The 115,343-nt window shown below is 52.9% G+C and carries 101 protein-coding genes and 1 riboswitch (2 of these 102 running past the window's edge); of the genes, 88 read left to right on the forward strand and 13 right to left on the reverse strand.

The features are described from left to right. Positions 1-135, forward strand: the final stretch of a protein-coding gene (locus NSU14_RS34315) for a Gfo/Idh/MocA family protein (protein ID WP_042140302.1). 834 nt of this gene lie to the left of the window's left edge; 135 of the gene's 969 nt are visible here — the last part of the coding sequence; its start codon lies beyond the left edge, outside the window; it ends in the stop codon at positions 133-135. 84 nt (positions 136-219) lie between these two features. Here the strand turns inward: NSU14_RS34315 and NSU14_RS34320 are convergent, their stop codons facing one another. Together NSU14_RS34320 and NSU14_RS34325 are read right to left on the reverse strand one after the other, a co-directional pair. Continuing rightward, complete coding sequence (locus NSU14_RS34320) at positions 220-903, reverse strand: CidB/LrgB family autolysis modulator (protein ID WP_083705701.1); 684 nt, start codon at positions 901-903, stop codon at positions 220-222. Beyond that, positions 900-1,271, reverse strand: coding sequence for a CidA/LrgA family protein (locus tag NSU14_RS34325; RefSeq protein WP_039305543.1), 372 nt, complete (start codon positions 1,269-1,271; stop codon positions 900-902). The genes NSU14_RS34320 and NSU14_RS34325 overlap by 4 nt, the downstream gene beginning before the upstream one ends. Positions 1,272-1,382: 111 nt before the next feature. On the opposite strand from NSU14_RS34325, the gene cidR reads away from it, so the two are divergent. From cidR to NSU14_RS34360, 7 genes are all read left to right on the forward strand, one after another. Then, positions 1,383-2,270: a cidABC operon transcriptional activator CidR gene (gene cidR, locus NSU14_RS34330; RefSeq protein WP_076247622.1), complete on the forward strand. Its 888-nt coding sequence runs from the start codon at positions 1,383-1,385 to the stop codon at positions 2,268-2,270. 89 nt (positions 2,271-2,359) lie between these two features. Next, on the forward strand, positions 2,360-2,644 hold the full coding sequence (locus NSU14_RS34335; RefSeq protein ID WP_076247620.1) for an aspartyl-phosphate phosphatase Spo0E family protein: 285 nt from the start codon (positions 2,360-2,362) through the stop codon (positions 2,642-2,644). A 141-nt stretch (positions 2,645-2,785) separates the two neighbouring features. Continuing rightward, the gene (locus NSU14_RS34340) at positions 2,786-4,192 is read left to right on the forward strand and encodes a DNA-binding protein (RefSeq protein ID WP_340948732.1); all 1,407 of its coding nucleotides are present in this window, start codon (positions 2,786-2,788) and stop codon (positions 4,190-4,192) included. Positions 4,193-4,538: 346 nt separating this feature from the next. Continuing rightward, positions 4,539-4,925 carry a MarR family winged helix-turn-helix transcriptional regulator gene (locus tag NSU14_RS34345; protein ID WP_340948733.1) on the forward strand — a complete coding sequence of 129 codons (387 nt, stop codon included), beginning with the start codon at positions 4,539-4,541 and terminating at the stop codon, positions 4,923-4,925. Continuing rightward, a complete protein-coding gene (locus NSU14_RS34350; RefSeq protein WP_076247618.1) occupies positions 4,918-6,678 on the forward strand; it encodes an ABC transporter ATP-binding protein in 1,761 nt (586 codons plus the stop codon). The genes NSU14_RS34345 and NSU14_RS34350 overlap by 8 nt, the downstream gene beginning before the upstream one ends. Further along, positions 6,675-8,579, forward strand: coding sequence for an ABC transporter ATP-binding protein (locus NSU14_RS34355; protein ID WP_076247616.1), 1,905 nt, complete (start codon positions 6,675-6,677; stop codon positions 8,577-8,579). The genes NSU14_RS34350 and NSU14_RS34355 overlap by 4 nt, the downstream gene beginning before the upstream one ends. Before the next feature lie 664 nt (positions 8,580-9,243). Next, positions 9,244-11,469 carry an MMPL family transporter gene (locus NSU14_RS34360; RefSeq protein ID WP_340948734.1) on the forward strand — a complete coding sequence of 742 codons (2,226 nt, stop codon included), beginning with the start codon at positions 9,244-9,246 and terminating at the stop codon, positions 11,467-11,469. 97 nt (positions 11,470-11,566) lie between these two features. Here NSU14_RS34360 and NSU14_RS34365 read toward each other — a convergent pair whose 3' ends face one another. From NSU14_RS34365 to NSU14_RS34375, 3 genes are all read right to left on the reverse strand, one after another. Next, complete coding sequence (locus NSU14_RS34365; RefSeq protein WP_042140295.1) at positions 11,567-11,878, reverse strand: antibiotic biosynthesis monooxygenase; 312 nt, start codon at positions 11,876-11,878, stop codon at positions 11,567-11,569. 41 nt (positions 11,879-11,919) lie between these two features. Then, on the reverse strand, positions 11,920-12,639 hold the full coding sequence (locus tag NSU14_RS34370; protein ID WP_039305517.1) for a 3-ketoacyl-ACP reductase: 720 nt from the start codon (positions 12,637-12,639) through the stop codon (positions 11,920-11,922). Positions 12,640-12,802: 163 nt separating this feature from the next. Beyond that, entirely contained in the window at positions 12,803-14,356 is a 1,554-nt protein-coding gene (locus NSU14_RS34375) for an FAD-dependent oxidoreductase (RefSeq protein ID WP_076247608.1), read from the reverse strand. 156 nt (positions 14,357-14,512) lie between these two features. On the opposite strand from NSU14_RS34375, the gene NSU14_RS34380 reads away from it, so the two are divergent. The 20 genes from NSU14_RS34380 to NSU14_RS34475 all read left to right on the forward strand — a co-directional run bounded on the left by NSU14_RS34380 (position 14,513) and on the right by NSU14_RS34475 (position 39,467). After that, entirely contained in the window at positions 14,513-15,880 is a 1,368-nt protein-coding gene (locus NSU14_RS34380) for a spore germination protein (RefSeq protein WP_052422142.1), read from the forward strand. 35 nt (positions 15,881-15,915) lie between these two features. Then, positions 15,916-16,977 (forward strand): GerAB/ArcD/ProY family transporter, encoded by a 1,062-nt coding sequence (locus tag NSU14_RS34385; RefSeq protein ID WP_340948736.1) that lies wholly within the window; start codon positions 15,916-15,918, stop codon positions 16,975-16,977. Continuing rightward, a complete protein-coding gene (locus tag NSU14_RS34390) occupies positions 16,974-18,080 on the forward strand; it encodes a Ger(x)C family spore germination protein (protein WP_042140292.1) in 1,107 nt (368 codons plus the stop codon). The genes NSU14_RS34385 and NSU14_RS34390 overlap by 4 nt, the downstream gene beginning before the upstream one ends. Before the next feature lie 73 nt (positions 18,081-18,153). Beyond that, on the forward strand, positions 18,154-18,549 hold the full coding sequence (locus NSU14_RS34395; protein ID WP_039305505.1) for a Fur family transcriptional regulator: 396 nt from the start codon (positions 18,154-18,156) through the stop codon (positions 18,547-18,549). A gap of 203 nt (positions 18,550-18,752) precedes the next feature. After that, positions 18,753-20,807: a methyl-accepting chemotaxis protein gene (locus NSU14_RS34400; protein ID WP_340948737.1), complete on the forward strand. Its 2,055-nt coding sequence runs from the start codon at positions 18,753-18,755 to the stop codon at positions 20,805-20,807. A gap of 91 nt (positions 20,808-20,898) precedes the next feature. Further along, entirely contained in the window at positions 20,899-21,711 is an 813-nt protein-coding gene (locus NSU14_RS34405) for a uroporphyrinogen-III synthase (protein WP_340948738.1), read from the forward strand. Between the two features lie 200 nt (positions 21,712-21,911). Further along, positions 21,912-22,544, forward strand: a complete 633-nt coding sequence (locus NSU14_RS34410) for a ThuA domain-containing protein (protein ID WP_042140290.1) — start codon at positions 21,912-21,914, stop codon at positions 22,542-22,544. A gap of 158 nt (positions 22,545-22,702) precedes the next feature. Then, complete coding sequence (locus NSU14_RS34415) at positions 22,703-23,059, forward strand: phasin family protein (RefSeq protein WP_039305489.1); 357 nt, start codon at positions 22,703-22,705, stop codon at positions 23,057-23,059. Then, positions 23,060-24,730, forward strand: a complete 1,671-nt coding sequence (locus NSU14_RS34420) for an ABC1 kinase family protein (protein ID WP_042140289.1) — start codon at positions 23,060-23,062, stop codon at positions 24,728-24,730. A gap of 425 nt (positions 24,731-25,155) precedes the next feature. Then, entirely contained in the window at positions 25,156-27,072 is a 1,917-nt protein-coding gene (locus NSU14_RS34425) for a DEAD/DEAH box helicase (RefSeq protein ID WP_076247602.1), read from the forward strand. A 200-nt stretch (positions 27,073-27,272) separates the two neighbouring features. Beyond that, complete coding sequence (locus NSU14_RS34430; RefSeq protein ID WP_042140288.1) at positions 27,273-28,232, forward strand: M15 family metallopeptidase; 960 nt, start codon at positions 27,273-27,275, stop codon at positions 28,230-28,232. A 927-nt stretch (positions 28,233-29,159) separates the two neighbouring features. Next, positions 29,160-29,498, forward strand: a complete 339-nt coding sequence (locus NSU14_RS34435) for a DUF3243 domain-containing protein (protein ID WP_042140287.1) — start codon at positions 29,160-29,162, stop codon at positions 29,496-29,498. Between the two features lie 229 nt (positions 29,499-29,727). Continuing rightward, positions 29,728-30,753 carry an LLM class flavin-dependent oxidoreductase gene (locus tag NSU14_RS34440; RefSeq protein WP_042140286.1) on the forward strand — a complete coding sequence of 342 codons (1,026 nt, stop codon included), beginning with the start codon at positions 29,728-29,730 and terminating at the stop codon, positions 30,751-30,753. A 641-nt stretch (positions 30,754-31,394) separates the two neighbouring features. Further along, entirely contained in the window at positions 31,395-31,874 is a 480-nt protein-coding gene (locus NSU14_RS34445) for a glutathione peroxidase (RefSeq protein ID WP_039309160.1), read from the forward strand. A gap of 254 nt (positions 31,875-32,128) precedes the next feature. After that, positions 32,129-33,763, forward strand: a complete 1,635-nt coding sequence (locus NSU14_RS34450) for a formate--tetrahydrofolate ligase (protein WP_042140285.1) — start codon at positions 32,129-32,131, stop codon at positions 33,761-33,763. Positions 33,764-34,128: 365 nt separating this feature from the next. Continuing rightward, positions 34,129-35,493 (forward strand): FAD-dependent oxidoreductase, encoded by a 1,365-nt coding sequence (locus NSU14_RS34455; protein ID WP_340948739.1) that lies wholly within the window; start codon positions 34,129-34,131, stop codon positions 35,491-35,493. A 240-nt stretch (positions 35,494-35,733) separates the two neighbouring features. After that, the gene (locus NSU14_RS34460; RefSeq protein ID WP_336103773.1) at positions 35,734-36,561 is read left to right on the forward strand and encodes a formate/nitrite transporter family protein; all 828 of its coding nucleotides are present in this window, start codon (positions 35,734-35,736) and stop codon (positions 36,559-36,561) included. A 467-nt stretch (positions 36,562-37,028) separates the two neighbouring features. Continuing rightward, positions 37,029-38,246, forward strand: coding sequence for an MFS transporter (locus NSU14_RS34465; protein WP_042140282.1), 1,218 nt, complete (start codon positions 37,029-37,031; stop codon positions 38,244-38,246). A 61-nt stretch (positions 38,247-38,307) separates the two neighbouring features. Further along, entirely contained in the window at positions 38,308-38,811 is a 504-nt protein-coding gene (locus tag NSU14_RS34470; protein WP_039309145.1) for a GNAT family N-acetyltransferase, read from the forward strand. A gap of 11 nt (positions 38,812-38,822) precedes the next feature. Further along, positions 38,823-39,467 (forward strand): MOSC domain-containing protein, encoded by a 645-nt coding sequence (locus tag NSU14_RS34475; protein ID WP_083705700.1) that lies wholly within the window; start codon positions 38,823-38,825, stop codon positions 39,465-39,467. 126 nt (positions 39,468-39,593) lie between these two features. On the opposite strand, the gene NSU14_RS34480 is transcribed toward NSU14_RS34475, so the two are convergent. Both NSU14_RS34480 and NSU14_RS34485 read right to left on the reverse strand, forming a co-directional pair. Continuing rightward, on the reverse strand, positions 39,594-40,142 hold the full coding sequence (locus NSU14_RS34480; RefSeq protein ID WP_039309141.1) for a GNAT family N-acetyltransferase: 549 nt from the start codon (positions 40,140-40,142) through the stop codon (positions 39,594-39,596). A gap of 40 nt (positions 40,143-40,182) precedes the next feature. Next, entirely contained in the window at positions 40,183-40,428 is a 246-nt protein-coding gene (locus NSU14_RS34485; protein WP_340948741.1) for a DUF2164 domain-containing protein, read from the reverse strand. A gap of 247 nt (positions 40,429-40,675) precedes the next feature. Here NSU14_RS34485 and NSU14_RS34490 point away from each other — a divergent pair, with 247 nt between their 5' ends. Then, entirely contained in the window at positions 40,676-42,388 is a 1,713-nt protein-coding gene (locus tag NSU14_RS34490) for a glutamine--tRNA ligase/YqeY domain fusion protein (RefSeq protein ID WP_340948743.1), read from the forward strand. A 102-nt stretch (positions 42,389-42,490) separates the two neighbouring features. Here NSU14_RS34490 and NSU14_RS34495 read toward each other — a convergent pair whose 3' ends face one another. Continuing rightward, complete coding sequence (locus NSU14_RS34495) at positions 42,491-43,708, reverse strand: MFS transporter (protein ID WP_042140280.1); 1,218 nt, start codon at positions 43,706-43,708, stop codon at positions 42,491-42,493. Between the two features lie 236 nt (positions 43,709-43,944). On the opposite strand from NSU14_RS34495, the gene NSU14_RS34500 reads away from it, so the two are divergent. Genes NSU14_RS34500 through NSU14_RS34510 form a run of 3 tightly spaced genes read left to right on the forward strand, consistent with a single transcriptional unit; the run spans position 43,945 to position 47,481 of the window. Beyond that, a complete protein-coding gene (locus NSU14_RS34500; RefSeq protein WP_340948744.1) occupies positions 43,945-45,810 on the forward strand; it encodes an ABC transporter ATP-binding protein in 1,866 nt (621 codons plus the stop codon). After that, a complete protein-coding gene (locus NSU14_RS34505; protein WP_042140278.1) occupies positions 45,740-46,411 on the forward strand; it encodes a response regulator transcription factor in 672 nt (223 codons plus the stop codon). The genes NSU14_RS34500 and NSU14_RS34505 overlap by 71 nt, the downstream gene beginning before the upstream one ends. Before the next feature lie 2 nt (positions 46,412-46,413). Then, complete coding sequence (locus NSU14_RS34510; RefSeq protein ID WP_171720701.1) at positions 46,414-47,481, forward strand: sensor histidine kinase; 1,068 nt, start codon at positions 46,414-46,416, stop codon at positions 47,479-47,481. Here the strand turns inward: NSU14_RS34510 and NSU14_RS34515 are convergent. Beyond that, entirely contained in the window at positions 47,474-48,217 is a 744-nt protein-coding gene (locus NSU14_RS34515; RefSeq protein WP_340948746.1) for an SDR family oxidoreductase, read from the reverse strand. The genes NSU14_RS34510 and NSU14_RS34515 overlap by 8 nt on opposite strands. 273 nt (positions 48,218-48,490) lie before the next feature. Here NSU14_RS34515 and tnpB point away from each other — a divergent pair, with 273 nt between their 5' ends. Beyond that, positions 48,491-49,582 (forward strand): IS200/IS605 family element RNA-guided endonuclease TnpB, encoded by a 1,092-nt coding sequence (tnpB, locus tag NSU14_RS34520; protein ID WP_445670076.1) that lies wholly within the window; start codon positions 48,491-48,493, stop codon positions 49,580-49,582. Between the two features lie 243 nt (positions 49,583-49,825). Here tnpB and NSU14_RS34525 read toward each other — a convergent pair whose 3' ends face one another. Continuing rightward, complete coding sequence (locus NSU14_RS34525) at positions 49,826-50,425, reverse strand: TetR/AcrR family transcriptional regulator (RefSeq protein ID WP_042140274.1); 600 nt, start codon at positions 50,423-50,425, stop codon at positions 49,826-49,828. 108 nt (positions 50,426-50,533) lie between these two features. Continuing rightward, a complete protein-coding gene (locus NSU14_RS34530; protein ID WP_076246056.1) occupies positions 50,534-52,021 on the reverse strand; it encodes an aminotransferase-like domain-containing protein in 1,488 nt (495 codons plus the stop codon). A gap of 331 nt (positions 52,022-52,352) precedes the next feature. Between NSU14_RS34530 and NSU14_RS34535 the strand changes: the two genes are divergently transcribed. The 4 genes from NSU14_RS34535 (at position 52,353) to NSU14_RS34550 (ending at position 56,431) form a co-directional block, all read left to right on the forward strand. Continuing rightward, positions 52,353-52,964 (forward strand): LysE/ArgO family amino acid transporter, encoded by a 612-nt coding sequence (locus tag NSU14_RS34535; RefSeq protein WP_340949040.1) that lies wholly within the window; start codon positions 52,353-52,355, stop codon positions 52,962-52,964. A 176-nt stretch (positions 52,965-53,140) separates the two neighbouring features. Continuing rightward, complete coding sequence (locus NSU14_RS34540) at positions 53,141-54,532, forward strand: helix-turn-helix domain-containing protein (RefSeq protein ID WP_340948748.1); 1,392 nt, start codon at positions 53,141-53,143, stop codon at positions 54,530-54,532. Between the two features lie 317 nt (positions 54,533-54,849). Next, positions 54,850-55,029 (forward strand): aspartyl-phosphate phosphatase Spo0E family protein, encoded by a 180-nt coding sequence (locus tag NSU14_RS34545; protein ID WP_042140272.1) that lies wholly within the window; start codon positions 54,850-54,852, stop codon positions 55,027-55,029. Between the two features lie 52 nt (positions 55,030-55,081). Then, positions 55,082-56,431: a helix-turn-helix domain-containing protein gene (locus NSU14_RS34550; RefSeq protein WP_156118747.1), complete on the forward strand. Its 1,350-nt coding sequence runs from the start codon at positions 55,082-55,084 to the stop codon at positions 56,429-56,431. A gap of 105 nt (positions 56,432-56,536) precedes the next feature. Here NSU14_RS34550 and moaA read toward each other — a convergent pair whose 3' ends face one another. Beyond that, positions 56,537-57,538, reverse strand: a complete 1,002-nt coding sequence (gene moaA, locus NSU14_RS34555) for a GTP 3',8-cyclase MoaA (protein WP_039309112.1) — start codon at positions 57,536-57,538, stop codon at positions 56,537-56,539. Between the two features lie 384 nt (positions 57,539-57,922). On the opposite strand from moaA, the gene NSU14_RS34560 reads away from it, so the two are divergent. After that, positions 57,923-58,618, forward strand: coding sequence for a TorD/DmsD family molecular chaperone (locus NSU14_RS34560; RefSeq protein WP_039309109.1), 696 nt, complete (start codon positions 57,923-57,925; stop codon positions 58,616-58,618). Positions 58,619-58,822: 204 nt separating this feature from the next. Next, complete coding sequence (cls, locus tag NSU14_RS34565; RefSeq protein WP_042140271.1) at positions 58,823-60,331, forward strand: cardiolipin synthase; 1,509 nt, start codon at positions 58,823-58,825, stop codon at positions 60,329-60,331. A gap of 368 nt (positions 60,332-60,699) precedes the next feature. Here the strand turns inward: cls and NSU14_RS34570 are convergent, their stop codons facing one another. Next, on the reverse strand, positions 60,700-62,244 hold the full coding sequence (locus NSU14_RS34570) for a phospholipase D family protein (protein ID WP_340948751.1): 1,545 nt from the start codon (positions 62,242-62,244) through the stop codon (positions 60,700-60,702). Positions 62,245-62,525: 281 nt separating this feature from the next. Here NSU14_RS34570 and NSU14_RS34575 point away from each other — a divergent pair, with 281 nt between their 5' ends. The 49 genes from NSU14_RS34575 to NSU14_RS34815 all read left to right on the forward strand — a co-directional run. Continuing rightward, the gene (locus tag NSU14_RS34575) at positions 62,526-63,455 is read left to right on the forward strand and encodes a MerR family transcriptional regulator (RefSeq protein WP_340948753.1); all 930 of its coding nucleotides are present in this window, start codon (positions 62,526-62,528) and stop codon (positions 63,453-63,455) included. A 209-nt stretch (positions 63,456-63,664) separates the two neighbouring features. After that, positions 63,665-65,221, forward strand: coding sequence for a phytoene desaturase family protein (locus NSU14_RS34580; protein WP_340948754.1), 1,557 nt, complete (start codon positions 63,665-63,667; stop codon positions 65,219-65,221). Next, positions 65,218-66,738, forward strand: a complete 1,521-nt coding sequence (locus NSU14_RS34585; RefSeq protein ID WP_340948756.1) for a phytoene desaturase family protein — start codon at positions 65,218-65,220, stop codon at positions 66,736-66,738. Before NSU14_RS34580 ends, NSU14_RS34585 begins: the two co-directional genes overlap by 4 nt. Next, complete coding sequence (locus NSU14_RS34590; RefSeq protein WP_042140267.1) at positions 66,731-67,588, forward strand: phytoene/squalene synthase family protein; 858 nt, start codon at positions 66,731-66,733, stop codon at positions 67,586-67,588. Before NSU14_RS34585 ends, NSU14_RS34590 begins: the two co-directional genes overlap by 8 nt. Positions 67,589-67,590: 2 nt before the next feature. After that, positions 67,591-68,376, forward strand: coding sequence for a carotenoid biosynthesis protein (locus tag NSU14_RS34595; protein ID WP_042140266.1), 786 nt, complete (start codon positions 67,591-67,593; stop codon positions 68,374-68,376). After that, the gene (locus tag NSU14_RS34600) at positions 68,345-69,085 is read left to right on the forward strand and encodes a lysophospholipid acyltransferase family protein (protein WP_042140265.1); all 741 of its coding nucleotides are present in this window, start codon (positions 68,345-68,347) and stop codon (positions 69,083-69,085) included. Before NSU14_RS34595 ends, NSU14_RS34600 begins: the two co-directional genes overlap by 32 nt. Further along, positions 69,082-70,239 carry a glycosyltransferase gene (locus tag NSU14_RS34605; RefSeq protein WP_042140264.1) on the forward strand — a complete coding sequence of 386 codons (1,158 nt, stop codon included), beginning with the start codon at positions 69,082-69,084 and terminating at the stop codon, positions 70,237-70,239. Before NSU14_RS34600 ends, NSU14_RS34605 begins: the two co-directional genes overlap by 4 nt. Continuing rightward, positions 70,236-71,711: a phytoene desaturase family protein gene (locus NSU14_RS34610; protein WP_076246036.1), complete on the forward strand. Its 1,476-nt coding sequence runs from the start codon at positions 70,236-70,238 to the stop codon at positions 71,709-71,711. Before NSU14_RS34605 ends, NSU14_RS34610 begins: the two co-directional genes overlap by 4 nt. A gap of 139 nt (positions 71,712-71,850) precedes the next feature. After that, positions 71,851-72,990 carry a type 2 isopentenyl-diphosphate Delta-isomerase gene (gene fni / locus NSU14_RS34615; RefSeq protein WP_081970319.1) on the forward strand — a complete coding sequence of 380 codons (1,140 nt, stop codon included), beginning with the start codon at positions 71,851-71,853 and terminating at the stop codon, positions 72,988-72,990. 44 nt (positions 72,991-73,034) lie between these two features. Continuing rightward, positions 73,035-73,505 (forward strand): GNAT family N-acetyltransferase, encoded by a 471-nt coding sequence (locus tag NSU14_RS34620; RefSeq protein WP_336103465.1) that lies wholly within the window; start codon positions 73,035-73,037, stop codon positions 73,503-73,505. 235 nt (positions 73,506-73,740) lie between these two features. Continuing rightward, positions 73,741-74,841, forward strand: a complete 1,101-nt coding sequence (gene ychF / locus NSU14_RS34625; protein WP_039309103.1) for a redox-regulated ATPase YchF — start codon at positions 73,741-73,743, stop codon at positions 74,839-74,841. A gap of 725 nt (positions 74,842-75,566) precedes the next feature. Beyond that, a complete protein-coding gene (prfA, locus tag NSU14_RS34630) occupies positions 75,567-76,634 on the forward strand; it encodes a peptide chain release factor 1 (RefSeq protein ID WP_039309100.1) in 1,068 nt (355 codons plus the stop codon). Positions 76,635-76,638: 4 nt separating this feature from the next. Continuing rightward, a complete protein-coding gene (locus NSU14_RS34635; RefSeq protein WP_340948758.1) occupies positions 76,639-77,694 on the forward strand; it encodes a N5-glutamine methyltransferase family protein in 1,056 nt (351 codons plus the stop codon). A 157-nt stretch (positions 77,695-77,851) separates the two neighbouring features. Next, positions 77,852-79,036: an FtsW/RodA/SpoVE family cell cycle protein gene (locus tag NSU14_RS34640; protein WP_340948759.1), complete on the forward strand. Its 1,185-nt coding sequence runs from the start codon at positions 77,852-77,854 to the stop codon at positions 79,034-79,036. 600 nt (positions 79,037-79,636) lie between these two features. After that, positions 79,637-80,836 (forward strand): FtsW/RodA/SpoVE family cell cycle protein, encoded by a 1,200-nt coding sequence (locus tag NSU14_RS34645; RefSeq protein WP_340948761.1) that lies wholly within the window; start codon positions 79,637-79,639, stop codon positions 80,834-80,836. Between the two features lie 76 nt (positions 80,837-80,912). Continuing rightward, on the forward strand, positions 80,913-81,692 hold the full coding sequence (gene spoIIR / locus NSU14_RS34650) for a stage II sporulation protein R (RefSeq protein ID WP_340948762.1): 780 nt from the start codon (positions 80,913-80,915) through the stop codon (positions 81,690-81,692). Positions 81,693-81,995: 303 nt separating this feature from the next. Continuing rightward, positions 81,996-83,156 (forward strand): L-threonylcarbamoyladenylate synthase, encoded by a 1,161-nt coding sequence (locus tag NSU14_RS34655; RefSeq protein WP_340948763.1) that lies wholly within the window; start codon positions 81,996-81,998, stop codon positions 83,154-83,156. Between the two features lie 100 nt (positions 83,157-83,256). Further along, positions 83,257-83,829 carry a manganese efflux pump MntP gene (locus NSU14_RS34660; protein ID WP_042140256.1) on the forward strand — a complete coding sequence of 191 codons (573 nt, stop codon included), beginning with the start codon at positions 83,257-83,259 and terminating at the stop codon, positions 83,827-83,829. 99 nt (positions 83,830-83,928) lie between these two features. Continuing rightward, complete coding sequence (locus NSU14_RS34665; RefSeq protein WP_042140255.1) at positions 83,929-84,516, forward strand: low molecular weight protein arginine phosphatase; 588 nt, start codon at positions 83,929-83,931, stop codon at positions 84,514-84,516. A 50-nt stretch (positions 84,517-84,566) separates the two neighbouring features. Beyond that, a riboswitch (ZMP/ZTP riboswitch) is annotated at positions 84,567-84,650 on the forward strand. A gap of 98 nt (positions 84,651-84,748) precedes the next feature. Next, positions 84,749-85,402 carry a TIGR01440 family protein gene (locus NSU14_RS34670; protein WP_340948764.1) on the forward strand — a complete coding sequence of 218 codons (654 nt, stop codon included), beginning with the start codon at positions 84,749-84,751 and terminating at the stop codon, positions 85,400-85,402. A gap of 69 nt (positions 85,403-85,471) precedes the next feature. After that, a complete protein-coding gene (gene glyA / locus NSU14_RS34675; RefSeq protein WP_076246363.1) occupies positions 85,472-86,719 on the forward strand; it encodes a serine hydroxymethyltransferase in 1,248 nt (415 codons plus the stop codon). Positions 86,720-87,163: 444 nt separating this feature from the next. Then, positions 87,164-87,793 (forward strand): uracil phosphoribosyltransferase, encoded by a 630-nt coding sequence (upp, locus tag NSU14_RS34680; RefSeq protein WP_020426095.1) that lies wholly within the window; start codon positions 87,164-87,166, stop codon positions 87,791-87,793. Between the two features lie 67 nt (positions 87,794-87,860). Beyond that, entirely contained in the window at positions 87,861-89,021 is a 1,161-nt protein-coding gene (gene wecB, locus NSU14_RS34685; protein ID WP_039309304.1) for a non-hydrolyzing UDP-N-acetylglucosamine 2-epimerase, read from the forward strand. Between the two features lie 179 nt (positions 89,022-89,200). Then, positions 89,201-89,434 (forward strand): AtpZ/AtpI family protein, encoded by a 234-nt coding sequence (locus tag NSU14_RS34690; protein WP_042140254.1) that lies wholly within the window; start codon positions 89,201-89,203, stop codon positions 89,432-89,434. Next, positions 89,427-89,804, forward strand: a complete 378-nt coding sequence (locus NSU14_RS34695) for an ATP synthase subunit I (RefSeq protein ID WP_042140253.1) — start codon at positions 89,427-89,429, stop codon at positions 89,802-89,804. The genes NSU14_RS34690 and NSU14_RS34695 overlap by 8 nt, the downstream gene beginning before the upstream one ends. Positions 89,805-89,833: 29 nt before the next feature. Continuing rightward, positions 89,834-90,601 carry a F0F1 ATP synthase subunit A gene (gene atpB / locus NSU14_RS34700; protein WP_042140252.1) on the forward strand — a complete coding sequence of 256 codons (768 nt, stop codon included), beginning with the start codon at positions 89,834-89,836 and terminating at the stop codon, positions 90,599-90,601. A gap of 107 nt (positions 90,602-90,708) precedes the next feature. After that, positions 90,709-90,921: a F0F1 ATP synthase subunit C gene (gene atpE, locus NSU14_RS34705; RefSeq protein ID WP_036699216.1), complete on the forward strand. Its 213-nt coding sequence runs from the start codon at positions 90,709-90,711 to the stop codon at positions 90,919-90,921. A 97-nt stretch (positions 90,922-91,018) separates the two neighbouring features. Next, complete coding sequence (gene atpF, locus NSU14_RS34710; RefSeq protein WP_039309309.1) at positions 91,019-91,507, forward strand: F0F1 ATP synthase subunit B; 489 nt, start codon at positions 91,019-91,021, stop codon at positions 91,505-91,507. Then, complete coding sequence (locus NSU14_RS34715; RefSeq protein WP_042140251.1) at positions 91,504-92,055, forward strand: F0F1 ATP synthase subunit delta; 552 nt, start codon at positions 91,504-91,506, stop codon at positions 92,053-92,055. Before atpF ends, NSU14_RS34715 begins: the two co-directional genes overlap by 4 nt. 11 nt (positions 92,056-92,066) lie before the next feature. After that, on the forward strand, positions 92,067-93,578 hold the full coding sequence (gene atpA, locus NSU14_RS34720) for a F0F1 ATP synthase subunit alpha (RefSeq protein ID WP_042140249.1): 1,512 nt from the start codon (positions 92,067-92,069) through the stop codon (positions 93,576-93,578). A 112-nt stretch (positions 93,579-93,690) separates the two neighbouring features. Beyond that, entirely contained in the window at positions 93,691-94,560 is an 870-nt protein-coding gene (gene atpG / locus NSU14_RS34725; RefSeq protein ID WP_039309316.1) for an ATP synthase F1 subunit gamma, read from the forward strand. 124 nt (positions 94,561-94,684) lie between these two features. Then, positions 94,685-96,082 carry a F0F1 ATP synthase subunit beta gene (atpD, locus tag NSU14_RS34730; protein ID WP_039309318.1) on the forward strand — a complete coding sequence of 466 codons (1,398 nt, stop codon included), beginning with the start codon at positions 94,685-94,687 and terminating at the stop codon, positions 96,080-96,082. A gap of 57 nt (positions 96,083-96,139) precedes the next feature. Continuing rightward, entirely contained in the window at positions 96,140-96,556 is a 417-nt protein-coding gene (locus NSU14_RS34735; RefSeq protein WP_039309326.1) for a F0F1 ATP synthase subunit epsilon, read from the forward strand. A 194-nt stretch (positions 96,557-96,750) separates the two neighbouring features. Continuing rightward, positions 96,751-97,008: a DUF1146 family protein gene (locus tag NSU14_RS34740; RefSeq protein WP_039309319.1), complete on the forward strand. Its 258-nt coding sequence runs from the start codon at positions 96,751-96,753 to the stop codon at positions 97,006-97,008. 198 nt (positions 97,009-97,206) lie between these two features. Continuing rightward, positions 97,207-98,589 (forward strand): UDP-N-acetylglucosamine 1-carboxyvinyltransferase, encoded by a 1,383-nt coding sequence (gene murA, locus NSU14_RS34745; RefSeq protein ID WP_042140247.1) that lies wholly within the window; start codon positions 97,207-97,209, stop codon positions 98,587-98,589. A 246-nt stretch (positions 98,590-98,835) separates the two neighbouring features. After that, the gene (spoIID, locus tag NSU14_RS34750) at positions 98,836-99,996 is read left to right on the forward strand and encodes a stage II sporulation protein D (RefSeq protein ID WP_340948771.1); all 1,161 of its coding nucleotides are present in this window, start codon (positions 98,836-98,838) and stop codon (positions 99,994-99,996) included. A 61-nt stretch (positions 99,997-100,057) separates the two neighbouring features. Next, positions 100,058-100,798, forward strand: coding sequence for a M23 family metallopeptidase (locus NSU14_RS34755; RefSeq protein ID WP_042140245.1), 741 nt, complete (start codon positions 100,058-100,060; stop codon positions 100,796-100,798). A gap of 226 nt (positions 100,799-101,024) precedes the next feature. Then, positions 101,025-101,312, forward strand: a complete 288-nt coding sequence (spoIIID, locus tag NSU14_RS34760; protein ID WP_019915029.1) for a sporulation transcriptional regulator SpoIIID — start codon at positions 101,025-101,027, stop codon at positions 101,310-101,312. A 128-nt stretch (positions 101,313-101,440) separates the two neighbouring features. Next, positions 101,441-102,439, forward strand: coding sequence for a rod shape-determining protein (locus NSU14_RS34765; RefSeq protein ID WP_042140244.1), 999 nt, complete (start codon positions 101,441-101,443; stop codon positions 102,437-102,439). Positions 102,440-102,485: 46 nt separating this feature from the next. Next, positions 102,486-103,364 carry a flagellar hook-basal body protein gene (locus NSU14_RS34770; RefSeq protein ID WP_042140243.1) on the forward strand — a complete coding sequence of 293 codons (879 nt, stop codon included), beginning with the start codon at positions 102,486-102,488 and terminating at the stop codon, positions 103,362-103,364. A 67-nt stretch (positions 103,365-103,431) separates the two neighbouring features. Further along, positions 103,432-104,253 (forward strand): flagellar hook-basal body protein, encoded by an 822-nt coding sequence (locus tag NSU14_RS34775; protein WP_042140242.1) that lies wholly within the window; start codon positions 103,432-103,434, stop codon positions 104,251-104,253. Between the two features lie 9 nt (positions 104,254-104,262). Continuing rightward, complete coding sequence (locus NSU14_RS34780) at positions 104,263-104,496, forward strand: DNA-directed RNA polymerase subunit beta (protein ID WP_042140241.1); 234 nt, start codon at positions 104,263-104,265, stop codon at positions 104,494-104,496. Between the two features lie 305 nt (positions 104,497-104,801). Continuing rightward, the gene (fabZ, locus tag NSU14_RS34785; RefSeq protein WP_039303787.1) at positions 104,802-105,224 is read left to right on the forward strand and encodes a 3-hydroxyacyl-ACP dehydratase FabZ; all 423 of its coding nucleotides are present in this window, start codon (positions 104,802-104,804) and stop codon (positions 105,222-105,224) included. 50 nt (positions 105,225-105,274) lie between these two features. Next, the gene (locus NSU14_RS34790) at positions 105,275-106,993 is read left to right on the forward strand and encodes a phospho-sugar mutase (protein ID WP_039303744.1); all 1,719 of its coding nucleotides are present in this window, start codon (positions 105,275-105,277) and stop codon (positions 106,991-106,993) included. A 147-nt stretch (positions 106,994-107,140) separates the two neighbouring features. After that, the gene (locus NSU14_RS34795; RefSeq protein WP_340948777.1) at positions 107,141-109,180 is read left to right on the forward strand and encodes a DUF5693 family protein; all 2,040 of its coding nucleotides are present in this window, start codon (positions 107,141-107,143) and stop codon (positions 109,178-109,180) included. Next, positions 109,153-110,328 (forward strand): polysaccharide pyruvyl transferase CsaB, encoded by a 1,176-nt coding sequence (csaB, locus tag NSU14_RS34800; protein ID WP_076246371.1) that lies wholly within the window; start codon positions 109,153-109,155, stop codon positions 110,326-110,328. Before NSU14_RS34795 ends, csaB begins: the two co-directional genes overlap by 28 nt. 7 nt (positions 110,329-110,335) lie before the next feature. After that, the gene (locus NSU14_RS34805; protein WP_042140237.1) at positions 110,336-111,094 is read left to right on the forward strand and encodes a WecB/TagA/CpsF family glycosyltransferase; all 759 of its coding nucleotides are present in this window, start codon (positions 110,336-110,338) and stop codon (positions 111,092-111,094) included. Positions 111,095-111,207: 113 nt separating this feature from the next. Continuing rightward, positions 111,208-112,335 (forward strand): glycosyltransferase family 4 protein, encoded by a 1,128-nt coding sequence (locus NSU14_RS34810; RefSeq protein ID WP_042140236.1) that lies wholly within the window; start codon positions 111,208-111,210, stop codon positions 112,333-112,335. Between the two features lie 187 nt (positions 112,336-112,522). Then, positions 112,523-115,343, forward strand: the 5' portion of a protein-coding gene (locus NSU14_RS34815; RefSeq protein WP_340948780.1) for an S-layer homology domain-containing protein. It continues 815 nt past the right edge of the window; only the first 2,821 of its 3,636 coding nucleotides appear in the window; the start codon lies at positions 112,523-112,525; the stop codon falls past the right edge of the window.

A 115,343-nucleotide genomic window follows, 5' to 3' on the forward strand; every position in this document is an offset into this window, starting at 1 on the left:
GAAGCATTCCTGCATGCTGTGCGGACCGGAGACCGTTCCCGCATTCTCAGCGATTATGAGGACGGATATAAGACCTTGAAGGTGACCTGCGCAGCTTATGATTCCGCACAGAGCGGAGTGCCAGTGAAGCTGTAGGCTTGTACGGTTACTATGTAGAAAAAAGACCGGCAGCATGGCTTTCGCCGTGTGCTGCCGGTCTATGGCCCAAGCCGGGACGGCCTAGTGGAGGAAAACCGCGATTAGTGCCGGCGCAAGCCCGATAGAGAACAGCGCCGTCAGAATCATCGCGATACTGGAGATGGTGCCGGTCAGCGAGCTCAGCTCGAAGGCTTTGGACGTGCCTGTACCATGCGCTGCGGTTCCCAGCGATACCCCGCGCGCAATTTCATTGTCAATGCGGAAAAGGCGGAGCACAGACGGTCCCATCATCGTTCCCAGTACACCGGTCAGAATGACGAAGACCGCTGTAATGCTGGGAACGCCGCCGATGCTTTGCGAGATGCTCATGGCGATCGGTGTGGTCACCGAGCGAGGCACCAGACTGGTTGCCAGATCACCGCTAAGATGCAGCCATTTGGCCAGCAGCATGGATGAGATCACGGCAATAACCGTTCCTGACAGCACGCCTGCCGCAATTTCGGCGGCGTGCTTTTTGAGTACCCTGAAGTTTTTATGGAGTGGGATCGCAAAGGCGATAGTCGCCGGCTGAAGCAGGTCCGATAGCCATTTGCCTCCCGCATTGTAAGATTCATAGGAGCTGCCCGTCATCAGCAGGAAGGCGATGATCAGCAGCGGTGTAATAATCAGCGGAGAAGTGTACATTTTGCCGCTGGAGGCATAGATACGTTTGGCCAGAAGGTAGACAGCGATGGTGAGTCCAAGAAATAATAATCCGGTTATCATGAGCTTCTACGCTCCTTTATTCTATAAATAGCACCCGTGAGTACCCCGGAGCCGGCCATTACAGCAAACGTACCCACGAGTACAACCGCCAGCACCTGCAGACCGTCTGCCTCGAGCAGCTTCGAGTATTTCATAACACCTATAGCGGAAGGGATGAAGAAGAGCAGCAGCTCGGCAAGCAGCCACGAGGCGCCAACCTCTACCCAATTCAGCCGGATCACACCGGACTCCAGCAGCAGAAATAAGAGAATCATCCCGATAATGCTTCCGGGAAGCGGAATATGCAGAAATGAGGTTAACGTATTCACCAGCAGGGAGAAGACGGTAAGTCCGGCAACCTGCAGTAAGCCTAAGGCGATCTTTTTCATAGCGATTACTTCCTTTCGTCTTACTGAAAGTTTACAACCTTTTCTTTCATAGGTACAATGAATAGATTGAATATCTCACATTCCTTTCATCTATACATGGAGGTTATCGTTATGGACATCAGACAGCTGGAGTATTTCGTGCAGGCGGCCAGGCTGAACAGCTTCTCCAGGGCGGCGGAATCGCTGTACATTACCCAGCCCACGATCAGCAAGATGATCCGCAATCTGGAGATTGAACTGGGGGCGGATCTATTTTACCGGGAGGGCAAAAGCATCCGTCTGACCGATGCCGGCGAGCTTCTGCTGGTTAAGGCGCAGAATATTGTGGAATCCTTCACGAGCCTCTCCTCAGAGCTGGACAGTCTGCGCAATTTGAAGCAGGGGCATATCCGCATTGGGCTGCCTCCTATGGTAGGAGCCAGTTTCTTCCCTGCTGTCATCGGGGAATTTCACCGACGTTACCCGGAAGTGACGATAAGGCTGCATGAAGACGGCGCCAAAAAGGTAGAGGATGATGTGGAGTCCGGCCTGCTTGATATCGGGGCGATTGTCCTGCCTGTCAACAGAGCCAAGTTTCACTGCTTCACCTTTGTGGAGGAGAAGCTGCAATTGCTGGTTCCCGCAGGACACCGTCTGGACGGGGCGCAGAATGTGCCGCTGAAAGAGCTGGCAGAAGAGGAATTCGTGCTGTTCCGGGAGGACTTCGCCCTGCATGACCGGATTATATCGGAATGTGTCAAAGTAGGCTTCCAGCCCAAGGTGGTCTATGAGAGCTCTCAGTGGGATCTGATCAGCCGGATGGTAGCTGCCGGAATGGGCATTGCGCTACTGCCGGAGACCATATGCCGGGATATGGACCGTTCACGGATCGCTGTCATCCCCCTGACCGAGCCTGTGATTCCCTGGCAGCTGGGGATGATCTGGCGCAGAGACCGTTATCTGTCCTTCGCGGCGCGGGAGTGGATCGCCTTCGCGATGAAAGTGCTCGGGGAACTGTAAACGACATTTTTTTCTTTTTTTTCAAAATATGTTTTTTGGCATCATGAATTATGATAAGGGAGAAGTTGATAGAGAGAAGGTGAGTAACCGTGAACCTTTACCAGAATTCTCCCCATAACCAGAGCAGGGATTATAGAGAAGATGAGCTTTTTCTTACTATAGAAAACTTAAGAAGTGAATTGCTGGAAGTGGCTCAGGAGCGGAGTCTGAGTGATCATGCGGTTCTGGAACTCAGCCAGCGGCTGGACGGATATATTGTCCTGGCCCAGAATCTGATGATGGAGAGTCTGCGCAGCCGCAAGAACGGGGCAGCAGGGTACATCAAGAACACCAAAAACCAGCGGATCAGAAATAAAGCAGCCTTGCAGCAGTAGTCTAAATTATACAATAACTCCAGTTAGCGTCTGGATGTTGAGGTCTCACGATGTGGGGCCATTTTGTTGTGCTTTCAATAGTCATCACCTATAATGGCAATAAATAGAAGGGTTACAAGTGAATCCTTGAGGAGGTGCCGGGTGGAGGCGAAACTGACAACGCTACGAACGGAAATTGAGAAAAATTTGTCCCGCTCGGGCCATAATCTTGCCTCATTTGCCAAAATATCCGGACTCAACCGCGGTAGTCTCAGTGCGATCCTTCATGGCAATCCGCCCAAGCCGATTTCTCTGGGACAAATGGATGCGATGACCCGGGCATTCGGATTCCCGGAGGGCTGGCTGTATCCGCTATATGTGGAAGAGTGCTTTAGTGAGGACAGAATTTCCCGGCGCCGTGTGGAGCCTTTTTTGGTCCGGTGTGCAGAAATTGGCAAGCAGCAGTGTATTGATGAAGTGTTGAGCAGAATTATGGAATACCCCAGGCCGCTGGATATCGTCTATACGGTTGCGGAGAGGCTGTTCTGCAGCGGCAAGACACAGGAGTCGGTCGTGTTCTACAGGCTTATTGTAGAGAATGAGCCGGATAGCTACTCAGAACGGCTGGCCATCAGCCAGTACCGTATTTTCAAATCCCTGCAGTCTACTCCTGATGTGGATATGGAACAGAAGCTGCGCGCGGTAATCCGCTTCGAGCCGTTTCGCGGTCTGCTTCCCGAGGACATGCAGCTCGACGGGCTGCTTAAGCTGGCGAAGGTATGCTTTGCCCTGCACCGCTGGAAGGATGTAGAGAAATATGCCGATGAGCTGAGGGCATTAGCCCATGGGATCTACCGTGAGGAGCTGCGCAGAAGCAAGGGGAAACGGGTGGAGGCTTTCCAGGCGGAACGCCCGCTGGTAGTCTATTATGGCCATGGTTATCTATTGAAGGCTTCGGCGCTTACTAAGCGGGGAGAATATGAGCAGGCCAAGAAATACACCGCCGGTTATGCGGATCTGGGATGGTTTGAGCTGCTGGATGATGAAGGGCGCAGTGCCGTGGATAGCTTCCGGCTGTTTGCTGTAGCCAATGGCTTTACTCTTGAGATATTAATGGGCAATACTTCGGTGCTGCCGGTATATATAGCTTTTTTGGCAGAGCATCCCGGTGAGATCCTATCCGGTATGGTCATTATCCTGGAGTCGGCCAACCGTTTCGGATTCTCTGCAGACGCTGTGCTGTCACGCTTTTCCAGGGAAATGCTGCGGTTTGAACAATTTCAGGACCCGATTAATGTGGACCGTGTGTACCGTCTTTATTACCAAATCGCCATGTATTATATCTCCCGTAAACAGTACTCCAAGGGAATTGACTATATTATTCAATGTCTGCGGTTAACCGTCAGGCTGAATAGCGGAAAGGACTTCATTAATTGTGTGACGCTGTTCGAATTGAACAGAGATGCTTCCTCCGACACCCAGCAGACCGCTTACAGGGAGCTGCTGCGGGAGGTAAGACAGCGTGAAGAAGTTACTGATCATGAGAGCCAGCGTTTTGGCGTTATTTAGCTTTATCATTACTTTATCTAAGGATTACTCCCCGGCCATCCGTGCTGAGGGAGCTTTTGTACGTGGTTATGTGAAAAAAAGTACAAACATCTATCTACCTGCGTTCTTCAATCTGTAATAATTGATAGCGTATTCAGGAATTGACAAAGGTTTGCCCGGAAAATATAATTAGGTAGCCTAATTAATATAGTATTTAATTATTTGTATACCTAACTAAAAAAGAGGTGGGAACATTGGGATAAATAGAGAAGATGAAAATTCAGTCGGACACAAGCTTTTCTCCGCACTCCGGAAGCTGCGCAAAGGCCACCTGCATCATTCCGTGGAGGGTCATAAGCCAAGTGAGATGACTTTATTGATATGTATTGCACGGGCGTCCCATTCATCTGATGTAGGACTCAAGGTTTCTGAAATCAGCCGCTTTCTGGGGCTGACTCCGCCCACGGTCACCCAGCTGATCAACAGTCTGGAGGCTAAGCAGATGGTGGAACGGCAAGCCGACGCCTCCGACCGGAGAGTGGTACGCATCAAGTTGACGGAACAGGGGAAAATTATTACCCGCAATGCCAAGAAGCACATGGACACCACGCTTAACAAAATGGTGGAGTATCTGGGTGAGGAAGAGTCTGACCAGCTGGCAGAGCTGCTGCTTAAAGTACATGCCTTCATGAAAGACAATCCTCCGCCTAATCTAGACCGGTTACAAATGAACGGAGATGAGAAACTTGATTAAATTACTAAAGCATTTGAGACCCTTCCGATTGGCAATAGCCGCAGTACTGATTCTCGTATTCCTGCAGTCCATGGGGGATTTGTATCTCCCGACCCTGATGAGTGACATTATTGATAAGGGGATTGTAGATGGCGATCAGCCTTATATCTGGAGAATCGGCGGCTTCATGCTGCTGGTAGCGGCCGGCGGTGCAGTCTGCTCCATTATTGCCAGCTATCTGTCGGCTAAGGTTGCAGCCGGCTTCGGTAAGAACACCCGGTCACGGATGTTCAACCATGTCGAGAACTTCACGCTGCATGAATTCGACAAGCTGGGTACGGCATCATTAATTACACGTACCACCAACGATATTACACAAGTCCAGACCGTATTAACTATGATGCTTCGCATGATGATTGGTGCTCCGATGATGATGATCGGCGGGATCATTATGGCGGTGTCCGAGGATGCCAAGCTCTCGCTGATCTTTGTAGTGGTCATTCCGCTGCTGGTTGGAGCGATCTTCTTCATTGGAATGAAGGGGCTTCCGCTGTTTAAAGCCATCCAGATCAAGCTGGATAAATTAAACCTTGTGCTGCGTGAGCATCTGACCGGTATCCGCGTAATCCGCTCGTTCAATCGGATTGAGCATGAGAATAAGCGGTTTAGTCTGGCCAATGCAGATCTGACGGATACTGCAATCAAAGTGAATAAGGTTATGGCCGGACTGATGCCGCTGATGATGATCGTGATGAACTTCTCCATGATCGCTATCCTCTATTATGGTGGAATCCGGATTGGCGACGGCGATCTCCAGGTAGGTTCACTAATGGCCTTCATTCAATATGCAATGCAGATTATGTTCTCCCTCATCATGGTTTCGATGATGTTTGTCCTGATTCCAAGAGCCTCTGCCTCTGCACTGCGTATCAATGAAGTCCTCGATATGCAGCCTGAAATTACGGATCCGACAACCGCAGACCTGAAGACTACGGCTACAGCTACCCATGCGGACGGCCGTGACGGAATGCGCGGTTTTGTGGAGTTCGACAATGTATCCTTCTCTTACCCGGGGGCTGAACAGCCTGCGCTGTCCGGAATTACCTTCAGTGCACGCCCCGGCGAGATTACAGCTATTATCGGCGGAACCGGGTCAGGGAAATCAACGCTGCTAAGCATGATTCCAAGATTCTATGATGCTATTGAAGGTGCGATCCGCGTCGATGGAGTGGATGTACGCCAGATGACGCAGGAGGATCTGCGGAGCAAGATTGGCTATATCCCGCAAAAAGCCGTGCTGTTCACCGGTACCATTAACGAGAATATCCGTTACGGGAAGGAAGACGCTACGGAGGATGAAATCCTTCATGCCGCCAAGGTGGCCCAGGCCTATGATTTCGTAACCGCTATGAAGGACGGCTTCAATTCGGAAATCTCCCAGGGCGGAGGTAATGTCTCCGGCGGCCAAAAGCAGCGTTTGTCCATTGCCCGTGCACTGGTACGGAAACCGGAAGTGTATCTGTTTGATGACAGCTTCTCGGCGCTTGACTTCAAGACCGATGCCAAGCTGCGTGCTGCCCTGAAGGGGGAGACTACAGAATCTACAGTCCTAATTGTCGCACAGCGTGTCAGTACGGTTATGGATGCAGACCGGATTATCGTACTGGATGACGGTGAAATTGTCGGAATGGGCACACACCGTGAGCTGCTGGATAACAATGAGGTGTACCGCGAGATCGTATCCTCGCAGTTGTCAGAGGAGGAAATAGCATGAGTGAGCAGAATAGAGACATGAAACCGCCCCGGCGTTCAGGTGGCGGCTTCGGACCGGGCGGAGGACCCGGCGGTCCGGGCATGAGGATGCCGGCTGAGAAAGCCAAGGACTTCAAGGGAACGCTGCGGCGCCTGACCCGGTATTTGCGCCCGCGCCAGGTTCAGCTGATTATTGTGTTTGTGATGGCGATTGCCAGTACCATATTCAGCATTTTCAGCCCTAAAGTAATGGGTAGAGCTACCACCAAATTGTTTGAAGGCGCCTATGGCAAGCTGATGGGTGTACCTGGAGCGGAGATTGATTTTGGCTATATTAATGATATTCTGATTCTCCTGGCCGGACTGTATCTGTTAAGCTCACTGTTCAGTTATATACAGCAGTATGTAATGGCCGGTGTGGCGCAAAAGGTCGTATATGATATGCGTGAGCAGATCAACAGCAAGCTTGAACGGCTGCCGCTGAAGTATTTCGATTCCCGGACGCACGGGGAAATATTAAGCCGGGCGACCAATGATGTAGACAATATCAGTACTACCCTGCAGCAGAGCTTGACCCAGCTTATTACGTCCATTGTGACGATTATTGGTGTCATCGTAATGATGCTTACCATCAGCCCGTGGCTGACGTTGATTACCATAGTAACGCTGCCGCTGAGCTTCGTGGTCATTATGCTGATCACCAAACGCTCACAGACCTATTTCATCGGCCAGCAGAAGTCGCTGGGCCAGCTGAACGGCCATGTTGAGGAAATGTATACCGGACACCGTATTATCAAAGCGTTCGGACGCGAGAAGAACTCTTTGAAGGACTTCAACAAAATTAATGATGACCTGTACAATTCCGGCTGGAGATCCCAGTTCATCTCCGGGATTATTATGCCGCTGATGATGTTTATCGGGAACCTTGGTTATGTGCTCGTCTGTGTGGTCGGCGGGATCTTCGTAACCAAAAAAGCGATTGATGTCGGGGATATCCAGGCCTTTATCCAGTATTCGCGCCAATTCACTATGCCGATTACGCAGACAGCCAATATCGCCAACATCATCCAGTCCACCATCGCTTCGGCGGAACGTGTATTTGAACTGCTGGATGAAGAAGAGGAAGTTCCTGAGGTGGGGACTTCACTTGCGAAGCGTCCAGCGGATGCAGAAGAGGGCTCCGTGGAATTCCGCCACGTGAAGTTCGGCTATAAAGAGGATGCTATCCTCATTGAAGACATGAATATCGAGGTCAGCCCGGGACAGACTATTGCCATTGTAGGTCCGACCGGGGCCGGCAAAACGACCCTGATCAACCTGCTGATGCGCTTCTATGAGATCAGCGGCGGGGAGATTGTGATCGATGGTGTCAACATCACCAATATGAAGCGCAGCGAGCTGCGCAGCAAATTCGGTATGGTGCTCCAGGATACCTGGCTGTTCAACGGCACCATCCGTGACAATATCGCTTACGGCCGGGAAGGTGCTACGGAGGCTGATGTGGTCCGGGCAGCCAAGGCTGCTCATGCCGACCACTTCATCCGTACGCTGCCGCTGGGCTATAACACGATCCTGAACGAGGAAGCCTCGAACATCTCCCAAGGGCAAAAGCAGCTGCTTACTATTGCCCGGGCAATCCTGGCCGATCCTTCAATCCTGATTCTGGATGAAGCCACCAGCAGCGTCGATACCCGCACGGAGGTGCAGATCCAGAAGGCTATGAATACGCTGATGAACGGCAGAACCAGCTTCGTTATCGCTCACCGCCTGTCCACCATCCGTGATGCGGATCTGATTCTGGTTATGAATCAGGGCAGCGTGATTGAGAAGGGCACCCATCTGGAGCTGCTTGAAGCAGGCGGCTTCTACGCCGACCTCTACAACAGCCAGTTCTCCGGGGATGATCTGCCGGACGTGGGCTAAACGGTATATGACCGCGGGCAAACTGTAGAGATTTACTCCAAACATCTGCTCTAAAATGTACTGTGAAGATGTATTTTAACAATCGGCTGTATCCCTCAGCTTAGCTCATAGCCCCGGCGTTCACTGCAGGCAGTCTGCGTGAACGCCGGGGCTTTTACTATATACGGTCAGTTGAGCTGGAATTAGGTGGCGGTAAAGGACTATTCGCTTAAAAATCCTGCATAAAATACAACAATCCCCCCGGTAAATCAGCCTAAAATCAAAATTGTTGTACAAAAGGCAACATTTCCCGTCTTTGAAGTAACATAACGTGGTAATTGTTGTATATCATACAATAATTCACCTGTGTACGCATTTATCTAAGGAGCAAAGTTGTACTCTGTGCAATATTTCGGGCAGAATCATGCCGCGCGGCTTAAGTAGAGCCATCTATTTTCCTTTGGGTATCATATACTAGTTTCCAGATAATAATAGAAATAGAGACAACGGAGTTCACCCGTCATAGACACTATGAATCAGGGGGTTCTTGAGGCAATGTCGGCCACTGTAACTCTAACTATCTATTATTTTAGAAAAAAGGTTTGCTTAAAATTTTTAGGGTATATATGATAAGGATAGTAAAAATGACCCGCGGCTCATTTTAGGCCTGCGGATGGGAGAGAGGATGAAAGGAATGTCAGGCTACGGTAAATGGGTAGCAGGAGGCAAAACAAAATGGATTACCCTTCTGGTGTGGATTGCAGTTGTAGGGGCTTTGACTATGATCTGGCCTTCAGTGAACTCGCAGGTTGTCAATAACGCGCCCAACCTGCCGGAGGATTCGCAATCTGTCCGCGCAGCAGCCCTTGCAGAGGCAGAATTCCCTGCCGGAAGCGGCGTACCGGCTTTGCTGGTATGGCATCGTGAAGGCGGCTTATCAGAGGATGATCTCTTACATATAACTGCTGTATACTCCAAGCTTGAACAGCAGCCGCTCGCGCATCAGAACTTCGTTCCGCCGCTTGGTCAGCTGCCGCCGCAGGCGCTGCAGGCTTCACTGTCGGAGGATAGAAGCACACTCGTCACACCGGTGCTGTTTGACAAGAAGGCAGACAGTGACCAGCTCGGGGAATCGCTGACTGAGATGAAGAAGCTGGTGAGTACTGAAACAGGCACAGACCCTTCTGTAGTGAAGCAAGACAGCGGCGACTTAAGCCTGCGGGTTACCGGCCCTGTCGGGATATCGGTAGATGCCACAGGCCTGTTCAAGAATGCCGACGTTTCACTGCTGATTGCAACGGTAATTCTGGTGCTGGTCTTCCTGCTCCTGATCTACCGATCGCCGATTCTGGCATTGATACCGCTCATTGGCGTCGGCTTTGCTTATGGCGTGACTAGTCCGCTGCTTGGCAAGATGGCAGAGGAAGGCTGGATTACGGTGGATTCGCAGGCCGTATCTATTATGACGGTGCTGCTCTTCGGGGCGGGGACAGACTACTGCCTGTTTATGATTTCCCGGTTCCGCCAGATGCTGAAGGTTGAGGAGAACAAGGGACGTGCACTGCTGAGTGCAATCACCCATTCCTCCGGAGCGATCGCCATGAGCGGATTCACAGTTGTCCTTGCGCTCTTCGCGCTGCTGCTGGCCAAATACGGGGCGTACCAACGCTTTGCGGTTCCGTTCAGTGCCTCCATTCTGATTATGGGGATTGCCAGTCTGACGCTGGTTCCGGCACTATTGGCTATCTTCGGGCGAACCTCGTTCTTCCCGTTTGTTCCGCGCACTCCGCAAATGGAGATTGAGCGGGCCAAGGCCAAGGGGAAGCCGGTACCGCAGCCGAAGCGTTCGTCCCAAAAAGGAATCGGGTATCTTGTCATTTCCCGGCCATGGGCGATCGTGGGAGTAACCGTGGTGGTATTGGGCATTCTGGCCTCGTTCTCCAGCGGAATTAAATTCACCTATGATATCCTGTCCTCCTTCCCGAAAGATATGGAATCGCGTGAAGGGTTCGACCTGATCGGCAAGCAGTTCTCTCCCGGAGAGCTGGCGCCGGCTAAGCTGATGGTGGATACAGAGGGCCTGAGCGGCGGAGAGGATCTGAAGGTCATCCTGGGAGGCCTGTCCTATGTGGACGTAGTGTCTGATCCGCAGCAGGGGGCCGTCAATAAGAACATCACTGCATATGATATTGAATTCAAGGCTAATCCGTATTCCATCGAGGCGATGAATCACATTCCGGCACTTCAGGCTACTGTAGAGCAGGCTCTGGCGGAGTCGGGAATAGAGAACGCGCAGGATAAGGTATGGATTAGCGGACAGACCGCTACCCAGCATGATACCAAGGAGCTCGGTGAACGGGATACCGATCTGATTATACCGGTGGTTATCGGGATGATTACAGTGCTGCTGCTGATCTATCTCCGATCTGTAGTGGCGACCATTTATCTGGTGGCTACAGTAATTCTCTCCTTCTTCTCGGCACTCGGCCTGGGCTGGATTATTATTCATTATCTGCTCGGTGCAGATGCGATTCAAGGCGCAATTCCGCTCTACTCCTTCGTCTTCCTGGTAGCGCTGGGCGAGGATTATAACATCTTCATGATCTCGAATATCTGGAAAAAGCGTAAAACTATGCCGCTGAAGCAGGCCATCGCCGAAGGTGTGAACGAAACCGGATCGGTAATCACCTCCGCCGGACTCATTCTGGCTGGTACCTTCGCCGTATTGGCGAGTCTGCCGATTCAGGTGCTGGTGCAATTCGGCATCATCACCGCGATTGGTGTGCTGCTCGATACCTTCGTGGTCCGGCCGTTCCTGGTTCCGGCCATCACCGTGCTTCTGGGCCGCCGGGCCTTCTGGCCGGGCAAGCATCAGGACATGAGCGAGTCTCCGGCAGCAGGCCGCGAATAACCGGGTTGTGAACTACAGAAGCAACAACAGGGATGCCCCGTCAAGCCTTAAAGGCTGCGGGGCATCCCTGTTGTGTATATGCGTATAACGGCTAGATTCAGTTACCGGAAGTTCGGCTGAGTACCAGCTCATACTTGTCGAGTGAGGCGCCGATAATGGCTTCATTCCGGCCGGCCCCGCGGTGCGAATCGCGGAAGGCGGGACTGGACGTCCAGCCGCTCAGCGCTTCCTCGCTCTCCCAGACAGTACAGATCTTCAGTTCCTCCACGCCTTCTTTGGGCGCGCCCTGCCAGACCTCCATGCGGATAAATCCGGGCATGCTCTGCACTCCATTGTCTGCGCCGAAACGCGAGGCGAGTGCTTCCCCATGTCCTTCTTTGATCTTAATCGTGTTGGTGACTACCAGCATGCCAAGTCCTCCTCATAGGGTGTGGGTGAAATCTGCCTTAGTTATTGCGGATTGGTCGTCCAGATGCCAGCGGTCTTCAGGAAGACGCGGTCTGGAAGCTTCAGGGCAGCGAGCGTCAGCTCGGCCACATCCTCGGGCTGCATCATCCGGTCTTCATCGCCGATCTTCAAGCCGGCACCGGTGGCCAGACCTGTGTTGACGGTGCTGGGGGTCAGTGCCACGACACGGATATTATGCTTGCGGACCTCCATCGCCAGCGCTTCCGTCATACCCATCAGAGCAAACTTGGAAGCACAATAGGCTGAGCCTGTAGCGAAGCCGCGTTCTCCTGCTGTAGAAGAGATATTAATGATGTTGCCGCTGGAACGCTCAATCATAGCAGGCAGTGCCGCACGGGTTACATAATAAGTGCCGAACAGATTGATCTGCATATGGCGCTCCCAGTCAGCGGGGTCCATCTCCAGGAAAGTGCCAAACTGGGCAATCCCGGCATTGTTGATAAGCGCGTCGAACGGGCCAAGGTCATTCTGCAGGGCGACAACAGCCCGCTCTGCTTCTTCACGCACCGCGATATCAGCTACAGCAATGCTGACCTTGATGTCATATACCTCAGTCAATGCCGATTTCAGTGCCTCCAGATCTGCTGAAGTTCTGGAGATAAGCCCCAGGTTGGCGCCTTCTTTAGCGAGTGCCATCGCGAGTGCTTTGCCGATGCCTTTACCTGCACCTGTAATTACAATACTGGTTCCTCTTAAATCCATAACCTGTCGTCACGCTCCTTAAGATAGGAAATTCTATATATTGGATGAACATAAGGCTATTATACCTGAGCGGACAGAGACAATCACGCCGGGACAGGCGGAGAGGGACAAGACAGTTCATTCTAATTGAATGTCTCTGTACACTGCTGTATAGGAAGCAGGCTCACTGCTTGGCTGTGAGGTTCTTAAGCGGCACTGTGGCCGGTCCTTCGAGCACATCGCCCTCATAAGAGAAGCGGGAGCCGTGGCACGGGCAATCCCAGGAGCGTTCCCCGTCATTCCACTCGCATTCACAGCCCATATGTGTGCAGGTTCTGTCCACGAGATGCAGCTTGCCCTCAGGGTCGCGGTAGCCGCCAACCCGTTTGCCGTCATGGAAAACAACGGCCCCTTCGTCCGGCGCAAGCTCGTCTGTTTTTTTATGGATAATCTCCACTTTTCCGGCTACAAGCTCTTTGGCGACCGAGAAGTTCTGCACGATGAAATTTTTGATGCCCGGATTAGCCTTGAAGCGTGTCGGATCGTACAGCTCCTTATAAGGGTTGCTGCTTCCCATAATTCCATCTGCAATCATGCGTGCAGCCAGCGTTCCGCTGGTCATGCCCCACTTGGCGAAGCCTGTGGCAATATAGACTTCTTCATCCTCCGCCCGCTTGCCGATGTAGGGGACCCGGTCCAGGGTAATCAGATCCTGCGCCGACCAGCGGAAGGGAATGCTGCGGATGCCGAGCAATTCTCCCGCAAACTTCTCCAGATTCTCATAGTGGCCGAAGGTGCAGATGCCCTGTCCGGTCTTGTGGTTATTACCGCCGACGATAACCAGTTTCCGCCCGTCCCATTCCACCGCGCGCAGCGAGCGGGTAGGTTCACTGGCACTCAGGTACATGCCGCCCTCATAATCTGCTTCCGGCTCAATAGCCAGACAATAGGACCGCTCTGCGTGCAGCCGCGAGAAATAGAGGGAGCCTCCATCATAGAATGGAAAATGGGAGGCGGACACGGCATGGCGGCATTTAATTTTGAACTTCTCCCCTTCGGTATAGAGAGTGAGATGCCCGTCCGTATCGACCTTTTCGCCGATCATCGTATGCTCGTATACCGTGCCGCCGTTGTCCAGCACGACCTGCAGCAGCCCTTTCAGGTACTCCAGCGGATGAAAACGGGCTTGTCCGGGCAGCCTGATCGCACCGCCGGCTCTCAGTGGCAGCGAAACCTGGTCCAGCCATTCTCCGGGCAGTCCAAGCTTGCGGTAGGCCTCGAATTCAGCAGCCAGCTGCTTGAGCGTCTTCTCATCTCCCATATCGGCATACAGATACGCAGCTTCCCGCGTCAACCCGCAGGACAGCCCCAGTTCTTCAGCCGTAGCGATCATCCATTCCAGCGCTTCACTGTTTGACTGGAAATAGAGCCGGGCCTGTTCTTCCCCAAAGTGCTTCAGCAGATCACTGTAGATCATTCCGTGCTGGGCGGTGATCTTGGCGCTGGTGAAGCCGGTGGTGCCGCCGAGGATCTCTCCGGCTTCGAGCAGAGAGACCTTATACCCGGCCTTGGACAGTAAATAAGCTGTCGTAATGCCGGTAATGCCTGCTCCGACAATAGCTACATCTGTGACATGATCTTCCGCAAGCTCCGGAAAAGAGGGCAGCTCCGTGCTGCCCCTCCATAATGATTCCGGAAATTGCGGAAGACCTTGCGAGCGGTGATCCTGTGAATTCATGAGTTGATCCCTCCATTAGTCATTATTCATTTCATTTATTACCACACTTCCGGTAAAAGAAACGCCTTAGCCCGGCTGAAGGTGCATGAAAAGAGGGCGACAGTGCCAAAATAAGGGGAAGTCCCCGGAAATTCGGGCCTGGAGGGAGAAAGATCCATGTCAGGACAAATGCATAAGCAGGGAGTGACCCTCGAATGGATCAGGGAACAGCTGAGCGGCTTCGGTGACCTTGAGGACAAGATCATGGCCGTTCCCTCTGGAGAGGTCAGCCTGCTGTATATCAAGAGTGTTACGGATGGACAGACCATCAGCCGGAATGTGGTTGCGCCGTTCTACGAGATGGGCGATCCGGCAGCTTACTACAGCTACATTGCGGATTACCCCGGAAGTGAGGAGGTTACAGAGGGGAAGCGCGCGCTGGACCTTCTGCTTAGCGGTTATGCCTGTATAGGCCAGGCTGGCCGGTTCTGCTTCTTCGATGCGCTCAAGGCTGAGGTTAGCGGTGTTAAAGAAACGATAACCGAGAGTATCAGCCAAGGCCCGTCAGATGCGCTGGGCGAGAGTCTGGCGGTTAATCTGAACCTGATCCGGCGGCGTTATCAATCCTCGTCACTGAAGATGGAGTTCACCATCATCGGCAACGTGTCCAAGACCAAGGTGGCTATACTCTATGACGAGAGCAGAGTGAATCACAATGTCCTGGCCGAATTAAAAGAGAAGCTGGACTCTCTTAAGCTGGATGTTCTGCAGGCTGCCGGTGAGCTGGAGAAATATATCAGCAGCGACAAGCTGCGCATTTTCCCCAAAACGATTGTTACGGAGCGCCCGGACCGGGTGGTGTTCAATTTGGCTGAAGGCAAGGTCGCTGTAATGCTGGACACTACCGGATACGCGATTGTGCTCCCGTCTATTTTCAATGATTTCTTCACAGCTATGGATGATAAAATCCATCTTCCCTTTGTTGGACGTTTCTTAAAGCTGCTGCGCATTCTCGGTGTGGCCATGACGCTGTGGCTGCCTGCCCTGTACATTGCTTTCACCTCCTATAATCCGGAGATTGTGCGCGTGCAGATTGCCCTGCTGATTGGGGGAAGCCGTGCTACGGTGCCTTATCCTTCTTTTGTCGAGGTCATTCTTATGATGATCATGATGGAATTTCTGACCGAAGCGAGCTTGCGGCTGCCCCGGGCTATTGGTCCGACGGCCACTACGGTTGGCGGTCTGATTCTGGGCCAAGCCGCTACTGCGGCGGGACTGATCGGTAACATTATGATTATTCTGGTTTCCGTTGTGGCGATATCCAATTTCCTGATTCCGCTGAATATGATGAGCTTCTCCATCCGTGTGCTGAAATATTTCTTCGTCATAGCTGCGGCAGTGCTCGGTCTTGTCGGTGTTGTCATCTGCCTGGTGGGCTTCACCATGTATTTATGCAGCCAGCGCAGCTTCGGCCAGCCGTATTTCAAGATGTTTTTCCTCGATACGCTGGGAACGGCCCTGAGGAAGAAAAGCGGTGGGGAGTGATGGCTAAGAGCCGCTATTTCTATTGTCTTTTTCTCATGAATACCCTGATCAACATCATTAATTTCGCCCCCCGGGAGCTGATCGATGCCCGCTTTGACGGGGCGCAGTCCTCCATTCTGGTTGCGGTGGTTACGGGCACCCTGTTTATCTACCTGTTCACCAAAGTCATCAATAAATTCCCCGGACAGGGACTGCCGGAAATCTTCGGGTCGGCCTTGCCGAAGCAGCTGGCTGCTCCGCTGATTTTTGTATATGCGGTTCTCTGGTATATGGCCGGGGCGCTGATCCTGCTGTCCTTTGTGGACATTACGCTGCGTTTTATCAGCCCGGATACAGGGCCGTATGCAATATTACTCGGCTTCCTGGCCGTTGTCTGCCTGTGTTCCCGGATAGACTCGCTGTCATTGCTCTACGGACTGGAGCTTACGCTGGGGATTACCCTGCCTTTAATTCTGTATACAACAGTCAAGGCGATTATTAACCCGGATTTCAGCTGGGATGCCGTGCTACAGGTGATGACTCACTCTCTGCATGCCCCGGATATGAACAGTATTGCGGCCGCAACATTTACCTTCAGCGGTTATATCAATCTGGCGGTATTCAACCGGGTATTTCATGGACTGAAGCTGAGGCATATATGGATTCTAAGTCTGGAAGGTTTTCTGGTGCTTGCCATATGCTTTTTTGTGCCGATCGGATATCACGGGACCGTTGGCGTTGATCGGCATGTGTATACGTGGTTTACAACGGCAGACAGCATCCGCATCGAAGCCTTCTTGATCGAACGCATGCTGTATATCTTCTATTTCGCCTACATTACATTATCTCTGGTCAGCGCCATTATCCAGTGGCATGTCGGCAAAGAGCTGCTGCTCAGTCTGTTGCCCTCCACGGCTAAGAAGCCTAAGAAAAAACTGCGTCAGGAGATCGTTATCCTGGTCCTGTTTGCTGCCGGAGCCTTCGCCCTTATGCGTATGGATCAATACGACCTTAATTTGCTTGGGGTATTCCTGCTGCATATCCGCTGGTACGGGGAGCTGCTGCTGATTCTCCTGCTGTTCTGGTGCTACTGGATTGTAAGGAGGCGGAGGGGATGAGAACAAAAAGGAGTGCAGTCTGCCTTCTGCTGTTGCTGATGTGCATGACAGTGACAGGCTGCAATTTCAAAGATATCGACCGGAGAATATTTGTGGTCGCCATCGGGATCGATCCCGGCAAGGTGGAAGGAACATTCAAGGTGAGCCTGAAGCTGGCAATCCCGCAAGGGGATGTTACCAAGATCGATGAGAAGATGCAGATCCTTACCGAAGAATCGGAGAGTATCTCCGAGGCACTGCGCAGAATGAAGTCCAAAGTGGAGAAGGAGCTGGACTATGTCCACTGCAAGTCGCTGATCCTGGGTGAACAAATCGCTGCCAAAGACATCAGGCATGTGATGGACTGGGCGGTGCGGCGCAGAGATATCCAGCTGATCCTGAATTTTGCCATCGGAAGGCCGGGGGCGCTGGAAGTACTGCAGGTGAAGCCGCCGTCCGAGCGAATCCCGTCCAACTCGCTGATTCTGGCGATGAACGGACAAGGCACAGAGTCGCCCTTTATCTCCAGAGTGTTCTCCTATCAGCTGATGCGGAGTATTTATGAGAATGGTATCGATCCAATTCTGCCTATTATTGAAGCGCAGGGGGAAGAGCAGTTCCTAATCGATAAGATTGCCTTGCTGGATAAGAATAAAATCAAGCTTGTTCTCACGCCTGACGAGACCAGACTGTTCAATCTGCTGTCCCGGTCCAATCTGCGGACGAACTTTCCGGCTCACATAGGCGGCGGGATGTACCAGTACTATACAGAGAGCAGCTCCTCCAGCTACCGGATTGTGACGCAGCAGGAGGATAACCCGTACATCCGGTACAACATTAAGATCCGGGCAATTCTGGAGGAAAATAGTACTGAGGATATGGTAACTCACCACATGCTGAAGGAGATCGGGGAGTCAGGAGCAGCGGAACTCAGCAAGGCAGTTACAGCATTGCTGATCAGAATCCGGGACAGCGGGATGGACCCTATGGGCTGGGGGCTGCATTACGGGGCCCGGCACTGGAATAATGACACAGAAATGGCGGTATGGGAGAGGCTCTATCCCCGGCTGAAATTTCAGGTTAAGACGGATGTGGATGTGAAATACTCGGGAATGATCAAATAGAGTCCTGCCCGGATTGACGCTTCCGGCACTAGGACTTATACTTGATCTAAAAACAAGTTAGAGGATGATAAAGATGAGAACGCTGAACTTAACCTCTCAACGTCAGGCCGTGTATGATATCGTCCGTAATTCCCATGACCATCCTACTGCTGCAGAAGTAATGAACCGTCTTGTAGAGCAGGGGCATAACCTGGCCTATGGGACTGTCTATAATTCGCTGCGGTATCTTTCGGATAAACAAATGATCCGTGAACTGAAGCTCGGAGAGGCGGCCAGCAGATATGATGCCCGTCTGGACGACCATCAGCATATTATCTGTGAAATCTGCGGCGCAGTGGATGAAGTGATGAGTCAGGTTCCGCAGGCGTGGATTGATACGGTAGCGGAGGATACGGGTTATTCCATTACCCATACACATGTTGTATTTGGAGGCGTATGTCCAGCCTGCCGGAATAAGAATTCGCACTAGAAAAAAGAATAAATATAACAAAAGACCGTTTTCATAAAAACGGTTTTTTGCTGTGTATATATGAAAATTATTAAGCAATATAGGAGAATTATAATGAATTCCCGGAGAAAAGAGGATTTTCAGGGGCGATATTTAATTATATATTGAGGCTGCAGATTTATCGTGCTTAAGACCCATAAAGAAAGAGAGAGTGAGCCCATCATATGAATAAAAAGGCGCGTCTGACCATCCGCACGAAGCTAATTCTTACATATTTGCTTGTTTTGCTTGTACCCAGCATCATTATAGGCTGGCAGACCTATCAATCGGCCAGCAGTAAAGTCGGGGAGCAGCTCACCCAAAATGCCACGGAAAGTGTAGTGGCGGTTAACGAAATTATCGATGCAAACATTCAATCCAAAATTGATGATATTAACTACTTCGCTGCGCAGCTCACGGCGGATTCTATTAACAATGAAGCGGCGGGGGCGGGGGCGCCTGCACTGGAGGCCAGACTTAAGGAGTATGCCAAACTGCATTCCGATGTGCTTGATATTTATGCCGGAACCAGTAAAGGCAAGGGCATCCGTGCGGCTGATATCCAGCTGCCGGACGGCTATGACCCGCGCAAGGAGAACGCTTATATCAATGCGCTTAAGCATGGCAGCGGGATTGTGATCTCACCGGTATTCCAGACGGTAAATAATGAGTCGGCTATTGCCATTTCAGCAGTGCTGGAAGGCGGGAACGGGGTAGTGGGTCTGGATCTGAACCTGTCTTCGCTGGCCGATCTGACAGATATCAAGGTAGGCGAGGAAGGTTATATTCTGATTATCGACAGCAGCAAGAAATTCCTGGTTCACCCGACCGAAGCTATTGGCGAGGAGTCCTCACTTGATTTCGTGAAGCAAATGTTCGAAAGTGAGAGCGGCAGCTTCGATTATGACTATAAGGATTCCTCCAAGAAGATGACCTTCATGGTGAATGAGCTGACGGGCTGGAGAATCGGGGGGACCATCAGCAAGAATGAGATTACCCGTGCGACAAGTGATATCCGGGAGACGGTATTAATTGTAATCTCTGTTTCTGTATTGCTGGCGCTGGTGCTTATCTACTTCAATGTCTCGTCGATCCTGAAGCCGCTGATGCGGCTGCGCAGAGCGACAGAGCTAATCGCCGGGGGCGACCTGTCACAGGATATCGGGGACTTCCGCAGAGATGAGATTGGCCTGCTGGCTGAGAATTTCCGCCTGATGGTCGGCAATCTGCGGCAGATGATTACTGGTGTACAGGAGATGACCGACAATGTCTCCTCATCCGCCGAGGAACTGACAGCGGGGGCTGAGCAGACTACCAAAGCGATAGAGCATGTTACGATAGCGATCCAGGAGGTAGCTGCCGGAACAGAGCGCCAGGTTAACAGTGTCAATAAAGGAATGATAAGTACGGCTGCCACTACAAGCGAGGTAGAGCATATTTCCGGATTCATGGAGCAGGTATCGGCGATGATGGACAAGACCTCGCTCTCCGCTTCAGAGGGGAATGAATCTGTAATCAGCGTAGTCGATAAGATCAACGGGATTCATGAAACGGTAGAGGAGCTGGGCGGGGTCATTGATAAGCTTAATGAGCGGACCGGACAGATCCAGGGGATTGTCGGTGTAATTACCGGGATCTCGCGGCAGACCAATCTGCTGGCGCTGAATGCTTCCATTGAAGCGGCCAGAGCAGGCGAGCAGGGCCGCGGTTTCGCGGTTGTCGCCTCAGAGGTGCGCAAGTTGGCTGAAGAATCAGAGAAGTCGGCAAGAATGATCTCCGAACAGATTACTTCCATTAATGCGGAGATGATCCAGGCTACAGCTACCATGGAGTATGCGAAGAACCGGGTATCCGAAGGTATTATGGCGGTCGATACGACCGGACGCTCCTTCTCACGGATCCGTAGGGCGGTTAAAGGGGCGGCGGAGAAGATTGAAGCGATGAATGGGGCAGTGCATACGCTGACGGCAGAAGCGGATAGTATGGAGAAGGCCATCGTAGAGATCCGAGGGATCACCCAGGAGGCGGCAGGCAATACCGAAACCATCTCTGCTGCTGCCCAGCAGCAGCTGGCATCGGTGGAAGAGATCGCTTCTTCCTCGGCAGATCTGAGCCATCTTGCCGATGAACTGCAGCGGCTGGTCGGCAAATTCAAATTATATCCGGGAAATCAGGCTCCGGGTGCAGCGGATACCGTCCGGCAGAGTAGCGGTAGTTCCGGAGACCAGCGGAATTCCTGAAGCAGAAAGTGCGCTGCGGTCTTCCCTTTTACCTCCTTTTGCAAGTATACTGATAAGCAATAATATGGGGTGACGAAGGAGAGAAGCATTCATGGCAGAGCAATTAAAGGGCATTACCATTGCCCTGGCGGGTCCGCGCAAGGCGGAAGAAATGGCCAAGCTGATACAGAATATGGGTGGGACAGCGCTGCACCGTCCGGCCCAGGGGACTTCATTTCTGGATGATGCTGCACTGCGTGACGGGCTGACGGCCTGGACAGACCAGCCGCCGGACCTGGCAGTTCTGACGACCGGAATGGGACTCGACGCATTATTCGAGATGGCCGCGAAGCTGGAGCTTGCGGACCGCTTCCTGGAAGTTCTCTCCGCTTCACCTATTGCTGCGCGCGGCTATAAGACAGTCAATGCCTTGAAGAAGCGGGGGCTGGAGCCCGTGGTGCGCGACGATGACGGCAGCACCAAAGGGCTGATCCGCGGTTTGCAGGATTGGGATTTGCAGGGCAAGCGGGTCAGACTGCAGCTGCACGGAGAGTCTGCCCCGCATCTGGTCCAGTGGCTGGAGCAGGCGGGAGCAGAGGTCAGCTGGGTGCAGCCGTACCGGTACACGCAGCCGGAGCCGGGAGCGCTGGCTCTGCTGCTGGCGGATATTACAGAAGGCCGGGTGAACGCGGTAGCCTTCACAAGTGCTCCGCAATTCCGTTTCCTGGCGCAGTATGCGCGGGAGCAGGGCAGGCTGGAAGAACTCGTTCAGGCTTTGGAGGATAAAGTGCTGGCTGTATCTGTCGGCCGGCTTACCTCCGAAGCCCTCAAGGAAGAGGGCGTGAAACGGATCATTATGCCGGAGCATGAACGAATGGGCAGCATGTTCGTAGAGCTGGGCCGCTATATCGCGGCTTCCCGGTAACCGGTAGCACCAGCCGGGCTGCACAGGCACCCATAGCAGGAATTCCCGTCCGGTACAGGACGGGAATTCTTTTTGGACAACCCGGATTAGCGTTTTCTTACTATAAAAGCAGCCGATTCGATGGACATCCGGGGCTGTTTTACTTAGAATAATAGGCAACGTTCCACCACAAAGATAAAGAAATAAGGAGGAGGAGACCCATGGATAAGAGAAAATGCCTGTTACTTGGCGATTATACCCACCCGCGGTTTCACCCGCTGCAAGGCGTAGACAAGCAGGTCAGCGAGATTCTGAATGATCTTCTGACCGTACAGTGCTCGGAGAATAAAAAGCTGCTGTTAAGCGAGCATTTGGCAGGATATGATCTCTGCATTGCATATAACGAATTATGGAACGAAACAGTATCTCCCCAGCAGACGGCGGGTTTGCTGAGTTATGTAAGCGGGGGCGGCGGCCTGATTGTCCTGCATACCGGTGTTTCGCTGGCGAAGCGGTATGAGCTGGCACATCTGATCGGCGGCAGATTCACCGGACATCCTCCCTATGCACCGCTGAATTTCAAGGTGCGGGAACATGATATTACCGAAGGCATTGAGGATTTCCAGCTCGATGAAGAGCCGTACCGTTTCGAATTCGACCCCTTCACCGATAAGAAGATTCTGCTTGAATATGAAGCGGACGGGGAAATGCTGCCTGCGGCCTGGTGCCACAGCTACGGTCAGGGACGGGTTGTCTATCTGATGCCCGGCCATCATGAGCCGTCGTTCCGTCATCCGGCAGTCCGCCAGCTGATTCTGGGCGCAGCCACTTGGGCGGCACGGATTCCCAGATAGACCCGGACTTTTGTGAAAGACAGTATATATTTTGGGGTCCCCGCAAAGTACCTGAGTAATCATCGAAGATTTGGCCCCACTTTGTGGGGTTATTTTGTGAATTGGCCCGCTAAGGGGTATACTCTAACCATAACTGGAATCTTTGGGAGGGAAGTACCATGAGTGATTTGTTCAAGAAAGCAATCTCTTTAGGAGTGGGCCTCACCATTGTCAGCAAGGAAAAGGTTGAAAAGGTCGTAGATGAACTCGTCAAGCGGGGCGAGCTTGCGCCATCGGAATCCAAGGCACTGGTTGACCGGCTGGTGGAGCGCGGTGAAGAAGAACGCGGTACCTTCAAAGCAGCTGTACATGAGCAGGTTCAGAAGGTGCTGAAGGAGCTCAAGGTGCCTGTTCAAGGAGACATTGCCGGACTGGAATCGCGCATTGCTGTGCTTGAACGCCGCGTGGCCGAGCTGGAGGGCAATACGGCTCCCCGCACCCAGGAGGATGTCGTGCCGGAAACGCATACGGAATAAATGGCAGTCCGCATAAGACATGCCGGCCGTTACCGGGCAATAGCCATGGCGCTGATGCGTCATGGCTTCGGCTATATGGTGGAGGAACTGGGCCTCTATCATCTCCTGTCCCTTCCGCGCCGGATTATTACGCAGGAGGTTCACGAAAGCGTAACACTCGGGGAGCGGATCCGCCGGGTGCTGGAGGATCTGGGGCCAACGTTTGTCAAATTGGGCCAGCTCGCCAGTACACGTTCCGATCTGCTGCCGGATTCGATTATACAGGAGCTTATTAAGCTGCAGGACAATGTGCCGCCGTTCTCGGCCGAGACGGCCCGCAATATTATCGAGCAGGAACTCGATCAGCATATGGATGCGGTCTTTGAGTACTTCGAGAACAACCCGCTTGCTGCGGCTTCCATCGGTCAGGTGCACCGGGCGGTGCTGCACGGCGGCCAGAGTGTAGCGGTCAAGATTCAGCGTCCCGGGGTCATGCGGACCATGAGCCGGGATCTTGAAATTCTGCTGGATCTAAGCGTCCTGGCTGAGCGGAAGATGGACTGGGCCAAGCAATACGGATTAACCCGGATGGTCGAGGAGTTCTCCCGCGCCCTGATGGCCGAGCTTGATTATGCCCAGGAAGGGCGCAATGCCGAACGTATAGCCGGGCATCTGACTGCCCAGGATAATGTATATATACCGGCCATCTATTGGGATTTCAGCTCGACACGGGTGCTGACGATGGAATACGTGGACGGAATTACGCTGAACCGCAGGGATGAGCTGCTGAACAAGGGCGTCAAGCTCAAGACTATTGCCCAGCAGCTTGTAGAGATGATGCTGAACCAGATTTTCATCCATGGCTTCTTTCATGCCGATCCGCATCCGGGCAATGTCATGGTGCTGGAGGACGGCAAGCTGGCTCTGATTGATTTCGGGATGGTCGGTCGGCTGAGCGAGGAAATGAAGGACGGGCTGTCCGCACTCGTGATCGCACTGATGCGCAAGAACACCGATTCGATGGTACGGGCCATTCTGCGGCTGGGCGTGATTCCGGAGGATGCCGACCGGATGGCGCTGCATGATGATATGGACCGGCTGCGGGAGCAGTATTATGATATCCCGTTCAAGCAGGTCAGCATCGGCAAGGCGCTGAATGATCTGTTCGGCATTGCCCGCAAGCACCGGCTGGTTATTCCGCCGGATCTCGCGATGCTGGGCAAGACGATGCTGACGCTGGAGGGCATGGTCGCCAGCCTCGACCCGGCCTTCAGCATAGTGCAGATGGCCGAGCCGTTCGGCAGGCAGCTGGTGAAGCAGCGCTTCAGCGGAAGCCGGCTGCAGCGCAAGCTGCTCGGCGGAGTAGCCGATCTTGCCGAGAGTCTAGTGGAGCTTCCTGCCCAGGCCCGGCAGCTCTCCGCGCTGCTCAGCAAGGGGAAGCTCAAGGTGGAGATTGGGGTACCTGAGCTCCAGAATCTGGAGCACAAGTTCAGCCGGGTCGGCAACCGGCTCTCCTTCAGTATCGTACTGCTGGCCTTCAGCATTATTATGGCCGGTCTGATTGTTGCTTCCTCTCTGCGCGGTGAGCCTTCGCTGCTCTGGGATTTCCCCATCGTGGAGATCGGCTCCGTCATCGCTATGCTGATGATTATATGGCTGCTGTTCTCGATATTCAAATCAGGAAGATTCTAGCGGGATAAGTCCCGGGAAATAATTATTCTTCCGCAGATGCACACAAGCGGCGCGAAATCAAGTACAATATATAAAGATAACTTGCCCAAAATTAAAGTGTAATGGAACGCAAATGGAGTGCCGTCTGAATGTCCGGTGGATCGCTGCTGCCCCAGAAACCGAACTTCGACTGCAGCCTTGCGGGCCAGTGGAACGGAAGGGCTCCGGCAACGGGGTTCTTCCGCTTTTGTTTGATACGGATACCTGAGAGCGATATCTGGACTGGCTGTCCTGGCACAGCACACTATGCAGGACGGTGCAGCCGTTGCCGCCTGATAACGGGCTTATGCCGCAGGCCAAGCCTTGTGAATGCGTACATTACTCCGATAAATGGATGAATATAAGTTATGAAGTGAAAACTTAGGGAAAATAGTGAGGTGGAGCAATTGCCGGGTTTTAAAGAATTAGGAGTTTCAGAAGTACTAAACGATCTGCTCAAGGGGCAGGGAATCGTGAAGCCGACGCCGGTGCAGGAAGAGGCGATTCCGCCGCTGGTAGAGGGTCTCGATGTTATCGCCCGTGCCAAGACGGGAACAGGGAAGACACTGGCTTTCCTGCTGCCGATTATGGACAAAATCCGGGTAGAGGCGGCTTATCCGCAGGCGCTTATTCTCGCGCCGACGCGTGAACTTGCGCTGCAGATTACCGAAGAAGCGCGCAAGCTGGCGCGCCATACGGGAGTGAAGATTCTGGCAGTCTATGGCGGACAGGATGTGGAGAAACAGCTCCGCAAGCTGGAAGGCGGCAGACATCTGATTATCGGAACGCCGGGACGGCTGCTGGATCACCTGCGCCGGGAGACGCTGGACTTAGGCGGCGTGAAGATGCTGGTGCTGGATGAAGCGGACCAGATGCTGCACATGGGCTTCCTGGAGGATGTAGAGACGATCATTACGGCTGTGCCTTACCGCCGCCAGACGATGCTGTTCTCTGCGACAATGCCGGACCCGATCAAACGACTGGCTGCGAATTATATGAAAGAACCGCTGGATATCATTATCAAGAGTGGCTCTCCAATTCCGCTGGACAATATCCGCCAGCAGGTAGTGGAATGCTCTGACCGCAATAAGGAAGAGGCGCTGATCTCCCTAATCGAGCGGGACCGCCCGTACCTGGCGATCATCTTCTGCCGGACCAAACGCCGGGCCATCAAGCTGAACGAAGCACTGCAGGCGGCCGGGTATGACTGCGACGAATTGCACGGCGACTTATCGCAGGGCAAACGCGAAGCGGTTATGAAGCGGTTCCGCGATGCCAAGCTGCAGCTGCTGGTTGCTACGGATGTGGCAGCCCGCGGGCTTGATGTGGAAGGCATTACCCACATCTTCAACTACGATCTTCCGCTGGATGCGGACAGCTATATTCACCGGATCGGCCGCACGGGCCGCGCCGGAGGCAAAGGCCTTGCGATCACGTTCTCTTCGCCGCGTGAACGCGCCGGGCTCGAACTGATCGAGCACGGCATCTCCCAGCGGCTGGACCGCCGCCGGTACGAGAAGGATGAATTCGGCGTTGGCGAATTCACCTCTGTGCAAGGCGGCGGCTCGCCGCGCGGCGGGCGGCAGAGCGCAGCGCCTGAAGCGGCGCGCGCTGGACGCGGCGGCCGCGGGCAGGGACGCAGCGGCGGTGCTCCGCGCGCGGAAGCCGCAGGGCGTCCGGGCGGACGCGGACGCGGCGGCAAGGAAGCAGGCGGCTGGGGTGCGCCTGCGGAAGGCGGAAGCCGCAGCCGTAAGGACGCGGCAGGCGGTGGCGGCAAGCGCAGCGCGTACAGCGCGGCTGCGGCTCCGCGGGGCGGCGACTCCGCCGGCAAGAGCGCGGCGAAGCCAAGACCGGGCGGCGGCTACGGCGCCTTCGCCAGCGGCGGCGACAGCAGCCCGGCTCCGGGTTATGCGGCTGGAGCGAATGCCGCAGGCGGACGCGGCGGCAATAAGGGCGGCGGCGCCAGAAGCGGCGGCCCGAGCAGCGGCTACAGCACCAATGTGTCCAGAGGCGCGGATGCCGGCGGATTCAGCTATGGTGCTTCGAAGGGCGCCGGCTCCGGTGCCGGGTACAACCCGGGCGGCGCGAAGTCGAGCCCGAAATTCCGGGCGCATGTAGCCCGAAGCAATGAAGGCGGCGGCTCAGGCGCGCCCGCTACCAAAGGCGGCGGCTCACGCGGCGGTTATAGCGCCGGCGGCGGCTCCAAGGGCGGCAAAGGCGGCTTCAGCTCGGGCGGACGCAGCAGCGGCGGAACCTCATCGCGCGGCGGACGCAGTGGCGGCTCCGGCGGCGGTTCACGCGGCGGACGCGGCTCATCCAGATAAAGGCGCTTTACATTCATAAGTGAAACTTGTTACCATAGGGCAGTTAGCGTATCGGCTAATTGTTCTATGGTAATATTTGTGTTAGGGGCTGGTGCACATTTATCAGCCCGGACTGAAACATTTCGGCCCTTCAGCCTGTCTAATAATGTAACTAAGCTTTTAGAAAGAATACAGAACTTCTAGGAGGAACGAAACCGCACATGTCCAGAACCACCAAGATTGTCATCTTGTTCATCGTTGTCATTGCTGTCGGCTGGGGAATCGGGAAGTATACTAGCCCGTCCGCTTCCCGGGAAGACGGAACGAATATAAATACAGGTACCGATCTCGGGGCCGGGCCGGGTACGGCGCCGGAGACTTCGGCACTGCCAAGCGCAGAGCCGGACGGCCAGGAGCAGGGCTCCGGCAACAATACGGGGACTGAGCCTACACCGGCTGTAACAGAGGCGCCTGCGGATTCAACGAGCGGGGAGAATAATGCGGCCGGGACTCCGGAACCAACGGACAAGCCTGCCCCTACGGATAAGCCCGCAGCTACGGATTCCGGCAGTAATGGTGATGCAGAGATGGTTGCCGCCGAACCGGAGAGCATCGCGGTTATGGTTAATAAGCAGTACAGACTGCCTGATAAATATAAGCCGGCCGATCTGGTCTACCCTGATGTGCCTTTTATATTCTCGGAGAAGATCGAGAAGCGGATGCTGCGGCGTGAAGCTGCCACGGCGCTGGAGGAGATGTTTGCCGGAGCGAAGAAGGACGGTATTTATCTGGCTGGTGTATCCGGCTACCGTTCGGAAGCGACCCAGAGAAGGCTGTTCAATAACTATGTAGCCCGGGACGGCGAAGAGAAAGCCCGTACCTACAGTGCGTTGCCCGGACACAGCGAGCATCAGACGGGTCTGGCGATTGATCTGTCCGGCAGTGACGGCAAATGTGCGGCCGAAAGCTGCTTTGCCGGTACGAAGGAAGCAGAATGGCTTGCGGATCATGCCGCTGAGTACGGATATATTATCCGGTTCCTCGAAGGCAAGCAGGCGATCACCGGATATATTTATGAGCCTTGGCATGTCCGGTATGTAGGCAAGGAGATCGCCGCGTCCGTATCGGAGAGAGGAATTACCCTCGAAGAATATTATGATGCCGTTCCGGTGTCGAATTAATGTGAAATCGATGTACAGCCGGCCCCGTGGTTCACGGGGTCTTTTGTGAATAGTTGGACCTCCGGGCGTCTGCTGTTGCCGTAGTTGCCACATTTACGTATTTGAGTATTTGCAGTATTTTCCGTAGTAATCGTTGGAATTCCTCGATTCATCAGCTATTTGTGGCAGAAACAGAGTAACTTTATACAAACTTTTATACAAAATCCTGCCCAAAATACAACATTTCCCTCATTCTATCGGCGCAAATCCAGAAATGTTGTATAAAAGGCAGGATTTCACTGTGTTCAAGCGGCTTAGCAGAATTATTCTTGTATTTTCTACAACACTCCTCTCGAACACCCTGCTATCAAGGAATCAAAGTTGCAGAACGTACAACATTTACACCTACAGTGCTTCCTAAGATTCTCCATTCTGCCGGCAACGAATCAAGTTTATGGAATTGATGTATTCATCCAGTCCCACACAGCGGCTGAATGGTAGTTTGTAGGGTTGTTACTGTATTGCGGTTTATTCTTGTAGGGTTGTTGCTAAATTGCGGTTTATATAGTTGAATGGCTGAGCCTGACGTAAGCGGACTGAGAAGCGCTTATTTCTCCGTTAATCATCATATTGGCGCCGAAGCGGACTGAGATTCCGTTATCTTATGTATTTTTGCCTGAAATGAGGATCTGCGGACATATAAGGGATTGTGAGTCCGCTTGATCTGCAAATACGGCCGTTCTTCCCGAATAAGGGATTCTCAGTCCGCGTCACTGACAGCCCGGGCCATGAGAGTGCTGACAGGTTTCTGTTTGCGCAGGAAAGCGGTGTGTCCACGGGATGACGATCAATCCTCCTATATCCTTCGGCGGGCTTCGTTTGGTTCACCCGCGGGGCCTCTGGTTAATTAGTGGGAAACCGCACACTAATAAATGGGAGGTGTTCTGAATGTCTGAACATAATCATGTGGTGAGCAAGGACGGAAGTGTGACGATGCACCGGGTGAACGATGCGCTGGACCGGATTGAGCCGGGGCAGAAGGAATTGATCCTGAATAATTTCGAGGATTTCAAAAGCTACTTGGGAAAGCGCATCCAACTGGCGCAGAAAATCGGGCTCAGCGATGAGCAGCTGGCTGTGGCTGCCGAGAAAATCGCCGATTATCTGGCGGCGTACGAAGAGCCCCGCAACAGTGAGGAGAAGCTGCTGCTGGAACTGTGGAAGGCCGGAAACAAAGAAGAGCGCCACCGGCTGGCGCATATGCTGGTGAAGATGGTACAGCATTAAGAAGCAGCAGACAACGGGTGCCGCCTTGAAGAGGCCAGTGCCCGTTGTTTCTGCATCTGCTGCCCCTCCTTCTGCCTTGTATCTGCCTATGGTCGGCAATGCAGACGGATGCTCAGATTGACTGATTCCGGGGATATATCCGGTGATATACCCGGTGATATAATGGACTGGACCAATATAGATGTTCCCGCCGAAGTTGAAAATTCAAACCCATTGGAGCTGCTCCTATATGAAATTAAGCATTCTGGATCAATCGCCGGTGTCTGAAGGGAGCACGCCTGCGGAGGCACTGGCCCAGACAGTATTGCTGGCCCGCGAAGCTGAGCGACTCGGGTATCACCGCTTCTGGGTTGCAGAGCATCACGCGGCGCCCGGACTGGCCGGCTCCAGTCCGGAGGTGCTGATGGCTCATCTGGCTGCAGTAACTTCGGAGATCCGCATCGGCTCAGGAGCTGTGCTGCTCCCGCATTACAGTGCTTACAAGGTCGCTGAGAACTTCCGCGTCCTGGAGGCCTTGTATCCCGGGCGGATCGATCTGGGTGTGGGCAGAGCAGCAGGCGGCGGTGCGCTGTCCGCCAGGGCGCTGCAGGATAACCGTGTGAATCCTGAGGATATAGACCGTTATGAGCAGCAGCTTAAGGAACTTATTGCTTATCTGCATGATGAGACTGGGGCTGCGGAACCTCCGCACCGCTATGCCGGACTGCAGGCTACACCTGCCGTGAGTACAGCGCCGGAAATCTGGCTGCTGGGTTCAAGCAGTGCCAGTGCGGCGCTCTCGGCCCGGCTGGGGACCGGGTATGCCTTCGCGCGGTTTATCAACGGGAACGGGGGAGCGGAAGCGGTGCGGGAGTATGCGGATAGCTTCGCCCCATCCCGTGCTGCTGCAACGCCACAATCGCTGGTGGCAGTTTTTGCCGTCTGTGCCGGGACCTCTGAGGAAGCGGACCGCCTGGCCGCCAGCATGGATCTGTCGCTGGTGCTGCTGGAGAAAGAGCATCTCTCCACCGCCACTCCTTCTGTAGAAACTGCTATGAATTATACATATACACCTTATGACAGGTTCTCCATTAAGGATAACCGTAAGCGGATGGTCGTAGGATCGCCGATTGAAGTCAGAGAGCAATTGCAGGCGCTGGCGGAAGAATATCGATGCGGGGAGCTGATGATTTCATCACATATTCACAGCTTTGAGGATAAGCTGACATCTCTCCGGCTTATTGCTGAAGCCTGCGGGCTGACGCGAAGAGGGTAGCTTTCCAGGGCCCGTTGAGAAATGAAGATGAAGGGCATAAAAGTACCTGAATCCGCCCAAAGTGGGCTGGCTGCGAACCTAAACGAGCCCACTGTATGCGAAAAAACGAGTACAATGTGTCACTGCGGAGGCTAACAAGCCCAACGTATGCGAAAAACCGATTATAATGTGTCACTGAGAAGGTAGACGAGCCCACTGTATGCGAAAAAACGAGTACAATGTGTCACTGCGGAGGCTAACGAGCCCACTGTATGCGAAAAACCGAGTACAATGTGTCACAGCGAAGGCAAACGAGCCCAATGTATGCGAAAAACCGAGTACAATGTGTCACTGCGGGGGCAAACGAGCCCAATGTATGCGAAAAACCGAGTACAATGTGTCACAGCGGAGGCTAACGAGCCCAACGTATGCGAAAAACCGAGTACAATGTAGCCCCAAATGGGCTGCTCACTTAACGATTATCCCTGCAGCTGCCACCCGCACCGCATTCGGAGCCTGAAATTTTGTATCACGCTGCCAATAGGATAAAATAAAGAGGAATGCTCGCAGTGATGCATAAGCTGCATAAGCTGCATAAGGGCATGGACTCTATAAGCCGCCAGGGTAAATACGAATATACAGCCGAAAGGAAGCGAAGCAGGATGTCGATCTATAGTTTTGCCGGAGTCACACCTTCGGGTACAGAAGTGCCGTTTAAGGACTATGAGGGCAAGGTGCTGCTGATCGCCAATACGGCCAGCAAGTGCGGGCTTACCCCGCAATACGGAGATTTACAGAAGCTGTACGAACAATACGGAGATCAAGGGCTTGTTGTGCTGGGATTCCCCTGCAACCAGTTTGCCGGCCAGGAGCCGGGTACAAGTGAGGAAGCGGAGGCCTTCTGTCAGATCAATTACGGCGTTACTTTCCCGGTGTTTGCCAAGGTAGATGTGAATGGGCCGGAGGCAAGCCTGCTGTTCCAATATTTGAAGGGCCAGCAGCCGGGTGACGGGGAGAGCAGCGATATCCAGTGGAACTTCACGAAGTTTCTGGTAGACCGCAGCGGCAATGTGGTGGCGCGTGTGGAGCCGAAGGAATCACCGGAGAGCATGAAGGACCTTATTGAATCGCTGCTGAAGTAAGTAAGGATAGCTGTCACAAAATAGTCCGCTCCCGGATTGGGGTGCACCCGCACCCTGTCCGGGAGTTTTTTTGATATCTAAGCAAGCGGTTTCTGCTTGACTGTAGAGACGGAAGTATCCCCAGTATGAAAATTATCCTTGAATCTTTTCAGAGACACTGTATCCTTTGAAGAGGAATGTTTCACTCATCTACGGAGATTGCATAAAGAATTATGGGATGCAGGATAATAACGGCAGGAGGGTTTCATAAAGGCATGAGGTTAATAACAGAGGTAGCATCGGCAGCAGGGATCAATGAAGAGCATCTGGAGTTGTACGGTAAATATAAAAGCAAACTGTCGCCGTCCCTGTGGGCGGAGCTGAAGCACAAACCGGACGGCAAGCTGGTCCTGGTTACGGCAGTTAACCCTACACCGGCGGGTGAAGGCAAAACCTTGACAACCATCGGATTAGCCCAGGCGCTGAATGCGGCGGGGATCAAGACGGTAGCGGCATTGCGTGAACCTTCGCTTGGACCCTGCCTGGGCATGAAGGGCGGTGCAACCGGCGGAGGCAAGGCGCAGATTGTTCCGGCAGACGAGATTAATCTGCATTTCACCGGAGATATCCATGCGGTGACCTCCGCGCATAACCTGCTCTCCGCGATGATTGATAATCATATTTTTCAGGGCAACGCCTTGAACCTGGACCCGCAGCGGATAGTATGGAAACGTGTGATGGATATGAATGACCGCAGTCTGCGGAATATAGTGACCGGTCTTGGCGACGGCAACGGGACGGTGCGGGAGAGCGGCTTCCAGATCACGACGGCGTCTGAGATTATGGCTGTGCTGTGCCTCTGCAATGACCTCGCGGATCTGAAGAAACGGCTGAGCCGGATGCTGGTTGGATATGACCAATTGGGACAGCCAATAACCGCGAAGGACATCGGAGCCGTTGAGGCGATGACTGCACTGCTCAAGGAAGCGGTCAAGCCTAATCTGGTGCAGACGCTTGAAGGCACGCCCGTGATTGTGCATGGCGGACCCTTTGCCAATATTGCCCACGGCTGCAGCAGTGTAATCGGAACCCGCTACGCCCTGAAGCTCGGAGACGTGGTAGTGACTGAAGCGGGCTTTGGCGCAGATCTTGGTGCTGAGAAGTTCATGGATATCAAATGCCGCCAGGCCGGCCTGACCCCTTCTGCCGCAGTGCTGGTGGTTACAGTGAAATCACTGAAATATAACGGAGGTGTCCGCAAGGAGGAGCTGTATGCCGGCAACCGGGCAGCGCTGCTCTCCGGATTGTCCAATATGGAGCGCCATATTGAGAATCTCGGCAAATTTGGTGTGCCTGTACTCGTTGCCCTCAATCACTTTGAAGGGGATGCCCCGGCGGAGATTAACGAGGTGCTGGAGGCCTGCCGCCGGCTGGGTGTGCCTGCTGCGGTATCCAAGGTATGGGCTGAAGGAAGCGCAGGCGGGCAGGAACTGGCGCAGGAGCTGAAGAAGCTGCTGGACCGGGAAGAGGCCGTAAAGTTCGCGCCGCTGTATGAAGACAACCTGGACATTCCGTCCAAAATCAATAAAATCGTCACCGAAATCTACCATGGCGCAGAAGTGGCCTTCTCCCCGGCAGCCAAACGCAGTCTGGCTGTTATTGACAGGCTGGGCCTGCACCAGCTTCAGGTCTGTATGGCCAAAACGCCATATTCCTTCTCGGATCAGCCGAGGCTGCTTGGAGCACCGGAAGGCTTCACCATGGGTGTACGGGACATTACATTGTCCCTTGGCGCAGGATTTGCTGTAGTCATCACAGGGAACATTGTCACGATGCCGGGCCTACCCGCCAAACCGGCCGCAGAAGGGCTGCTGGTCGATGAAGATGGTGTGATCTCCGGTTTGGAATAAACGGTTTTTTGGCCGCATACAGGCGGCAGCCATCCATTAGATAGAGCCTCACTTGTTCCGCAGAAGGTTTGCGGTGTAGTGGGGCTTTTTTTGCTGCAAAGATTAGAATTTATACAGTTTCACACCCTAACGCTGCTTCCTGCTGCTTCCTGCTGCTGACAGACATAATGTCCTACTGGCGGGGAAAACTAATGCAAGAAGAAAAGAAATTCGTGCAGATAATTAAAAATTGAAATTGTGAACAATGTGAGAAAATTCACAAAAGTGCTTGTAATGTGATAAATATCACAATATAATCAGTGTATAAAGTGAAATTAATCACAACTACAGAGAAACAGGCTTGTAAATTGGAGGAGGAAGAAATCATGAAAGTAGCAGTCATTGGATGTACACACGCCGGAACCGCCGCAATTGTTAATACCGCACAGCTGTACCCGGATGCCCAGATTACGGTTTACGAGCGCAACGATAACATATCGTTCTTGTCTTGCGGCATTGCGCTTTACGTAGGGGGAGTCGTCAAGGACCCGCAGGGATTGTTCTATTCTTCCCCGGAACAGCTTGCAGCACTGGGTGTGCAAACGAAGATGCGCCATGAAGTGACGAATGTGGATACCGCCCGCAAAACATTGAAGGCCCGCAACCTCGCTACAGGTGAAGAATTTGAAGATACGTACGACAAGCTGATTATGACAACAGGCTCATGGCCGATTGTGCCTAAGCTGGAAGGTATAGAGCTGGAGGGGATTCTGCTCTCGAAGAATTATAATCACTCCAACACCATTATTGAACAAGCGCAGAAGGTGAAAAGAATTACAGTAGTCGGAGCCGGATATATCGGCGTTGAGCTGGTTGAAGCTTTTCAGATGAACGGCAAGGAAGTTACCCTGATCGACGGGGAAGACCGCATTCTGAGTAAATATCTCGATGAAGAATTCACGGCTCCGATTCAACAATCTCTTGAAGAGCACGGCATCAGACTTGCGCTTGGAGAGAAGGTTGCAGCATTCGCCGGAGAGAACGGCAAAGTGACCAAGGTCATTACAAGCAAGGGAGAGCATGAAACCGATCTGGTCATTCTCTGCATCGGCTTCCGTCCGAATACAGAGCTGCTCAAGGGTCAAGTCGATATGCTTCCGAACGGCGCTATTATGGTCAACGATTACATGCAGACCAGCCTGCCGGATGTATATGCCGCTGGTGACAGCTGTGCGATTCATTACAACCCGACCGGTAAACATGCCTATATTCCGCTCGCCACGAACGCTGTACGCATGGGGACACTGGTAGCCCGCAATCTGGTCTCGAACACGATTCCTTATATGGGTACGCAGGGAACATCAGGCATCAAGATTTATGAAGACAATATTGCCGGAACCGGACTTACCGAGGATGCCGCCAAAGCCGAAGGTATGGATGCTGAAAGTGTTATGCTGATTGACAACTACCGTCCGGAGTTTATGCCGACATTCGAGCAGGTTCAGGTAAAAGTCGTATTCGAACGTGCGACCCGCCGCATTCTTGGGGCACAGATTATGTCCAAGATGGATCTGACGCAGTCGATCAATACCGTATCGGTTTGTATTCAGAATAAAATGACCGTGGACCAGCTGGCCTTCATTGATTTCTTCTTCCAGCCGCACTACAACAAGCCTTGGAACTTCCTGAACACTGCAGGACTTCAGGCACTGCCCAAGACAGTTGCCGTTAAAGAACCAGTGCATGTCTAATCACGCCTGATTTCGCCGGGGCCCGTTAAGGGCTCCTTTTTTTTATGGTTTTAACTATTAATTCCGGGTCCGAATGAGAAAAATATTCCGCCGCCTAACCTTTTATGGTAAATTTGACATGTCAGTGAAAACTTTCACTTAGGTTTTCTGAGAGTGATTTTTATCACGTTAATGTGATTGTGATCACGTTACAATGGCATAAAGGAACAAATTTTAAGTAATTAGAAGGGGATAGGAATCATGGCTTATAACAAACCGCAGGGGATCGCCGAAGTAACGGTAGAGAACGGAGTCAAGAAAGCGCACAATCCGCTCAGTACTGTACTTATTCTTGGTTTCCTGGGAGGAGCGTTTATCGCGCTCGGATTTTTGCTGGATATTCGTGTCATTGCCGGTGCGCCTGCCGAGTGGGGGTCCATCGCTAACTTCATCGGAGCTGCGGTATTCCCGGTAGGGCTGATACTGGTGCTGCTTGCCGGAGGCGAGCTGCTGACAGGCAACATGATGGCGGTGCCGCTTGCTTTTATTGCGAAGAAGATTTCGTTCTGGGAAGTGATTAAGAACCTGGTGCTGATTACACTCAGCAACCTGGCAGGAGCCTTGTTCGTTGCTTATTTCTTCGGTCATGTCGTTGGCCTTACATCGGACGGGGTGTATCTGGAGAAGCTGGTGAGTATGGCTGAGCACAAGATTGATGCGACCTTCCTGCAGGCCTTTATCTCCGGGATCGGCTGTAACTGGCTCGTGGCGCTGGCAGTGTGGCTCTCCTATGGAGCAGATAATTTCAGCGGCAAAATCCTCGGTATCTGGTTCCCGACAATGGCGTTTGTAGCCATCGGCTTCCAGCACGTTGTAGCTAACATGTTCCTTATCCCTGCTGCCATCTTCGAAGGACATTTCACTTGGGCGCAGTATTTCGCCAACTTTGCCCCGGTATGGCTGGGCAATCTTACGGGCGGCGCGATCTTCGTCGCAGCGGCTTACTGGATGGCTTACCTGCGTAAGGAGCCGGCAGCTGTAACGGCTGTTGAAGGAATCTCCGCTGCAAGTGTGAAGAAACACGCTTAATTTCAAAATCCGCCGGTGATGACCGGCATGTTCAATAGTTTGGCCCCAGCACTTCCTGGCTTCTCGGCACCCTGTTTTTGGGAATCGCAGAGAGACAGGGAGTGTTTTTTGTTAGCCCGGCTCTGCCTGGAATAACTTCAGGGCAAAACAAAATTCGCCGTGCATATCCGACTCGGGGGAACGAAATCGGATTCACGGCGAATAAATAGGGAGTGTTTCATATGCACTATTACCCTGGCCTGCGGGGAACGAATCAGGTCATTTCAACCTATTTTCTTTACGTGCAGAAGCTGCGGTTATAGAATATAAATAGCACGGCAGGCGGGAAGTGATTGGGAATTTCGCAGCAGTGAATTCAATGATGCTATGCGATAAAGCGTTAACGCGAGAACTTGCCCGTCATCCTGTTTTCAGATGATACTGGATGGATTAATGACACCTATGTTACAGGGGATGAAAGACAAGTTATGAGATTTTTGCAGGCCTATCCGAAGGAAGTCAAAGTGTTCTTGATTGCCAGTCTCATTAATGCAACCGGCAGTGCGCTGATGTGGCCGCTGGTTACGATGTATGTATTTGATGAGCTGGGACGCAGTATGAAAGATGCGGGAATTGTTCTGCTGGTTCAATCCCTCGGGGGGATTGCCGGGCAATTGCTGGGCGGATCTTTGTATCACAAGGTAGGGGTAAACCGCCTGATTGTCGGAGCACTGGCTATGAACGCGCTGACCCTGTTTGCTCTTCCTTGGGCAAGCGGCAGCTGGAGTATATTCATTATAGTTATGGGCCTGATGGGGTTGTTCAACTCTCTGTCTCTACCGGCTATCCAGGCTTTTATCGGCTTCCGGTTCGCGGAGCAGCGCGGAGAGCTGTTCAATATCATCTATGTCTCGAACAATATCGGGGTAGCACTGGGAACCGCACTGAGCGGATTCCTGGGCAATTATATGCTGAGCTTTGTGCTGAACGGTGTGACTTCGGCAGTGTTTGCCGGATTCTTCTTTGTCTATCTGCGCAGGGTGGGGACAGCACCGTCGCCATCCCATGAGACAATACAGAAGAAACACCCGCAGGGCGAAGCGTCAGGCTGGAAGCTGCTGGGGCATACGCGGATTTATCTGTACATGGCTATTGGTTCGATGTTTCTGCTGATCGGCAATTCGATCTGGAATACCGGAGTATCGCCGTTTATTATTTCAGAAGGCTGGTCGAAGCAGTTATACGGCTTCCTCTGGACGCTGAACGGCGTACTTATCTTTGCCGCGCAGCCGCTGGTCAGTCTGATCAAACGCTGGTTCGCAGGGACTTCTACTGCGCAGATGACAGCAAGCGCCGTATTCTATCTGGGCGGGTATGCGGTTATACTGTTCATGCCGAGCTACCCGGGCATGCTGCTGGCGATGGTGCTGGCTACACTGGGTGAGATGCTGATCTCTCCGGCCATGCCATCCTTCATCTCGGAGCATGCCCAGCGCAGTGCGCCCTTCTATCTCGGGCTTAGCGGCGGTATCGGCGCGGTCGGCCGGGTTATCGGCCCGTATCTGATGGGGATTCAATTCGACAGAGGCGGCCTTGCGCCGACAGGCTGGCTGGCCTGCGGGATGGCGGTTCTGTCCGTGGGATTCTTCGCGGTCCATGCCTACGTTAACCGCGGGAGCGTGAAGCTCCGGGGTAATGCTGCATAAACGGCTGCGCTGTAACTAATCCTTTTATTATCTGCTTAGCAAGGCAAGGGGTGTAGAAGCTATGCAACAACTAAACAGGGATTCGGCTTTCACCATACGTCCCTCTGAAATCAGGGATGCCCGTGAGCTGATCATTCTCGATAATATGATCTGGACAGAGGAGACAACACCCGGTCCGCTGATGTGGCGCTCCCGGGAGGATTATCTGCTGCATGCACCGCCCGGCTCCCAGCTTGTAGCCTTGCAGGACGGGGAGCTATGCGGGTATGTCGGCTTCGGCTGTCCCAGCGGAATGGAGAGCAACCGCCATGTATGCGAGGTTAATATTGCCGTACATCCGCGCTTCCAGCGCCTGGGTGTAGGCAGCCGGCTGATCGCAGAGATCAAGCGCCATGCCGCAGAGAATGGAATCCGTAAGCTGCGCCTGCGTGTGCTCTCCTGCAATACACCGGCACTCTCGTTCTACCGCAAATGCGGATTCGAGGAGGAGGGACGGCTGCGGGAGGAGTTCTATCTGGGCGGAAGATATGTAGATGAGGTATTCATGAGCTGCATGCTGGACTAGGAGGAATCAAGATGGAAGTCGTCTCACTTAATGTAGGCAAGCCGAAGACCGTAGATTACCGCGGCAAACCGCTGGAAACGGGAATCTACAAGCTGCCGGTCCACGGCCCGCTGGAGCTTCATGCTGAAGGCTTCGACGGGGACGGGCAAGCGGATCTGGTAAACCACGGGGGCCCCGACAAGGCCGTCTGCGTCTATCCGGTTGAGCATTATGCCTACTGGGAAGAGCTGCTTGGCCGGAAGCTGGACTACTCCGCATTCGGTGAGAATATCACAGTGAGCGGACTTCTGGAGACCGAGGTGTGCATCGGGGATGTCTTTGAGATTGGTACGGCACTGCTGCAGGTAAGCCAGCCGCGCTTCCCCTGCTTCAAGCTCTCGCAGAAGCATGGACCGGCGGACATGCCTGCGCGTGTGCTGTCTACCGGTTACAGCGGGTTCTATTTCCGCGTGCTGCGTGAAGGCAGGATTGCATCCGGTGACCGGATTATTAAGCGGGAGAGCGGAGCGGGAAGTTTCCCTGTGAAGCAGGTGCTGTACTCAATGGAGCACGGGCGCAAGGATAAGACCGGACTAGCCGAGCTAGCCGGGCTGGACAGCCTCACGGCCGGCATCCGGGACAAATTCCGGGGCTGGCTTGCGGCAGCGGAGAATTAGACCGGAGCAATACCATGGGAAGACGGTACGCCAGAACCCCCGGGGCTTATGTTATGCCTCCGGGGGTTCTGGCGTATGCTGCGTATAAGTGCGCATAATAACATGATGCCTGCTGCTGCCTTGCTGTCAGCCCAGCAGCTTCCATTCGCTGCGCAGCAGACCGTAGACTGCGTGGTTCACATAACCTGCGGGCAGCTTCTCCGCCTCGCGGATCACGCCTTCGAAGATGAATCCGAGCCGCTCGGGAATAGCTCTGCTTGCCGTGTTACCCGTGGCGCAGCGGATCTCTACACGGTTGAGCTCCAGCTCCAGCAGGGCATAATCCACGAATACCCGGCAGGCGCTGGTCATGTAGCCGTTGCCTTCATAGCCTTCACCCAGCCAGTAGCCGATACCGACAGACCGGTTATGCCAGTCAATCTCGTGATACCCGATGATCCCGGCTAATTCCTCCCGGACCCACAGTCCGGCCGTGAAGCCGCCATTGTCACTGCCCTGCTTCACGGCATTCTTGATGAAAGTAGTCAGGTGGGCCTGCTCGGCTACGCCGTCCACCCAAGGCAGCCACTGCCTGAGCCGGTGGCGCGAGCGCTCGACCAGGGCGTACATATGGCGGGCATGCTCAGGCATAAGCAGCTTCAGCTTCAGCTCTTCATCAATGACATAATTAAACATGCGGCTTCCCCCTCTGCGGCGTAAGGTATAAGCTTCTGCCCTAACGCTTTTTCCACTCCAGAGCGTAGATATCTTCCTCCAGCGCCTGCATGCGCTGTGAGGCCAGTGTCCGGCAGTCACTCAGTGCCCCGTTGTAGACAACCGGCCCAAGCTCGTTCAGGAAGAACTCCAGCAGATTATCTGCTGCCAGATGGCCAATCGTTTCCCCGCGTTCGGCTTCGAAGTATGCGCGGATGTTCTCGGTGATCAATTCCCGCTGCTCTTTGGGCAGTTTGATCGGTTTCATGGGTACCCTCCTCTTCTCGGTAATCCTATATGATCCATGCTACTCTATCGCCGGGAGAGAAGTCAAAGATGCAGTTTTATCGCTGCGGGATCTTATTGGCGCCTTAGTTTCACCGGGACAGATACGTTGTACATCAGGGACAGGAATGCCGTTTCTGTTTAACTTTTATTGAACATTCCCTGCCTAACGGGTATATTAATAGGAAACATGTTTATACAAGGAAGTAGTAATAATACAGAACGAAAGGTTGATCATTGTGGAGAACCAGGGTACACCCTCCAATTTCATTAAGAACGTCATTACCGAAGATCTCCGCTCGGGCAAGGTTAAGGAAGTGGTCACCCGCTTTCCGCCGGAGCCGAACGGTTATTTACATATCGGACATGCCAAGGCGATCTGGATTAACTTTACACTGGCTGATGAATTCGGCGGCAAGACCCATCTGAGATTCGATGACACCAATCCGGTCAAGGAAGACACGGAGTATGTGAACTCCATTCAGGAAGATGTGAAGTGGCTCGGATACGAATGGGAAGAGCTGCGTTTCGCCTCGGATTATTTCGGGGAGATGTATGAGCGGGCCGAACTGCTGATCAAGAAGGGCAAAGCTTATGTCGATGATCTCACGGCAGAGCAGATCCGTGAATTCCGGGGAACGCTGACGGAGCCGGGACAGAACAGTCCTTACCGTGAACGCGGTATCGATGAGAACCTGGACTTGTTCCACCGCATGCGGGCAGGCGGATTCAAGGACGGCGAGAAGGTGCTGCGCGCCAAAATCGATATGTCCTCTCCGAATATCAATTTGCGTGATCCGGTCATTTACCGAATTTCTCACTCTCATCACCACAATACAGGCGATGAATGGTGCATCTATCCGATGTATACCTTCGCGCATCCGCTCGAAGATGCGATCGAGCATGTTACCCACTCTCTCTGTTCGCTGGAGTTCGAGGATCAGCGCCCGTTCTATGACTGGGTTGTAGCAGAATGCGAGATGCCGGCTGCGCCGCATCAATATGAATTCGGGCGCCTTAATCTGGCCCAGACCGTTACCAGTAAGCGCAAGCTGAAGCTGCTGGTGGATGAAGGCCATGTCGACGGCTGGGATGATCCCCGCATGCCGACGATATCAGGACTGCGCCGCCGCGGGTATACCCCGGAAGCAATCCGCAGCTTCGTGCATGAGACAGGCATTTCCAAGAGCCAGGGCCTCGTAGACCTGCAGATGCTGGAGCATTTCATCCGTGAAGACCTCAAGCTGACGGTACCCCGGACCATGGCTGTGCTGCGGCCGCTGAAGGTAGTTATTACGAATTATCCTGAAGGCGAAACCGAGTATTTCGAGATTGAGAACAATGTGGAGAACCCGGAAATGGGTAACCGCCAGATTCCGTTCTCCCGGGAAATCTATATTGAACGCGATGACTTCATGGAAGTTCCGCCGAATAAGTATTTCCGCCTGTTCCCCGGCAACGAGGTGCGGCTCAAGAATGCTTACTTCATCAAGTGCAACGAGTTCATCAAGGATGAGAACGGAGAAGTTATTGAGCTGCACTGCACCTATGATCCTGAAACGAAGAGCGGCAGCGGATTCACCGGACGCAAGGTCAAGGGAACGCTGCACTGGGTCGATGCGAGCCAGGCGGTACCGGCAGAATTCCGCCTCTATGAGCCGCTGATCTCCGCCGAAGAGGCTGAGACCGAAGCCGAAATCGAAGGACTGGAAGTTGCTGAGAGCAAGCCGGAGCCTACGTTCCTGGATCAGCTTAACCCGAAATCGATCGAGATCATCCAGGGCTTCGTCGAACCGGGCCTGAAGGACAGCGTGCCGCAGGACAAGTTCCAATTCTTCCGCCATGGTTACTTTAATGTAGACAGCAAATATTCATCACCGGAGCATCTGGTATTCAATCTGGTGGTTTCCCTGAAGAGCTCTTTCCAGCCCAAGCAAGGCTAGACTCTCCATGAATGAATACAGGCTTGGCCTCCCGTCCGGGAAGCCAAGCCTGTTTGCTGTGTGCTGTGAATCGAACGGTCCCGCCCACCTCTGGTCCCATCGCTACTCCTCTGCCGCTCCGTCTTCGGGATCAGCCGGAGGCCGGTAGCCGCCGCGGATGAAGAAGAGCCACATCAGGCCGAAGCCGATGGTGCCGAACAGGGCGAGGAGCGCACCGGACTGATACATCGTCTGCACGCCGAGATTCTGATACATCCAGCCACCGAGCACGCCGCCGAGGATGCCGGATATTCCGCTCCACGTAAGCGTGTAGAGTGCTTGTCCCGAGGACCGGTAAGCCCTTGGAACAAGCAGCATAGTAAGCTGGGTGCCGACATAGAAGAATCCGCCGAAGGTAATGCAGTGCAGCACCTGAATGAGGGCAACCTGTAGTGGAGTGGTCGCATCGGCCATCATCCACCAGCGCAGGAAGAACAGGGCGCTGACGAACGTGAGAGAGGCCAGCAGTACAGAGATTTTACGTTTAAGAATATAATTGCACAAGAGCAGCACTCCCATCTCCAGAATGGAAGAGAGGAACACGGCCAGCCCAATCATGGTCTTGCTTCCCCCCAGCTCTGTGATGTACAGTGACACAAAGGTATTATTCATCGTATTCGGGATAGAGACCAGAATGCCGAAGAGGATGAAGCAGAGGAAGAACGGGTTATAGAAGATCTGACGCAGTCCCCTGAATGGCAAGGGGGCGATTCCGATCGAATGATCAAGCTTCGGCATAGCGATCAGAGCAATCATCGCTGCGCACAGCAGTGCTGCAAAGAGATAAGACAGCACGGAAACACCGGCCCATTCAATCACGGGTCCGGCCAGTATGGCAGTAAACGCCCAGCCTAACGATCCCCAGAGCCGGTATGAGCTGAACCGCTGGCTGGTACCGTCGATATAGCTGAGGATCATGGTATTGCTCTGGGCGAACAGCGGCCCCTGGAAGAAGTAGAAGAACAGAATAGAAATATATATCATCTCGTATGTATTCGCCTGAAAGACTAGCTGGGACAAGACCAGCGTGCCGGTCAGCATGACCAGGACAATCCGCCGGATATTCTGATAACGGTCACTCCAGATACCCCAGAAGGGATTGGCAATAATAGAGACGAGCGCACCTACCGACATCAGGCTCCCGATCTCCAGCTTATTCATTCCCATGATCTGAAGATATAGCGGAAAGAAGCTGGTGAACAGGACGACCGTTCCATATACGAAGAAGTTGAACCATTTAAGAGAGGTGAAAGACAGCTGCTTATCGAGGTTCTCCCGCAAACTTTGCACTCCTTTCCCGCCAGATGCCTTGAATCCTTAGAACGGCAGAAGCTGCCGCTTCTATCACTGTAACATTTGTTGAAAAGGGATACAAACCAACTTATATAGGGAATTACAAATCAATGGTAAATTAACAGTTTAATTTCAGTTTACAAAGCACAGTTATTCTAGGTTGGAAGGCGGAAGCGGGACATCAGCTGTTCCTGACATCTATCCGCCGGAAAAGGGGATTAACCATGAAGAACACTCAAGCACCGCAAAAGCAGGGAGCCGCGATGAAGCCGTTCCTGAAGCTGCTGCACGAAACCAAACCCTCCTACATGCTGCTGGCTCTGGCTCTTGGCCTTAGTATGATTTCGACCCTAGTGGGTCTTGTTATTCCAATGTTCACGAAGAACCTGGTCGACGGCTTCTCGCTGGCTTCCGTCAGCAAGCTGCAGATTGCCGGAATTGCCGGAGCTTTCATCGCACAGACCCTTGCCGGCGGCGTCTCGATATATCTGCTGAATGCGGTCGGGCAGAAGATTGTCGCCGGACTTAGGGACCGGCTGTGGCGCAAATTCCTTGTGCTGCCTGTGTCCTATTACAATGAGAACCGGACAGGTGAAAGCGTCAGCCGGATGACCAATGATACGGGAATTCTCAAGACACTGATCTCGGAGCATCTGGCCAGCCTCTTTACCGGCGTGATCTCCATTGTCGGTTCAATCTCTGTCCTGCTCTTCCTGAACTGGAAAATGACGCTGGTACTGTTCACCGTCCTCCCGCTGTCCGCGCTGATTCTGGTACCGCTGGGCCGGCAGATGTACAAAATATCAAAAGGCACACAAGATGAGACAGCCTCCTTCACCGCCACACTTAGCGGTGTATTGTCTGAAATCCGGCTGGTTAAATCCTCGGGAGCCGAGCAGAAGGAATATGAAGCCGGACGCAGCGGAATTATGAACCTGCTGTCCTTCGGCATCCGTGAGGGCAAAATCAGCGCGATGATCAGCCCGCTGGTCTCCTTCGTCTTCATGATGCTGCTTGTGGTGATTATCGGCTATGGCGGAATGCAGGTGTCCTCGGGGGTTCTGACCGCCGGTGAGCTGGTGGCCTTCATTCTGTATCTGATCCAGATTATTATGCCGCTGACCCAGCTGACTCAATTCTTCACGCAGCTTCAGAAGGCCAAAGGTGCCTCGGAGCGGATTATCGAGACGCTTGCGGCAGAGGAAGAAGTGTATGAAGGTGTAGAAGAGGCTGGCAGCGAGGAAGGCCCAATCGATGTGGAAGACCTCAGCTTCGGATACAAAACGGGAGACAAAGTGCTGAACAAGATAAGCTTCACGATGCTGCCGGGCCAGGTGACAGCGATTGTCGGTCCAAGCGGCGGCGGTAAAACGACGCTGTTCTCGCTGCTGGAACGATTCTATGAGCCGCAGAGCGGTGTTATCCGGATGGGCGGCAAGCCGGTATCGATGTTCTCCCTGAAATCCTGGCGTAAGCGGATCGGTTATGTCTCGCAGGAAAGTCCGCTGCTGGCCGGAACGATTGCCGAGAATCTGGGATATGGACTGGACCGCGAGATCAGTAAGGAGGAGCTGCAGCGTGCTGCGGCCATGGCATATGCTGACGGCTTCATTGCAGAGCTTCCGGACGGGTACAATACGGACGTCGGCGAACGCGGAGTGAAGCTGTCCGGCGGACAGCGGCAGCGGATCGCCATTGCCAGAGCGCTGCTGCGCGATCCGAAGATTCTCATGCTCGATGAGGCAACGTCCAGTCTGGACAGCCAGTCGGAAGCCGTTGTACAGAAGGCATTGGGCAATCTGATGCAGGGCAGGACCACGATTGTCATTGCCCACAGACTGGCTACAGTCGTCAATGCGGACCAGATTATATTTATGGAGAAGGGCCGGATAACCGGCAAGGGAACACATGAAGAGCTGCTGCGGGATCATGAGCTGTACCGTGAATTTGCCGAGCAGCAGCTGCAGATGAATACGCCGGAGCTTCAGGGCAGTGTGATAGAGGAGGGTTCTACAGGAAATGGCCAAAATACTGGTAGTGGACGACGATCCGCACATCCGCGAATTGGTGGGAGTCTTTCTGAGAGCTGAAGGCATGGAAGAAGTGCTGAGTGCCTCCGATGGGCTGGAGGCGCTGCGGCTGCTCGAAGAGACCCCGGCCGATCTGGCGATTATTGATGTCATGATGCCGAATATGGACGGCTGGGAGCTGTGCCGGGAGCTGCGCAAGCAATATGACTTCCCGATCCTGATGCTGACAGCCAAAGGTGAAACCTCACAGATTGTCAAAGGATTCGAGCTCGGTACTGACGACTATCTGGTCAAGCCGTTCGAGCCGCCCGTACTGATCGCCAGAGTGAAGGCGCTGCTGAAGCGGTACCAAATTTCTGCCGCCCAGAGCGTTACCGTAGGGAGCCTGCGGATGAACCGCAGAACATATGAGGTTGTATCCGAGCATGGCGATATTACGCTGCCGCTTAAGGAATTTGAGCTGCTGTTCAAGCTCGCCAGCTATCCGGGTCAGACGCTGACACGCGACCGGCTGATTGAAGAGATCTGGGGTTATGATTTTGAAGGTAATGAGCGGACGCTGGATGTGCATGTGGGCCGTCTGCGCGAGCGGTTTCCCCGGGATAAATTCGGGTTCGCCATCCGCACGATCCGGGGCCTTGGCTACCGGCTGGAGGGATAAGCATGCTGGACAGAATCAGAAAAGTATGGAAGAAAATCAATGTGATTGCGCCTATAGCCGGCATATTGACGATGCTCTTTATCTCCTGGAACGGAAGCTATTTCGGCTCAAGGCTGCTGGTCCGGCATTTCGGCTGGTCCTTCTCCGAATACGGCTATCATCTGTTTATTATGGGCATGCAGGTGATTATCTTCTTCTGCGTGGCTGGCGCCATCGCTTTCGCTACCCGCGGGCAGGACCAGAGATTCTATGTGCCGATCCTGACGGCGATGCGGCAGATTTCCAAAGGTGATTTCAAAATCGAACTGGAGAACAGCGGCCAGTACCGGCAGTTTGGCGGTATTGTAGAGGGGATTAACGAAATGGCCACTGAGCTGAGCCGGATGGAGACGATGCGCCAGGACTTCATCTCTAACGTATCGCATGAGATCCAGTCGCCGCTGACCTCCATCCGCGGGTTCGCCGCAGCCCTGCAGGATGACAGCCTCAGTACTGAGAGCAGGAAGCATTACCTGGACATCATTGAAGCGGAGAGCCGCCGCCTGTCCGGCCTGAGCGACAATCTGCTGAAGCTGTCGGCACTGGAGGCAGAGAGCTTCCCGTTCGAGCGGAAGCCCTACAGGCTGGATAAGCAGCTGCAGGAGATGATCCTGGCCTCAGAGCCTCAGTGGCTGGGCAAGGATATTGAGGTAGAGGCAGATCTTGCAGAAACCACCGTGGTTGCGGTAAAAGACCTGCTCAGCCAGGTGTGGACCAACCTGCTGCATAACAGCATCAAGTTCACCCCGCGGGGCGGACGGATTACCGTCTCCTTGCGCATCTCAGAGGAGCAGATTGAAGTGGAGGTGAAGGACAGCGGAATCGGCATTGCCGAAGAGGAGCTGCCGCGGATCTTCGAACGCTTCTATAAAGTGGACAAATCCAGAAGCGTCAGCGGGGGCGGCGGAAGCGGGCTGGGACTGCCGCTGGTGAAGAAGATCGTTGAACTTCACGAAGGCAGCATACAGATAACAAGCCGTCCCGGTGAGGGGACGGCTTCAGTCGTACGTATACCTCTGCAAGTCAGATGAATCCGCCATTGACGCGGAGGGTCTGGCCGGTAATCCACCCGGAGCCTTCTCCGGCCAGGAAGCTGACCACGCCGGCAATATCCTCCGGCTGGCCCAGACGTCCGAAGGCATTGCCCTTCTTCAGCCCTTCCAGTACGGCCTCTGATTTGCCCTCCAGGAACAATTCTGTGGCTACTGGTCCTGGTGCCACCGCATTGATGGTGATGCCTTTGCTGCCGAATTCCTTGGCAAGCTGGCGGGTGAATTGCTCAACCGCACCTTTGGTGCCGGCATAAATACTGTAGGCCGGGAACATCTGGCCGTTGACGGAAGTGGAGAAATTAATAATCCGCCCGCCCTGTTCGAGGTGATAGAAGGCCTGCTGGCAGGAGAAGTAGGTGCCCTTGACGTTGATGGCGAACTGCTTGTCGAATTGCTCCTCAGTAGCTTCTCCGATCAGGGAATTCATCATAATCCCCGCATTGTTGACCACGATATCGATCTTTCCATAGAGCGCCTTGGTCTCCTTGAACAGCTGTTCAATCTGGGCAGGCTTGCTGATGTCTGCCTGCAGGGCAGCGGCTGTTCCGCCGCCCGCCCGAATGGCCTTCACTACGTCATCTGCCTGGGCGGGACTGCTCGAATAGTTGATGATAACGGAAGCCCCCTGCTCCGCCAGCCGCTCAGCGACACTCCGCCCGATTCCTCTTGATGAGCCGGTAACAATAGCCACCTTGCCTTGTAATGATTGTGTCATTAGTAGTTCCTCCTTGAATTTAACAAAAAGTTGTCAGAATTCCCCCACTTCTAAAGTGGCTGGATGAATGACAACGGTTTGGACTTGGATTTTAAAGGGATTTCGGTTATGCTAGGGAAAGCGAATGTATGTTCCTGTAATGGTCTTGTCCGATTTGTTCGTGGATTGCGTCCATGGTTGATTTGGCCAGCCGGAACTTTGTTCTATTTTGCGGACTCGCCTTCGGGTTGAACAGCAAATCGAAGGCGCACCACGTATATAGGAGGCCTTCTTGTGCTCAAAACATTCAAATATCGCCTGGAACCCACAACACAGCAGGCGGAACTATTCGCCAAAACCTTCGGCTGCGTACGCAAAGTCTACAATCTCATGCTCCATGACCGCATCGAATCGTACCAAAAGCATCAAGAAACTGGTGAGAAAATCAAGTTCAAGGCACCCGCGCAATACAAAAATGAATTTCCCTTTCTTAAAGAAGTCGATAGTTTGGCTCTGGCTAATGCGCAACTCCACCTGAATACCGCCTACCGCCACTTTTTCCAGCAGCCCGCCTCTGGTTTCCCCAAGTGGAAATCCCGCAAAAATCCCGTTCAATCCTACACCACGAATAATCAAAAAGGAACGATTGCAATTCAGGCGGGTCGCTATCTGAAGCTGCCCAAAATGAAGCCGGTACGTATCAAACTACATCGACAACCGGAAGGGGTGATCAAGTCAGCGACGATCTCCCGCACCGCATCCGGCAAGTACTTTGTCTCCCTGCTGTGCGAAACGGACATTCCGCCCAAACCCCAAACGGGTTCGGTGATCGGGATTGATCTCGGTCTTGCGCATTTTGCAATTTTCTCGGATGGAACAAAGGTACCGAATCCGAGAGTTCTCGCCCAAACCGCCGCTACCCTAGCGAAAGCGCAGCGCAAACTATCGCGCCGGGCGCAGCAGGCGAAGAAGGACGGACATCTGCTCAGCGAGAGCCGCAACTACCAGAAGCAGCGAATTCTGGTCGCCAAGCTGCATGAAAAAGTGGCCAACCAACGAAATGACTTTCTGAACAAACTCAGCACGGATCTCGTCAACAACCACGATGTGATCAGTGTGGAGTCGCTGAATGTCAAAGGGTTGGTTCGGAATCGCAGACTTGCCCGGTCGCTTCATGACGTCTCGTGGTCAAGCTTTCTATCCAAACTGACCTATAAAGCGGCGTGGTACGGCAAACAAGTCGTACAGGTGGACCGCTGGTTTCCTTCGAGCCAGCTGTGCTCGGCTTGTGGGCATCCAGGCGGGAAGAAGGCGCTCCACATCCGGGAATGGAGCTGCCCCAGCTGCGGTGTCCACCATGACCGTGACGTCAATGCCCGAGCTTGAACATTCGAACCGAAGGGCTTCGCCTGCTGCAAGGCACAGGAGTGCGTTAACTGGACCCCGAACCGCAGGGACTGCGGGGATCGCTTGGGTAGGGCGCTGAGCAGATGCGAAGGGAGAGGAGAAGCCGCTCCCTCCATTTGCTTAAGCGCGCAATAAATCTGACCGCTGCTCACGGATGTACGCCGTTTTGAGCAAGTCCGGGTTGTTTCCAAGAAGCCGCCACCTCTATAGGTGGGGGGTAGTTCACTGTACGGATAATCCTCTTTCCAGCAGTGTCCAGAGCTGGGCGAATTCCTGCATGATGCCCGGGCTGCGCCACTCATAGGCGTGCGCCGGATGGTGAAAGCGTGCGGTGCCATAGAGGACTGAACGTGCCTGTACCGCCGCCGGGATACTCCGTGATATAAGACCTTGTTCCATGCCCTGGGCAATGAGAAGGTCAATGTGATCGAGAAGCTTCCGGATATGGACTTCAACAAGCGCTGCCGATTCTTCAGTGACGGCTGCATACATTTTGAACATCTCGCTGTCCTGTGAAGCATGATGCTGCTTAAGCTCTACGAGCTTAGCGATATAATCTCTAAGCTGCCCCAAGGCATTGGTTGTGGGTATCGCGGCAATTTCAGTTAGCGGAGCTACAATCATCTCCTCCAGCCACCGTTCCGTCACCGCCTCCCGCAACGCAGCTTTGCTGGGGAAATGCCGGTACAGGGTTCCATGACTTACGCCCAGCAGCTTCGCTACATCAGTGACTGAAGCCTTGTCCGGCCCGTATTTGCGCAGGGTTTGTTCAGCGGCATTAAGGATTTCTGTCTTGCTCAAAAAAGAGCCTGTTTTATTCACGGGTATTTCCCCTTCCTGTGCATGAGCATAACATAGCACATAACAAATGACAAATAATTATTTTTGTCATTTGTTATGTGCTATATGTTATCCGGCTATTCGTGTTAATCATGGAGCTTCCCTGATTACATTTGCCAGCAGGGCAATTCCGCGCTCCAGTTCTGCCGGAGAAGCATAAGCGTAGGACAGTCTGAGGTGCCCGCGGTCACTGCGGTCGTACAGATCGCCTGTATTCAGCAGCAATCCGGCGCGCAGGGCTGCAGTGAACAGCTTGCGCGGAGGCACAGGATGCAGGAGGGACAGCCAGATGTAGAATCCGCCTGCCGGTACATTCCAGGTTGCCAGTCCGGCACAATGAAGCTGCAGCAGCTCCAGCACAAGATCACGGCGCTCCCGGAGTCTGCCGCGCAGCACCTGCAGATGCTCCTCATGATAGCCGTCCTCAAGCCAACTGGCGGCAGCCAGCTGTGACAGGGAGCTTGCGCCGTAATCACTCTGCATTTTGATATCGGCCAGCCGCCGGACCACCGGCTCCGGGCCGACAATCCAGCCTATGCGCAGGCCGGGGCTGGCTGCCTTGGACAGGGTGCCCAGATGCAGCACTCTGCCCTCGCGGTCCAGCGCCTTCAGCGGCAGCGGAGGCGGTGCATCCAGCCACAGCTCCTGATAGGCACCATCCTCCAGAATAGGCAGCCCCAGGCTGCCTGTGACCTGCATGAGCTCCCGGCGCCGCCCGGCATCCATCAGAATTCCGGTGGGATTGTGAAAGGAAGGGATACTGTAGAGCATCGCCGCCTTGCTGCGGACAGCCTCAGCTGTAAGATGCTCCGGGATCAGCCCGCGTCCGTCCATGGGCAGCCCGCTGAATTTCACCCCCGCAGACTGAAAGGCATGAATCGAATACAGATAGGACGGCTTCTCCAGCAGGATCGATGAGCCGCGCGGCAGAAGGCCCAGAGCAATAAGCTGGAGTCCCTGAAGTGCCCCGGAGGTGATAAGAATGGAGGCGGGGTCGGCTGCAATGCCGCTTCGGGCCAGCATCCGGCTTACCGCAGCCCGCAGCGCCGGATTGCCGAGCGGTTCCTCATAAGAGAGCGGTGGAAGAATGCGCTGCGCGAGCCCGGCCAGCACCTGGTTCATCGCCGCCCCGGGCAGCAGCTCCGGCGCAGGCTCACCGGTGCCGAGTCGGATCAGACCCGGCTCATATTCGAGCCGGTTGATATCCTGTACGGTAGGCAGGTTGGGATAGTGAATCCCTTCCTCCACATAATCATTCCAGTTGCCCGTCCGCTCCATTGCTGCCGGAGCCGTGACCGTATCTGAACCGCCGGCGGGCCGGATGGCGGAACGTGTATCCGCTACAACTACGGTCCCGCCGCCGCGTCTGCCCTCAATCAGGCCCAGCGCTGTAAGCTGGCCCAGCGCCGTGACCACCGTGCTGCGGTTAACACCGAGCATGCGGCAGAGCTCACGCTGCGGAGCCAGCCGCATCCCGGGAGGCCAGGCCCCGCTGCTGATCTTGGCGAAGAAGTAGGAGGATATCTGACTATGAAGCGGCAACGGGGAAGCCGGGTCCGGCTTCCATGTGCCTTGCAGGACAGGGAGTGAGCCGTCCGGCTCCTTTTCAAGAGCGGCAGGTGCGGGAGCTTCAGGATGACCGGAAGGACCGGCAGGGCTTAAGTCTGGATGATCTGGCGGATGCTGATGTGTCAAGGGACCGGCTCCTCTTTTGTGGTTTCTTTCCTTGAGTGTACCATGGTTCATAGTCGTCTATTAAGCTTGGCTGGGTATGAGACGGACAACTTGGATGGTTACGGCAGCCTCTGCACCAGAGTACGATCAGAATGCGTTAACCGGGAAGAAGCAAGAAGCTGTGGAGGCTTGTCCATCCGGCAGCATCACAGCTTACATGAAGGAGGAAGAAGTTATGACGGAAGCCATTGTACATGGAACCATTCTGGCCTTCGGGCTTATTCTGCCGCTGGGCGTGCAGAATATATTCGTATTCAATCAAGGGGCACAGCACGCGAGATTCCGCAGTGTGCTGCCTGTAGTTCTGACGGCAGCGGCATGCGATACGCTGCTTATAACCGCAGCAGTAGGCGGTATTTCTCTGGTCATTCTATCGCTGGACTGGGTCACGCCCCTTATATACAGTGCGGGAATCCTGTTTCTCTGCTTCATGGGCTGGAGAATCTGGCGCTCTTCTCCGGCGCAGGAAGAGGCGGGGCGCCTCTCTCCGAAGGGACAGATGCTGTATGCACTGTCCGTTTCCCTCCTGAATCCGCATGCGCTGCTGGATACGGTGGGCGTCATCGGTACGAGCTCGCTGCAATATGACGGTATGGTTCGCTGGGCTTTCGCGGCGGCTGCGGTGGCCGTCTCCTGGATCTGGTTCCTGGGTCTTGCCGCTGCGGGCCGCCTGCTCGGCAGGATGGATGCCTCCGGTAAGGTGATTAAGAGGCTGAATACCGCTTCAGCACTATTGATCTGGGCGATTGCCGTCTACATGGGAATACAGCTGTGGCGGAGCTTTTAGCGTGAATTTAGCCATGAAGAACCGGATTCGGCAACCGCGTTGCCAAACTGTTTCGAAAACTTCACACATTCATACTTTATCTGAATCTAGTCTATTGACCATTGGAATATAATCGCCTACTATACAGATATAAACACAAAATTCTAAATTATGGAATTCGGAAGGGTGGTGTTTCCTTGGAGCCTGCAGCCACGATTCGAGATCAGCTAGTGGACTATTTATCAAAGCATGAGCTGTCTATCAATCAGTTTGCCATAAGATCCGGCATTAATTCCGGGACATTAAGCCGGATTATTAATGGTCATCAGCCGATTGCCATGAGCCATCTGGAGTTAATTACTGCAGGGATGGGGGTACGCGAGGACTATTTTTACAGTTTATATGTAGATGAATGCTTCTATCATTCGGCACCGACCTGGCGGCGGCTTCGGCCTTTTATTGTAAAGTGTGCAGAGCTTGGGCGCATGGACTGTATCGAGCTTCTGGTACATAATCTGCTTGATAATCTGACCTATGTTCCCATGTTATTCGAAGTAGCCGAAGGATTGTTTCAGCAGGGGTATTGGCCGGGGGCAGCACTGCTCTACGAGAATGTAAGCGCCAGCGAGAAATACCAGTACTCCGAACGGTTGGCTATGTGCCAATACCGCCTGTTCCAGATCGCACTTGGTGATGATCAGAGCACGAACCTGCGCGCTGCTACTCTGTTTGAGAGCTACATCCCGCGTTTGGATGAGGCGGACCAGCTGGATGCGCTCAAAGAATTGATGAATGTCTATTATTCATTGCAACAATGGAATAAAGTGAATGAACTTGCGCTAGAACTGCTTCGGCTTGCGACGATTCGTTATGATCTTTATTGCCGTTCGAAACATAAACATATGGTGAAGACTGGAGAAAGGCCGCTGTGCTTTTATATATTATATGCTCATTTAATGCGCTCAATTGTATGTGAGGAATGCGGAGACTACAAATCTGCTCTTGATCTTGTACCGTTATACACAGACATAGAATGGATTCAGGATGAGAGTGAAGATTCGAAACGAACCGTAGCCCAATTTCAGGAGTGGGGTAAGGCCAATACTTATCTATATCGCTTATTGGGTGGACAAGCAGAAGTGTTGGATGACTATGTGGAATATGTTTCTGCTCGGGAAGGTGAGATTTTTACAGCGTTATATAATATCATTAAATCTGCAAATAAGTATAATTGGAATGTAGACCATATATTAGAACAATTTTCTGATTATACGCCTTATAGAATACATCCGACAGAGTTTGGAGAGTACAATCAGCAGGTTATAGCGGATCAACACGCCAGATTTCTTGCAGAGCTTGGAGTATACTACTTGCAGAATAAGCGAAACGAAGGAATTGGGTATATATTAAAAAGCTTGGAATCATCTTCTAAAATAAATAGTGAAAGTATTGTCTTCAAATGCGTTGATCTATTTGAGCAATACCGTCATATAGCGGAAGAAGAAGAACAGAAACAATACAAACTTATAATTAGAGAGGTGCAGGATGCGAATGAAAAGAAAAATTTTAATATTGCTAGCCTCGTGTAGTTTGGCCTTATTGATTATCGTGCCTGTAGAAAGCATTGTAGACAAACCGATACAACAAATGGTTCAGCCCATGGGACATGGTGGCGGTGGAGGTTGAATAACGAAAGTTGTATTTCCGGAATAAAGAATGCATTCCACCGATAATTGAATATTCCCCAAAGACGGTCCTGCCATATAGGATCGTCTTTTTTTGGATAACTGTGGAAGGATTAAATATAATCACCATATATAACCACGTTAACAGGTAATGCGTTCAGACTAACATTTTATTATTTTACATAAATATCTATAATATTGCATAAGGAGGCGGGATTTCCATGTATAGTCCGGCAAGTGTCAGAATTCGTATTGAGAGAGCTAGAAGCAAGCTACATAAGTTGCAAGTCCAATATGGCGGTTTTGGTCATCCTAAGGTAATACGGCAATCCGTAGTGCTGGATGAACTGCTTAATTCTTATGATAATACCTACCGGATGAAGAAAAGGCCGCCTGCTTAGCAGTAACTGAACAGATGAAGTGAAACAACAGAGTAGTTAGATCTAATATTCTATGGATAAGCGTGTGAAAAGGGTGATAAATACTGTGGAGCATACAGTCAAAATCCGGGACGAAATAGCAGCGTATCTCTTCAGGCATAACCTGTCCATTAATCAATTTGCTATCATCAGCGGCATACATTCCGGTACACTCAGCCGGGTGATGAAGGGTCAGCAGGCCTTGGCGATGAATCATCTGATCCGTGTTACACGCGGGATGGGACTTCCCGAGGACTACTTTTACAGTAAGTATGTGGATGAATGTCTGTATGATTCGGCACCAACCTGGCGGCGGCTGAGGCCGTTCCTGCTGCAATGTGCGGCGCTGTCACGTCTGGACTGTATTGAGCGGATTGTACAGAATTTGCTGGATAATCTTCTCTATGTACCGCTGCTGTTTGAGGTCGCCGAGGAATTATTTGAGCAAAAGAGCTGGCAGGCGGCAGCATTAATCTATGAAAATGTGGGAGCCAGCGAGAAATACCAGCATTCCGAGCGTCTGGCGCTCTGCCAATATCGGTTGTTCTTAATAGGTCTCAGCGATGATCAACACAAAAATTTAATTGCAGCTACTTTATGTGAAGGTTATGTGGGCAGACTGGACGAGGTCAATCAATTAGATGCTTTACATCAGTTGGCTAATACGTATTTCTCATTACATGAATGGCAAAAGGTAATGGAATTAGCGGATGAAATGGTGAGGATTGCTACTAATCTATATGAGCTTCATAGAGAATCAGGACGTACTTATGAACAGGCATACAAGAGACCTTTATACACTTATATTTTATACGCTCAACTTCTTCAATCCTGTGCTCAAGAGGAGTGTGGGAACTATAAAACTGCATTGGATATGGTACCCCTGTATATGGATCATAGCTGGATTCGGGAAGATACTGAAGAAGCGAGACGGATCTCGGCTCAATTTAAGGAATGGGGAACGGCCAATACTTATCTCTATCGCTTGTTGGACGGACAAATCGAAGTGCTGGATGAGTACGTAGAGTACATTTCTACCCGGGAAAATGAGATCTTTACGGCACTATTCAAAATTATTGAATCGGCCAATCGTTATAAGTGGGATGTCGATCATATTCTGCTGAGATTCGCCAATTATATCCCTTACCGCAAATATTCCAGCGTCTTTGGTGAACGCAATATATTGATGCTGAAAGATAGCCATGCTCAGTTCCGCCGCGAGCTGGCAACCTATTATCTGGCCCGCAGACGTTATAAAGGCGATGACGTGACCATGCAGGGTGTGGACCTATCCGCCAAAATAGACTGTGAGCGTAATGTGATCCGGGGAACCTTATCCGTGGATTTTGAGATATCGATTTCGGATATCACTAAACTCGGCTGAGGATTGAGGAAAAGCATTCCCTTTGAATATTCATGCAAAACGGCTGAGAACCCCTCCGGGGAATCTCAGCCGTTTATTTGTTCAACCGGTAATGCCGCCCTGCGGTTAGCCGCCGATCTGTGACATGCGGCGGGCGGTAGGCGTATGGCTCTGCGCTTTACGCTCCAGGGCCAGCGCCATTTCATGATTATGCGGCTTGTTGCCGAGCGCCTGGCGGAAAAGAGCCTGCACCGCAGCAGGATCACTTATCAGTGGCCGCACATTATATTCATCCTCCCAGTAAAGGCAGGCTTTGATGTTGCCGTCGGCGGTGAGGCGCAGCCGGTTGCAGTTATCGCAGAAGTGCTCGCTTACCGGATGGATCAGTCCGAAGGTTCCTTTTGCCCCGGTGACACGCCGGTTCTGGGAGGGGCCATTCCCGGAAGGCATATCGGCTTCCTCGGTAGTCCAGCCTGCTTCATTGCAGGCTTCCACTACCGTTTCTAGCGGGAGATAGGTCTGCCGCCAGGCATCGCTTGCGCTGCCGATGGGCATATATTCGATGAAACGTACATTCAGCGGGCTGTTCAGCGTTAGGGCGATGAAGTCCTTGATCTCATCATCATTAATACCCTTCATCAGCACGACATTCAGCTTGATCGGCGACAGGCCGGCCGCTTCGGCGGCTTCAATCCCCTTCAGCACTTTGGCGACATCGCCGCCGCGGGTGATCATGGAGAACCGTTCCTGCCGAAGGGAGTCCAGGCTGATGTTCACCCGTGACAAGCCCGCCTGCTTCAGGGCTGCGGCTTTGGCCGGAAGCATCAGACCATTCGTAGTTAACGATATATCTTCAATACCGGGTATAGCGGAGATCATGGATACCAGCTTCTCCAGATCCTTACGGACCAGCGGTTCTCCGCCGGTCAGCCGGACCTTCCGCAGACCCAGCGGCGCAAGTGCTTCCACTACAGCGGTAATTTCCTCATAACTCATAATCTCGTCCTGCGGCTGGAATTGCATTCCTTCCGCAGGCATACAATAAATACAGCGCAGGTTGCAGCGGTCTGTAACCGAAATGCGGATGTAATCATGTATCCGTCCAAAAGGATCGGTCAGCGGCTCCATGGCACTACTCCTTCACCTGTTGAGTTTTATTTTAAATTTTAAAGACTTCATTCCTCTGCGTCAATGTGTACGGCTTCAGCTGGCCCAATCCGCAATTATGGAAGAGGAGGGAATGCATACAGCATAAGAAACGGACAACCTAAATAATATGTGACGAAAGATGAAAGACGCAGCCTAATTTTGACAAAAGTACGACAATTTCAGGGAATGGTCATAGAATGCTCACCGAAAGCGCTTAACAATTTCGATATAATTTAGGTGCGGAAGATTCAAACTTTATAACCTTTCACTTTTGCGAAGAACACAGCTATGATACCGGAAAGTTCAGGCGGCGACCTTAAGGAAGCCCCGGCGTCCGGCAAACCAATAGGGAGGATTTGCAAAATGACTATACCTACAGTTCCATCACTTGTCGTGCCGGAGGTTTGTAGCCGCTGGCTGGAGAGTCGGGGATTAATATATCAGCTTCTGGTTGATTTCTACGGAAGAAAACCATCGCTCTCACTGGTCGCCCAGTGGAGCCGCAACCGTGAGATGAGTATTGCTGCAGAAATGACCGAAGGCGGACGTGAACTGAAGCGTTACCTGTGCAGCCAGGAGCCAGCAATGCTGCCGGCCATCTGTGAGAAAGAGAAGCTCGAATATAAGCGGCTGATGAATGAGCGTGCTGCCAGTACTTTTGTGGCCCGGGAAGCAGCCCAGCTCGGCCGTGAAGAAGAATTCTGTAACGTACTTTCCGATGTGTATGCTTCGGCAGGCATTGTGTTCAAGAAATGCAGCGGGGAAGCTGACGACCATATCGCCATTGAACTGGAATTCATGGCAGTCCTGCATGAACGGATGCTGTACAACAGCTTCTCCATCCGCAGTGCAATGGAGCTTCTGGAGATCCAGGAGAACTTCCTCGAAGAGCATCTGCTGAAATGGACACCGCAGTTCTGTGAACGGCTGAACGCAGCGACTGACAGCCCGCTATATCTTGGACTCAGCCACATGCTGGAGGAATTCCTGCCGCAGGATCTGCATATGCTGCGTGCCTGGAAGGCTTCGCTGGAGAGCAGTGCGGCGGCAATGGTCTAAACAGCTGAATAATCAAGGCGTCCTTCCGAAGTGGAAGGGCGCCTTATTTGTTGCTGCGGCAGGTTCAGCTTCCTGCGAAGAGGTTACAGTATTGTTGCAATTTAAGTTTCGTATAGGATTCCAGTAGGAAGAAACGGTGTCTTCATGTAATATATAAATGTGTCAGTTTAGTGATGAACGGTAGAACGAGAAGGTAGGTTGCATATGAGAAGAGGACTGCAGGCTTTAGTCATCATAGGGGCTATGCTGGCTTTTTATTACTTTGGATTTGGTATTTTTGGCAGTACGGCCGGAACGATCATCAGTATTTTCTCCACATTGACGGTTATCTCTATCGGGCTGGGTATCTTCATGGAGAACCGTAACCCTTCTACCACAATGTCCTGGATTCTGCTGCTGGCCTTGATTCCGGTGCTGGGACTCGTTTTCTATTTTCTGTTCGGACAGAATGTGTTCAAACGGCGCAAATACGATAAGAAGGCCCAGCGCGACCTGATGGCCTATGAACGGATTGAGAATGACGCGCTGCGCATGCACCAGGATTGGTCAGTGTTCAGTCCCGGGCGCCAAAAGCTGCTGGGATTGTCGCAGAGACTGGGACGTACGCCGATTTCCTTCAATTCAGAGACGCGTATCCTGACCAACGGTGAAGAAACCTTCGGGACCCTGCTGCTCGAGCTGCGTCAGGCCCAGCATCATATCCATATGGAATACTATATTTTCCGGGCGGATCATATTGGGACACGCATACAGCAGATTCTGATCGAGAAAGCCCGGGCGGGCGTAGCTGTCCGGTTTATGTATGATGCGGTCGGAAGTATTCAGCTGTCCAAGGCCTTCCTTAAGGAGCTCAGTGATGCCGGCGTTCAGGTGGCTGCCTATGGCAACTCAACCTCCTTTTTCTCCAGCCGGGTGAATTACCGGAATCACCGCAAAATTGTTGTCATCGACGGCGATGTGGGATTCATGGGCGGACTTAATGTTGGCGATGAATATTTGAGCCGGAGTAAGACTTACGGCTTCTGGCGGGATACGCATATGCTGCTGAGAGGTGAAGCGGTGCGGACGATGCAGATTATCTTCCTGCAGGACTGGATGCACACCACCGGTGAGAAAATATTAGAGCAGGATTACCTCTCCCCGCAGCTGCGCTTCACGACCGGCGACGGAGCGGTCCAGATTATTGCCAGCGGACCGGATAACGAGCGGCGTGCACTCAAGAATATCTTTTTCTCCATGATTGCCTCGGCGGAAAAGTCAGTCTGGATCGCCAGCCCCTACTTCATCCCCGATGAGGATATCCTGACCGCGCTGCGTGTGGCGGCGATGTCGGGTCTGGATGTCCGTCTGCTGTTCCCGGCCAAGCCGGATAAGTGGATTCCGTTCCTGGCTTCGCATTCCTACTTCCCGGCACTGCTGGAATCCGGGGTGAAGATCTATGAATATGAGAAGGGCTTCATCCACTCGAAGCTGCTGATTGCGGATGGGGAGATTGCTACCATCGGCACAGCCAACATGGATATGCGCAGCTTCCACCTGAACTTCGAGGTGAATGCGCTGCTGCTGCAGACCGAGAGTGTCTCGCGTATTGTCGCAGACTTCGAGCGTGACCTGCTGTCCACGCGGCAGATTGTCCATGAGACCTTCATGGATAAAAGGCTGCTGGAGCGGCTGCTGGAATCGGCAGCCCGCCTGATGTCTCCGCTGCTGTAGTAAGGGAATCTAAAAAAGACCACCGGATGGAGCTGCTGCTCTCCGGCGGTCTTTTGTTCTTATTTAGGGACTTATGATATTCCAGTAATCACTCTGAATCCGCCGAAAGTGGGCGATATGGGTAAATTAAAGGGAAAAATCCCTCTAATTCCCGCAGATGCGGCCCAAAGGAGCAAATGAGGAGCATTAGTGCACCTGAATTTACAGGGGCTACCCCAGAAGTCGCCCGAATAGAGCAATAAGAGTTGGCCTTAAATCTACATTAGCTGCACAGGCCGCGCACACCGCATAAGCTCCAGCTGATTCACCATTAGGGTGATATTTATTTGTCCCAATAGAAGAATTTACAGGTTTCTGCTTGAGCATATTCAGAAGGTAGTGAGCCCGAGGCGGGTCTGCATCCGGTAGAGGAGATACTTAATCCATGTAATTTCACTCTGATATTCCTTCAGCGGCAGGCTGTACTCGGCTCCCTCGTTATTCCACAAACGGTTGAAGTAGCTCTCCATTTCAGCATATAGCGGCTGCCCCTGCGGCACGGATACCCAAAGGTTATTCTCCAGATTGTAGTCGTCCAGATTACGGGCCGTGAAATTCGTTGATCCGCCCAGAACGATGGAGTTGCCGGCTGCCTTGGCGATGAACAACAGCTTGCTGTGATACTGCTCCTTGCCCGTATTGTACCAGCGGATTGCGACATTCCCCTTAGACTTCCGGTTCAACTCCATCGCAACCGGGCGGTTCGGGATACCGATTTTGTCCCGTCCGAAGGCATTCTGATTGGGATCCAGCAGGAGCCTTACTTCAGCGCCGCGAGCGTCAGCCGCCAGCAGGGCATCAATAATTCCGTCGTCCGCCAGATAGAACATACCCATCCAGATGACATCCCCCTGCCCTGTTGCCTTGATATCATCCAGAGCGTACTTGTACACCTTGCCTTCGGTTAAATAGCGGACCTCGAGCTGCGGCTCCCCGGCGGGGAGGGCTTGCTGCTTGAAGTCCGGTGTCCTGCTCAGCAAAGGGCCCGCTTCCGAGAGGTTCGCGGCAGCCTGCTCACTCTGCAGAATGTCAGCCAGAATCGGACCCTGCACCTCCAGGGCAATGTTAGAGTGATAGGCGCTGGCGTCATGCACATTCCCCGAAGAGATCAGCGCGGTGTTCTCACTGAGCACCACTTTGCGGTGATTGGCTTTGACATTGAGCAGCTTCAGATACGAACGCGCAGTGATATCAGGCCCTCCGCTGGCCATAAGATTGGGAATCCAGCCCTTGCCGGATTGTCCGAACCACTGAATGAAGGTCCGCCATACAGCGGAGTAGGCCGGGGTCGAGTCACGCAGTGTATCCACATCCGTCATAATAACCTTGATTCCGGCGGCTTTCATCTCTTCCAGCAGATGATTGGGCGCAGAGCTGTAATTCGTATTCACCTCATCAGTAATGAAGACGATCTCCATCCCGGGATAGGCTGCTTTCTGTGCGATAAGCTTATCAGTAAGCTCCTGGCTGACTGCAGGGAACTGCTGGTCGGTGTGGGTATAGTCATTGAACAGGAACAGGTCGATTACAAGGAATTCTCTGGCTTCTCCAATAATCTGCAGAATTCTCGGGAGAATCTGTTCTTCTCTTGCTTCGGCCCCGCTGCTGTCCTGATAGGTCAAGTCGTGCCAGAAGGCTACATTCTCCACCTTATACGCAGGACTCTCCACGGAAAGCCCGGGAGGCAGCGGTTTATGGGTCTGGAAGATCATTACCCCGGCTAACCATATTAGGAGAAGGATGACGGCAATCAGTATCTTGGAGCGGCGGCGCAGAATAAACTGCGGTTTCCGCTTGCGGGGTGACGTAACCGCACCGGAAGCTATAATTAGCTGCGACTGTTCGGGTGTAATGGAGCGGCTGCCTTGATTCATGGGATGATCCTCCTGGGTGCTGCGGAGCCAGAGTCCGTAGGTCTTGGCGCCGGCATTGTAACTACCTATTAACGCCCGCTGAGGAGAAGTGAAGCAGTTGACTGCAAAATCATCTGAAAGATCTATTTTTGCTAAAATCGCCGGATTTATACCGTATCATTCCTGTAAAGCAGGGTTATACAGTTCTAATGACATACAGCAGAAGCAAATGTATAATGAGTGTAAATAATTTGTATAAGGTTTGAATCTTCAGAAGTATTCAGTGTAAATAGGAAAAGAGTGTGAGATACATCGTGTATTCCATCAAACAGGTCGTCGAAATGCTCGATATTCCTTCGGTCACTCTGCGGGCATGGGAGAACAGGTACCAGGCTGTTGTTCCGGAACGTACCGAATCGGGCTACAGGCTGTACAGCCAGGAGAATATCGAGGACCTTCGCTGGTTGAAGGAACAGACGGACAAGCAGGGCATCAGTATTTCCCATGCCGTGCGGATGCTGAAGATGCGTAAGCAGAAACATCTGGATGAACGTCTGAACGCGGCGGGCGGCGACCCCAGAGATGCCATTGACAAAATGAAGCAGCAGATCTATACAGCCCTGCACGAAATCCAGGGCGAGCGGGCGGATGCATTAATTGATTTCGGGTTCTCATTATACGGCTATGAGGCTATGGTATATCAGGTGCTTGTGCCGGTGCTGGTCAAGGTTGGCGATGCCTGGGAAGAAGGGACGGCAACGGTAGCCCAGGAGCATTATATGACGCATATGATCTCTAACCGGCTGTCCCAGTTTTTTCATGTGTTTCCCGTTTATGCGCATTTGCCGAAGGTGCTCGCCTTTTGTCCGGCGGGAGAGCATCATCAGATAGGGCTGCTGCTATTCTCGCTTTTCCTGCGTAAGAACGGGGTTGAGGTCATTTACCTGGGGGCCAATACGCCGGAGGAAGGTGTTATGGATATGCTGGAGAAGCAAGGCCGGATCGGGGCAGTCTGTCTGTCCGTTACGGATGAAGAGCTTGTACCGTACTGTGAAGATTTGCTTGGACGGCTCGGCAGCATGCATCCGGACCTGCAATTTATTGTCGGCGGCAAAGGATATGAAACGGCCGGTCCTGAGGCCACCAGGGCGACTTATAAGCTGGATGAGCCTCCGGAGCAGTGGCAAGCCTGGTTTGACCGGGAGTTTGCCCGAATGAAGCATAGAATGTAGCTTTTAGAACCGATCGGTACCCCTTGAGGGCCGGCCGGTTCTTTTTTGCTTTTACAGGCTGCAAACTCTAATTATTGGAAGTCGGATTGCTGATATTTACATGGCGCTGCAAAGTATGTATGATATTTGTATCATACTTGTATAGTTTTTGTATAATGTTTGAAAAGAGTTATCTGCCTCAAGACAGACAGCTATAAGGAGGAAGGCGCTTGACTGGACCCAAACGTACCGCGAAAGTTGCAATTATAGGCGCTGGACCAGGCGGACTGGCCGCAGCTATGCTGCTGGCCGCCGAAGGCTACGCAGTGGATCTCTATGAGAAGCAGGATACAGTTGGCGGAAGATCGGGAGAGCTCAAGCTGGGCAGCTACCGTTTTGACCGGGGGGCTACCTTTTTGATGATGCCGCATCTGCTGGAGGAGCTGTTCGCCCTGGCAGGACGTTCCGTGCATGATTATGTGTCCTTGAAGCCGCTTGACCCGCTGTATTCACTGCATTTCGGAGATACCGTATTTACGCCTTCTACGGACCAGGAGCAGACTGCCGGAGAGATTGAGCGGCTGTTTCCCGGCAACGGGAGCGGCTACCGCCGGTTTATGGCCGATGAAGCCGACAAGCTGGAGCGAGTCATTCCGCTGCTGCAGCGTCCGTTTCAATCCCTGGGTGACTATATGAAAAGAGATGTACTGCACGCGTTGCCTAAGCTGAACGCCGCAGATAATGTATACAACCGGCTGTCCCGGTATTTTGATGATGAACGGCTGCGGTTCTCGTTTACCTTTCAGGCCAAATATCTGGGGATGTCGCCCTGGGAATGTCCCGGTACGTTCACGATCCTGTCCTATATGGAGCACCGTTACGGCTTGTACCATCCGATAGGCGGAATTAACCGTGTCCTTCAGGCGATGTCTGAGGTGATTCAGGAGCATGGCGGGCATGTGCACACCTCCAGCGGAGTGAAGCGCATAGTGGTCAAGAACGGGGATGCGGCAGGATTGCTGCTGGAGAACGGGGAGCGGGTGGAAGCGGATTACGTTGTGATCGGGGCCGACTTCGGCTCTGCGATGACGCAGCTGTTCGAGCCCGGCATTCTGAAGAAATACACCCCCCGCAAGGTTGCCCGGAAAAGATACTCCTGTTCAACAGCCATGCTGTATCTGGGTATCGATGGGGAGGTGGAGCTGGGCCATCATTCGGTTCATTTCTCCGCCGATTACCGGCGTAATGTCGAAGAAATTACTAAGCTTGGGGTATTATCCGAAGATCCTTCCATATACGTCCATAATCCGTCGGTTATCGATAAGACGCTGGCGCCGCCGGGCAAGTCTTCGCTCTATGTGCTGATGCCGGTGCCTAATCTGAGTGCAGAGGTCAACTGGCAGCAGACGAGTGCGGAAGTTGAAGCGCGGATGATGGAGCGCCTGGAGCAGATTCCCCAGCTTGCGGGAATAACCGGGCGGGTGGAAGAGAGCTTATTCTTCTCTCCGCTGGACTGGCAGAACAAGCTGAATGTATATAACGGCGCAACCTTTAATCTGGCCCATAATCTGGGGCAGATGATGCATTTGCGGCCGCATAACACCTTCGAGGAGGTGCGCGGCATCTGGCTGGTCGGAGGCGGAACCCATCCGGGCAGCGGTTTGCCGACGATCTTCGAGTCGGCGAAGATCAGTGCGCGGCTGCTGCGGGAGCATGACCAGGCCCTGCGGGGCAGCTTCACCGTGCCGGCCGGCGCTCCCGGCGCGGGCGCGGGGGTTCCGCTATGAGCCGCGTAGCCGTTGTGGGCAGCGGAATCGGCGGGCTGACCGCAGCGCTGCTGCTTACCCGGCAGGGGCATGAGGTTGTAATGTACGAGCGCGCAGAGCAGGTGGGCGGGCGCGTTGCCTTTGAAGAACAAGGCGGCTACCGGATAGACCGCGGGCCTACCATTGTGCTGCTGCCGGAGATGCTTCTGGATATTCTGGAGGAAGGCGGGCTGCCGCGCGGAAGTCTGGAGCTGCTGCACTGTGATCCGCTTTACCGGGTTCACTTCAGGAGCGGGCGCGTGCTGACCAAATTCGCGGGGGCCGCAGAGCAGGCAGAGGAGATTGACCGGCTGTATCCCGGAGAAGGTAAGGGCTTCCTGCGGTTTATGGAAGATATGTCACACTTGTATCCAAAGGGCAGGGCTTCGTTTCTGGAGAGAGGCTATAAGAACGGGCGCGAATTTTTCAGCCCGGCCAATGTGTCGCTGATGGTCCGTCTGCGGGCGTACCGAAGTCTGCGCTCTGCAGTCGGGCAATATTTCAGGAATGAGGAGCTAAGGGATGCCTTCTCCCTGCAGAGCCTGTATATCGGCGGAGCCCCCTTCCGCACACCGGGAATCTATACGATGCTTCCCTACGCGGAGCATGCCTTCGGCATCTGGATGCTGAAGGGGGGATACGGCACCCTGCCGCAGATCATTGCCCGGGAGCTGGAGGGCCGCGGAGTACAGATTCATACCAGTACAGAAGTTGATTCCCTGATGGTAGAAGGGGGAAGATGCCGCGGGGTTGTTGTTCAAGGCCGGCAGATAACCTATGATGCCGTGCTGTACAACGGTGATTTCCCGCATATTGAGAAGCTGCTTCCATCCGGGGTGTTCAAGCGGGACAAGAATCTGGCCGGAACTACAAATAAGACAAGCAGCGCTACTGATAAGCCGATCCGGCGCGGGAGCTTCACACCTTCCTCAGGCTGCCTGCTCATCTATGCAGCTGTATCCAAGCGCTGGCCGCAGTCTCAGGTTCACCAGTTCTTCATGCCGGATAGTCTGGATAGCAGTCTCCATGAGGTGTTTGACCGCGGGCAGATCCCTGCTGATTCTTCATATTACGTGTTCAACCCGGTAGTGCTGGACGACAGTGCCGCTCCTCCCGGAGAAAGTATACTGTATTTCCTTGTCCCTGTTCCGGCAGCACCGGATATGGATTGGGATGATATCGCCGAAGCACTGGCCGTCAAGGTGCTAATGGATGCCGAGAAGCGCGGATTCCCGGGGCTTACAGCCAGTATAGTTTGGCGCAGGCTTAGAACGCCGGGGGATGCCCGTAAGGAAGGGATGTACGGGGGCGGGAGCTTCGGAATAGCCCCGATGTTGAGCCAATCCGGTGTATTCCGGCCTCAACCGAAGCCGTATTCGCTTCAAGGCCTGTATGCCGCAGGAGCATCTGTCCATCCCGGCGGCGGTGTGCCGATTGTGATGCAGGGAGCCAGGCTGGCAGTTCAAGAACTGATAAAGGAGATGAGCGGTCATGAATGAAAGGATATTGCAGCAATGTGAAGAACTGATGAAGAAAGGGTCTACTTCCTTTTATAAGGCTTTTAATTTTCTGCCAAGTCCCAGGCGTGAGGCAGTGCATGTTATTTATGCCTTCTGCCGGATTATTGATGACAGTGTGGATGAGCCTGACAGCTCGCCGTACAGCATTCATGAACTGAAGGCGCATTTCAGGGATCTGGAGGAGGCGGACGGACATTTCATCTGGCCGGCGCTGCGCTGGCTGTTCAGCAGCTTCCCGCAGCTTCAGCGTGAGCCTTTCCACCTGCAGATGGAAGGCCAGATCAGAGATCTCTCCTTCACCCGGTACGAAACGATGGAGCAGCTGAAGAGCTATTGCTATCTTGTAGCGGGGACCGTAGGGGAAATGCTGCTCCCCGTTCTGCGGGATGATCAGAATGAAGCGGCACGGGCCGCAGGGATATCGCTGGGTATAGGCATGCAGCTGGTGAATATTATCCGTGATGTAGGCGAGGACCTGCGGAGAGGGCGGAGATATGTACCGCTTGAGGTTATGGAGCGACAGGGTTACAGCCAGCAGGAGCTGGAAGCCGGAGAGGTTAATGAGCCGTTTATCGCTGTGCTTCAGGAGCTTAGGGCGGAGGCGCTGCACTGGTTTGAAAAGGGCCTGGAGAATGTGCATACGTATCCCTGGGAGAGCGGCATGTCAATTGAACTCGCTGCCGCCTTCTATGCCGCCATTCTTGATGCCGTAGAGGCAGACGGCTATGACGTATTCCACAAGCGGTCTTATGTCAGCGATGAAGCCAAGCTCAAGCTGTTCCGGCGTACGGTGGTGCGCTATACCGGTATCACAACCGTGGTGGTGTAATCATGATCAGAGCCCTATTTTGGATCTGGTATGGAGTCGGCGCTCTGCTGCTGATCTGGTTTGGGATTCCGGAAAGTCTGAGCTTTTCCAATGGTTTGTTTCTAGTCTTTTATGGTGCATATGCCGCGCATTTATTATCCTCCGGGCAGGCTTGGCCCTTCATGTCTGACTGGTCAGTCATATCTGTTGAACGCCGCCGTAAACTTTCCATGTGGCGTGCTGCAGGCCTGATCTGGATGGGAGGAATGGCAGTCGAATGGGTCGGCGTTCATTCAGGCCGGTTGTTCGGTGAGTATCACTACTCTACGGTGCTCGGACCTTTGTTGTTTGGCGTGCCTGTTACGCTGGGCTTCGCCTGGATCGCTGTCGTCTGCAATGCCGTACTTATCAGCTATGATTTCGGGCAGCGCGGCTTGCTCTTGCGGCTGCTGCGGGCTGTTCAGGTTGGCTTCTGGACGGTGCTTCTGGATCTGGTGCTTGATCCTGTTGCCCATGCCAGAAACTTCTGGCACTGGGAGGGCGGCGGCGGCTTCTATCAGGTGCCCTGGAGCAATTTCGGGGGCTGGCTGATTGCCGGCGCTGCCTTGTCCATGCTGCTGCCGGCTGTGCCGGTTACCTGCCTGGCGGCCCGCCGCGGTACCCGTCTGTACCAGGCGATTCTGATTCTGTTCGGTCTTATCAGTCTTACAGAGGGTCTGCCGGCTTGTGCAGTGATTGCCGGATTAGGCACTGCTCTGGCGGAAGGGAGCTTGCGTTATGCTGGAAGCCGTCAAGTCGGGAAGCTTTGACCGCTTGTTCTACCGCTATAATTCATTTTATCTGCTGCGCAGGCATTTCCATTCCATCGGAATATGCGGGGATTTGCAGCCTGCAGCGGCCGAAGGCAGAGGTATTCTCTATCTCATGAATCACAGTTCCTGGTGGGATGGCCTGCTCGCCTATCACGCGGCAGGGAAATTGGCGGGAAGCAGGCACTACTTCATGATGGAAGAGGAGCAGCTGCGCAAATATGCCTTCTTCCGGAAGCTTGGCGCCTACTCCATTAACTCCGCCAGTACGGGAGACTTGCGGGCTTCATTGCGTTATACAGCGGGACTGCTGCAGGCGGGAGAGAGTGTCTGGATGTATCCGGAAGGTGAGATCCTGCCGCTGGAGCATCGTCCATTGAGCCTGAAAGAGGGGGCGGCACTGGTGCTGCGTCTCAGTCCGCTGACTACGGTAGTGCCGGTAACGCTATATCATGGCCTGTTCCGCCATACCAAACCGGAAGCGACACTGCTCGCCGGAACCCCGCAGCTGCTGCCTTGGGCCGACATGGACCGCTCAGACATTGCCCGCAGCCTGGAGGCTGCGCTTGGTGAACAACTGGAGGCACACCGCAATCGGATTCTTAATCATAAAGGTTACATGCCGGAAGAATTCAGGCCGCTTCTGAAGAGGGGAAGATCCACCAATGAATGGCTTGACATGCTGAGGCCGGGCAGGGGGAGCCGATGATCACGGTCTTACAGATCATATCGGTTGTGCTGCTGCTCCAGCTGCTGTTTGCGGTGTGGAATGCAGCGCAGCTTCCCAAGCTGGGCGCGGGGATTAGCCGAGAGGCTTCAGAAGTACATCCGGTATCGGCAGCATCAGCAGTACGGCGCCTGTCCGTGCTGATCCCCGCACGGAATGAAGCGGATAATATTGCGGACTGCCTAACCTCTGTGCTGGCTTGCAGCTCCAGTGGAAGGAAAGTGGAAGTAAGAGTGCTGGATGATTCCTCGGCAGACGGCACAGGAGCGATTGCCGCTGCAATCCTTGGAGACAGGGCAGCCGTTCTGCGGGGACGGGAGCTGCCGGAAGGCTGGCTGGGCAAATCCCATGCCTGTGCCCAACTGGCGGAGGCTGCAGAGGGTGACTGGCTGCTGTTTTTGGATGCGGATGTCCGGTTGCAGCCGCTGGCTCTGGAGGCGGCCTTCACTGCGGCCGAAGCTCAAGGCGGCGGCATGGTCACAGGATTTCCCCGCCAGGTTACCGGCACATGGCTGGAGCGGCTGGTAGTTCCCCTGATGGTCTTCACGATCATCTGCCACCTGCCGGTTCCGCTCGTCCGCGGTTCAAGAGACCCGCGTTTTGTTGCGGCACATGGGGGCTTCATCCTGATCCACCGGGATACTTATACCCGCTGCGGCGGGCATGAATCGATCCGTGGTGAACTGGTCGATGATATGGCGCTGGCCCGTGCGGTGAAGCGGGCAGGAGAACCGGTGATCCTCGCAGATATCACCGGTCATGCTTCAATGCGGATGTATCATAATGCCAGGGAAGTGTGGAACGGCTACCGCAAGAATATCTATGCCGGTACCGGCCGCAGCCCCGTGCTTCTGCTGGCTGTGCTTACAATGTATTTATCACTCTATATGCTGCCGGTTGCAGCAGTCTTATACTATTGCATGACCGGACAGCCTTCATCAGCAGTTATGCCGGCTGTTGCAGTGCTGACTGGTATCGCCATCAAGCGGACCAGTGATGCGGCCGGCAGGCAGCCGGTCTGGTTCTGTTTGCTTTTGCCGGCCGGTATACTCTGCTTGTCCTTAATTGCCGTGGCATCCTGGCGCGGAAGCCGGTCCCGCGGGGGCTACGAATGGAAAGGTAGGCGTTATTTATGAAACCGAAGGCTGTGATTATAGGTGCCGGATTCGGAGGGCTGTCCTGTGCGGTAACACTGGCCGTCAAAGGCTGGGAAGTAACCGTCCTGGAACGGCAGCAGCAGCCGGGCGGCAAGCTGCAGCGTGTCGAAGCGGGAGGATACATGTTCGACCGTGGCCCGAGCACCATTACGATGCCGCATGTCTTCCGTTCGTTGTATGAGCTTGCCGGGACCCGCATGGAGGAGTATGTCCGGCTGTATGAACTGGAGCCGCGAACCCGCAATGTATTTACTGACGGCTCAATTGTTGATTTCTCCCGCAATATCGGGGCTATGCAGGAGGAAATTGCGTCTTATAGTCCTGAAGATGCTGTGCGCTATCCAGACTTTCTGGCCGAGGCCTCGCGTCTATACGAGCTCAGCGGGCAGCAGTTCCTGAACAGGCTGCTGCTGTCCTGGCGGGACAAATTATCGCCGTCTCTTGTACGGGACCTGCTGCGCGTCAGGCCTTTTCTTAATCTTCATGCCCTGCTGCTCCGTTATTTCAGTCATCCGAACACCCTGGCTATGCTGGGACGTTATGCCACATATGTCGGTTCCTCGCCGTATCGTGCGCCTTCGATATTTGCGATGCTTGGATATCTGGAGATCAGGGAAGGGGTCTACGGTGTCAGGGGCGGGACCTATGAGCTGATCAAAGGCTTAACTACACTTGCCCGGGAGCTGGGCGTACAGCTGGTTACAGGCACCGAGGTTACGGGGATTTCGGTAGTTTCCGGCGCTGTGGAAGGGGTGGATACGGCTCAAGGGTTCTATCCGGCCAAGACTGTTATAGCCGGCGGTGATGTGCTGAGCATCAACCGTATGCTGCTGCCCGAAGAGAACCGTCCGGGCATGACAGACCGCAAGATTGAAGCCTACGAGCCGTCCTTGTCCGGGCTGGTAACACTGGCGGGAGTGCCGCGCAGATATGATACCCTGCTGCATCATACGGTTTTTTTCCCTGAGAATTATGAACAGGAATTCAAGGATATCTTTGAGCATAAACGTCCTCCGCAGCAGCCTGCGGTCTATGTATGCCACTCGGGTTATTCCGAGCCTGAGCTGGCGCCGCCGGGCGGCAGCAATCTTTTTATACTGGCCAATGCGCCGTATCTGAGCCCTGCCTGTGACTGGAACGAAGAAACCGCTGCTTACGGGGAACATGTGCTGTCCGTGCTGGAGGGCCATGGAATTACAGGGTTATCCCAAGCGGATGTCCTGCAGCGTTATACCCCCCGGGATATCGCTGACGATACTCTCGCCCACCGGGGGGCCATTTATGGGATATCCTCCAATTCAGCGCGGCAGACCTTCTCCCGCCCGGGGAACCGCTCCAGGGACGTTAAGGGGCTCTGGTACGTCGGCGGAACTACACATCCCGGAGGAGGGACGCCAGTTGTATCCTTGTCCGGAAGGCTGGTGGGGGAGTATATTGCCGGGAGTCAATAAAAGACAGAAGAAATCCGCCCGTGTCAACTGCCGGGCGGTGTTGTGCTATAATGAAATGTACTTGTGCTTAAGAAGCCTATAAGTAGCGTCTCACGCTACCGGACATATATGAATACAGGGTAGAACGGAGGAAGACAGCATGAATCATATGCCGCAGGACGGTGTGCCGCGAAGTCCGGAGCAGCAGCCGGGCACAGAGTACGGGTCAGCATCGCGGGCAGCAGGCACTGAGGGACATAAATCTCTGCTGCCTGACTCCAGAACCGGGGAGCGCAAGATTGAGCATGTGCGGCTCTGCCTGAATGAAGACGTTGCCGGCAGCGGAATTACAACCGGCTTCGAGCAGTACAGGTTCCGCCATAACGCACTGCCGGAGCTGGACTTTGAGGAGATCGGGCTCGGTACGGAATTTCTCGGCCGGGGGCTGCGGACACCGTTGCTGATCAGCTCCATGACCGGGGGGAGCGAGGCGACCGGGCACATTAACGCCCGGCTCGCCGAAGCGGCCGAGCGCCGGGGCTGGGCCCTCGGCGTGGGTTCTGTCCGCGCCGCTGTAGAGCGCGCAGAGCTGGCGGCTTCTTTTCATGTGCGCGATAAGGCTCCCACGATTCCGGTTATAGCCAATGTCGGGGCGGTACAGCTCTCCTACGGCTTCGGTGTAGAAGAGTGCCGCCGCGCGGTAGAGATTGCCGGGGCAGACTGGCTGGTTCTGCATCTGAACGGGCTGCAGGAGGTATTCCAGCCGGAGGGAGACACCGGGTTCGCTTCCCTGCTGAAGCGGATAGAGGCGTTATGCCGTAACCTTGAGATACCGGTAGGTGTCAAAGAGGTAGGCTGGGGCATTGACGGAGAAACCGCAGCCCTGCTGTATAATGCTGGTGCTGCCTTTATCGACGTTGCAGGTGCGGGCGGCACATCCTGGAGCCAGGTGGAGAAGTTCCGCAGTACGGACCCGGTACGGCGCGCGGCTGCGGAGGCCTTCGCGGACTGGGGGATTCCCACGGCGGAATGCATCGGAGAGGTGCGGGCCATCTCGCCCCGCGGCGCGCTGATCGGCAGCGGCGGGCTGAAGCATGGTGTGGATGCCGCCAAGGCGCTGGCGCTTGGGGCCGATCTGGCCGGCTTCGGGCGGAATCTGCTGGGTCCGGCCGTCAGCTCCGAGGAGGCACTGGACCAGGCGCTGGCACAGGTTGAACTGGAGCTGCGCACGGTCATGTTCGGCATCGGTGCGCCGGATCTTGCTTCCCTGCGCGGTACCCCGCGTCTTATCCGGCGCTAGAAGCAAGCCGATGAATATGGAATTAAAGGAAGGGCTAAAAAACAATGATTAAACTGGTCCAAATGGACGAATCGACTTTTCAATTTTTCTTAAGACAATCCACCCGTGATTACGCAGAGGACAAAATAAAGGCCGGAGCCTGGGATGCTGAGACCGCCATGAAATTGTCCCAGGAAGAAATGACACGTTTCCTGCCCAAAGGACTCTACACAGAGGGAGCTTATCTCTATTCTATAGTAGAGGCTGAGAGTGAAGCTGAGGCCGGGTACATCTGGTTTAATGTGAACGAGAACCGGGGAATCCGGGAGGCGTTCATCTATGACTTTTATATTTTCGAACCTTTCCAGAGTAAGGGGTACGGCAAGCAGGCACTGGCTGCATTAGATGAAGAAGCCCGGAAGATGAATGTGACCCGGATCGGACTGCATGTCTTTGGCCAGAATGACCGTGCTTTTGAGCTGTACAAAAAAATGGGCTTCCTGGTTACGGATATTACGATGTCGAAGACTTTGTAGGTGCAGGGCCGGGAAATAGCGGTGAATTGTGTTGTGAGTTTTTTACATTATTTACATGTTTTTGGGTCCCCCAAAAGTATTTGATTAATCATCGAGGCTAAAGCTCCGCATTATGGGGTGGCGTTCCCTTGACATCCGCTGTTGCTGGAGGTTTTGTTCTAATATATAATGGTTTAGATCAGTACGGTAATTCATGCGGTGATCAATTCAACCGAAAATAGGAGTTGTCATATAAATGGCTTTGAAAGCTGGAATCGTTGGACTTCCCAATGTTGGGAAATCGACATTATTTAATGCTATAACACAAGCGGGGGCGGAATCCGCCAACTATCCTTTCTGCACCATTGACCCTAACGTGGGTGTCGTGGAAGTACCGGACGAACGTCTGAATAAGCTGGTCGAGCTGGTGCAGCCGCACAAGACGGTTCCGACCGCTTTTGAATTCGTAGATATTGCCGGACTCGTGCGCGGTGCGAGCAAGGGCGAAGGTCTGGGCAACAAGTTCCTGGCTCATATCCGGGAAGTGGATGCTATTGTTCATGTGGTCCGCTGCTTCGTCGATGAGAACGTAACCCATGTTGACGGCAAGGTAAATCCGATCAGCGACATCCAGACGATCAACCTGGAGCTGATTCTGGCTGACCTCGAAAGCGTCGAGAAGAAGATCGAGCGTTCCCGCAAAAACATCAAGGGCGGCGACAAGAAATTCGCTCAGGAAGTAGAAGTACTGGAGCGCGTTAAGGAAGCTCTTTATCTGGATCAGCCTGCGCGCAGCCTGGAATTATCCGATGACGAGCGTCTGATCGTGCGGGATCTTCACCTGCTGACCCTGAAGCCGGTGCTGTATGCGGCGAACGTGGGCGAGGATGAAGTGGCGACTGCTGAAGAGAACCCGTATGTTAAGCAGGTACGCGAATTCGCAGCGGCTGAGAATGCTGAAGTAGTGCCGATCAGTGCCAAGGTGGAGGCTGAGATTGCCGAGCTGGAAGGCGAAGACAAGGCGATGTTCCTGGAAGAGCTGGGTCTGCAGGAATCCGGGCTTAACCGCCTGATCAAAGCGGCATACAGACTGCTCGGACTCTACACCTATTTCACAGCGGGCGTGCAGGAAGTCCGTGCGTGGACTATCCGCAAAGGCACCAAAGCACCTGGAGCGGCCGGAGTTATTCATACGGACTTCGAACGCGGATTCATCCGCGCTGAAGTAGTAGCTTATACGGATCTGGTAGCAGCAGGCTCGATGAACGGTGCCAAAGAGCGCGGCCAGCTGCGTCTGGAAGGCAAGGAATATCTGGTGCAGGACGGCGACGTTATGCATTTCCGCTTCAACGTATAGACCATTTAACGTATAGACCATTTATAGTGTAGGGCAGAGAGGCCATTCAGAGTAGAGTTTATTACTTGCTGAATGGTTTCTTTTTGAATAAGGATAAGGATAAGGGTCAGCTCCTATTTGTGGAAAACCCGAAAAGGCGGCTTCAGAAGCCGGGGGTACGATGAACAAGGGTTCGGCTGGGACAGTGGCAGACGGCGAGCGTCTGCGGTCTGGTCTACCGTCTGGTCTGTCGCTACCGCCTGCCGCCTGCGGCGGAAAAGCAGTTGGATAATCTCCACTTGCTTATGAACAGAGTGATCCTTGCCAGGCAGTAGATGGAAAAACGGCACTTAATATTCAGCAAATAGATCACTTTCGAGGAAACGCCTGAAATTTAATGACGTTTATCCAATTAATTCCCTTTAACGCTGCAAAACACCGAAATTAAGATACGTTTTTCCAACTATTAATATCCATGGGAATGAGGCCGGGAGCGGCATCAGATATTTATTCAGTACCGGGTTATTTTGTAATCAGGACAAGCGCCTGATGCATAACTTGGCTGCAGCTTTTACATCATAAGGTGGCGCAGCTCAGGATTCAAAAGATTTCCTGATTCCGCGCTTTGTACTGTAGCCAATTGGCTGGAGTGGTGGTATAATATAAAGTCGTATATCTATTTATGTTGTATCGACAATGTTAAGTATGTATAACCGAAGAATTTGAATCAGGAGAGGTGAATTCCCTTGTTGGACCGATTGCAATCCCTGGCGGACCGCTATGAGAAACTCAGTGAACTGCTTTGTGACCCGGATGTTGCAAACGACAGTAAGAAACTGAGGGACTATTCCAAAGAACAATCCGACTTGCAGCCCGCCTTTGAGGCGTATAGCGAATATAAAAATGTAATGGAAGAGCTCGAAGCCGCCAAGATGATGCAGGCTGAGAAGCTTGATGATGAAATGAAGGAAATGGTCAAGATGGAGATCGACGACCTGTCCTCGCGACAGGTGGTTCTGGAGGAGAAGATCCGTCTGCTCCTGCTCCCCAAAGACCCTAATGATGATAAAAATGTAATCGTGGAAATCCGCGGCGCAGCCGGCGGGGACGAAGCAGCATTGTTTGCCTCTGACCTGTACCGGATGTATACCCGTTATGCCGATACCCAGGGCTGGCGCGTAGAGCTGATGGATGTGAACACGAACGATCTCGGCGGATTCAAGGAAGTTATCTTCCTGATCAACGGCCGCGGCGCTTACAGCAAAATGAAGTTCGAAAGCGGTGCGCATCGTGTGCAGCGTATTCCTACAACCGAATCCGGCGGACGAATTCATACTTCAACTTCTACCGTTGCGGTTATGCCGGAAGCGGAAGAATTCGAAATTGAAATTCATGATAAGGACATCCGTGTCGACACCTTCTGTTCCAGCGGCGCGGGCGGACAATCCGTTAATACGACCAAGTCTGCGGTGCGTGTAACCCATGTACCTACCGGTATCGTAGCTACCTGTCAGGACGGCAAGTCCCAGAACTCCAATAAGGAGAAGGCGCTGCAGGTGCTGCGTGCCCGTATCTCGGATCTGAAGCGTCAGGAAGAAGAAGCCAAGTACTCCGGAGAACGGAAGAGCAAAGTAGGAACCGGGGACCGCAGTGAGCGTATCCGTACCTACAACTTCCCGCAGAGCCGTGTAACGGATCACCGGATCGGCCTTACCCTGCACCGTCTGGAGCAGGTCATGAACGGAGATATCACCGAGATCATCTCGGCACTGTCTATTGCGGAACAAGCGGAATTGATGGAAAAAGGAGAATAATGCTTTGAAACACGACTCTTACGTCATGTCGGAATTGCAAAGCATCCGGGAAGCCTTTGCGGAGGCTTCTTCTTTTTTGGCCGGGCACGGATGCAATGAGCCGCAGCGCAGCAGCCAGCTGCTGCTGGAGCATGTGCTGGGCTTGTCCGGAGCGGCATATTATATGGCGCTGGCTGATCCATTCCCGCCAGCGCTCAAGGCGCAATGGGAAACACTGGTCACCCGCCGGGCGGCGGGTGAACCGGTGCAGTACATCATAGGCGAGCAGGAATTCTACGGCCGAGCCTTCGAGGTTACGCCCGATGTGCTGATTCCGCGTCCGGAAACGGAGCTGCTCGTCGAGGCGATTCTGCGCTACGGCGCGGAGCTGTGGCCGGACGGGACGGTTGCGGTGCGGAGCGAAGCCGCGCAAGAAGCCGATGGGCCCGCGGGGGGAAGAGCCGCGGGCGGTAAGGCGCCGGGGCCTGCGCGGGGCGAAGCCGCGCAAGAAGCCGATGGGCCCGCGGGGGAGAGAGCCGCGGGCAGTGAGGCGGCGCGCCCGCGCGCCGTGCGTCCGCTGACCGCCGTCGACATCGGCGCCGGCAGCGGAGCCATCTCCGTCACGCTGGCGGCGGAAGCGCCGGCGTGGCGGGTCTGCGCTGGCGACATCTCGCCCGGCGCGCTGGCCGTGGCCGGGCGCAATGCGCAGCGGCTCGGCACGTCCGTTGACCTGCGGCTCGGCGATCTGCTCGAGCCGTTCGCGGGGATGGAGACGGATATTCTCGTCTCCAACCCGCCGTACATTCCCGGCGGCGACATCGCCGGGCTGCAGCGCGAGGTGCGCGACCATGAGCCGCGCACGGCTCTGGACGGCGGCGGGGACGGGCTTGATCCCTACCGCCGCATGATGGAGCAGCTGCCGCTGCTCCCGGCTCCGCCGCGCCTGGTCGGCTTCGAGCTCGGCCAGGGACAGGCCGGGCAGGTAGCTGAGCTGCTGGGGGCGGCCGGCCACTGGAACGAGATCATCACGATCGAGGATCTCGCCGGAATTCCCCGGCATGTGCTGGGGATCGCCCGCTAGCGTCCCCGTCCTGGATGCGGCTGCCAGTAGGCAGAAACCGCCAAACGGTGAAATTGTATTTATGCTGCCCCTTCCTTTACAATAGAAATGACGGGACCTCTGTATACGGCTGCGGCCAGGTGACAAGAGGAACCAGTACTGAGTAAGGAGACAGAATATGCTTCAGAAGATTAAGAAGATAGACGGCGTCATCCTGGTCATTCTTGTGCTGCTGATGGTAGTCAGCATTTTCTCCATATACAGCGTTACCCACGGGCGCGACAAGCTGGACGGATCGCATATCAAAATGATCAAATTTTATATCCTGGGCTTTATCGCCTTCATTGGGCTGACCTTCGTGGATTATCGTCTGCTTGTTAAATATGCGCTATATGTTTACGTTACAGGGATTGGGGTTCTGGTGCTGGTCAGCTTTATCGGTACAGAACAGAACGGCGCGCAGGGCTGGCTTAAATTCGGAAGCTTCAGTCTCCAGCCTGCCGAGCTGTTCAAGCTGATTCTGATCCTGTTCCTGGCTGCGGTGCTGGTCCGCAAGAATAAGAATAAGCTGCTGTTCTGGCGCGATGTCGTGCCGCTCGGCCTAATGAGCCTGCTGCCGTTTTTGATCGTGCTTAGCCAAAATGACCTCGGGAATGCGCTCTCCTATATCGTAATTCTGGTAGGCCTCCTCTGGATCGGCAATATCAAGTTCACGCATGCGCTGATCGGGCTGTTAATTATTGGCGGAAGCGCCGCTGCCGGAATCATGAGCTACATTCATTACCACGATGAAATTAAGGATTTCCTGACAGATATCGGCCGTTCCCACTGGGTAGAGCGCTTTGATCCATGGCTGGTGCCAGAAGAAGCGACGGCCAAGGCAAGCTATCATACCAAAAACGCCAAAATGGCCATAGCCTCCGGCGGTATGAGCGGCGAAGGCTATATGGAGGGCAGCTCGGTACAGACAGATCGCGTGCCGTATACGTATTCTGATTCGATTTTTGTGCAGATTGCCGAGGAGTTTGGTTTTGTCGGATCGGCGCTGGTGCTGCTGCTCTACTTTATCCTGATTCACCGGATGATTCTGATTGCATTGGAGTGCAAGGACAGGGGAGGGCCGTTCCTGATTGTCGGCATTGTCGCGATGATGCTGTATCAGATTTTTGAGAATATCGGTGCCTTCATCGGCCTGATGCCGCTGACCGGGATTACGCTGCCGTTCATCAGCTTCGGGGGGACCTCACTCCTGATCAACATGGCCAGTATCGGTCTGGTAATGAGCGTACGCCTGCATGGTCAAGAGGTAGAGGAAGATTTGCCGAGTCCTACAATCTATTCTTCTCCGGTCAAGCAAGGTTAACTGTATACTATAATATCTCTGATTCAATCAGAGGTAATCCGCATGCCGGAGCTCTTCGAAATGGAAGGGTTCCGGTATTTTGTTTCGTTCTACGCTAGACAGCATCAGAACCAAAGAAGTGAGTTGATTCTCAACCATGCAGCGATGGACATGTTCAGGTCCAAGGGGAAATTCAGTGATAGTTGTATAATGTACAATTAAAAACAGTGAAAAGGGTATGGTCGCACCGTATAACTGTAATCTGTACAACTAAATCTGCCCGAATTGCTGAGAACCCAGCTATATAAAGGAATTAGGTGTACAAAATACAACTAAACGGATAATTGGTTGAAAGTCAGATGTTTTAGTTGTACAAAGTGCAATTAAGCTACCGCATATCCTGTAATTGCGGAAATTGGATCACTCCAAGCCCTTGGCAAGCGATTTAGCAGAATGGTTGTCACCTCATTAGTTTAAGGCTGGTGCTATTCCCGGCTGGCAACGATCACATAAATTGTATTTACGCCCCCACTTGTCTTACAATGGAAATTAGTGGATTCGGTTCCCTGGGTATACTGCAGGAGGCCGGTCCATAATCCGCGTAGGTTAAGGAGTATTCCGATGTTACAGAGAATCAGACGGATTGACGGCTCCATCGTATTGATTTTGCTCTTGCTGATGTGTGTCAGTATTTTCTCGATATACAGCGTGACTCACGGGAGAGTTGACCTGGATGGCACACACATACGGATGATTCAGTATTATGTGCTGGGTTTTGTTGCTTTTTTTCTGCTTACCCTGTTTGATTACCGCCTTCTGGTCCGGTATGGACTCTATATTTACATCCTTGGGATCGGTATTCTGCTGCTGGTCAGCTTTTTCGGCAAGGTGAAAAATGGCGCCCAGGGCTGGATCGGCATCGGTGAATTAAGCCTCCAGCCGGCGGAACTGTTTAAGCTGATCCTGATTCTTTTTCTGACCACTGTACTTGTCCGCAAACAAAGAAATCCGCTGCGCTTCTGGCGTGACGTGGTGCCGCTTAGCCTAATCGCCCTGGCGCCGTTCGCGCTGGTCATCATCCAGAATGATCTGGGCAATGCGCTCAGCTATATCGTGATTCTGCTTGGGCTTTTGTGGATCGGAAATATTAATTTCTCACATGCGCTGATCGGGATGGTTATTCTGGCGGGATCGGTGCTGGGCTTCATTCTGTGCTATGTCCACTATCATGAGCAGACGGTAAGCTTCATAGAGCAGACGCTGGGCCGGGATCACTTCGTCAGGCGCTTTGACCCCTGGCTGGTACCGGATCTGGCAAGCAGCGATGCGAGCTATCAGACCAAGAATGCCAAGACGGCGATTGCCTCGGGCGGACTCAGCGGCGAAGGTTATCTGCAGGGCGGCACGGTGCAAAGTGACCGGGTGCCTTATCTGTATTCTGAATCGATTTTTGTGCAGATCGGCGAAGAATTCGGCTTTCTGGGTGCAGCGGCGCTGCTGATGCTCTTTTTTATCCTGATCCACAGATTAATTGTGATTGCCCTGGAATGCAGGGACCGCGGCGGCCCGCTCCTGATTGTCGGGATCGTAGCTATGCTGCTGTATCAGATTCTGGAGAATATCGGGGCAATGACCGGGCTGATGCCGTTGACGGGGATTACGCTTCCGTTTATCAGCTATGGGGGGACCTCGATTCTGATTAACATGGCCTGTATGGGGATTGCCATGAGTGTGCGGCTCTACGGGCAGGATGTGGAGGATGATCTGCCGCTTCCGCTGCCCAAGCTGAAGGATGAGACTACTTTATTCTCAAAATCATAGATTACTAGGTTTGCAGTCTCTCATTCCCGGACATACTGGGAACATAAGAGTTTCAGAGGGAGAGGGGCTGCGCAAGATGAATAACGATCAGCTGGATAAAAGGGATTCTCTGCGGATTACATTCAAGTATACTGCCATTTTAATTTGTTTTTTTATGATATTGATGATGGCCTGGGAAGGGCAAAAAAGCGATGCTGCCGTAGCGGAGGTATCTATTCCGCAGGAGTCGATCCGTCTGCGTATTCTGGCGAATTCGGATGGTGCGGGAGATCAGCTGGTCAAACGCCAGATCCGCGACCAGGTGGTGGAACAGATTAACCAGTGGGTGGCCGGACTGGAGGATCCCCAGAGTCTGGAGCAGGCGCGGGCGCTGATTCAGAGTCATCTTCCGGAGCTGAATGACCTGGTGGGCGGCGAGCTTGCGCGGCGGGGGAGTGATTATAGCTATAAAGTCGAACTGGGCACCGTACCTTTTCCGACGAAAATGTATGGCGGCCGGGTCTATCCTGCCGGGGAATATGAAGCGCTGCGGGTCACGCTTGGCGCTGGCAAAGGTCAGAACTGGTGGTGTGTGCTGTTTCCGCCGCTCTGCTTCATTGATGCCGGCTCCGGTGATGCGGCAGCTGCGGAACCCGCTGCAGCCAAGAAGGCTTCGGCAATCTCCGCTAAGGCTTCCGGAGACGGTGCCAAGGTGAAAACTGCGGATGGCGGGGTTGATAAGACTGCTTCCGGTGTCGCCGCTTCGGCCGGCGGGGACGGTGGTGCGGACGCTGATGCAGAAGCGCCGAAGGTGAAGTTCTTCGTATGGGAGCTGCTGCAGAATTTGTGGAGCTGGATCTGCGGATTGTTCGCCTAAGCTTCCGGGAATTTGCGGAATGGCGGTTTACGAAATCTACAGTTTTCCTGCCGGATATGGTACGATAAATGCAGAACTTGAGCGGAAGTGGCTGCGGCTCCACCTGGTGGAGCCGTTTTTGGCTTTTTCCGGACGATGCAGTATTGAAGTGTGAAGTGATTACAGAGGAAAGCTTGTGATGAAATGACAGAGCCTAAGGATTCTTCGTTTGCGGTTCAGCGCCGGAGCGGCAATATAGATGCAACTCTTTATTGGAGTTTGACGTCCGGGATTACCGGACCCGGACCTGCTGCGGGGCAGAACATGCTTTCTGTTCCATCAGCAGAGAGTGACAGGGAGGCAATCGCTGCTGCGGCAGCTATGCTGCGGAGCGGGGGCACCGTTGCTTTTCCGACCGAAACGGTCTACGGATTGGGGGCGGATGCCCGGAATACCCCGGCAGTTGAAGCGGTATTCGCGGCCAAAGGCCGCCCCTCCGACAACCCGCTGATCGTGCATATAGCCCGGCGGGAAGAGCTGGAGGGCCTGGTCATAGAAGTGGCTCCGGTCGCCTCGGCGCTGATGGATGCCTTCTGGCCCGGCCCCTTGACGCTGGTGCTGCCGGTCCGCCCCGGCGTCCTCTCGCCGCTGGTTACAGCGGGGCTGGATACGGTCGGCGTGCGCATGCCCGACCATCCGGTGGCGCTGGCCCTGCTGCGCGCCGCGGAATGCCCGGTTGCCGCGCCCAGCGCCAACCGCTCCGGGCGGCCGAGTCCTACGCTGGCCGCCCATGTGATGGAAGACCTCGCCGGATATATCGGCGGGGTTCTGGACGGCGGCGCGGCCGGGGTCGGCCTGGAGTCGACCGTGGTGCAGGTGCAGCCGGACGGGACGGTAGCGGTGCTCCGTCCCGGGGGCATCACCGCCGAGCAGCTCGCGGCGGTGGCGGGTGCCGGGGCTGTGGCCCCAGCCCCGGCACCGGACCTGGCGGACGCTGCCGCCGGACATTCCGGCGGCCAGTCCCCGGCTACGCCGCCGCAAGTAAGCGGCGGCGGGACGGGCGGCGCTGCTGTGCAAGCCGCCGGAGACGGCAGCCCGGCGCCGCGCGCGCCGGGCATGAAGTACACGCACTATGCCCCGCGCGGCGCGCTTGGCATCGTACGCGGCTCCTCCCCGCAGCGCGTGGCGGAGACCGCCGCAAGCCTGCTGCAGGCGGCGCAGCGGGAGGGCGGGATCACGGGCCTGCTCCTCTTCGAGGAGCATAGGGCCCTGTATCCCGCCGACCCGGCCGCCTGCGTTGTTTCTCTCGGCTCGTTAGCCTCGCCGGAGGAAGCGGCCCGCTCCCTGTATGCCGCCTTGCGGCGCTTCGATGAAGCGGGAGCGACCTATATTCTGGCCGAGGCCTGCCCGGTCACGGGCCTCGGCGCTGCCATAATGAACCGGCTGATGAAAGCCGCCGGTGAAGCGGTGATCGACGCCGGTTAACAGCCTCTTCCCGGCTCTGCTATCCGCCTCATAGTCATGAATACCATCTTGTCCGCATATCGTTGTTGTACAAGAACTTACGGACTTTGGGGGTATATTCATGGGCATAGGCGGAATATATGAGGGCTGGGGCCAGCTCGTAACAGTTGCCATTATGGCAGTTGCGCTTGGAATGGATGCGTTCTCGCTCGGTGTAGGGATCGGGATGAAGGGTATCCGTCTGCTGCATGTGCTGCAGCTCAGTCTGCTCATTGCTTTTTTTCATGTGCTTATGCCGCTGCTCGGCTTGTTCACAGGCAGCTATGTCGGCCATCTGCTGGGTCAGGTGACCACCTATGCCGCCGGGGGGCTGCTTGTACTGCTGGGCGGACATATGATTCTGAATTCATTCCGCAAGGGTGACGGCGGGAGCCGGGCGGTGGATCACCGGACGGTATGGGGCATGCTGCTGATCTCGCTCAGTGTAAGTGTAGATTCCTTTTCGGTCGGGGTTTCACTGGGAATGTTTGTGAATAGCATAGTTATTACAGTGCTGGCCTTCGGTGTCTGCGGCGGCATGATGTCTATTACCGGACTGCTGCTGGGCAGGAGAGTAAGCCGCGGGCTCGGGGATTACGGTGAAGCACTGGGCGGAGCTATACTTCTGGCGTTTGGCTTGCTGTTCATCTTCTGATACAATAACGGAAATACAAATAAATAGAACATTTCATTGTTCAGTTCATTCGGAAGTTGTGGATTATCCGAAATTATATTTTTACCGGAGGTGGAAAGTATGCTGCATATTTTATTCGTCTGCACAGGAAATACCTGCCGCAGCCCTATGGCTGAAGGTCTTCTGCGGAAGCTGGCGGGAGAGCGGGGGATCGATGTGGAGGTGCGGTCTGCCGGAGTTTCCGCCATTTCAGGTACTTCCATATCCAGGCATGCTGCCGGAATCCTGCAGGATGAAGGCATTGAAGATCGTATAGTATCCTCGCAACTGACCGGAGAGGCTGTCTCTTGGGCTGATCTGGTGCTTACCCTGACCGGAGGACATAAGCGGCATTTGCTGCAATATTTCCCTGACGCAGTTAACAAGACTTATACTCTTAAGGAATATGTGCATACGCAAGAGTCTGTGAACGCCGATATCCGTGAACTGGATAGCCTGTATGCAGATGCCGAACTCAGCATTTCGCTGGGCGGAGAGCCGAGCGCCGCTGATATGCAACGGATTATTGAGATCCGGCAACGGATTCCGAGCTTCGATATCAGTGATCCGTTCGGCGGCTCCCGTGAAGATTATGAGCTGACGGCTGCTGAGATCCGGACTGCGTTGTACAGTTTACTGGATAAGCTGGAATCCTTACGGCGGTTGTGAAGGTGGTTGATTTTTCGCCGTCTATCCCTTAAGATGAAATAAATATTATCCGGTTCCGGTGTAACTGGCGACAAGTGTGGATCAAACCACGATGGAGCACCTGGAATAAACGGCCGGTCGCCTGGGCAAAAGAGCACATCCGCAGCTAAATCTGCGGACTGCTCTTTTTTGTTTAAATGTCGTATCTGTAGTGGGAATTGTGGCATTATCAACGCTTGAAGGGGGCGGTAAGATGGACGAAGTCCGGAAGCAGGATCTATGGGGAGAGCACGCGTCCGGTGCGCCTTCAGCAGCCGGGCAACAAGCGGACAGTGCAGAGCTGACCCTGGACGCCGCAGCTGCGGCGGTAGTCCGCGAACTGGCGGAAGCGGGTAAGCTCGGTCCGGGTAAAATTCTCGTCGTCGGGGCCAGCACCAGTGAAGTGGCGGGTGTGCGGATCGGCACCGGAGGTGCGCTTGAGGTTGCACAGCTGCTGCTGCAGGGGATTACGCAGGTCGCTGCTGAATTTGGCTTTCATCCCGTGTACCAATGCTGCGAGCATCTGAACCGTTCGCTGGTGATGGAACGTTCTTTGCTGGAATCACTGGGGCTTAGGGAGGTTTCGGCTGTGCCGGTTCCGGGAGCCGGAGGTTCCATGGCTGCGGCCGCTTACCGCTCTATGACAGATCCGGTGCTGGCCGAGACTATAGAGGCCCACGCCGGTATTGATATCGGGGAGACGCTAATTGGCATGCACCTCCGCCGCGTAGCCGTACCTTTCCGGCCTAGCCTGCGCTATATCGGGGCAGCCCGGGTGAACGCAGCATGGAGCAGACCGCCGCTGATCGGCGGCGAACGGGCAGTGTACCGCACGCCGGAGACAAGCGGCTCCGCGAATTGTGACTGAGAGCAGCGTATATAACTGGTTTCGTCTTAACACCACATAAATTAGAGTAACAGGGAGGAAATAAGAAACATGGAACAACTACGTAAGAGTGACCCGGCAGTACTGGAAGCGATGGGCTTGGAACTGAGCCGTCAGCGTGCAAACATTGAACTCATTGCTTCAGAGAATATTGTAAGTGAAGCCGTAATGGAAGCCATGGGCTCCGTGCTTACGAACAAATACGCCGAAGGTTATCCCGGCAAACGTTATTATGGCGGCTGTGAAGATGTGGATATCGTGGAGAACCTGGCCCGTGACCGTGCCAAGCAGCTGTTTGGTGCCGAGCATGTCAATGTGCAGCCGCATTCCGGTGCACAGGCCAATATGGCCGTTTACCTTGCCGCGCTTAATCCTGGCGATACCGTACTGGGTATGAATCTGGCGCATGGCGGCCATTTGACCCACGGCAGCCCGGTTAATGCTTCCGGTATCCTGTATAACTTTGTGGCTTATGGCGTACAGGAGGATACTTTCCTGATTGATTATGACGAAGTGCGTAAAGCAGCCTTCAAACACCGCCCCAAAATGATCGTAGCCGGAGCAAGCGCGTATCCGCGGACCATTGATTTTGCCGCACTCGGTTCCATTGCAAATGATGTGGGTGCCTTGTTTATGGTCGATATGGCCCACATTGCCGGATTGGTTGCAGCCGGTGTTCATCCGAGTCCGGTTCCTCATGCCCATTTCGTTACAACAACTACGCACAAAACCTTGCGCGGTCCACGCGGAGGGATGATTCTGTGCAGACAGCCATGGGCTGCTGCTATTGATAAAGCGGTCTTCCCGGGTTCCCAAGGCGGACCGCTCATGCATGTCATTGCGTCCAAAGCTGTTTCCTTCGGTGAGGCGCTGCAGCCATCGTTCAAGACCTATGCCGAGAATGTAGTGAAGAATGCCAAGGTTCTGGCAGATACGCTGATCGGCGAAGGCGTTAATATTGTTTCCGGCGGTACGGATAACCACCTGATGCTGCTGGATACCCGTAATCTGAGCATTACCGGCAAGGATGCGGAGAAGGTGCTTGATTCCATCGGAATTACAGTCAACAAGAATGCGATTCCGTTCGATCCTACCAGCCCGTTTGTAACAAGCGGTATCCGGATCGGTACACCTGCTGTTACATCACGCGGTATGGACGAGCCGGCTATGGTAACGATCGGCCGGATTATTGCGAATGTGCTGAAGAATCCGAAGGATGATGCTAATTTGACCCAGGCTGCACGTGAGGTGGCCGAGCTTACTGAAAAGTATCCGATCTATCCCGAATTGCAGTATTAATATTAAGCTGCTTATTCTGCCTTTGCGGGTCCGGTTCCACCGGATTCCGCAAAGGTTTTTTTGATAGGTGAGATTTCAAATGTTTTGTGGCCGGTTTCTGTTGCATAATGTTCACAAATTATAGTAAGAAAATGGTATGAATTATCATGTAATAATCATGAAAGTTCATGGAATTTTCAATAAAAGTAGTGAAAGAAATGTGAATAGTATTAAAAGTGCCTAATGGCACAAACTAAGTTTTGTTTTATATCCAGAGGCTTGGGGGAATTTCCTAAACTTTCCGTGCAGCTATGAAATTTGCGGAGACTGCCTTTGCAGACGGTTTTCCCCTTCTGTAGGTGAAAAGCGGCCTTGGTGATGATATAATAGACAAGATTTAGCCACGCGGGAAGCAAAGCGCTTACTCTGGCTATAAATAAGACTTACAATTACCGGAGGGACAAAATGGGAAAATTGGTGATTTGCGATCATCCATTGATTCAGCACAAACTAACATTTATTCGCGATGTGCGGACCAACACGAAAGAATTCAGAGAGCATGTCGATGAAGTAGCAACACTTATGGCCTATGAGATTACACGTGATATCCCGCTTGAGACCATTACGGTGCAGACGCCGGTGGCTGAAACGCAGAGCAAAGTGATCTCGGGTAGAATGCTGGGACTGATTCCGATTCTGCGCGCCGGTCTTGGCATGCTGGAGGGTGTCCTGAAGCTGCTTCCAGCGGCTAAAGTAGGACATGTAGGGCTTTTCCGTGATCCGGAAACGCTGCAGCCGGTTGAATATTACATTAAGCTTCCTACAGACGTGCAGGAACGTGAACTGATCGTTATTGATCCGATGCTGGCTACAGGCGGCTCAGCCATTGCGGCCATCACCTCCCTTAAGAACCGCGGATGCACCCAGATCAAGATGATGAACCTGATTGCTGCTCCTGAAGGCGTCGCTGCGGTGCAGGCTGCACATCCGGATGTGGACATCTATGTAGCCGCACTTGATGATCATCTGAATGAGCATGGTTATATTGTCCCAGGCCTCGGAGATGCCGGCGACAGACTGTATGGAACCAAGTAATAATACCCTCGAGGTATTAATAGAACAAATACAATTTCTGTAGTCTTCAGAAGAGAGGGTAGGGGTTATGTCCAAAATTAAAGTAATGACGATTTTCGGAGTGCGCCCTGAGGCGATCAAGATGGCGCCTCTGGTTCTGGAACTGAACAGACACCCTGAGCAGATTGAATCCATTGTCTGTGTAACTGCCCAGCACCGTGAACTGCTTGATCAGGTGCTGGAGGTATTCAAAATTACGCCGGATTATGATTTGGACGTAATGAAGGACCGGCAGACCCTTAATGAGATTACTATCCGGGTGCTTGAAGGACTAGAGCCAGTGCTTCGCGAGGTCAAACCTGACCTGGTGCTTGTACACGGGGATACGCTTACCACTTTCCTGGCCAGCTATGCTTCTTTCCTGCAGCAAATTCAGGTTGGGCATGTGGAAGCAGGTCTTCGGACATGGAACAAGCTTTCGCCTTATCCGGAGGAAATGAACCGTCAGCTGACCGGCGTGCTTGCCGATCTGCACTTTGCCCCGACCGATTGGTCAGCCGGCAACCTGAGACACGAGAACAAAAAAGAATCAAGTATTTATATCACAGGCAACACTGTAACTGATGTGTTTCAATATACCGTACAGCCGGACTACCGGCATCCTGTACTGGATTTTGCTTCAGGAAAAAGACTTATTTTGATGACGGCGCACCGCAGAGAATCCCAAGGCGAACCGCACCGTCATATTTTCCGTGCTGTCAAAAGAATCGCTGATGAATTTGAAGATGTAGCCATTGTGTATCCTGTGCACCCGAGTCCTGCAGTGAAGGAACCGGCGCATGAGATCCTCGGCGGACACCCTAGAATTAAGCTGATTGATCCGCTGGATGTCGTTGACCTGCATAATTTTTATCCGCATACCCACCTGATATTGACCGATTCCGGCGGCCTGCAGGAGGAAGCTCCCTCCTTTGGAGTTCCCGTGCTTGTGCTGCGTGATACAACCGAGCGCCCGGAAGGGATCGAGGCCGGAACATTGGAGCTTGTGGGGACGGACGAGGAGAAGGTGTATCAACGGACACATGCTCTATTGACCGATCAGAATCTGTATCAGTCCATGAGCCGGGCCGCCAACCCGTATGGAGACGGCAAAGCCTCCGAGAGAATTGTCAATGCGATTTTGCACCATTTCGGAGCTGTTAAAGAACGTCCGGAAGAGTTTCACAGAATGTTCACAAATAATAAATGATGGCACGACAACTAATATACTAAAGTAAATAAAAGCAGCATACAGTGAAACTGTACGGTTTATATGGTTTTGGTATGTTTTGCTGTGATTATTTTCATGTTTTCAAGCACTTTTGAGCAATTTTCGGTGAATTGACAAAGAGTCTGGATATTCAGTAAAATTAGTTGGGATTGTAGCCTATGAAGGAACAAAAGAACGAGGCCGGCCTGGGACGTATTGCTTTGGTTCTCGGGGGTGCAGGCAGCTTGCTTGCCGCTTACATTGTTATAGGTTTTTTTGTGGCAAGGTGGCTGCAGAACCTGATGGACGGACCTAAGCTTTGGCTGGCCATCGGAACAATTGCCGGGATGGTTCTCGGGGTTGTGAATGTTGCTTTGCTAATCAAAAAATTTCTGGGGGAGCAAAATGGATAATATGACTCCCGTAATCAATACCGTTACCAGGGTGACAGTAATCATTATGGCAGGCTTGTTAATGGGATGGGCTCTTCATCATGAGACCCGTGCAGTTACTCTGGGCATGTCGCTGGGCTTGCTGGCAGGACTCGTTAACTTTCGTTATCTTGCCCTCAAAGTAAGAAGGGTGACACAGGCGGTTGCGGATAAACAGAAAAGTTCTTTCAGCCTTGGTTTCGCTACAAGAATCAGTTTCGCTATTCTGGTCACCATGTTTTCGGTCAAAATCGAGCATTTCTCGCTGGAGGCAACGATTGCCGGCCTGTTCATCCCCCAGCTTCTATCTATTCCCGTGGGGATATATTTAGGAATCAAGAATAAGCTGTAGCCATATTAAAGAGAAAGGGGGATGATACTATGCACGAAATGCCTTTAATCTATGTTGGCGGAATACCGATTGACTTGTCAGCGGTACTGATGCTGGTGATCAGTTCGGTGATCGTGTTCGCTCTGGTCATGCTGTCCGTCCGCAACCTGTCTGTTGATAATCCGTCACGACTCCAGAATTTCATGGAGTGGGTCGTTGAATTTGTACAGGGACTGATCAGCAGCGCCATGGATTTGAAGAAAGGGAAGCCTTACATATCACTGGGATTGACGCTGATACTGTTTATCTTCGTCTCCAATCTCCTTGGTCTGCCGTTTTCCTTCATTACAGAAGCCGAAGGTCCGGTTCACATTTTTGGACATGTTATCGAAGCAACCAAAAATCTGACACATGGCGAGCATGTAGAGATTCTGTGGTATAAATCGCCGACTGCAGATATCAATGTAACCGCCGGGCTGGCGATTGTCGTGTTTGTACTAATGAACTATTTGGGAATCAAGCTGAATGGCAAACATTATTTCAAACACTATATTGAGCCGTTCCCGATCTTCTTGCCGCTTAACATCATTGAGAACCTGGCGAAGCCGGTGGCGCTTGCCATTCGTCTATTTGCTAATATTTTTGCCGGCGAGGTTCTGATCACCGTAATTCTGAAGCTGGGGATATTCAGTATCCCGTTCCTGGCTGTCTGGCAGGGCTTCAGTATCTTTGTTGGTGCGCTTCAGGCGTTTATCTTTACGATTCTGACGATGGTGTACATCGCGCAGATGACGATCCACGAGGAAGAAGCACATTAATGAACTGCCGTGAGGATAGCGGCAGCCGCCGGAATACTCTTCGCGGGAGATTTTTATATCATTAAGTCATTACAAAAAGAACCGAAATTAAAGGAGGATATTTACAAATGGAATTTTTGGCAGCAGCAATCGCGGTTGGTTTAGGCGCACTCGGTGCAGGTCTTGGTAACGGTATGATCGTCAGCAAAACAGTTGAGTCCATCGCTCGTCAACCGGAAGCACGTAACGCACTGCAGACAACAATGTTTATCGGTGTAGGTATCGTGGAAGTTATTCCTTTGGCCGCTACAGTTATCGCATTCCTGATCATGTTTACTTAATAAACCGTTTTTACGGTTTGGCGGGGAGGGCAAGTGCCATCCGCGCCTTACTTTTGTATATGTCCGCATGCCGCGGTAACGGAAAGGAGTGACCTCAGTGACTATCGTTTGGACAAATATATTGTTTTCCATTATCGCCTTTGGGATCCTGTATTTCCTGCTCAGCAAATTTGCATTCAGCAAGCTGTTCGGAATTATGGAGAAGCGCCGCGAAATGGTGCTGCAGCAAATGGATGAAGCAGCCAAGACCAGAGAACAGGCGGTCGCTTACGTAGAAGAACAGAAGCAGGCTCTGCAGCAGGCACGCCAAGAGGCGCAGGCTATCATTCAGCAGTCCCAGGTTACAAGCAACAATCAGGTTGACAAGCTTCTGGATCAGGCTAAAGCTGAAGCTACCCGCCTTAAGGACGAAGCAGTCCGTGATATTGAGAGCGAGAAGAACAAGGCTGTGGAAGCTTTGCGCAGCGAGCTGGGTACAGCATCGGTCCGCATTGCATCCAAGCTGCTTGAAAAAGAAGTTAAGGCTGACGGCGAACAGGAACAACTCGTTGATCAATACCTCAAAGAGGTAGGAGGCCGACCATGAGCCGCGATACGGTAGTTGCCAAACGCTATGCCAAAGCCTTGTACAGTGCAGCAGTGGATGAAGGCATTACACTTGAAGTGGAAGCCCAGCTTAGGTTAGTAGTCGAAGTGCTTCATTATGATGCAGAGGTGAAACAGTTTATTCTGGCACCGCGCATCTCGCAATCCGACAAGCTGAATGTGCTGCGCGGAGCGCTTAAAGGTAAAGTCTCGGAAGCGGTAATGAACATGGTAGAACTGCTGGTAGAGCGGGGCAGAACCGATATTTTCGCAGAACTGCTGGCCACGTACGTCAAGATAGAAGGGGACGCCCTTGGCATCGGCGATGCTACTGTCTACTCCGCCTATTCTCTGAATCAAGAGGAACAGGATAGTGTAGCGGCAGAGTTCAGCCAGCTTACAAACCGCAAGATTCGTGTTACCAATGTGGTGGATAAGAGCCTGCTAGGCGGACTGAAGGTCATCATCGGCGATACGCTGTATGACGGCAGTCTATCCGGCAAGCTGGAGCGTCTTGAGAAATCCTTTAATGATAAGCAAAGAAGATAGGGGTGAGGATATTGGGCATCAGACCTGAAGAGATCAGCACTTTGATCAAAAATCAAATTGAGCAATATAAAGCCGATATCGAAGTGGCCGAAATTGGCACCGTCATTCAAGTCGGAGACGGTATCGCCCGTGTCTACGGTCTGGAAAACGCAATGGCAGGGGAACTGCTGGAGTTCTCCAACGGTGTAGTAGGCATGGCGCTTAACCTGGAAGAAAGCAACGTCGGTGTTGTTATCCTGGGTGAATACACAGCCATTCGTGAAGGCGATCAAGTCAAACGTACAGGACAAATTATGCAGGTTCCGGTTGGGGAAGCCATGCTGGGCCGTGTAGTGAATGCACTGGGGCAGCCGCTTGACGGCAAAGGTCCAATTGCAACGACTGAATTCCGTCCTGTAGAACATAATGCACCGGGCGTTATCGACCGTAAATCGGTTCATGAACCGATGCAGACAGGTCTGAAAGCGATCGATGCCATGGTACCAATCGGCCGCGGACAACGCGAACTGATCATTGGTGACCGTCAAACCGGTAAGACTGCGATCGCCATTGATGCGATCATCAACCAAAAAGGCAACGGCATGAAGTGTATCTATGTTGCGATTGGTCAAAAACAATCTACAGTAGCACAGGTAGTAGAAACCCTCCGCCGTCACGGCGCGCTGGAATATACTATCGTTGTAACCGCGTCGGCTTCCGAGCCTTCTCCGCTGCTCTATATTGCTCCATACGCAGGCTGCGCAATGGGCGAATACTTCATGTATAAAGGCGAGCATGTTCTTGTTATTTATGATGACCTTTCGAAGCAGGCTTCGGCTTACCGCGAATTGTCCTTGCTGCTCCGCCGTCCACCGGGCCGTGAAGCATTCCCGGGTGACGTATTCTACTTGCACTCCCGTCTGCTGGAACGTGCGGCTAAGCTCAGCGATGCGCTTGGTGGAGGTTCATTAACCGCCCTTCCTTTCATCGAAACACAGGCTTCTGACGTATCGGCTTACATTCCTACGAACGTAATCTCGATTACCGATGGTCAAATCTTCCTTGAATCCGATCTGTTCAACTCCGGTCAGCGTCCGGCGATTAACGTCGGTATCTCCGTATCCCGTGTAGGGGGTTCCGCGCAGATCAAAGCAATGAAGAAGGTTGCCGGTTCCCTTCGTCTGGATTTGGCTCAATACCGTGAGCTTCAGGCCTTCTCCCAGTTCGGTTCCGATCTGGATAAATCTACGCAAGCCCGTTTGAACCGCGGTGCGCGTATGATGGAGATTCTGAAACAAGGCGTAAACCAGCCGCTTAATGTTGAGCACCAAGTGCTCAGTCTGTACACCGCTGTCAAAGGACATCTGGATGATATTCCTGTCAAAGACGTGAAGCGTTTCGAGAAGGAATTCCTGGCGTATATCGACAGCAGTGCAACTGAAATCCTTCAATCCATTACGGATACCAAGGATCTGACAGCAGACAACGAGGCAGCACTCAAAGAAACGATCGAGAAATTCAAAAGAGGCTTTGCTACAAGCTAATATATAGAGTTTGCTCAGTTACGCTTACGAAGTCAGCTTTGGCTGTGCCAAAGCTCAGCTTATGCTTACGATGTTAGCTTTGGCTACGCCAAAGCTCAGAGGTGGTGAAATCATGGCAAGAAGCATGCGCGATATTAAACGTCAAATTAAGAGCGTTCAGAACACCAGACAGATCACCAAAGCGATGGAAATGGTCGCCGCCTCCAAGCTGCGCAAAGCGCAGGAGAAAGCGGAAGCTGCGCGTCCTTACTCAGAGAAGCTTAAAGAGGTGGTCTCGAGTATTGCTGCCGGTACGCAGGATGTTCAGCATCCGATGCTGGTCAGCCGGCCTGTCAAAAAAACAGGGTATTTGATCATCACCTCGGATAGAGGTCTTGCAGGTGGCTACAATGCCAACATTCTGCGTAAAGTAACGATGCTGATCGCAGAGCGGCATAAGTCCAAGGATGAGTATGCACTGTTTGTTATCGGCCGCAAGGGCCGTGACTTTTTGCGCCGCCGTGAGTACCCCATTGTAGAGGAAATCACCGAGCTGTCCGATACCCCGAAGTTTGCTGACATCAAGTCGATTGCTTATTCGGCGGTAAACCAGTTTGAGACAGGCGTCTACGATGAGCTGTACATTTGCTACAACCAGTTTATCAATGCGATCAGCCAGGTTCCGACTGTAGACAGACTTCTGCCTATGGATGGTGTAGGAAAAGGCGAGCATCACGGAGCGACAGCTGCCTATGAATACGAACCTTCTCCTGAAGGCGTGCTGGAAGTTCTGCTTCCTAAATACGCCGAAACTTTAATCTACGGTGCTCTTCTGAACGGCAAGGCCAGTGAGCTGGGAGCTAAGATGACAGCTATGGGCAGTGCAACGAAGAACGCGTCAAAAATGATCGGAGAACTAAGACTTACGTACAACCGCGCCCGTCAGGCGGCAATTACGCAGGAAATTACCGAGATCGTGGCTGGTGCGAACGCGCAGTCTTAATATGAGTGGGTCCATGCCTCCGGGCTTGGCCCTGCCTTGTATTTATCCGCAGAAACGGATGATGCCTGTAAAGGGTAATGGACCGTTTCTACATATGTAACAGCTTTCGAGGAGGGAAATGAAGATGAACAAAGGACGCGTTGTGAGCATTATGGGTCCGGTTGTCGATATTGAATTTGAACGCGGCCAGCTGCCCGAGATATTCAACGCTATCAAAATTGTTGGGACTCTGAGCGATGGCCGTAACATGGATCTGACTCTTGAAGTTTCCAATCATCTTGGAGATAACCTGGTGCGTTGTATCGCCATGTCTTCCACAGATGGACTGGTACGCGGTATTGATGCCATTGACCAGGGAGGACCGATCTCGGTTCCTGTTGGTGAAGCAACACTCGGCCGCGTATTTAACGTGCTTGGTAATCCAATCGATAACGGCGCTGAAGTGGTGGCTGCAAGAAACCCGATTCACCGTCTGGCTCCTACATTCGATGAATTGTCCACTCAGGCAGAAGTTCTGGAAACCGGCATTAAGGTTATCGACTTGCTTGCCCCTTACGCCAAGGGCGGTAAGATCGGCCTGTTCGGCGGTGCCGGCGTAGGTAAAACTGTAACCATCCAGGAACTGATCAACAACATCGCACAGGAACACGGCGGTATCTCCGTATTCGCAGGTGTTGGCGAGCGTACCCGTGAAGGTAATGACCTGTATCATGAAATGACGGATTCCGGCGTTATCAAGAAAACGGCGATGGTATTCGGACAAATGAATGAGCCGCCGGGCGCGCGTCTGCGCGTAGCTCTGACCGGTCTGACCATGGCGGAATATTTCCGTGATGTTGAAGGCCGCGATACGCTGCTCTTTATCGATAACATATTCCGCTTCACCCAAGCGGGTTCCGAAGTATCGGCCCTTCTCGGCCGTATGCCTTCTGCGGTAGGTTACCAGCCTACACTGGCTACAGAAATGGGTCAGCTGCAGGAACGTATTACGTCCACTAAGAAAGGTTCTGTTACTTCAATCCAGGCGATCTACGTGCCTGCGGATGACTATACAGACCCTGCACCGGCTACTGCGTTTGCCCACTTGGATGCGACTACCAACCTGGAGCGTAAAATCTCCGAAAAAGGGATTTTCCCTGCGGTTGACCCTCTGGCTTCAAGCTCGCGTATGCTGGCACCTGAAATCGTCGGAGAAGAGCATTATAACGTGGCACAAGGCGTTAAGCAGCTGTTGCAGCGTTATACTGAGCTTCAGGATATCATTGCAATCCTGGGTATGGATGAGCTGAGTGAAGAGGATAAGGTCATTGTGTCCCGCGCCCGTAAGGTTGAGCGCTTCCTGTCCCAGCCTTTCCATGTAGCAGAACAGTTCACAGGCTTCAAAGGCAAATACGTGCCGATCAAAGAAACAGTACGCAGCTTCAAAGAAATCCTGGAAGGCAAGCACGATGATCTTCCGGAAGTAGCGTTCCTGTTCGTAGGTACGATTGAAGAAGCAGTGGAAAAAGCCAAAACGTTGTAATCTCGGCATGAGCCGGGTAGTGAGCTTTATTCTGTAAAGCTTTGAGGAGGAATGGAAGTGAATACCTTTTTGCTCGAAATTGTCACTCCGGAGCATCTGGTCTACTCCAAGCAAGTGAATAGCTTGACGGTACGTGGCGTGAATGGTGCACTAGGCATTTTGCCGGGACATATTCCGCTGGTAACTCCGCTTCAGGTTGCTCCGCTTAGCGTCAAAGCAGACGGCGTAACGGTGTCTATCGCCGTTCATGGCGGTTTCGTTGAAGTGCACAAAGATAAGGTAACGGTGCTGGCTGAAAGTGCTGAGCTGCCCAAAGATATTGATGTGGAGCGCGCTGAAGCGGCTAAGGAACGGGCTGAGCGCCGTCTTAAGCTGCAAAGCAAGCAAGATGAAATTGATCACCGCCGTGCTGAGCTGGCCTTGCAGCGCGCTGTAACGCGGATCAAAGTTTCGACCGGAAAAGGACAACAGTAGCAGAGAAGCGGTCAAGCCTAGGGCTTGACTGCTTTTTTGCTTACCCGAATCTAGCAGAGTATGAACATATCGTAAACACTTAGGCAGATAATACGCCAATTGTTTAAAAATTCGTAAAAGTACTGGATTCTTTTCCCCTGCGCAAGTATGATATAAGAGTCGATTTCCGAGTAACCTTACACGGGGGGCTAATGATGAACACAAGCTTATCCGCTGAATTGTCAAGTGCGATCGGCAGCAGCAGTTTAATTTCGATGGTAGTTTCTCTAGTCTGTGTCGCGTTATCCTGGTGGGCACTTCAGAACCTAAAGCTCGATCTGGTCATAAGATATCCCAAGAGTCCTCAGGGCAGGTTGCTGCATTTGCTGCTGGCCATTGTCCTCGGCCATTTCGTGGCCGGATTTCTGCTGGATTATCTGGGCTGGAGCGGACTTATCGCCCGGATGTTTTAATGACGGTTGGTTTGGTTATATCTGTCATAGGCCAATGCAGTGAAAAAAGTGTCGAATAATAAGGTTTTATTATGTCAACACTGAAGTTTAAGGAATGCGTCTGCACATTAGGCGCAGTGACGGAATATTCAATATTTTAACTGACGAATTTCAAACTCAAATTAATTTCAGAAATAATGGACGCGGAGGGAAACCGAAATGAGCAAATTTATCGTCCGCGGTGGCAACAGATTGACCGGGAGCGTGAAAGTTAGCGGCGCAAAAAATTCCGTACTACCGATCATAGCCGCCTCTCTATTGGCAGAAGAAGGAGTTAGCGTCATTGTGGACGCACCTCCGCTAGACGATGTAATCACGATTAGCAAAGTGCTGGAATCTCTGGGTGCAGGTATTACATACCAGAACGATATCATTGAGGTTGATGCCAGAAATATTACTTCCTGCGAAGCGCCTTATGAATGGGTGCGCAAAATGCGGGCTTCTTTCCTGGTAATGGGTCCACTCTTGTCCCGTATGGGGCATACACGTATTTCCTTGCCTGGCGGTTGTGCCATCGGGACTCGGCCGATTGACCAGCATTTGAAGGGGTTTGAAGCACTGGGTGCAGAGATCAGTCTGGGCCAGGGCTACATTGATGCGAAAAGTAACGGAAGGCTGCGCGGAGCCAAGATTTATCTGGATGTGGCCAGCGTAGGTGCAACCGAAAATATAATGATGGCTGCGGCACTTGCCGAAGGCATTACTGTAATCGAGAATGCCGCGAAAGAGCCGGAGATTGTTGATCTTGCGAATTACCTGAACGGCATGGGCGGTATTGTGCGCGGTGCAGGCACCGGAGTGATCCGGATCGAAGGTGTTGAACGTATGCATGGGGTAAGACATCATGTCATTCCGGACCGTATTGAGGCTGGAACCTATATGGCAGCTGCAGCAATTACGGGCGGCGATGTATATGTGGAAGGCGCCATTGCTGATCATCTGGGCCCGGTTATTGCCAAGATGGAAGAGATGGGCGTTACGGTTATTCCAGACGAGAACGGTGTCCGCGTTATCAGCGACAAGCCGCTGAAGGCTGTGGATCTCAAGACGTTGCCTTACCCTGGGTTCCCTACCGATATGCAGTCGCAGATGATGGCGTTATTGCTGCGTTCCGAAGGTACCTCTGTAGTTACAGAGACTGTTTTTGAGAACCGGTTCATGCATGTGGATGAATTCCATAACATGAATGCTGAGATTAAGATTGAAGGCCGTTCCGCCATCGTTACCGGTAATGCCCGTCTTGTCGGTGCCAAGGTGTGTGCTACGGATCTGCGTGCAGGCGCTGCGCTTATTTTGGCGGGCCTGGTGGCTGAAGGCACTACAGAGGTTAGCGGAACGCATCATATTGACCGTGGTTATGTGCATCTGGCCGAGAAGCTGTCGGGTCTTGGTGCGGACATATGGCGTATTTCCATGGAAGAATCAGCGGCTGCAACTGCAGCTGTGAAGGAAGAAGTACTTAAGCCGGAACCGGCAAGAAGTGAATCCTTCAAGAGCGATGAGGTCAAACCGCGCTTTCAGATTCAGCCGTCCTGGGTATAATAGCAATTTTTAACCTGAAGGGACCAGCCCGCGAATAAGCGGCTGGTCCCTTTTTTGATAGACTGGAATTTATATGTTTGGGGTCCCCGCAAAGTACCTTTACCATCATCGATGCTAAAGCCCCACTTTGTGGGGTTATTTTGCTGCGCCTCCGGGCAACTCTCTTTCTCTCAGAATCACGTTCTAGCAGGTGCCGGAAATTCATATCTATAAGAATCACCGGTGCTTATGGAAGGAGCCATAGAGATGAAAGAGTTAAGATTGCTGCGGCGCATCCTGAAGCGCCCGCGCAGCGTAGCGCGGGCGCGGGGCGGGGCGCCCCGGATCAGGCGGCTGGCCCCCGCCGCCTGGCTCGCAGCGCCGCTGCTGGCGGCGCTGCTGCTGCCGCTGGCTGTTGTCCCGCTGCGCGGAGGCGGACAACAGCCAGCACCTCCAGCCGTGCCGCAGGCCACGGCCGCGCCGGCACCGCCGGGAACGGCTGCTGCGGAAGCGCCGCAGCCGGAGGTCTCCGTCTATTTGTCGCAGAGCGGACAAATCGAGACCCTGCCGCTGGAGGACTACGTCAGCGGCGTGCTGGCGGCGGAGATGCCGGCGGACTTTGAGCTCGAAGCGCTCAAGGCCCAGGCCGTTGCCGCCCGCACATTCATTGCCCGCCGCCTGCTGGCCGGCGACCACAGCGGGGTACCCGTTCCTGAGGCGGATGTGAGCGATACGGTAAGCCATCAGGCTTACATCTCGCAAGCCGTGCTGGAACGGGACTTTGCGTCCGGCAGCAAGCGCGCCGGACTGGCGAAGCTCCGCCGCGCGGTCCTGGAGACGCGCGGGATCATCATGACCTATAAAGGGCAGCCGATTACGGCCTCCTTTTTTGCCTCCAGCGGAGGATATACGGAGAACTCCGAGGATTACTGGAATGCTGAGGTTCCCTATTTGCGCAGTGTAGCCAGCCCCTGGGAGCGGGAGATTACCCCGAACCTCGCGGTCACCTACACCTTCAGCAATTCGGAGCTCCGCAGCAAGCTCGGGCTTACTGCCAGGGAGCTTCCCGCTGCGGCGAATCTGGCTGCCTCAGGCAAGGCCTTGCAAGTCTCTTCATCTTCGGCCGGACTGCCCGCAGAAGTGATCTCGCTGACTGCAGGACACCGGATCAAGAAGATCTCTATCGGAGGTACTGTGTTCACAGGCCGGGAGGTAAGAGAGAAGCTGGGACTTCGTTCGAGCCAGTTCACCTGGAAGCGGAAGGACGGGAAGGTGCTGATCACAACCTATGGAAACGGCCATGGCGTCGGCATGAGCCAATGGGGGGCGAACGGTATGGCGAAGCAGGGAAGTACAGCCACGCAGATTCTCAAACACTATTACAGCGGGGTCTCTTTTACGGGAATCTCAACTCTTCTGAAAAAATAACTTGCAAGATACGTATAAAAGCGAAGCGCCCGGTAACACTGGTTACTGAGGTGATAACCATATGAATGAACAAGACAAAAACAAACCAAACCATGATGAATCTCTCAAAAACAAGCAGGGAGATTCAGGCGCTAAGCCTTCTTCATGGACCAGACTGTTATCCAAACGGTGGGTATTCCCGGCAGTCTACACGGCAGCAGCGGCAATTATACTAACCTTGGTGTGGGTCTATCAGGATGCCGGCCAGAAGCCGCTGAATCCGGACACCGCCGCGGTCGTTTCACAGGAAGGTGTTGCCGGGAATGAAACCGGAGCCCTGACCGGTGATCCGGAAGCCCTGGAAGTCGTAGCTTCAGCAGAAAGCCTGGCTTGGCCGGTAGCGAGCCCAAGTGAAGTCGAAGTGGTCAAACCGTACTATGATGAAAACGGCACAGAAGAAAATCATGTGGCGGCGATGGTGCAGTACAATAACACCTTTATTACCAACACCGGGATCGATATTGCCCGCGAAGACAACAAGACGTTTGACGTAAAGGCAGCCCTCAGCGGTGAAGTCACCAGAGTCGAAGATGTGGCAGTACTCGGTAAAGTGATCGAGGTTACATCTCCGGGTGATCTGAAGACAGTTTACCAGAGTCTTAGCGATACCAAAGTCAAGCAGGGTGATGAAGTGAAGCAGGGCGATACGCTGGCAACAGCGGGACAGAACGAATTGGAGAAAGGTCTCGGCAACCATGTGCACTTTGAAGTGCACGAGGACGGCAAGATTGTGAATCCTTCGGATCTGCTTCCACAGCGCTGAGCCGAAATTTCCGCAGGGGGCGAAAGCCTCCTGTTTTTTTATTTTTCTACCCGAAATGGACGGCGGGACCGGTTCTATCTGGAGAATGGAACTGCAAACGGCTCATAAATAGGTTGTCCGAGAAATAAAATGGGCCTTCCGGAGCTTGTCATGTCTTGAAAGCGCGAATATATAGGCCCGCCCCTCATATAATGTACCAAACTATCCACAGTTGGGAGGCGGGAGCGTGCACGATTACATCAAGGAACGTACGATCAAAATCGGACGCTGCATCGTGGAAACCAGGCACACGGTCCGGACCATAGCCAAGGAATTTGGCGTTTCAAAAAGCACGGTGCATAAAGATTTAACCGAACGGCTGCCGGAAATCAATCCGGATCTGGCCGATCAGGTGAAGCACATTCTCGAATATCACAAATCAATCCGTCATCTTCGGGGGGGAGAAGCCACAAAAATCAAATATAAGAAAACGACAGGCAAAAAGCGTGAGGTAGCCGTAGCATCAAAGCCATAAGATTTTCGGAATTTTAAGTAATAATTCAGCTTTACTACATTGTGTACACCCCCTAAAGTATGGTATTTTTAAATTTGGTACTATCTAACTATTCTCATTTAAAATAACACTTTGGGGGCTCTTTCATTATGCTTAGCAAGGATATCGGAATCGATCTCGGCACGGCCAATGTGCTCATTCATGTCAAGGGAAGGGGAGTCGTTCTGGATGAACCTTCCGTGGTCACACTTGAAAGTGATACGAAGAGAGTCCTTGCGGTTGGTGAACAGGCACGCCGGATGGTTGGGCGCACACCTGGAAACATAACTACAATTCGTCCGCTCCGTGATGGAGTCATTGCCGATTTTGCGATTACAGAAATGATGCTGAAATATTTTATCGACCGCGTCGGGGGCCGGACCTGGTATTCAAGGCCCCGTATTTTGATTTGCGCGCCTACGAATATTACGTCCGTTGAACAGAAGTCAATCCGTGAAGCCGCGGAACGCAGCGGAGCCAAGGAAGTTTTCATGGAAGAAGAACCCAAAGCTGCGGCAATCGGAGCAGGGATGGATATTTATCAGCCAAGCGGAAATATGGTCGTCGATATTGGCGGGGGAACAACGGATGTAGCCGTATTGTCCATGGGCGACGTTGTTACCGCCTCTTCGATTAAGGTCGCAGGGGACAAGTTCGACGAAGCCATTTTAAGATATATCAAACAGAAATATAAACTCCTGATCGGTGAACGTACAGCTGAGGATATCAAGGTTACTATCGGGTCCGTACGCCCGGGCGGCATGAAGGCTGAGCTGGATATACGCGGACGTGACATGGTGAGCGGACTTCCCCAGACGCTGACCATCACATCCGGTGAGGTGAAGGAAGCGCTGTGGGATCCGGTTTCTGCTATTGTGGCTGCGGCGAAGTCAGTGCTGGAGCGTACACCGCCGGAGCTGTCGGCAGATATTATTGACCGCGGAGTCGTATTGACCGGCGGCGGTGCACTCCTTAACGGATTGGACGAGCTGCTCTCTGAACAGCTGCATGTTCCGGTCTGGGTTGCCGAAGATCCGATGCACTGTGTAGTTAAGGGGACGGGAATTATGCTTGACCATTTAGATAAGGTTGTTAAGAAAAAGTTCTAGTCTGCCGATAATAAGTTAACAGCAGATTCAGGAAGGGACTGACCTCATGCTAAGAGGATTATATACGGCGGCTGCAGGAATGGTAACGCAGCAGCGCAGACATGATACAGCGACACAGAACATTGCCAATTTGAATACAACGGGGTACAAGCAGGTCGACAGCGTCAGTCATGCATTTCCCGAGGTGCTGATCTCGGCGATGAGCGGTGGCGTTACGAAGCCTGTCGGCCGGCTTAACACAGGGGTTTTTGCCGAACAGTCTGTTTCCCAGTATTTGCAGGGTGACCTTATCGAAAGCGGCAAAAACGCAGATTTCGCGCTGTCAACCGATTTGCAGGTAGAGGACCCGGATAATGCGGGCGCTTATCTTGCTTTTGACGGCTCAGGCAAATACATTAGTCCTGACGGCGAGGTAACTTACCGTCCGCAGGCGTTCTTTACAGTACAGGATAATGAAGGTAACAATTTATATACACGTAACGGAAGTTTTACGGTAGGTCCTACTGGAGAGGTGCTTAGCTCCGGGGGATTCAGCGTATTGGACAGTAACGGTAATCCGCTGAGATTGACAGGCCCTGAGGATAGCCTTAAAGTGGACGGGCAGGGTAACTTGATTAACAATGCGACCGGACTGCCTTCAGGAACCCGCATCGGGATCAGTGTAATTACAAGACCGCAGGAGCTGGTACGTGACGGGAACGGCGTTTTCCATGCCGATGATGCGGAGGCCGCTGAAATCCGTTACTCCAATGCCACCGATAATTTGCAGGTGCGTCAGGGGTATCTGGAGAACTCTAATGTGGATGCCACTCAGGTAACGGTGGATATGAACGCCGCCTACCGGGCTTATGAAGCGAATCAGAAGGTAATCCAGTTTTATGACAGCAGCCTGCAGAAGGCTGTTAATGATGTCGGCAGAATATAGACTGCAGGTGCACTGATGAAGTGAACCGGTTTCTTCTTAGTTATTAAGCTTTTGGGAGGTTAGATCTGTGAACAACTCGACAATCGGTGCCGCTGTGTCCATGTCCAGCCTACAGCAGCGGCTGGATATCATAGCGGATAACATTGCCAATATGAACACAAACGGCTATAAGAGCAAAGAAGGCTCTTTCGAGGACGTGCTCACACGTGTGCAGCAGCAATCCAAGGACTATGACCAGCCTGGCCGCAGTATGCCTCTGGGCTTCAATATCGGCTTTGGTGTCCGTGTGCCTTCGGTTACAAGCAACTGGGAAGAGGGCACTCTTCAGGAAACGGGGAATCCAACGGATTTGGCGCTTCAGGGTAATGGATTGTTCGGTGTTCAGGTCAACGGAGCTACTGCGTATACCCGTCAAGGTGATTTCCATTTCATCCCGGATACCGCGAATCCTGACAATATGATGCTTGTAGATAATACCGGTAACCCTGTGCTGAACACAGACGGGAATCCGCTCACAGTGCCAGCCAATGTGAGTGCTGCTATTGACGAGAGCGGCCGGGTACTTACCAAGACCGGTGAGAATGATCCTGCTATTATAGCGGGCACACTTATGATTGTAGAGCCGCTGAGCAAGAATGCTCTGCAAGCTGTGGACGGCAACTTCTATACGCTTGCCGATGGTGTGACTGCACAGCAGGCGTTTGTGCAAAGAGCCGCAGGTGAAGCGAAGGATGTGGGCGTACGTACCGGATATCTGGAGTCATCCAACGTGGATCTAAGTAAGGAAATGACCGAGATGATGCAGATTCAGCGCACCTATCAGCTTGCTGCCCGGGCGTTGTCCTCCAGTGACCAGATGCTGGGCCTGGCTAATAACATGCGCGCGTGAGGTGACGGAATGAGTCGTGAGAAGGTCAACAAACCGGAAGAAGAACAACAGCAGCAGCCGGTAAGGCGGCGCGGGATTTCGGCATGGACCATTATCCAGTGGTTCCTGATTCCCCTGCTGCTTGTTGCCGCGCTTGGAGGCGGCCTGGTCGTCGGTTACGTGATTCTCGGCAAAAAAGAATTTAGCGATGTGCTCCTGTGGAGCACCTGGAAGCATGTATATGATTTGGTGTTTGCACCATAAATAATTCCTGAATACAGGATTTCGGAAGCTCCCTTGTTGTACAGGGGAGTTTTCTTTTTTATACTGAAAAATGTATAATGATGGCGTGCCCTAAGAGCGCCAAAAAGGGCTCTCTCCGCCATGCTGCCGCGTGCGGTGGAGAAAGCCCCTTATCTCAACCTCCACTGCTGCAGGTGGTGAAGGATAGTTATAGTTTTTGCCGAAGCTGCCCATATTTATGCAGGGCGGTGAAGAATAAAACAAAAGCGCTGCTGTAGGCGGAGGTTTTATAGACGCGGTTACATCCGAAGGGAGCTTTGCTGATCATGCTGGATATCAATCAAATTCAAGAAATCATCCCCCACCGGCCCCCATTTCTGCTGGTGGACAAGATCACTGAAATAGAAATGGGCAAACGGGCTGTCGGCATCAAAAATGTGACGGTGAATGAACCTTTTTTCACCGGACATTTTCCGGGATATCCGGTAATGCCGGGTGTGCTAATCACGGAAGCGCTGGCTCAGGTGGGCGCAGTAGCTATTCTGGGGCTGGAAGCAAACCGCGGTAAAATAGGCTTCCTGGCCGGCCTCGACGGCTTCCGTTTCCGCGGCCAGGTCGTACCTGGCGATACTCTTGTGCTTGAGGTGGAGATTACCCGGCTTAAAGGCAGCATCGGCAAAGGCCAGGCTACCGCTAAAGTGGAAGGCAAGATTGTAGCTTCCGGGGAAATTATGTTCGCACTCAGCTAGATCCTGTTATAAAATTATTATAAATTATAGATGGAGAAGGAGAGATTCACATGACTGGATTAAGCCCAAAGGCCGCAGAAACCCTAACACGCTGGCTGCAGGACCCTTCCGTTGACGAGAGCACCAAGGCAGAGCTGAAGGCTCTTGCGGATGAGCCGAAGGAACTGGAAGAACGTTTCTATAGAGACCTCGAATTCGGGACAGGCGGTTTGCGCGGAGTGATCGGCGCCGGCAGCAACCGGATTAACCGATATACCGTAGGCAGAGCGACACAGGGCTTCGCTAATTATATTCTGGGACAGCATACAGGAGAAGGACGTCCTTCCGTGGTCATTGCCCACGATTCCCGCCGCTTTTCGCCGGAATTCACGCTGGAAGCTGCACTTGTGCTGGCCGGCAACGGAATTGAGACGCATCTGTTCCCATCCTTGCGGTCCACACCGCAGCTGTCCTTTGCAGTTCGCCATCTGAAGGCCTCAGGAGGCATTGTAATTACTGCAAGTCATAATCCGCCTGAGTACAACGGGTACAAAGTGTATAACGCAGAAGGCGGGCAACTGGTGCCTGACGAAGCGGAGAAGGTAATTGCTAATATTTTGGAAGTCGACTCCTTTAACGGCGTAAAGCGTATTTCCCGTGAAGCCGCAGAGAGTGCAGGCTTGCTGCACTGGCTGGGTGAAGCTGAGGATGAAGCGTTTACGGATACAGTAGCCGCAGTCAGTGTCGGCCGTGAAGAGATTGCTTCTACGCTTGGCCGTGATTTCTCGATTGTCTACACACCGCTGCATGGGACAGGCAACCTTCCGGTCCGCCGTGTACTTGAGAAGATCGGTTTCACCCAGGTACATGTGGTGCCCGAGCAGGAACAGCCGGATTCAGAATTCTCCACGGTGAAATCGCCGAACCCGGAAGAGCGTGAAGCCTTCACCTTGGCTATGAAGCTGGGTGAGGAACTGAATGCCGATCTGTTAATTGGTACAGACCCCGATGCAGACCGTATGGGTGCGGTTGTGCGGGACAATGAAGGCAAGTTTGTGGTCTTGTCCGGTAATCAGTCGGGCGCCCTCATGATTCATTATTATTTGAGCCGCCTGCAGGAGCAGGGCAAGCTGCCAAGCAATGGTGCAGTAGTTAAAACTATTGTGACCAGTGAGATGGGAGCGGCTGTAGCCAGCCATTACGGCGCTACCGTGTTCAACACGCTGACAGGATTCAAGTATATCGGCGAGAAGATGAACCAATTCGAGCAGTCCGGCGAATACACTTATCTTTTCGGATATGAAGAGAGCTATGGTTACCTGGCCGGCAACTACGCCCGTGACAAGGATGCTGTACTGGCTGCGATGCTGATCGCTGAAGCGGGGGCTTATTACAAAGCCCAGGGTAAGACGCTGTACGATGTGCTTCAGGAGCTGTATGCACAATTCGGCTACTTCCTCGAAAGCCTCGAATCGCGCACCCTTAAAGGTAAAGACGGTGTAGCACAAATTCAGGGAATCATGAATGACTGGCGCACCAGCCCGCCGCATGAAATTGCCGGAGCCTCAGTTACAGAGGTACTCGACTATTCACTCGGACTGAACGGTCTGCCTAAGGAGAACGTGCTGAAATATCTGCTCTCTGACGGCTCATGGTTCTGCCTGCGTCCTTCCGGCACCGAGCCGAAGATCAAGGTTTATTTCGCCGTCGTTGGCGAATCGCTTCAGAATGCCAAAGACAAAGTGGCTGAATTGACTAATCAGGTTATGGCCCGTGTAGACGGGAAATAATACTAAATATAGAACATGCCTGCGGAAACGGAGCTGCTCCTGGTAGAGGGACATCCGTTTCCGCTTAAATTTGACCACTGCAAGAGTGTTTGAGCTTATTATGACGGATTGGCAATTAGCTTTAAAGTGAAAGAGGAGGTACTTTTGGTGCATCAGAAATGGCAACGCTGGAATATAGCTTCGCGCAAATGGTTGTGGATTATCGTGGTGATTGGCCTGCTTGCTGCTCTCCCGGTTGTGTATGATCGTCTTCAGACGGAGAAGTCTTCCAAAACGGTTGAATTTGTCTTTGATTACCGCGATCTGGTCGAAGTAGCCAGCTACCGGGGGAATCCGCAGGATTATATCTCCGAGCAGCTCGACCGGCTGAAGTCTGCCGGTGTTCAGAGTATGGCAATATACGAAAGCACATTGGAGGATTTCCGCAAGGCCCGCCGCCTGATGCTGTGGGGAGCGGCTGATATCGCTAATCTGACCGATACTGTAATTCCTGAGAATGAGAACTATACATATGTCCTCTTTACCAGTGCGAAGAACAGTGGAACGCTCTCACCGATCATCCGGGAGGCATTTGCCGGCTTGGATATTGCAACAGAAGATTGGACCTACCGCGGACAACAAGGCCTGATTATCAAAACTCCCCTGGAGGATGCAACGCTCAAGCCGCTGCAGCCGGATCCGTCTACACTGGAGATGCTGCATGACAAAGGCTTCAATATTGTGCCGCGCCTTGTAGATTCGCTGGCGTATAATCAGGAAGCCGTTAAGAGTCTGCTGGACCGTTACGCGGAGCTTGGCGTCAAACGTCTGCTTTTCGAAGGCGAGTCTGTTAAAGGCTACTCCGATGATGCCGATCTGGCCAGTATCACAGCATTCGCCGATCTGCTGAAGGAGCGCGGGATGGGGATTGCAGCTATTGAGAATATTAAGGTACAGCAAAAAGGCTTCTCCAAACTGGCCTATCTGCTGGACTATAACGTGACCCGGCTGTACTCGCTCAGTGAGGCTGATTCCGGCCTGTCCACAGATGTGATTGCCGACCGCTTTGCACTTGCTACGAAAGACCGTAACATCCGGATGATCTATCTTAATACGATTCCGTCACGGGATACATCCAAGGCACAGGTTACCGATACGCTCGACAATCTGGTTACCAGCCTTAGCGGGCCTGATGGTGCAGTTGCAAAAATTGAAGCTAACGGTTTTGAAATGGGACAAGCTACTGCGTTTGATGTGGTGGATTCCTCTTTCCAGCGTTATTTCAAATTAATTGCTGTAATCGGGGCTGTAGCCATGGTTGCACTCCTGGTTTCCTACTTTGTTCCTTGGCTTACACTGCCTGCATGGGTGCTGGGGCTGCTGGGAAGTGCAGGACTTATGGTTCTGAAGCCGGCGTTATTTGAACAGGCACTCGCTCTAGCAGTGGCTATAAGTGCGCCTACCGTGGCTATGGTGCTGGCTATCCGCAAGATTAATGAAATGGGACCGCCGTTGCGTCCCAATGCCTTGACCTTTGCTGTGATGGGCCCGCGCCGCAGGCTGACACATAGTCTGGTTCTTTACGTCAAAACAGCGCTCATCTCGTTTAGTGCAGTACCCTTTGTAATTGCGCTCTTGAATAATGTCACCTATGCCCTGGTGCTCAATCAGTTCCGCGGCGTAAGTCTGCTTCATTTAGCACCGATTGGACTGACTGCGCTGTATGTGCTTTTGTACCGTGGGGAATTCGCCTTCAACAAGACCGGTAAGCTGCTGCGGACGCCGATCACGCTCGCAATGGTAATTGCTGCCGGCGTGCTGGGTATTCTGGGGATGTACTATTTAAGCCGTACAGGCAACAGCGGCAGTGTAAGCTCGCTCGAGATGTCGTTCCGCACCTTCCTGGAGAATACTGTCGGAGTAAGACCGCGTAACAAGGAGTTCCTGCTGGCACATCCGCTCTTTATCCTTGGCGCTTTCATGGCCTATAAATACCGGAATGCTGCTTTTATTATGATTATTGCGGTTATCGGCCAGTTGTCCATGGTAGATACCTTTGCCCATATTCATTCGCCGGTTCTGATCTCGCTGGTCCGCGGACTTCTTGGTCTGGGACTCGGTCTTATCATCGGCATTATCGCTATAGGGGTATGGCAGATTGCGGAAGGGTGTTGGAAACGATGGTCGCCGCTGCTCAAAAAATTATAATTTCGGGTTATTACGGATTCCGCAACAGCGGAGACGAGGCGGTTCTGCAGTCCATTCTGAACGCACTCCGTAAGCAGTCCGAGGCTGCTGGAATAACGCTGACGCCCGTGGTGCTCTCCATTGATCCGGAATGGACAACCGCTGCTTACGGTGTCGAATCCGTGCACCGGATGAAGCTGGGGGAAGTCCGGAAGGCCATATCAGGGAGTGCCGGGCTGATAAGCGGCGGGGGCAGTCTGCTTCAGGATGTAACAAGCAGCAAGACTATTCCGTACTATCTGGCCATCATTAAGCTGGCCCAGTGGATGGGCAAGCCCACCTTTATCTATGCCCAAGGGATAGGCCCGGTGAACCGCAAGCTGTTTCATCCGCTGATCAAATCGGCTTTCCGTAAATGTGCTTATCTATCCGTACGGGACGAGCAGTCCCGCCTGCTGCTGCAGTCTATGGGTCTGGACAAGGACAAGATAGATGTCGTCCCTGACCCGGTTATGGGCCTTACGCTACCGGAAGATGTACGCAAAGAAACACATGAGCCGAGTAGCGGCAATGCGCATATCCATGATTCAGATATCTCTAATCTGCAGACATCACCTTATACCGTGGGCATCTCCGTACGTTTCTGGGAGCAGTCGCGCAAAGAGCTGGATGCATTGGCTGAAGGCCTGGTGAAGGTATCAGCAGAGCTGCCGCTTCACTTACGTTTTCTGCCCTTTCATCATTCTGCGGACAATGAGGCTTCACGTTATGTCATGCAGAAGCTGGGACAAGTTGTAGAGGAGCATGGGGGAACCGTCAGTATTTGCGAGGATGCGCTCCATCCGCAGCAGATGCTGCGTGAAGTAGGACAGTGTCAGGCGCTGATTGGCATGCGGCTCCACAGCCTGATCTATGCTGCCGGAAGACGGGTACCGCTAATGGGGGTCTCCTATGATCCGAAGATCGACCATTTCCTTGAACGGATCGGTTGCCGGCCGGTAGGTTCGACAGCTGCGCTGGAAGGTGATATGGTTGCAGCGGGACTTCTGGAGCTGCTAAAATCGGGGGAGTCATGGAAGCGTGAGCGTGAACCGCTGATTGCTTCGCTGGTTGAAGAAGCTGAGGCTCCGGCCCGGCAAGTTGCCCAATATTTCCGCCGTAAAGGATGAGTGACAAGTGAAAGCAGATAGCGCGATACCAACAGTGCCGATTTTCGGCATTCGAGTATCCAAAGTTGATATGAAGACAACGGTTTCTTATTTGACGGAGGCGGTTCATAATCGTGTTCCCCACCAGGTCATTACCGCTAACCCGATCATGGTCATGGCGGCCCTTGAGAATCCGTCGTATATGGAGATTATGAAATCAGCAGAGCTTGTAGTTCCCGACGGGACTGGTGTAGTGTGGGCAGCGGATTACTGCAAAGAGCCAGTCGCTGAGCGTGTAGCGGGTTTTGATCTTTTACATGAATTATTGCGCCAGGGTGAAAGCTACAACTGGAGAGTATATTTGCTGGGCTCAACCCCCGAGGTGATTCGCGAGACGACTTCTAGGTTACAAACTGGATATCCCGGCATTGTCATCGCAGGCTATCATGACGGGTACTTTGGTCCGGATGAGGATGAGCAGATCCTCGCCGGAATTCTCGAAGCTAAGCCTGACCTGCTCTTCGTTGCCAGAGGGGCTGACAGCCAGGAGCCATGGATTGCTAAATATAAGTCCCGTCTCCAGATTCCGGTCATGATGGGCGTCGGCGGGAGCTTCGATGTAATCTCCGGCAAGAGCCGCCGTGCCCCCAAAGCCTTCCAGAAATTGAGGGCAGAATGGTTATACCGGCTGATTAAGGAACCTACACGTTACAAAAGAATGCTTGCGCTGCCGAAATTTGCAGTAAAAGTGGTACGAGAGAAAGATAAAGTGACAAAAGACCAGTAATTTGAGGGTATTTACTGAAAAAATCCGTGTAACAGCCTAAAAACGGTATTGGAATTTGTTTTTGGTTCAGCGTATAATTCAATGCGGTAGAGAAATGGGGGTCGACTGAACAAATGTTAATCATATACATCGCCGGATTTATTGTGTGCATGGGACTTGCACTGCTTTTGACGCCGCTCGTTAAGAAATTTGCTATTAAGATCGGTGCGACAGATGTGCCTAATGCCCGTAAAGTGCATACGAAGATCATGCCCCGCCTTGGCGGACTCGGCATATTTCTGGCGTTTGTGTTAGGCCTGCTTGCCGTATTACCGATTATTCCGTATGACTTCACTCCGCGGGAGGCTAACTTCATCAAAGCGCTGCTGTGTGGCGGCGGTCTGATTGTGCTGATCGGCGGTCTCGATGACCGGTTTGAGCTATCAGCCAAGGTGAAGCTGCTGGGCCAAATTGCCGCAGCCTGCATCGTAGTTTTCGGGTTTGGAATTACTGTTGATTTCGTAAACATTCCCTTTCATAATAGCTATTCCTCACTGGAGAGCTGGATTGCCATCCCTCTGACGATCTTCTGGATTGTCGGCGTCACGAACGCCGTGAATCTGATCGATGGACTGGACGGGCTTGCAGCCGGTGTATCCGGTATCGCGATTGCCACCATTGCTGTAATGGCCTTCCTGATGGGCAATACCATGGTTGCTCTGCTGTGCTTACTGCTTCTGGGCAGTATACTCGGTTTTCTGTTCTTTAACTTTCATCCCGCCAAAATCTTCATGGGTGATACAGGCTCGCTGTTCCTGGGCTTCTGCCTGGCGCTGCTCGCGCTGCTCGGATTCAAACAGATTGCAGTGGTATCGTTTATCACACCACTCCTGATTATCGGGGTTCCTTTATCGGATACATTCTTTGCCATCGTACGGCGTAAGCTGCAGAAGAAACCAATCTTTGCACCGGACAAAGGCCATCTTCATCACTGCCTGCGTGAACTTGGCTTCAGCCACCGCCAGACCGTATTGATTATTTATGGCATCGCAGCCTTCTTCGGAATTCTGGCTGTTATCCAGACCTCCGCTTCGCTATATGAAGCCAACTGGGTTACGTTTGTGGTTATCTGCGTCATGCTCTTCTTCCTGCAGATTGGTGCGGAGATCACTGGTGTGATCAGCAAAACCAAACGCCCGGTCATAGACTTAATCCTAAGAATGCGCATGAAGCTGGATCCTGAGCGCAGTTCTAAATCGTAATTCTTCATTTGTCATCCATACCATTTTAATTGTAGTGATCATCGAACCTTATTCCTCTGGAGTAAGGTTTTTTATTTTTTTGCTAATTATTAGTCAATTGCTGTCCGATAAAAATTATAGAGTTGGTTAAGACGCGGAATGCTGCACAGGCCGACAATAAACCAAAAAGCAGTAGGAGGTTTCTTACGTGAAAAAAAGATTAAAGACGATAGGCGGCATGTTTTTATCGATGGTGATCCTGCTATCCACTCTTTCATCAGCAGGTGCTGTTTACGCAGCGGATGCCGCAACGGGCCAATATTTTCAGTTCACCAAATTCAGTACAGATAAGTCCGCTCCAACCTCAGTGAATACTAACACTGTCGACGTAGAAGGCACGTTCAATGGAGTTTCTGCAGACAGCATCTACTATCAGGTGGATGGGATTGTCAATGGTAACGTAGTTCCGGGAGCGAGCGGTGCCGACGTTAAGCCGATCATTGAGAACGAGAAAAACTTCCGTTTTCCAGGCGTTAAGCTAAGCCAGGGCCTTAACCGGATTACAGTTTACGGTACAACGGCTACGGGAAGCTTGGCCAGCGGTGAAGCCTATGTTAACTTTTCAAACGTACCTGCCATTTATAATATAGCTTTGCCGGATGGTACGTTGTTGAGTGCTGATACACCTGCAATGGTGAATACCGCCGGGCTGACCTTAACACTGGAAGCACCAAATGCAACTGAGGTTATGGTCAATAACACCAAGATGTTTAACGGCGGCAGCAGTACCTTCGTTATTGCTGATATTCCGCTGACAGCGGGGCTTAACAAGCTCACGTTTGTTGCGACTACAGATTCAGGCACACGTACTTATGCGGTAACACGTGAAGTGGTGTATTCACCTATTGATAAGGGAACTCCGAATAAAACCAAAATCGGTGCTTACGCTTTGGACAACGGGAATCTGGTCTCTCCGACAGGCTCAGATACCACGGTTAGCGGCAGACTTTCCGGCTCCATTACCTTCAGAGTGGCTGAGGATACTTCCAAGCCGCCTCTTTCAAATTTAACTTTTAGCATAAAGAATGCCACTACTGGCAACAGTGTACCTACGAATGGTGAAACTACGGTTGACAGTAATGGAGTTAAGTCGGGAGAGTTTATCACCTTTAAATATACCAGTACTCAGGATGTTACTATTTCGGCCAATGGCAAATACATCATTACTTTCAATACTAACAATGGAACCTATGACGGCAAGAGCATCAATCCGCTTGATTTCACCTACCGGAATGCGAATGACCCTTCCATTACAGGTGTGGAACAGCTTTACAGTCCATCGGCGGGCAACCCGGTTACGTATTCTTCATCCGGTGTGTTCACCGGTAATTCCAACCTGTTTGAGCTTCCCCTGTGGCTGATGGTCAAGACCAGCGAGACCGCAACTGCTCCGGATAACCTGGAGATCAGCACTTACCAGAATGGAACAAAGGTCTCTGCTGACCGTTTTGTTGTGGATTCTACGAAGAAGACTTCAGATGGGTATAAAGTATTTAAGATTACAGGTATGCCTTCAGGCGAACAGACCCTGCAGATTGACTTGAAGAAGAATGGGGCAGTTATTGATACCAAGGTACTCTCCGTCAATTATGTTTCGGCCCCATTTATCGATGTGACTAATATTTATAATAACCAGGTGTTCAAATACACTGGAGAATTCACTTCTATTCAAGGGCGGTTGGTAAACTTCCCCGCCGGTGATAAATCATCCATCAAAATCACCATTAACGGAACGGCGGTTGTCCCGACGATTGTGAATGATGAATTTAGTTATACAGTTCCTACCGGTATTCCGCTGGTTTCTGGCCCGAACAAAATTGCCATAACGGGTGTAGCAAATGGCGTTCCTGTTTCCACGAATCTTACTGTATATTTGTTCCCGGATAATGCTCCTAATATCGATGGAGTTGCCCCATACCCGGTAGGGCAAACTACAGACCCAGACAAGTTATTCATTAAAAATTCAAATCTTAATTATACAACTAACCAATCTACTGCGGACATCCGTTTTGTCGCAAGCAACGCTACCCAGGTTGTCGTTATGAAGGATGGTAAACAGTATGCTGTGGCTGACTATAAGACAGATACTAATAATAATGGATTCTGGACTACAGAGTCCGCTTATCTAACTGTGCCTACTAATAAAGATGGGGAATTCATCATTAAAAACCAGGAACTGCCCACAACAGGCCTGCAGACCTTTGTGATTTCGGCGAGACTGGGTACAGTCGGTGTTACACAGACACTGCTGATTACCCGTGAGGTTCCTCCTTACAGCATTCTTTCGCCTAAGCTTCCTAATGAAAGCATCATTAAGCAAAATTTCGTTGATGTAAGTATTCAGGCAGAAGGAGCTACGAGCATTGTTATTGGTAAGGAAGCAATGATCAAAGGGGCTAAAGATATCTTCCGCCTGGAGCTGAAGGGTCTGAAAAAAGGGAAAAACACAATCAAATTTACAGTCACAACAGGCACGAACAAAACGAACGGAACTTTTGATGTAACTTACTCAGATGAAGTGCTGCAAGGGGCGCAGTTGAAAACAACCCTTAACTCTTCAGGTAAGCTCACAGCATTCCAGAATGCGGTTAGCCTTGTTTTCCCAAAAGGAACGATGCTGCGGGATTCTACACCAACCCCAGGGACAACTAATACACGGCAAATCAATCTGTTCAACGATCAATACATCCTGGTTGGTATTGCTGATAAGCAGGACGGACGTACCGTGAAACAATACAATCCGGTTGGTGAATTTGATGGAACGGGATACCAGGACGGCAAGCTGGTTGAAGTTCCCGCAAGTAGCTTGGCTGCTGCGTATATGACACCAAAGCTTCATTATGGGTATGCTTCAAATCTGTATTGGATCGACCCGGGATACTTTGTTTCAGCAACTTCGATTAATGATTACTCAACTGTAGTTGCCTCTCATCCATATAAGAAAGGTAATGAATCTTTCCTCGGGCATA

It is taken from the genome of Paenibacillus sp. FSL R10-2771 (assembly GCF_038000205.1).
Classification (GTDB): Bacteria; Bacillota; Bacilli; order Paenibacillales; family Paenibacillaceae; genus Paenibacillus_AQ; species Paenibacillus_AQ phytohabitans.

Excerpts from the sequence above, each read along its gene's own strand:
- moaA (WP_039309112.1), bottom strand. The coding sequence starts at position 57,538 with ATGGAGCCGCTGACCGATCCTTTTGGACGGATACATGATTACATCCGC.
- fabZ (WP_039303787.1), top strand. The coding sequence starts at position 104,802 with ATGCTGGATATCAATCAAATTCAAGAAATCATCCCCCACCGGCCCCCA.
- NSU14_RS34500 (WP_340948744.1), top strand. The coding sequence starts at position 43,945 with ATGAAGAACACTCAAGCACCGCAAAAGCAGGGAGCCGCGATGAAGCCG.
- NSU14_RS34370 (WP_039305517.1), bottom strand. The coding sequence starts at position 12,639 with ATGGATTTAAGAGGAACCAGTATTGTAATTACAGGTGCAGGTAAAGGC.
- ychF (WP_039309103.1), top strand. The coding sequence starts at position 73,741 with ATGGCTTTGAAAGCTGGAATCGTTGGACTTCCCAATGTTGGGAAATCG.
- NSU14_RS34695 (WP_042140253.1), top strand. The coding sequence starts at position 89,427 with ATGGATAATATGACTCCCGTAATCAATACCGTTACCAGGGTGACAGTA.
- NSU14_RS34470 (WP_039309145.1), top strand. The coding sequence starts at position 38,308 with ATGCAACAACTAAACAGGGATTCGGCTTTCACCATACGTCCCTCTGAA.
- NSU14_RS34505 (WP_042140278.1), top strand. The coding sequence starts at position 45,740 with ATGGCCAAAATACTGGTAGTGGACGACGATCCGCACATCCGCGAATTG.
- NSU14_RS34660 (WP_042140256.1), top strand. The coding sequence starts at position 83,257 with ATGGGCATAGGCGGAATATATGAGGGCTGGGGCCAGCTCGTAACAGTT.
- NSU14_RS34665 (WP_042140255.1), top strand. The coding sequence starts at position 83,929 with ATGCTGCATATTTTATTCGTCTGCACAGGAAATACCTGCCGCAGCCCT.
- NSU14_RS34365 (WP_042140295.1), bottom strand. The coding sequence starts at position 11,878 with ATGCTGGTAGTCACCAACACGATTAAGATCAAAGAAGGACATGGGGAA.
- NSU14_RS34595 (WP_042140266.1), top strand. The coding sequence starts at position 67,591 with ATGATCAGAGCCCTATTTTGGATCTGGTATGGAGTCGGCGCTCTGCTG.
- NSU14_RS34740 (WP_039309319.1), top strand. The coding sequence starts at position 96,751 with ATGAACACAAGCTTATCCGCTGAATTGTCAAGTGCGATCGGCAGCAGC.
- spoIID (WP_340948771.1), top strand. The coding sequence starts at position 98,836 with ATGAAAGAGTTAAGATTGCTGCGGCGCATCCTGAAGCGCCCGCGCAGC.
- atpD (WP_039309318.1), top strand. The coding sequence starts at position 94,685 with ATGAACAAAGGACGCGTTGTGAGCATTATGGGTCCGGTTGTCGATATT.
- fni (WP_081970319.1), top strand. The coding sequence starts at position 71,851 with ATGAATCATATGCCGCAGGACGGTGTGCCGCGAAGTCCGGAGCAGCAG.
- NSU14_RS34645 (WP_340948761.1), top strand. The coding sequence starts at position 79,637 with ATGTTACAGAGAATCAGACGGATTGACGGCTCCATCGTATTGATTTTG.
- NSU14_RS34450 (WP_042140285.1), top strand. The coding sequence starts at position 32,129 with ATGAGGTTAATAACAGAGGTAGCATCGGCAGCAGGGATCAATGAAGAG.
- NSU14_RS34765 (WP_042140244.1), top strand. The coding sequence starts at position 101,441 with ATGCTTAGCAAGGATATCGGAATCGATCTCGGCACGGCCAATGTGCTC.
- NSU14_RS34780 (WP_042140241.1), top strand. The coding sequence starts at position 104,263 with ATGAGTCGTGAGAAGGTCAACAAACCGGAAGAAGAACAACAGCAGCAG.
- NSU14_RS34715 (WP_042140251.1), top strand. The coding sequence starts at position 91,504 with ATGAGCCGCGATACGGTAGTTGCCAAACGCTATGCCAAAGCCTTGTAC.
- NSU14_RS34790 (WP_039303744.1), top strand. The coding sequence starts at position 105,275 with ATGACTGGATTAAGCCCAAAGGCCGCAGAAACCCTAACACGCTGGCTG.
- NSU14_RS34485 (WP_340948741.1), bottom strand. The coding sequence starts at position 40,428 with ATGAAACCGATCAAACTGCCCAAAGAGCAGCGGGAATTGATCACCGAG.
- spoIIR (WP_340948762.1), top strand. The coding sequence starts at position 80,913 with ATGAATAACGATCAGCTGGATAAAAGGGATTCTCTGCGGATTACATTC.
- NSU14_RS34420 (WP_042140289.1), top strand. The coding sequence starts at position 23,060 with ATGGCAGTCCGCATAAGACATGCCGGCCGTTACCGGGCAATAGCCATG.
- NSU14_RS34535 (WP_340949040.1), top strand. The coding sequence starts at position 52,353 with ATGACGGAAGCCATTGTACATGGAACCATTCTGGCCTTCGGGCTTATT.
- NSU14_RS34510 (WP_171720701.1), top strand. The coding sequence starts at position 46,414 with ATGCTGGACAGAATCAGAAAAGTATGGAAGAAAATCAATGTGATTGCG.
- NSU14_RS34390 (WP_042140292.1), top strand. The coding sequence starts at position 16,974 with ATGAGAACAAAAAGGAGTGCAGTCTGCCTTCTGCTGTTGCTGATGTGC.
- NSU14_RS34375 (WP_076247608.1), bottom strand. The coding sequence starts at position 14,356 with ATGAATTCACAGGATCACCGCTCGCAAGGTCTTCCGCAATTTCCGGAA.
- NSU14_RS34400 (WP_340948737.1), top strand. The coding sequence starts at position 18,753 with ATGAATAAAAAGGCGCGTCTGACCATCCGCACGAAGCTAATTCTTACA.
- NSU14_RS34570 (WP_340948751.1), bottom strand. The coding sequence starts at position 62,244 with ATGAATCAAGGCAGCCGCTCCATTACACCCGAACAGTCGCAGCTAATT.
- NSU14_RS34460 (WP_336103773.1), top strand. The coding sequence starts at position 35,734 with ATGGCTTATAACAAACCGCAGGGGATCGCCGAAGTAACGGTAGAGAAC.
- NSU14_RS34475 (WP_083705700.1), top strand. The coding sequence starts at position 38,823 with ATGGAAGTCGTCTCACTTAATGTAGGCAAGCCGAAGACCGTAGATTAC.
- NSU14_RS34455 (WP_340948739.1), top strand. The coding sequence starts at position 34,129 with ATGAAAGTAGCAGTCATTGGATGTACACACGCCGGAACCGCCGCAATT.
- murA (WP_042140247.1), top strand. The coding sequence starts at position 97,207 with ATGAGCAAATTTATCGTCCGCGGTGGCAACAGATTGACCGGGAGCGTG.
- NSU14_RS34405 (WP_340948738.1), top strand. The coding sequence starts at position 20,899 with ATGGCAGAGCAATTAAAGGGCATTACCATTGCCCTGGCGGGTCCGCGC.
- NSU14_RS34655 (WP_340948763.1), top strand. The coding sequence starts at position 81,996 with ATGCTTTCTGTTCCATCAGCAGAGAGTGACAGGGAGGCAATCGCTGCT.
- csaB (WP_076246371.1), top strand. The coding sequence starts at position 109,153 with ATGGTCGCCGCTGCTCAAAAAATTATAATTTCGGGTTATTACGGATTC.
- NSU14_RS34325 (WP_039305543.1), bottom strand. The coding sequence starts at position 1,271 with ATGAAAAAGATCGCCTTAGGCTTACTGCAGGTTGCCGGACTTACCGTC.
- glyA (WP_076246363.1), top strand. The coding sequence starts at position 85,472 with ATGGAACAACTACGTAAGAGTGACCCGGCAGTACTGGAAGCGATGGGC.
- NSU14_RS34385 (WP_340948736.1), top strand. The coding sequence starts at position 15,916 with ATGAATACCCTGATCAACATCATTAATTTCGCCCCCCGGGAGCTGATC.
- NSU14_RS34585 (WP_340948756.1), top strand. The coding sequence starts at position 65,218 with ATGAGCCGCGTAGCCGTTGTGGGCAGCGGAATCGGCGGGCTGACCGCA.
- NSU14_RS34755 (WP_042140245.1), top strand. The coding sequence starts at position 100,058 with ATGAATGAACAAGACAAAAACAAACCAAACCATGATGAATCTCTCAAA.
- NSU14_RS34465 (WP_042140282.1), top strand. The coding sequence starts at position 37,029 with ATGAGATTTTTGCAGGCCTATCCGAAGGAAGTCAAAGTGTTCTTGATT.
- NSU14_RS34430 (WP_042140288.1), top strand. The coding sequence starts at position 27,273 with ATGTCCAGAACCACCAAGATTGTCATCTTGTTCATCGTTGTCATTGCT.
- NSU14_RS34605 (WP_042140264.1), top strand. The coding sequence starts at position 69,082 with ATGATCACGGTCTTACAGATCATATCGGTTGTGCTGCTGCTCCAGCTG.
- atpG (WP_039309316.1), top strand. The coding sequence starts at position 93,691 with ATGGCAAGAAGCATGCGCGATATTAAACGTCAAATTAAGAGCGTTCAG.
- NSU14_RS34590 (WP_042140267.1), top strand. The coding sequence starts at position 66,731 with ATGAATGAAAGGATATTGCAGCAATGTGAAGAACTGATGAAGAAAGGG.
- NSU14_RS34345 (WP_340948733.1), top strand. The coding sequence starts at position 4,539 with ATGACTTTATTGATATGTATTGCACGGGCGTCCCATTCATCTGATGTA.
- NSU14_RS34395 (WP_039305505.1), top strand. The coding sequence starts at position 18,154 with ATGAGAACGCTGAACTTAACCTCTCAACGTCAGGCCGTGTATGATATC.
- cls (WP_042140271.1), top strand. The coding sequence starts at position 58,823 with ATGAGAAGAGGACTGCAGGCTTTAGTCATCATAGGGGCTATGCTGGCT.
- NSU14_RS34560 (WP_039309109.1), top strand. The coding sequence starts at position 57,923 with ATGACTATACCTACAGTTCCATCACTTGTCGTGCCGGAGGTTTGTAGC.
- NSU14_RS34480 (WP_039309141.1), bottom strand. The coding sequence starts at position 40,142 with ATGTTTAATTATGTCATTGATGAAGAGCTGAAGCTGAAGCTGCTTATG.
- NSU14_RS34360 (WP_340948734.1), top strand. The coding sequence starts at position 9,244 with ATGAAAGGAATGTCAGGCTACGGTAAATGGGTAGCAGGAGGCAAAACA.
- cidR (WP_076247622.1), top strand. The coding sequence starts at position 1,383 with ATGGACATCAGACAGCTGGAGTATTTCGTGCAGGCGGCCAGGCTGAAC.
- NSU14_RS34600 (WP_042140265.1), top strand. The coding sequence starts at position 68,345 with ATGCTGGAAGCCGTCAAGTCGGGAAGCTTTGACCGCTTGTTCTACCGC.
- NSU14_RS34415 (WP_039305489.1), top strand. The coding sequence starts at position 22,703 with ATGAGTGATTTGTTCAAGAAAGCAATCTCTTTAGGAGTGGGCCTCACC.
- NSU14_RS34690 (WP_042140254.1), top strand. The coding sequence starts at position 89,201 with ATGAAGGAACAAAAGAACGAGGCCGGCCTGGGACGTATTGCTTTGGTT.
- NSU14_RS34320 (WP_083705701.1), bottom strand. The coding sequence starts at position 903 with ATGATAACCGGATTATTATTTCTTGGACTCACCATCGCTGTCTACCTT.
- NSU14_RS34380 (WP_052422142.1), top strand. The coding sequence starts at position 14,513 with ATGTCAGGACAAATGCATAAGCAGGGAGTGACCCTCGAATGGATCAGG.
- NSU14_RS34810 (WP_042140236.1), top strand. The coding sequence starts at position 111,208 with ATGTTAATCATATACATCGCCGGATTTATTGTGTGCATGGGACTTGCA.
- NSU14_RS34545 (WP_042140272.1), top strand. The coding sequence starts at position 54,850 with ATGTATAGTCCGGCAAGTGTCAGAATTCGTATTGAGAGAGCTAGAAGC.
- NSU14_RS34435 (WP_042140287.1), top strand. The coding sequence starts at position 29,160 with ATGTCTGAACATAATCATGTGGTGAGCAAGGACGGAAGTGTGACGATG.
- NSU14_RS34445 (WP_039309160.1), top strand. The coding sequence starts at position 31,395 with ATGTCGATCTATAGTTTTGCCGGAGTCACACCTTCGGGTACAGAAGTG.
- atpE (WP_036699216.1), top strand. The coding sequence starts at position 90,709 with ATGGAATTTTTGGCAGCAGCAATCGCGGTTGGTTTAGGCGCACTCGGT.
- NSU14_RS34640 (WP_340948759.1), top strand. The coding sequence starts at position 77,852 with ATGCTTCAGAAGATTAAGAAGATAGACGGCGTCATCCTGGTCATTCTT.
- NSU14_RS34440 (WP_042140286.1), top strand. The coding sequence starts at position 29,728 with ATGAAATTAAGCATTCTGGATCAATCGCCGGTGTCTGAAGGGAGCACG.
- NSU14_RS34515 (WP_340948746.1), bottom strand. The coding sequence starts at position 48,217 with ATGACACAATCATTACAAGGCAAGGTGGCTATTGTTACCGGCTCATCA.
- NSU14_RS34410 (WP_042140290.1), top strand. The coding sequence starts at position 21,912 with ATGGATAAGAGAAAATGCCTGTTACTTGGCGATTATACCCACCCGCGG.
- NSU14_RS34610 (WP_076246036.1), top strand. The coding sequence starts at position 70,236 with ATGAAACCGAAGGCTGTGATTATAGGTGCCGGATTCGGAGGGCTGTCC.
- NSU14_RS34770 (WP_042140243.1), top strand. The coding sequence starts at position 102,486 with ATGCTAAGAGGATTATATACGGCGGCTGCAGGAATGGTAACGCAGCAG.
- upp (WP_020426095.1), top strand. The coding sequence starts at position 87,164 with ATGGGAAAATTGGTGATTTGCGATCATCCATTGATTCAGCACAAACTA.
- NSU14_RS34620 (WP_336103465.1), top strand. The coding sequence starts at position 73,035 with ATGATTAAACTGGTCCAAATGGACGAATCGACTTTTCAATTTTTCTTA.
- NSU14_RS34550 (WP_156118747.1), top strand. The coding sequence starts at position 55,082 with ATGGATAAGCGTGTGAAAAGGGTGATAAATACTGTGGAGCATACAGTC.
- NSU14_RS34670 (WP_340948764.1), top strand. The coding sequence starts at position 84,749 with ATGGACGAAGTCCGGAAGCAGGATCTATGGGGAGAGCACGCGTCCGGT.
- NSU14_RS34355 (WP_076247616.1), top strand. The coding sequence starts at position 6,675 with ATGAGTGAGCAGAATAGAGACATGAAACCGCCCCGGCGTTCAGGTGGC.
- atpB (WP_042140252.1), top strand. The coding sequence starts at position 89,834 with ATGCACGAAATGCCTTTAATCTATGTTGGCGGAATACCGATTGACTTG.
- wecB (WP_039309304.1), top strand. The coding sequence starts at position 87,861 with ATGTCCAAAATTAAAGTAATGACGATTTTCGGAGTGCGCCCTGAGGCG.